Source organism: Candidatus Paceibacterota bacterium, from assembly GCA_035452965.1.
Lineage (GTDB): Bacteria > Verrucomicrobiota > Verrucomicrobiia > Limisphaerales > UBA8199 > UBA8199.
Window position 1 is genome coordinate 55,339 of the sequence record DAOTCE010000009.1, and the last position, 95,162, is coordinate 150,500.

A 95,162-nucleotide genomic window follows, 5' to 3' on the forward strand; every position below is an offset into this window, starting at 1 on the left:
AGTGCGTCCTCGTCCATTGTGAGCGCGGCTATCGCCGGGTGACTCTCCCACCGCTGGAATCGGACGGCACAGTTGCAAATTGGTTCTCGCGATGGAGGAGACTCATTTGAGCCTTGAGGCAATGCCGACCAGAATGGCACTGGCATTCTTCTGAGCGCCAGCCCTAGTAATTCTTCAGCCCTCTGGTCATAGTTGCTTTGATCCTGTCAGTCAGCTCCGGTGGGGAAAGGACATGGGCGTGATCTCCCCAACTCAGAATCCACCGTTCAACTTCTTCAAAACCGCCAAGCTCCAGTGACAACTTGAGCCTGCCGCCCTTCATCTCCGTTATGCGTTGGGACGAATGCCAAAGTCGTTCTCGGATGAGCCTCGATGCAAAACGGTCAAACAGTATTTCCACCGTTGTTGGCTTGCTTCCTGAGAAGATGCCAAAGCTGTTCTTCAATTCACTTGCCGCCGAAAAACCCTTGGGTTTCACGAACGTGATCTTCGTCGTGTGAAGGGCCTTCATCCTCCCTGGGACGAACTTCTTGACCGCCTGGGTCTCCACATCCAGGGCGAACAAATACCACTGCCCTTCCGCGGACACCAATTCGTAGGGTTGCACTCGACGAGGCTTGAACTTCGTATCTTTCAAACCTTGGTATTCAAAAGTGATCTCATGACGCTGCCTGATGGCGATCACCAATTGTTGGAACACGCGAGCGTCAACAGAGTTCACTTCAATGCTCTTGAATGAAATCGCATTCTGAAGCTCGGACCATTGAAAGGAAAGCTCCCCACTCAGACCAGCGGTGAACTTCTGGAACGTGTTTCTGAGCGGCTTTTCGAATGGAGTGCCGACGTATTGTTCCAATGCCTTTTCACCAACGAAGATTGCGAACAATTCCCCTTCCGTCAGCTTGAGCAGCGGAAAGCTGCTGACCTCAGAAGAAAAAAGGTAGCCCCTCCGGTGAACATCGAACTCGATCGGTAGCTTCATGAAATCCTTCATGAATTCGATGTCCCGGTAGATTGTCTTCTTCGAGACTTCGAGTTCTTTTGCGAGCGTCGGAAGGTTTGGGAGGTCACCCGAGCGAATTCGCTCAAATATCCTATGGATACGGTGCAGCGTGACGCGATTCAGGTCGCGATCCGTCCGAACACTTTTTTTAGACATGGCCCGTAGATGTCCTCCCCTCTCATGTATCGTTGGACCAAAAATGAAGATTGACCAACATGTTGTTCAGCGGGCGCGCGGGTGGGCAGTTCTCGGTGAAGGTAACCAGCGCGATACCGTCGTGCTGCCAACCCAAGCAGCGGCGATTGCTCAAGCTCGCAAAATTGCACGCAGAAGCGGCGGTGACCTGATTATCCATTGTCTCAGCGGCCGTATTGATTCGTCGAAGAATAGCGAGTCCGCAGTGAGGAGCAAACCGTGATTTCCACCGCAAACACTGAAATCCAAAACCACAAGACAAACCAATATGGCAAATCCAAATGATAGAAGCGTATACCGTCGCGACGACGGAAAGTGGGTCAACAAACTGAACACGTCGGACCGTGCGTCCAGCGTTCACGATACCCAAGCCGAGGCAAATCAAGCCGCCGCAGAAATGTTGAGAAACTCGGGCGGTGGTGAACGGACGACGATGGGCATCCATGGCACGATTGTAAGCAAAGACACGATCGCGCCGGGACACGAAAGCGGCGTCAAGGACCGCGAGCACTGACCATCCTTGTTTATGGCGTATACAGGCGCACAACTTGACTGGATTTACGGTTGCACGAGCGGCTATTGCCACCTCTGTCACACGAAACTCTCCAGGAAGAACTACAACCGGCCGGGCAGACGGGGCTCATGGCATGTGGACCACTCCAATGCTCGTTCCAACGGCGGCACGGACCGGTGTCCTAATCTCAAGCCCGCATGCATTGACTGCAATCTCGACAAAAGCAACAAAACCACACGGACTGCCCGGCGCTGGAATGGAAAAACGCGAGCGCCGCTGTCGCGCGAGAAGCGGAAACAAGCCAAGACGGAAAACGCGATCCTCGGCGCTTTGGGTGGCGGTGTGGTCGGTTTTGCCGTCGGAGGCCGGTTGGTGCGGTGGTTGGAGCGCTGGCTGGTGGACGTCTGGCCGGGGCGGCAAACCCCGACAAATGATCAAGTGTCAGAATACCCCAGCCAAGGATTGACTATCACCGAGTAATCAGAGGAGGTCGTAATATCAAACCCGGAAACAGGCTCAACCCGCAGCTCCAAGCAGGTAACCCAGCGCTCCACCCTACCGCAAATACGCACCTACAGTATCAACAATCCGGCATAACGAATTGCAATTTGACAACCGCCCGAACTTTGATACTGTATATTTCGTCGGTTCAAACGAAAGGCATCACCGGCGACCGGGATGCCTTTCCAGCCAACCGCGAGCCTTGCGGCCACGATCAGGTGTTGCGACCAAGAAGGTGGCAGAGGGGCGGGCGGGAAACAACAACTATTCGGGGTCGAGTCGCGCCTCGCACCGCGACATTATGATCGCCCTTAAAAAGCCAACTGGCCCGCGGCCCTTGCCGCGCATCAGCGTCACCAAACTTGGTGAATATGTCGGCAGCCGGTCCGCTGCCCGACGCAAAACCATCCTCGTGGACCAGAAGTATCCCAAGCCGTTCAAGACGGCCATTTACAATGACTGCTTCGACCCCTTGGTCGGATTCTTCGTGGATGCTGCACATGACCCGGCGGCGGTGAGGGCAGCCATCACCGCCATTCAATCCCGAACGGTCGCGACCGAGGCCGAGGAGATGCGTCGTCAGGTCAACAGCCAAGCGCTCGACCACCTGCTTAACACCGCGCCCAGCCTGCCGCTCACCGGCATCACGTTCCGCAAAGCACCCGAATCCGCCAAGCACCTGCTCATCGCGGGCGTCGAAGTCAGCATTCGGCCCGAACTGGAACTCGTCGTCACAGGGAAAGGCGGGGTGGTTCGCTACGGTCTGCTCAAGCTCTACCTGAGCAAGAGTCATCCACTCACGGACGACGCCGGAAATTACGTCGCCACGCTCGTTCATTCCTACGCGAGTCATCGTTTCACCGGACCGAAATCCGTGGACCGGAAGCACTGCTACGTCTTCGACGTATTTCAGGAGAAGCTCTTTGTCGCGCCGGTGAACCACACTCAACGTCGCAAGGACATCAACGCAGCCTGCGAAGAAATCGCGAGCCGCTGGCCATCACTCTAACCAAACGATACTATGGCAACGAATCCACCTAAAGGCGACGGCCACCGGAATGGTCCAGTGACGAACCGTTCGCAAACTTGGAATCCCCACTCCGAACGCTGGGTGAAGCGCGACGGTGACACGGGGCGCTTTATGGACATGAAGTGCAATCCGAAACCGTTCAAAGGCGTGCGCAAAGAAAAGTAATCTGTGAACACAACGCTTGGACAAGTCGCCGCGCTACGGGCCGGCTATCCATTCCGGTCGAGCATTGAGCCCGACCCGGACGGGACTGTCGCGTTGATTCAGGGGCGCGATGTGGACGCCGACCGCCTCCGCATCGCGCCTGCCCAAGATGGGCTGACGCAGATTAGCGCCAGCGGGATTCGGAATCTCACCGAGCACCTGCTTCAGCCCGGCGACGTGATTCTCATGGCGCGCGGCCCGCGCAACTACGCCGTTCCCATCGGCGAAACCAGCGGGCAGGCCATCGTGCCGGGCAGTTTTCACGTCCTCCGTCCCGACACAACCCTTGTGTTCCCGCCATTCCTCGCGTGGTGGCTCAACCAGGACGCGTCGCAGCAATTCATGCGCGCAAACAATTCTGGAACGACCATTCCCATGATTTCCCTCGACGTGCTGCGCGCGTTGCCAGTGCAACTGCCGCCGCTGGACGTGCAACGCCGCGTTGCCGAACTCAATTCACTGATCGAACAGGAACACAATCTCATGAACGAACTTTCCACCGCCCGTCGCGACCTCTTGCGCGCCTGGGCCAACCAACAAGCCGCCCATGCCTGATCCCATCATTGACCGCAAAGCCGAAATCAACCGCGTTGCCTGGAAGGCGTGCGACACCTTCCGGGGCGTCATGGATTCGTCAGTTTACAAGGACTACGTCCTGACCATGCTCTTCCTCAAATACCTGAGTGACGTGCGCCGGCAACGCGTCGAGGAACTACGCGCCCAGTTTCCCAAGGACGAAGTCATGGTGCAGCGCCGCCTTGCTCGTGAGCGGTTTATCATGCCGGAGGACGCCACGTTCGATTCGCTCCACGCCCAGCGCGATGCCGACAACATCGGCGAACTCATCAACCACGCGCTCGATTCCATCGAAGACGAGAACAAGGCCAAGCTCGACGGCGTGTTCCGCAAGATTGATTTCAACTCAGAGGTGAACCTCGGCGAAACGCGCGACCGCAACCGCCGCCTCAAGCACCTGCTGGAAGACTTCGCACCATTGGATCTCCGCCCGCGCACGCTTGGCAACGCCGACATCATCGGCGATTGCTACGAATATCTCATCGGCCAGTTCGCTTCCGACGCTGGCAAGAAGGGCGGCGAGTTCTACACGCCCGCCGAGGTCGCCACGTTACTCGCCAAGCTGCTTGCGCCAAAACCGGGCAACAAGATATGCGACCCAACGTGCGGCTCGGGCTCGCTGCTGGTGAAAGTCGCCCACGAAGTGCCGCGCAAGGACAAGACACAGCCCGCCAACGTCGCCGTGTTCGGCATGGAGAACAACAACCAGACCTATGCGCTGGCGCGGATGAACATGTTCCTCCACGGCCTTGACGCCGCGCGCATCGAATGGTGCGACGCGCTCAACTCACCCAAGCTTGTCGAAGACAGCCGCCTGATGAAGTTCGACATCGTGGTCGCCAATCCGCCGTTCTCGCTCGACAAGTGGGGCGCGGAAAAAGCCGCCGCCGATCCTTACGGCCGCTTCCATCGCGGCATCCCGCCCAAGAGCCGGGGCGACTATGCGTTCATCACGCACATGATCGAAGCCGCTGCCGCTGGCTCAGGCCGCGTCGGTGTCATCGTGCCGCATGGCGTGCTGTTTCGCGGCGCGTCCGAAGGGAAGATTCGGCAGACGCTCATTGAGGAAAACCTGCTCGAAGCCGTCATCGGCCTGCCGGTGAATCTCTTCTATGGAACGGGCATTCCCGCCGCGATTCTCCTGTTCAACAAGGGCAAGAAGGAAGCCCGCCACGGCACGGACATCCTGTTCATTGACGCCAGCCGCGACTTCGCAGCCGATGCCAAGCAGAACAAGCTCCGCCCGCAGGACATCGAGAAGATTGTCGAGACATTCCGTAAATTCGAGGACGTGCCCAAATACGCCAAGCGCGTGACGTTCGAGGAAGTGAAGGAGAACGACTTCAATCTGAACATCCCGCGCTACGTGGACACCTTCGAGCCGGAAGCCCCGGTGGACTTGAAGAAGGTGCAGAAGGAAATCACCCGCCTCGAAAACGAACTCGTAGGCGTGCGAAAGGAGATTGGCCGCTACCTCAAGGAGCTTGGACTGTGACGAAGTTGCCTAGCAACTGGAAACGTGTTCGATTCGATTCGATAACGCGCATCGAGAACGGCCAGGTATCGCCGCTGGAAGACTGCTACGCGGACCGGTTGTATCTCGGACCAGAAAACATCGAGTCGGGGACAGGCGCTATTAGTGGGCTGAAGACTTGCAGGGCGCTTGGGCTGACCTCAGGCAAATATCCTTTCAGAGCGGGGGCAATCGTTTACAGCAAAATCCGCCCAAACTTGAACAAGGTCTGCCTCGTTGACTTCGATGGGGTGTCAAGTGCTGACGCCTATCCCATATATGTCAATGCCGAGGTTGCTGCTGCCTTCTTGGTGCAAGTGATGCGTTCACCAATGTTTGTTCGCCAAGCCATAGCAACGTCTGCACGAACCGGGATGCCGAAGGTCAACCGCGAAGAATTGGGCTCATTCATTGTTCCAATACCGCCGTTTTCGGAACAACAAACCATTGCCGCAATTCTCCACGCGTGGGATCGAGGCATTGAGAAGCTACAACAACTCATCATCGTAAAGACGGACCGAATGGGAGCACTTCGCCGCGACCTGCTATTTGGCGAGCAGAGGTTCTCTTTCGCTAGGCGGGCGAAGTGGCAGTGCGTCCAATTAAGCGAAGTCCTGAAGCACATCTTCCGCCCGGTCAACTGGTCGCCGAACGACGTTTATCGCCTCATCAGCATCCGCCGCCGTTGTGGTGGACTGTTCCGCCGTGAGGATTTGCGCGGCGCAGACTACAAGACCACCGACCTGCACGAGATTCGCACCGGCGACTTTCTAGTTTCCAAGCGGCAGGTTGTTCACGGCGCGTGGGGCATGGTCACGAAGGAGTTCTCCGGCTGCCATGTCTCCAAGGAATACTCCATCCTCGTTAACAAAGCCCCTGACGTGCTGCACATGCCGTTCTTTGACTGGCTGTGCCACGAGCAGCGCATGTGGCATCTGGCATTCCTCGCCAGCGACGGCGTCCACCGCGAAAAGCTCATCTTCGATTCCAAGGACTTCCTGCGCCACTACATCGAGTTGCCTCCCACCATCGAGGAGCAAAAACACATCGTGCAGGTGCTCGACGCCTGCGACCGCGAAATCCGCCTGCTCGAAGCCGAGTTGGAAGCCCTCAAGCAACAAAAGCGCGGCCTGATGCAAAAACTCCTGACCGGCGAAATCCGTGTTAAGACCAAATAGGTATGAGCGACGACAACGTGACTCCCAAGAACTCCGACTTTCTTCGTGATGCGTTCGCGACAGAACAGGAATGCCTCGCGGCTCGGTTGAGGTCCTCGCGCCGCATCACCCACGCGGGCGACCGAGGCGAAGTCAACGAGCAGCACTTCATTGATTTTCTGCGCAAGTATCTCCCGAACCGCTACACCGTTGAGAAGGCCATCGTGCTTGATAGCGACGGCAAGGTCAGTCAGTCCATTGATGTGGTGGTGTTTGATCGGCAATACACGCCCGCCCTGCTGGACAACGACAAGCATCGCTATGTCCCCGCAGAGGCCGTCTATGCCGTGTTTGAGTGCAAGCCGAAGATTGACAAGGGCTACCTGGAATACGCGGCGGACAAAGCCGCGTCAGTGCGCCGGCTGAAGCGGACATCGGTCGAAATCTACACGGCCAACGGCAGACTTTCCCCGAAGCCACACTTCGAGATTGTGGCGGGCATTCTCGCCATCGAAGTGGATTGGAAGGACGGTCTGGGCGAATCGTTTCGGGAGATTCACGCGAAGCTGCCGAAGGAGGGCACGATTGACTGCGGGTTTGCCGCAACGGGCGCGAGTTTTGATGTTTTCGAAGCACAGGGCAAATACACGTTCGGCCCACCGGAAAACGCGCTTGCCCATTTTGCATTCCGACTGCTCTCGAAACTGCAATCCCTGGCCACAGTCCCGGCAGTGGACTGGATGGCCTACGCCAACCAACTCGCAAACAAGCCCGCCACCCAAGGAGTGCCCCATGTTTGATTACAACGAACAGATTCAAGCTTACGAAACCGACTGTGTGAATCTGCCGCAGGCGGTAAAGGACAAATTGCGTGGCCACCGTGAAGCGAACCGCAATCGCCTCAAGCGAAATCGCCCCGAGGACATCCGCCTCAATGACGACCATTTCATTCCACAAGGTTCGATGGCCATCAACACGACTGTGCAGGAAAAAGACAACGCCTACGACATTGACGATGGCGTGTGGTTTCACAAGGACGACTTGAAGAAGAAGGACGGCTCGGCCTACACCGCCCGAGAAACCCAAGAGATGGTGCGCGATGCGCTCAAAGACACGAACTTCAACAAGCAGCCGGAAATTCACAACAACTGCGTCCGCGTGTTCTACGCTGAGGGCCATCACGTGGACGTGCCGTGTTACCGCAAGCTGGATGCAGACACCGACAACGAGCGGCAGGAATTGGCCGGGGCAAACGGCTTCACTCCGTCCGATCCTACCGAGATCAACCGTTGGTTTGAGGAACGCGTCGAGGCGCTGAACAAGCAGCGGGATGGAGCAGGCTCGCAATTGCGAGTGATGATTCGCCTGATGAAACGGTTCGCCCGCAGTCGCGGCGAGGATTGGGACATGCCGAACGGGCTCAAGCTGACAATGCTGGTCGAGGAATGCGCTCCCAGCTACTACGAGCGTGACGACGAGGCGTTCTACTGGCTGCTTTCAAAGCTCAAGACCCGGCTTGCGTCCAGCCTCGAAGTCGAGAACCGGGCGCAAACCAAGACCCCGCGCGACAAACTCACGAAATCCGCGAACGATGAAAACATGATCGAACTCCGCACCCGCGTAGGCGAGGCGCTCGACAAGCTGTTGGTGCTGCATCATCCCAACTGCACGAAGCCGCAGGCGCGCGAGGCGTGGGATTGGGTGTTCCAAAGCGATGGCTTCTTTGAAGCCTACGACAAGGATTCGGCCAAGGCACATGCACTGTTCAGCAAGGCTGCGCTCGTGAATGCCGGCCTGGCTTCGACGAACGGTTCAGGGGTGATTGTCTCGACTTTTGTTGGGGCGGGCATGCCGAATCTGACTCACAAGTTCTATGGTGATGATTCCGACAAACAAGGCTGACAAGTATCGCAAGGTCGTCAGCGAACAAGCGCTGCTTCGGGAGAAGTTCCCGTTTTTGAACTCCCGCATCAGTGGGCTGAAACTGACATGCCGGGGACGCATCCAGCCGACGGAGCAGAGCCCAAGCTATCGCGTCGAAATCCACTACGCTCCTTGGAACTCGCCAGAGGTCCGCGTCATCGAGCCGAGGATTGAATACACCAAGGGCGCACACATGTATCACAACGACACGCTCTGCCTTTTCGACTGGCGCGAACAGCCGTGGCAGAAGCATTGGCATCTGCACCAAACCATCATCCCGTGGACAGCGGAGTGGCTTGTGTTCTACGAGTTATTCCTGCTTACCGGCAAGTGGCTCGGGCAATCAGCCGTTCACGGCCAGCCCAAACCCGAAGACCTTGCTCCGACCGAGGACCATAGCCGGAACTGAGCGAGAAGATTCATATCGTCCTAAAAGCACTCATGAACACAAATCCTCCGGAGAACTTTTTCCCGCACGGCAACCGCTGGGTTCGCGCAGACTTTCATCTGCACACGTGCCAGGACAAGGAGTTCGACTACAAAGGCGAACCGAGCGCGTTTACTGGCGAGTTCGTTGATCGGTTGGAGCACGAGGGTGTTGGAGTTGGAGTCATCACCAACCACAACAAGTTCGATTTCGAGGAATTCAAGTCCCTCCGCAAGGCCGCGAAGAAGCGCGGCATCTTCCTTCTGCCGGGGGTTGAACTCTCGGTGAACGACGGTGCGAACGGCATCCACGCCTTGATTGTCTTTGAACGCAACGCCTGGGCGAAAGAGAAAGATTGGATCAATCCTTTCCTTGAGAGCGCCTTTCACGGAACAGACGTAACAGATCGCGGTAACGAAAACGCCCGCTGCGGCTGGAGTCTGACGACATTGCTTGAGGAGCTACACAAGGCGCGCGAAAAGCATGCCCGCGACAGCTTCGTCATCCTTGCTCATGTCGAAGACCGTTGTGGTTTCTTCAACGAACTCGACGGTGGCCGTGTAGGCGAATTCGGAAAGCAGGCGCTCTTCCGAGAGAACGTGCTCGGATTTCAAAAGGTTCGCACACGCGACAAGGAAAAGGACTGGAAGCAGTGGCTTGGCGAACCGCTGCCGCCTTCCGTTGAAGGTTCTGACCCAAAGGACTTGGCAAAGGTGGGGCAGGCGCACAAGACCGGCGGTCAGGAGCAGCGGTGCTTTCTGCAGATTGGGGCACACACGTTTGAAGCGGTTAAACTTGCGTTGCTAAACCATCGCCACCGGGTTTCCGCTGCGCCACAGGAAGTCACGCATCCGCACGTGCTTTCCATTGAGGTCGAAGGAAGCGGAACGGATGGAGTCCGCTTTCAGTGGGCGCTAAACAGCGGGCTTAACAACCTCATCGGCATTCGTGGTAGCGGCAAGTCCACGGTCTTGGAACTCCTGCGATACGGACTCGGAGTTGAGTTGCGCGGACGCTGGACTACAAATCCGCCGGACGAAACCTACAAGACGGCGCTGGTTAAAGAACACGTTGGCAGCGGTGGGAAAATCACCATGCGATTGCGCGGACCGGGCGGCAAAGAATACGAGGTAAAACGGATTTGTGGGGAAGTGCCCAAGGTTTTCCAGAATGGGCAATTAACTCAGAACCTCCGCCCCAATGGAGGGCTGCTGAAGGTTCTCTATTTCGGCCAAAAGGACTTGAGCGAATTGGGCAAGGAGGACCGTAACACCGATTTGATTGAGAAATTCTACTCGGACGAACTCCGGGAGGTCCGGGAGAAAACAGAGCCAAAGGTGCAGGCTGTGCGCGATGTGGTTCTGAAACTCGGTCGGCAAGAAACGAGTGTCGGTAAGAAAGATGAACTGCTCGAAAAGAAGGCGAAGGTCGAGGAAAGCCTCAAAGTGTTCCAAGAGCACAAGGTTGCCGACAAGCTGGCGAAGCAGGTCGCCTTCAACACGGACATCGCCGCGTTGCAGGAGACAGCCGACTGGCTTGAAGAACTGGCCAACGCGGCAGAAGACCTTCAATCAGAACACGCCGAAAGCCTCAAAACTCTGATGGGGATGAGTTCCAAAGAGAACCCCGAGGAGATTCAGGCGGCGAAGACGGCTTTGAAGCCTGCCAACGATTTCCTAGCGGACCTCGTTTCCAGCGTCTCTAGCCTGCGCGCCGCCAAGCAGACGGTCGAGGAAATCAAATCAAAAGTTGAGAAGAAGCGCGAAGGTCTGGACGAGGAGTTTGCGGCAGTGCGTCGGCAGATTCAGTTGCCCGAAGTCAATCCCGACACTTACGTCGAGTTGGAAAAACAACTGCGTGAAACCAAACAGTCGCTGGAAGACTTGTCGCGTGACGAAGCCAAGCGAAGGCAGACAGCGAAGGAACTGGAAACGGCCCTGACCGAGCTGCGAGAGGCATGGCACGAGGAGTTTAAGCGCCTTGACGAATCCATTCGCGCTCTGAACGAACGCAAACTGCCCATTGCCCTTGAACTTCAGTATCGCGGCAACAAGGTGATCTTTGAGAACTTCCTGAAGGAGTTCTTCAAAGGCACAGGCGTTCAAGGTGCGACCATTGAGCGGTTGGCAAAGGAGTTTGTTGACGGGATTGACATCTACCAAGAACTCCAGAAAGGCGGGGATCGGTGGAAAGACGTGGTAAAGGTCGCGTCCACTCAGCAGAAGCTGGAGGGGTATATCCGACAGAAGCTCGCCGAGTTCCTTACGCTTCGAGTGCCCGACCGGTTGGAACTCAGTCTCCACGGAAAGCAATTGGCTCGTCACAGCCTTGGGCAACGCACGTCAGCACTTGTCCTCTTCCTCCTCGAACGCGGCGACTACGACCTTCTGTTGATTGACCAACCCGAGGACGATCTGGACAACCAGATCATCTATCAGGATGTCATTCGGCGGTTACTGGAGTTGAAGACCAAGCACCAGTTCGTGTTTGCGACGCACAACGCGAATATCCCGGTTCTTGGCGAATCGGAAATGGTCGCTTCGTGTTCCTTTGAGGAAGCGGGGCTGACATTGAGCACCGGTTCGACCGACCACCCGACAATTCAACGAGACATCATCTCTGTGATGGAAGGCGGCAAGGACGCTTTTGCGCTCCGCAATCGCATCTACGAGCAGTGGAAGGGTGGGGCGGTGGAAGCCGAAAGGGAGAATTGAATGCCCAACGAACCCACCACTCCCGACACGCGCGAGAAACTGGCGTCACAGATTCCAGCGGTGGAATTGCTGATGAAGCTGGGCTTCCGCTACCTGCCGCCAACCGAGGCGCTTCAATTGCGCGGCGGGCGCAAATCCGAGGTGCTGCTGACCCCCATCCTGCGCGAACAGCTTGCCAGGATGAACCGCGTCCGCTGGCGTGGGCGGGAGCAACCTTTTTCCGCCGAGGCGGTCGAGTCAGCCATCGCCACTTTGCGGGATCTGCCGGACGAAGGGCTGATTCAGACGAGCGAGAAGGTTTACGACCTGCTTTCCTTGGGGAAGAGCTTCCCGCAAACGGTCGAGGGTGACACGCGCAGTTTCACGCTCCGCTACGTGGATTGGGAACGCTGGGGCGAGAATGTGTTTCACGTCACCGAGGAGTTTGCGGTGGAGCGGACCGGTTCGCGCGAAACCTACCGTGTGGATGTCGTTTTGTTTGTGAACGGCATCCCGTTCGCGGTGATTGAGTGCAAGCCACGCGGAAAGAAATGGCTGGATCAAGGCATCTCCCAACATCTGCGGAATCAAAAGAACGACGGGATTCCCCGGCTCTACTGGTTCGCCCAACTTGTCCTCGCGTTGAATGGCGAGAGCGCCCGTTACGCCACCGCCCGAACGCCAGCGGAGTTCTGGTCGGCATGGCAGGAGTCCGTCGCCGACGGCGATGTTCAGACGGTGCTCAACACGGCGCTGCCCGTGGATGAATTGGTCAAGTTGTTCTGGCGGCGCGATGGCCCAAACGAGTTGCACGAGCGGGGCGTGACCGCGCAAGACCGCACGGTTTTCGGCCTGTGTCGCCCAGAGCGGCTGCTGGAGCTGGCGCGCATCTTTGTTGTTTACGACGGCGGGCAGAAGAAGATCGCGAGGCATCAACAATACGCGGCGGTGAAAGCTGCGCTGGCACGTGTGCAAGAGCACGAGCCGGACGGAAGCCGCCGCGGTGGACTGGTCTGGCACACCCAGGGTAGTGGCAAATCGCTGACGATGGTCATGCTGGCCAAGGCATTGGCGCTTTCGCCCGCCATTCGCAATCCAAGGCTGATTCTGGTCACCGACCGTGTGGAGTTGGACCGCCAGATTTGCGACACGTTCCGGTATTGCGGCTACGAACCGTTGCGCGCCCGTGATGGCAAGGAGTTGCGTGAACTTATTGAAGCGAAGAAGGCGGCCGTTATCACGACGATCATCAACAAGTTCGAACGCGCAGTGAAAGGCGCTTCTCACCTGGACGAGGACGAGAATCTGTTCGTGCTGGTGGATGAGGGACACCGGACGAACTTTGGCTCGTTTCACGCATTGATGAGGAAGGCGCTTCCACACGCGTGCTTCATTGGCTTCACGGGCACGCCCGTCGTTCAGGACGAAAAGCGGAACAACCTGCGGGTGTTTGGCGATTTCATCCACACCTACACGCTCGACCACGCTGTTCGCGACGAAGCGGTTGTGCCACTGCTCTACGAGGGGCGTCACGTCGAGCAGGACGTGGACCAGACGCAGCTTGACCTTTGGTTCGAGCGCATGATGCGAGGCAAGACGGAGCAGCAGAAAGCCGACTTCAAACGCAAGTTCGCCACGGCGGACCATCTGAACCGGGCGGACAAGCGGTTACTCATGGTCGCCTACGATCTGTGCGAGCATTTCACCAGCACCTTTGCCGGCACGGGAGCGAAAGGGCAACTTGTTGCCCCGCGCAAGGACGTGGCGCTGCGTTACAAGGAGATCATCGAGGAAATCGGACGCACCGACCCCAGCGTGCGAGTGTCGGTCGAGGTTCTGATTTCCGCGCCCGATGACCGCGACGATTACGAGGAGTGTGCCGAGAGTGAATTGCCGCGCGTGCAGGCATTCTGGCGCGAGATGATGTCGCGGTTTGGCACGGAGGAACGCTACAACGAAAGCCTCACCAGTCGTTTTAAGGGCGACGGCGATCCGCAAGTCATCATCGTGGTCAGCAAGCTCCTGACGGGCTTCGACGCTCCCGTCAATACCGTCCTCTATATAGACAAAAAGCTGACCGACCACACGCTCTTGCAGGCGATTGCCCGCGTGAATCGCAAGAACGAGGGGAAGGACTTCGGCTACATCATTGATTACTACGGCATCCTGGGTGATTTGAACGAGGCGCTGACGCACTACGAGGCCCTCGCCCAATTCGACCCCGTTGACCTTGCCGCCACATTGACCCCGTTGGCGGATGAAGTCGGCAAGCTGCCCGACACCTACTCGGATTTGTGGGAGTTGTTCCGCACCGTGAAAAACAAGCGGGATGACGAGCAGTTCGCCGCCTGCCTCAAGGATCAGGAGCAACGGGACGAGTTCTATGCCCGCTTGAGCAGGTTCGCGCGCACGTTCCAAGTTGCCATGTCGTCCGCCGGTTTTCTCGCAGACACTCCAAACGCGAAGGTGAACCAGTATCGCCGCGACCTGAAATACTTCCTCAATCTGCGGTCACGGATGAAGCAGCGTTACAGCGAGGAAGTCGATTACAGCGAATACGAGAAACGCATCCAGACCCTGATTGACCGGCATGTTGGCGCAACCGAGGTCACGAGGATTACGCCGCTGGTCAACATATTCGACAAGGAACGATTCGACGCCGAAGTGGAGAAGCTGGAAGGTTCGGCGTCGCGCGCCGACACCATCGCAAGTCGCACGGCAAGAACGATTCGTGAGAAGTGGGAGGAAGACCCTGCATTCTACGAACGTTTTTCCAGGATTCTGCAACGCCTGATCGAGGACTTTCGCAATAAGCGCATTTCGGATGCGCAATACCTGGCGAGTGTGACCGAGGTAATGCAGAAGGTTCGCGACCAAGGCACGAGCGAATTACCGGAGGCGCTAAAGCACCGGCCCGCTGCCAGAGCCTTCTACGGGATCATCCGGCGAGCCTTGGCCAAGCTGGAATCCATGCTCCCGGCCGATGCTGAAGCACATAGCGTCGAATTGGGCTTGGCCATTGACGAAGTGGTTGCGGAACACACGCGGATAGTGAACTGGACCGCCAATCCGGATGTCCGAAATCACATGCTCAATGCGGCGGAGGATTGCCTACTAGACGTGGCCCGGCGGAAGGGCTTTGCACTGCCGCTCTCGGCTCTCGATGAAATCGGCAAGGAATTGCTGCCCGTCGCAGAAGCGCATTATCACGACACGAACCGACGCCAATGATTTGCGAAGCACAATACGGAAGCCGCAAGATTCCTTTCAGGCTGGAACGCCGCAAGGTCAAGAGCCTGACCATCAGCGTTCATCCGGCGGGTCTAGTGGAGGTCGTTGCGCCGCTGGATGCGGATGCGGATGAAATCCGGCGACGGGTTGGTCGCAGAGGGCGGTGGGTTCTGAAACAGCAGCGGGACTTTGCCCGAATGCTTGGATTGCCCGAAGGCCGAAACCACCGAAGCGGTGAATCCATCCGCTATCTCGGTCGCCAGTATCGCCTGCGGATTCGGCAAGGGGAGAAAGATGCCGTCCGGCTATCACGCGGCTGTTTGGAGGTCGTTACCAGCCCCGCAGCCCGCACCGACAAACCGACACGCCTGCTTGCCGCGTGGTTGGCAGCTCGGGCCAGCCAGAAGCTCGCGGAGCGATTCCAGCGATGTGCCAAACACGTTGAGAGCTTCGGAATCAAGAGTGGCCCATTCTCACTTCGTCGGATGCCGCGTCGCTGGGGAAGTTGCGGCGCGCATGGCCGAGTGTTGTTGAATCCCGCTCTCGTGGCCGCCTCGGTGGACTGCATTGATTACGTGATCATCCACGAACTGTGCCACCTTCGTTGCCATCATCACCGCCCGGAGTTTTACAGGTTGCTGTCGCGTATCCTGCCGGACTGGAAGCGCCGAAAGGCGAAGCTGGAAAGGACCGGCCCGATGTAGGCCGCCAGCGCGACAGGCCGAATGCCGATTGGATCGTGAACCACGCCGAACTTCAACTTTCATTTACTGATTCCGCCCAACTCCGGTTGCTCCGGGCGGACAATGCGCCATTGGTTCTGGCAGTCCTCTTCGCAGCCTTCAAACACGAACATACCTCCACAATTCCCGAGAGCCGCTTGCGAGCCATTCTGGAGGCCGAACTTGAGGAACTGCGTGACGCAAGTGAATCCACAGCGGACAAGAAAGCGCGGGAGTATCTCCTTGAGTGGGCTGATCAGGCGCACGGCTATTTGCGCCGACACCACCCCGATGGCGTGGACGAACCAGTTTTTGAGCTGACCCCGGAAATTGAACAAGTGTTTCAGTGGCTCGAAAGCCTGAAACCAAAATCCCACGTCGGCACGGAATCCAAGTTCAAGAACCTGGCTTCTGTGCTGGAGGACATCGTCGTCAATTCCACGCGCGATCCAGATGTCCGTATTCAACGCCTGAAGGAGGAGCAGTTAAAGCTCCAGCAGCAAGTCGAAGAGATTGAACGCACCGGCGTTGTAACGCTTTACAATCCCACCCAAGTCAACGAGCGGTTTGCAACGGTGTTGGAGACGGCCCGCAATCTTCTGGGTGATTTCCGCGAGGTGGAGCGCCATTTTCGGCGGGTGACGGAGGACATTTCCGTCCAGCAGTCATCAGCGGGGGCGACGCGCGGAAGCATCGTCGGGCAGACTCTGGACGCGCAAGAGCAACTGCGGCAATCCAGCCAGGGACAAAGTTTCTACGCGTTTTGGGATTTTCTACTCGCGCCGGAGCGTCGCCGCCAGTTCACCGAGCTGGTCGAACAGGCGTATTCGCTTCCAACCCTAGCCGACGAACTGAAGGCCGATGTGCTGTTGCGGCGCTTACAATCGAGTCTCCGCGCCGAGGGAAACAAGGTCGTTGCGTCAAATGAGCGGCTGATCGCGCAGCTTCGGCGGGTGCTGGATGTTCGCGAATCGGCGGAGCGACGCGAGGTTGGCCGCTTGATTCAGGACATCAAATCACTCGCGCATCAGACCCGCGAGATGCCACCGCAGGCGGAGATGATCGAATTGGATACGACCCTAGCTTTGTCGTCGCTCATGTCCAAGTCTCCGTGGTCGCCGCCGGAGAACGTGGAGTTTGGCGGCAGTCTGGAAGTCAGTGACGGCGGCGACTACCAAGACACGCTTGAGGCATTCCTGCGCTTGCACCCGGTGGACTTCGACCGCTTGCGCCAGAACATCAGGGACTGTCTGCAAACGCGTGTCCAGATCACGCTGCCCGAACTGCTGGAACTCCATCCGCCACGCAACGGCATCCTGGAAGTGCTCGCCTATTTGCTCATCGCTGAATCGGACGGTCCGCACATCGTGCTGGATGGGTTTGACCTGCTTGATATTCCCGGTGAACCCGATCGTCGCTTCAGAGTGCCGCAAATCGTCTTTTCTAACACATGAATCCGAACCCAACCAAACCGTTTCCGTCTGCGGCAGTGAAAGTCCGGTTGTTGCAGGATGCGATCTATTCCGACGACATGGAACTTTGGGCGGTGCTGTCGCGCTACCGCCAGCACATCGAGAATTATTTCCAGGAAATCGGACTCCAGCTTGTTGTTCACGAGGAAGACGGGTTCGCCTACCTCAAACAATCCGAGCAGGAAGACGGCGCGATGATTCCCCGCCTGTTCCGGCGCGACAAGCTGGCCAGAGGAGTGGCTGTCGTCGGGGTGGTTTTGCGTGAACGCCTGCTTCAGTTCGATGAGAAGGTTCACGACGAGAGCCGCCTCGTCGTAACCAAGGAAGAAATCCTTCAGATGGTCGCGGTCTATTTTCCGGAAACGAACGATGAAATCCGCGCAGACAAACGCATCGAGGCAGCCATCAACCGGGCCGAGGAATTGGGCCTGCTCCGCAAACTGCCGGGCGTGAACGGCGACGAACGCTATGAAGTGCGGCGCATCATCAAGGCGCGTTTTCCTGTCGAGACGCTCAAGGCGCTTCACGAACAACTAAAAGCTCATGCAATCACACGAGACATCCAGTAATGGCGCAGTTCCACCGCCCGGATTCCGTATGGAACGGCTGGAGGTCCGCAATTGGGGAACATTCCATGACAAAATCCATGTGCTCGATGCCTATGGACAAACAGCCTTGTTGCTCGGCGAAAACGGCACTGGCAAGTCTACGTTGGTGGACGCTTTGCTCACGATGCTCGTGCCCAAGATCAAACGGAACTACAACCTGTCGGCCGGCGGAACGAAAAAGCGGGAGCGCGATGAGAAGACCTATGTGCTCGGCGCTTATGGCAGCCAGAGCGACTCGGGGGAATCGCGCGCCCAAACGAAGTTTCTCCGAAAACCGGGCGGCCCGCCCTCGATTCTGCTGGCTGCGTTCAAGAATGCCGCAACCGACGAAGCTGTCACCCTGGCACAGGTTCTGTGGATTCAGGATGATGATGTGCGCCATCTGTTTCTCATCGCACGGCGCGAGTGCTCGATTCAGAAGGACTTCAACGGACTCGGTGAGTCCCGGACATGGAAGAAGACCTTTCGGAACAAGGGATTCGAGGTGGACGAGACGTTTCCGCCCTATGCCGAGAAACTCGTTCGCTACCTGCGAATGGAGTCCACCACCACGCTCGCGTTGTTCAGTCAAACCGTCGCCATCAAGGAAATCACGCACGTCAGCGGATTCATCCGCGATCACATGCTCGAAAAACTCGACACCAAGGAATTGGTGGACCGCTTGGAGCACCACTATGAAGACCTCAAACAATGCTGGGAAGCCATCCGGATCGCGAAGCAACAATTGAAGTTGCTCGCACCCGTTGTGGAAAAGGCGGCGGAGATCAAAAAGTCCGACGAGCAGCTTTCCGCCACCACCCGGCTACGCGACGCGCTGCCCGCCTGCTTCGCGATGCGGCTCAAAAGCCTGCTTGAAGCAGAACAAGCGTCGCTCTCGGAGCAGATTCGAACGCTTACCTGTGAAATCGAAGGACTGACCAATACGCTCAAGGAACTTGGGCGTCAGCAATTGGAACTGAATCAGGCCATTGACAACGATGAGGTCGGCAAGCAACTGACGCGGGTGCAGGAGCAGCTCGACGAAACAATTCGAATCGAAAAGCAACGCCGCGCCTTGGGCGGGCAATATCACAAATGTCTGGGGGAACTGGGCATCAAAGAGGAGGTAAGCACGGACGGGCGCTACACCGAATTGCAGATCTGGGCGGAAGCCGAGCAAAGAGAACAGACTGGCAAAATCACTTCCTCCGCAAATGAGAAGGCGGCGGCGGAGCAGGAGTTCAAACGTCTTGCGGGCCAGCACAAGCAGTTGGAAGACGAACTCGACTCCCTCCGCAGGCGTCCCGACTTGATTCCGGAGGTGCATCGCCAGATGCGCCAGTTCATCGCCCGGGGAGCGGGAGTTGGTGAGGCCGATCTGCCATTCGCTGGCGAATTGATGGATGTAAGGCCGGAATTCCAAGTGCAATGGCGGGGCGCGCTTGAACGGTTGTTGCGTGGTTTCGGGCTTTCACTCCTTGTGCCAGAGCGACTCTATTCGCAGGTCAATCGCTTCATCAATGACAACGACCTGCGCGGGCGCGTTGTCTATCATCGCGTTCCGAAAGATGCCGCGACAATTCAACCCTCATACGACAAAGGGCGCGTGATTGAACGGATGCAGTTGAAGGACGGCCATCCGCTGTCCCGCTGGGTCGAAGGTGAATTGCGGACGCACTTCAACTATCGCTGCTGCGATAGCATTGAGGAATTCGAGAGCGCGACCGGGTTCGCCTTGACCAGACAGGGATTGATCCGCAGCGCGGGGACACGGCACATCAAGGACGATTCCACCGCCATCAATGATCCGCGCAATCACATTCTGGGCTGGTCAAATCGTGACAAGATCCGCCGGTTGGAGGAGGAACAAAAACAGTTGGCCACCGCTGCCCAGAAGCAGGCCGACTTCATTGCCGATGCTGGACGACGTCAGCAAACGGCCACCACGCGGGCAACCCAGGCGGGCAAGTTGCAGGGTTTTCGCTTGTTTTCTGAGATTGATTGGCGTTCATCGGTCGCGAGGCGCGAAGAACTCGAACAACGCAAGCGCGAACTGGAGCAAAGTTCAGATAAGATCAAGAAGCTCCGTGAACAGCTTGAGGCGGTTAAGGCTCAAATCAGCGAATCAGACGCGACCAAGACCGCAAAAGTTGGCGACCGTGGTGGACTTCAACGCCGCGCACAAGAGAACAGCGAGCAATTGGAGGCGTGCCGAGCCACCTTGGCGGCCTGCGTGGAGGCCGATCTTTCGGTCTTCGACGTCGCGCTTTTGGAACTTCTCGCTGACACCGAGTTGACGATCTCCAACGCGGTGATGGCCGAACATCGGGTGGAAAAGACGCTCGGCGACAAGCTCATCGCGCTGGAAAATGAGCGCGGAAAAGTCGTTGCCGTCATTGTTCGGCTGATGGGAACTTTCCTTGGCGAGTTTCCCGACCTCAAGGCCGATCTTCACGCGGGCGAGGAATTCATCGCGGACTTTCTTCGCTTTGAAGAAGGAGTGCGCCGCGACGACCTGCCGCGCTATGACCTGAAATTCCAGGAATTGATGAGCCGCGACGTGCTGGTGCATGTAGTGAAATTCCAGGATGCCCTTGAGGGTCATTGCGAGGAGATGCAGAGCAAAATCGGGCATCTTAACACCGCGTTGAAAAGCATCGAATATTCTCCGCGCACCTACATCACGATTCGCGCGACGCAGACACAGGACTCGGACATCCGCAATTTCCGCGCCCGGCTTAAAGGCTGTCTGGACTACGGCCTTGCGCCCGACAGCGCCGCGCGCGAAACCGCCTTCCAGAGGATCAGTGATTTGATTGACCTGTTCCGACAAAAGCCCGACTGGACGACGAAGGTGACGGATACCCGCAACTGGCTGGCTTTTGCCGTGGAGGAGCGTGACCGGGAGACGGGTAAGCAGGAAAACATTTACGAAGATACCAGCGGCAAATCTGGCGGCCAGAAGGCGAAGCTGGCGTTCACCATTCTCGCCTCCGCAGTTGCCTACCAGTACGGCATTGCCAAGGACCGGCATAACCCGGAGTCGTTTCGATTTGTCGTTGTGGATGAGATGTTTTCGCGTTCCGACGAAACAAATTCGCGATATGCGCTACGGCTCTTCGCGCAATTTCATCTTCAACTGCTCATCGTATGTCCCTTCGACGCCCGCGCCCGCGTGGTCGAACCGTTTGTGTCGAGCTACCACCTTACGCTGAACCCTACGACGCAATACTCGACCGTCCGCACCGTGACGGTGGAGGAAGTCCGAGAGCATCTCGCCCGACAAGCGCCGATTCCCGCGACCAATGCTAACGCCTGACCAAATCCACCGCCGTGCCCTGAGTCGATACCCGGAGTTCCTGCGCTCGCTTTGCAGCGGCGATTCAATCTTCCCGCTCATTGTGCTTGGCGCAGGCATGGCAAAGCCGAGCGATTTCACTGCCGACCGCGACGGAATTCGTTTGCTGCAAAGCCAATCCAAGGAGCAGGCCGGGTTTGGCTTTGAAATCACCTGGAAGGAAAAGACCTTTCGGCGTTTGGGGGCGCAACGAATCCCAGCAACGGTCTCGTTTACGACGCAGGAGGATTATGTCCGTTTTCTCAAGAAGCAGTCAGAAGTGCGGGAGTTCGTGGCGGATTACGAATTGATCCAGCATCTATGCCCCGAACTGCGCAATTGGGTGAGAGATAGGCCGCTCAAAGTGGTAGCCCATGCCGGAGTCTGGCAAGAGTTGCTGAATGTCTGCGTTCATTTGCGGAACAACCCCCGCCCAAACTGCTATCTCCGCGAGCTTCCCGTGGTGGTGGACACAAAATTCATCGAGAGCCACAAAGGCATTCTGTGCGAACTGCTGCCCCTCGCCGCGCCGCAGACGGTCGGGCCGGACACGAGTAGTTTCGAAAGCTGGTTCGGCTTTCGGCTGAAGCAGCCGTGGGTTCGGATGCGATTTCTCCATCCCGCGCTGGCGAATCGGTATGGCTTGCCCATTGATGATTTCGCCATCCCGCTGGATACGTGCTGCAACTGTCGTTTCGGCAACAACACAGTCCTCATTGTGGAGAATGAAATGACTTTCCTGACGCTGCCGCAATTGCCGGGGACGATTGCCCTCTTTGGCGCTGGCGATGCCGCCGCGTTGCTTGCAGCCGTCGGTTGGTTGGAGTCCTGCCGGGTGTTTTACTGGGGCGACCTGGATTCCCACGGTTTTGAAACGTTGTCCAATTTGCGAAAGACGTTCCCCCTCGTTTCCAGCATCCTGATGGACGAGAACACGTATTCAACGCATTCGATTTTCGCGGTGAGCGCCTCTCCAACGCGCGCAACTGAACGGTTGAACCTCAACCCTGCGGAACTTGCCCTCTACGAGACGCTGGTCGAGAATGGAAAACTCCTCGAACAAGAGCGCATCCACTGCGGTTATTCAACACCGCGCTTGACCGCGGCACTTGTGGGCTGACAAACGATGAGTGTAAATCATCATCGGCACAGCAGTGCGGGAGTCCGCCGTGACCAACTCGCGGTTCTGCTGCGCTTCACGGGCTACCGGTCGGCCCTTTCCCCCTCTCGACCACGCCCGTTCCACTCCGCAAACCGCGCGCTCGTCACGAGCGGGCATTCGCCGGACGCCGCACAAGCGCGGCGGGCTTCCGTCTGCGGCTCGGCGGCGGGACGTTGCGCTTCGGCTGCGTTTCGCTAGGCGCTGCTCTCCGCCCTCCGCTCCACTTTCCCCGCTCACCGACCACAGACCGAAGCAAGCTGATTTGCCACGAAAGACAGGGCGGAGTTCCGCTTGCGGCCCAGCAATTTGTGTGTGCGGGACAAGTTCTGCTTCGAGCGTGTTGTCCTGGATTCCCGAACGCCGTCGCGAAGGCAATACGGATGGGCAATCCTGTCAAACCAGGCTCAACTCACCGCCGCGGGCCGGCGGCAGGGGAATGGAGCGGAGTCTCCAAGAGGATCAACTTGCTTAAATAGGCTGACTTGACCGCGTGCTCAAGGTATGGTATTTGGACAATATGAGCCGAGAATTGAATTCGAGAACGGTGGAGGACACCTCGCGCCGGCTGGCGGAATTGCTGGCCCTGCCCGTGAGCCGGCTCAAGGTGAAACTCGAACCGTCTGTTCCGGGCGACGAGAACAACCGGGCGGATTTGCTGGTGTCGGCGGGAAACTATCACTTTGCCGTGGAGTGGAAGGCGTCGGGACAGGCGTCGGCGGTGGCCATGGCGGTCCGGTCCATCCGCCGGTTTGTCGAGGCGTCCCGCAAGAAACTCATTCCGCTCGTGGCCGTGCCCTTCATGGGCGAAGTCGGCCAGCAACTGTGCGAGGAAGCAGACGTGTGCTGGATGGACTTGTCCGGGAACGCCCATCTGGTTGGGGCGGGCCTGCGGGTGAACATCGAGGGGAAGCCGAACCAGTTCAAGCGCCCGGGCCGTCCGCGCAGTGTGTTCGCGCCGAAAAGCGCGCGGATTGCCCGTTGGGTGCTGATCGAGCCGGAGCGTTCGTTCAGCCAGAGGGAACTGGCGAAGGCGAGCGGGCTGGATGAAGGCTTCACAAGCCGGATTGTCCGAGAACTGGAAGCAGAGCGCCTCGTGGCGCGCGAACCGGACGGCGCGGTGAGGGTCGCCGATTATGACGCGCTGCTGGACGCATGGCGTGAGGCTTACGATTTCTCAAAGCATCACATTGTGCGGGGGCACGTGGCGGCACGGTCCAGTGAGGACGTGCTGCGGCAACTGGCCGAGCAATTCAAGCGCGACAAGATCGAGCACGCGGCCACGGGGTTGGCGGGGGCGTGGTTGCTGAACCCATTTGCCGGCTATCGGCTCGCCGTTGTCTATGTCGAGAAGATGTTGTCGTCCGAAGCGAGGCAGGAAATGGGTTTTCATGAGCAGCCAAAAGGCGAGAACGTTTGGCTGGTCGTGCCAAATGATGAAGGCGTGTTTCACGGCGCGGCGGATCGCGACGGCATCCGCTGTGTTCATCCCGTGCAGGTGTATTTGGATTTGAAAAACCATCCCGAACGGTCGGAGGAAGCGGCGGCGCAGTTGCGCCTGAAGATTTTGAGAAAGGTCAGCCATGCCTGAAAAACCAACGACCGCCGCCGGTTATGCGCCCGACCAGGTCGCGCGGGTGAAATCCACCTGCCTGTATCTCGCCACCAAGCTGGGCGACTTGATGGACGAACTCGTGGTCGTGGGAGGACTCGTCCCGTCGCTCCTGATTGATCAGGAGCATCTGCCGGAGAACGTGACGGCCCATGTGGGCACGCTCGATCTCGATCTGGGGCTGGCGTTCGCACTGGTGGGAGAGCAGCGCTATCAGGCCGTGGTGGAGCGCCTGCGCGCAGCGGGATTCGAGATGGACCAGAACGAGGAGGGGCAGCCCACGCGCCAACGCTGGCGCATCAGCGAACCGCCGGTGACGGTGGACTTCCTGATCGAACCGGAGAAGAGCGCCGAAGCACAGGCGGGACGTTTGTTCCCGCTCACCAGAGACTGGGCGGCCATCATCGCGCCCGGCCTGCATCTGGCATTCGTAAACAATCAAGCGGTGACGCTGGACGGACGGACCATCGCCGGAGAAACCGCCCGGAGGGACATCCGCGTCTGTGGAGCGGGGGCGTTCGTGGTGCTCAAGGCGTTGGCCTTCCACATTCGGGGTGAGAACAAGGACGCTTACGATTTGTTTTATCTGCTGCGGAACTACGGGAGCGGCGTCGCAGACGTGGCTGCGCAACTGCGGCCATTGATTAAGGACGCCAGCACAAAGAAGGCGCTGGCATACTTGCGGGAGGATTTCCAGGAGTCTGAGAGCATCGGGCCGAGACGCGTTGCCGAATTCCTGTTCGGACGACCGGAGGTGGACACTCAGGCGGACGCCCTCGGCTTCGTGCGCCAACTTCTGGCGGAATGCAGGACTTGAGCATGAGCTACCGATCATCATCATCATTCGGCAAGCGGCAGAAATACACTGCGGTCGCCGAAATGTTGCAGCGGGGCTTTGACGATTGCATGACGTTGGTGGACGACCACCAGATTGCTTGCATCATTCGCCAGGAGAAGAACGGACCGTCATGAAATCCAGACTCCTGCCTAACGGCCTTTCCCGAAGGACAAGCCGTTGCCTTCTCAACGCCGGCATTCCCATCGACAGGGAGGTGATCCGGCACGCTCTCAAAACCGGAGAGCTCTACCCCTTCTTCTGGCCTCCAAACTACGGCATATACACGCACGCTGAGGTCTGCCTTTGGGCCGGCATAGATGCAAAAGCCCTCTCGTGTCGCCCCTCTCAAGATGAAGTGTCGCCGTATCCTGCCAACGGACTTTCCTATCGGGCCAATCGGTGCCTCGCGCGATTCGCCATTCCCGCCACGAAGAGGGCGGTTCGTCATGCCCTGCGGACTGGAGTGCTCGTGCCGCGCCATCGCCCCAGCAACTACGGCCCACAAACCCATGCCGAGCTTTGCCGCTGGGCGGGCGTCAATCCCGCGGCCATCATATCCGCGCGTCCCAAACGCACGACATCCGGCCCGATAGACTGAAGTGCGGAGTCAGCCGCTTGAAAGCAGACGATTGCATTCGCCGCGGATATTACGAGTCGAAACACCACGAAGACTGCCGACTCGCCGTGACCAGCGCGCGGCATGCTTCGCTCCACGGGCTGCCGGTCGGCCCTGTTCCCTCTCGACCACGCCCGTTCCACTCCACAAACCGCGCGCTCGTCACGAGCGGGCATTCGCCGGAAGCCGCAGGCGCGGCAGGCTTCCGTCTGTGGCTCGGCGGCGGGACGTTGCGCTCCGGCTGCGTTTCGCTAGGCGCTGCTCTCCGTCCTTCGCTCCACTTTCCCCGCTCACCGACCACAGACCGAAGCTGGGTGTCGACAGAACAGCAGATTCGTCAATCGGCGATTGGCGAATTCAGATTCTCCAATCAGTGATTGAAAAATCGTCGAGCCATTCGGCTCGGGCTTGGACAACGCGATGAAACCCCTCTTGATTGTATGGCGGCGTCGGTCGCGTCAAGGTAGTGCGCCCCGGCTGCCCCCGCCTCCACCTTGACCCGTCCGCCGCCGCCGGGGAGTTTTGCCTTTAGGTTTTCATCGCGGAAGTGTGTCGTCGCGGGGCGACGGAAGGTGAAAAAATCACTGAAATCAGGGCAACTCCTGCTATGCTTTTGCCCGGGACTCGTGTTAAATGGGCCAGAATTCACGTTCAATGGTCGAAGTGCAAAACATGTGACGTGAGAACCGCGATTCAAAAGTCCTGGTATCGAAACGGTCTGCTCCGCGAACAAATGCCTCTCCGAAACGGTCACCGGCATGGCGTTGCCCGTGTCTGGCACAAGAACGGACGCCTCGCCTCTGAGGAACGCTACGCCGATGGCCTGTTGCATGGCGTCTGCCGCCAATGGAGTGAAACGGGCCGACTGCTCGGCAAATACCGCATGGTTCAAGGCACGGGTGTGCAGCGTGCATGGCATGATAACGGCAAGCCTCAGATGGAGTTGTCCACCGTGCGGGGCGAGTTCTGCGGGCGCAGCCGAAGCTGGTTGAGTGACGGCACGCTCCTGTCCGACGACATCTATCTCCGGGGTAAACTGGTCAGCGCCGACGAATACCGCGCGGCGGCAGCGAAGGACAAGTCGTTGCCGAAGCTGGGTAGGGTGACGAAGGCGGTGAAGCCGGTGTCGGAGAAACACATTCACCGAGTTTTCGTCGCCGGGCTGCTGGCCAAGCCCAATCGCTTCGAGGCGCGGGCCTGGCTGGAGGCCAGGAGCGCCGATAGCTCCGCCCGATCGCTCGGCCGATTCAAGCGCGAGAGTGACGCGGCGAAGTTCGTCGCCGCGCTCTACGACGCCGCCGCGACCGAGGTGATCGCGCCCGACGTTTACCGCAGTAAGAAAGGCGACGAGTTTGCGGATGCCTTGCTGGTGCGCGTGCCGAAGTCTCCTCCCAAGCGGAAGGCGATCCGCACGGTCTGCGCCCAGCTTCAAAAGCGAAAGCTTGGAGCAGTGCAGCCGGACGTGGACCTCGGCGAGACGCATTTGTTCCTTTCCCTGGCCTGAATTAGAACACGCCGAGGCGGTCGTGCAGCTCGTCGTGCGCGAGGATACCGCAGGCGGGACGACCAGTGAGCAGGCATTCCGCCACCGCGTCGCCAACGAGCTTCTCCACGGCATCGCGCATCGGACGCGCGCCGAGTTTCGGGTGGAATCCCTTGCGCACGAGAAACGGCAACGCGGTCTTATCGAGCTCGATCTTGTGCCCGCGCGCGGCCAGAAACTCGATTTCGCGGGACAAGAACTTCTCTGCAATCTCCAACTGGTGTTCGTAGCTCAGGCGATGGAACACGAGCTTCTCATTCACGCGTGCGAAGATCTCCGGGCGCAAGGCTTGTTGCGCGCGGGTGAGGACGTGGCGTTCGAGCGTGGCTTCGTTCGAGTGCTGGAGGCTCATCAGTTCCGCCGATCCAATGTTTGACGTTAGCCACACGTAGAACCCGCTGAAGTCGAGCGTCTGGCCGGTCGCCACCGTGAGCCGGGCGGCATCGAGCAGTTGCAGCAGGATGTCCAGCACGCGTGGGTGCGCCTTCTCCGCCTCATCGAACAGAAGCGAACCCTCCGCCGCGCGTTCGCGCACCGCTCCGAGGTAGCCGATTTCTCCGAGTCGTGCGCCCAGCAGCAGACCGAGCGCTTCCTGATTCTGAAACTCCGACATGTCGAAACGGAACAACTTCCCATCGCCGAAAACGTGATTCGTCGTCACGACCACCGTCTCGGTTTTGCCCACGCCGGTAGGCCCGAGCAGCAGGAAGCTGCCGCGTGGCCGTGACGGTTTCGTGAGCCCGAGTTCGCCCCGGCGAACAGCGGAGACGATTCGCGGAATCGTGTGGGACTGGCCGCGGATTTCGCGCGGCAACAACACGTCGAGTGCCTGGAGGTTGGTAAGCTTGTGCGAGTCTGGTGTTTTGTTCATCGCCTACCTTTAACAGGGACATCCCCGCACCTTGTGTCCCTCCTACACCCGGCTTTCTGCCCTTTGCTTCATGCTGCGTCCCGTGATCAGCGCGGTAGTCGCTGCTCAACGACAGAAAAACAAAAACACGACTCGTATGAAGCTCATCAAACACATCAAACCCCTCGGTCAGAAAATCCGCTCGCGGCTGCCGTCGCTGCTCCTGGCTGCCGCAGTCCTCGCCCTGAACAGCACCTCTGCTTACGCGCAGGCGTTCAACTCCACCGAACTCAAGACCGGCATCAGCAACAGCCTCGCCGTGATCATGATGTTCGGATTCGTGCTCGGCATCTCGTGCGTCATCTACGGCGGGTTCGCCATCCGGCGCGGCGACGTGGATCAGGGCAAGATGTCCATCATCGGCGGTGCAATCATCGCCGCCGCCCCGGCGGTCATCTTTGCCTTCTTCAAGATCTTCGGCATCGACACCAACAGCACGGTGGGTGTGGGCAACTTCTAATCTCGCCAACCGACCTGCCACCCGCCGCCCCGAGCCACCATGAAAGCCGAACTCCGCCTCACCGACACCAACGCCGCTTCCGACTCCAAAGGTCGGACGTGGGGATTGGAGGGCGGTTTGTTCTGGTGGCTCGTGGGCGGCATCGGCGTGGGCATCACGGTGTTCTTCGTGTTCCTCGTAATACTGAAGTCATCGTTGCTCACGTCTCTGGGCGTGGCGCTCGTTCCGGTGGGGCTTTGCCTCGCCTACATCTTCGGCCTGCGGCAGGGGAAACCGCCTGGCTACGACCGCGACATTTTCGAGCGCGTGTTCACTGGTGGCGGTTTTGCCCCCGAACCTCCGCGCCTCACGCATCCACTCGCAAAGGACCTGCCATGAGCCGCTACATCTTTGAACAACTCGACACCGCCGACCAGGCGCTGCGTGAGAATCTCCACCGGAACGACCTTGACCCCACCGCGCGCGAGCACATGGAGCGCGCCTTGGCCCACGTCCGGGAAGCCTACGTAGCGACGAACGAAATCGGCAAGGCGCGCTCCGTTCAGCGGCTCGTGGGGGACTTGGAGAAAGTGAATCACATCGTGGCAAAAGTCCGCCGCCGCGAACGTCCCGCCGTCATCAGTAAATCCATCCGAGTCTGACCTATGTTCGAACGCGCACCCAACGGCTTCTTCACCCACGACCTGATCGTGTTCAACCACCTCCGGCGCGGCGGCTACGTGTCGAAGGGCTTCATCTTCGAGTCCCCCGACCTGACGAACAGCCCGATTGCAGACCTGAACGACTTCCAGGACCAACTCTGTCTCCTGCTGGCGTCCCTCCACGAAAACCAGCGGCTACAAGTGCAATACTTCTGCGATTCCGACTACAAGGGGGAGTTGCTGCGTTACCAGCAGGAGACAGAGCGCTTTTCCAACGTCTGGACCAAGCGCGCCCGCAACGAACGCTTCGCGCGCTATTGGCAGGCGATGTCCGAGCGCAAACTCCGCCGTCAGCGCGTCATCTTCTACATCTCCCGGGCACTGGAGAACGTGCCGACGAAGTTCCAGACCGCCGCTGCCCGCCGAGATTACTACCAGACGCTGCTCGAACAGCTTCAGACCGAGTTCGAGCACGTTCACCGCCTACTGCTCGAAATCTTCGGCTCAGCCGGGGCACGTGTGCTGGCCATGACGGATGCCGACCACTTCCGCCACTACAAGCGCTTCCTCAATCCGTCGCTCAACGACCGGTTCGACTACGATCCGGCGGAAGGCTTCGCGCCCGAACTTTCGATTCAGGAAAACTGCTGGCACAGCGAGGGGAACGGGCAGTCTGACTTTGGGTTCTTCCTCGATGGCCACTACCACTCGCTCATCGTCCTGACCCGCTGGCCGCGCACGACCTATCCCGGCATCATTCAACGCCTCACCAATCTCCGCCTCCTTGACTACACCATCACGGTGAACATTGATCCGTTGCCCATCACCAAGGAGATCAGCAAGGAGGAGAAGGAGCACGACCGCGTGGCCGGCGACTACGCCAGCGAAAAGAAAATCTCGCTGCTGACCGTGATGGAGAAGAAGCAGAAGAAGATTCACGCCTTGATGCAGGGGCAGACGATTCCGTTCCACGCGATGTTCGCCATCCGTGTCTGGGACAAGACTCGCGACGGCCTCAATGCCAAGGCCGGGGCGATCAAGAACGCCATCAACTCCATGAACGCGGCCCAATACTTCGAGAGCAATCTACCCAGCACCTCGAAGAATCTGTTCTTCCAGACCTGGCCGGGCTGGACCTGGGGACGCTACGAACACCGGAAACTCTACGCCGAGCATCGCTTCCTCGCCGACATGCTCCCGGTCACCAGCACGTTCACCGGCCACCTGGCGACCGCCGAGGCGATCTACGACGGCCCGGCCAACAATCTGGTCGGCATCCAGACGTTTTCGGGCGGCAAGGATTCCGCGTCCCCGCAGCACGCGGTGTTGCTCGGCATGTCCGGCGCGGGCAAATCCGTGACCGTCTGTGACCTGCTCACCCAAACGGAAGGCTACTTCGGTTACACCGTCATCATTGAGGAGGGACTCAGCTACGGTATCTACACCGCCACGGTCGAAGAAGGCGCGCGGCCCATCATCATTCACCCGGACGGCGACTTGACCATCAACTACCTCGACACGAAGGGGCTGCCGCTCACGCCCGATCATCTCTCCGCCTCGACCGCACTTGTCGCCCGGATGATCGGCACGAGCGCCCAGGAGGACAAACAGATGCTCCGCCAGGCGCAGATCGCCAAGTATCTGAATCTGCTTTACGAGGATTCCTTCCAGGACTGGCAGAAGAAGCGGCACGACCAGTTGCTCGTCATCGCCCGACACGCGCTGGCACTCCAGCAGTTTCGGGCCGAGCGGATGCCGCCCGGCGCGACCAGCCTCGAAACCTTCGCCGATTTCCGCGATTGGCGAGCCGTCAACCCCGCCGAGGCGGAAGCCTACCTGGCACAGTTCGATGAAGCCGAGGCGTTGAAGTTCCTGAAAGAGCCGAAGACCAGCAAGGAAGTCCGCAACCTGGCGTTCGCCTATTTCACGCCCGATGAGTTCCCGACGCACCGGATGCTTCAGGAATTAATGATGCTCGACCCGATGGGAGCGGAGCGCGACCAGATCATGGAAATCGCCACGCTCATCCTCCCGTGGTGTCGCGATGGCAACTACGGCTGCTTGTTCGACGGCACGAGCAACCTCTCGCTTACTGGCAAAATCGCGCACTTCGAGTTGGGCTACATCCCGGAGTCGGCGAAGGAGTTGAAAGCCGCCGCTGGCTTCCTCATCACCAACCACGCGCGCAAGCACATCATGACGCTACCGCGTGCGATTCGGAAACGGAACATCTACGAAGAAGTCGCCCGCTTTCTCGACATCCCCGGAGGCCAGGAAATTGTGCAGGAGAGCTACGCCCAGCTTCGCAAGTTCAATTGCTGGAACATCTCCATCGTGCAGCAATACGCGCGGTTCAAACAGTCGCGCATCCGCTCCGCCGTGTTCGGCAACAGTCGGCAATTCTTCATCATGCGCCAGAACGACCGCGCTGACCTCGATGACATGGGCAAGGACATCGCACTACCCGAGGTGACGCAGCACGCGATCATGAATTATCCGCTGCCGGATCATCAGCCCGGCGAGAAGTATTCGCCGTTCACGTATCTGCACACCGACTCGACCCGCAATATCTGCGGCACGGTTCACAACGTCGCTTCGCCGGAGTTGCTCTATTGCAGTTCCTCCAGCGGAGAGCACTTCGACCGCCGTGCCCGCGAACTCCGCCAGAGTCCGAGTGTGGTCGAGGGAATCATCCATCACTCAAACGCACGCAAAGACAGCGATCCCAAAACTCATTAACGCCTATGAAAACCAAACTGATCAGCCACGCCCCTAAACTCCTCTCGCTCGTCCTCGTCGCCGGTCTGTTTGCCGGCTGCGCGGCCACGCGCCCCATCAGTGATGTGGCGCTCGGCGCGGGCGGCGCATACCTCGGCCACGAACTCTCCGATGGCGACCCGCTCATCACCGCCGCGGGCGCGGCAGGCGGGGTGATTGTCAGCGAGACGCTCCATTACGCTGCGAAGAAACAGGCCGAGAAGGCTTACGCCACTGGCTACGACAAGGGGAAGAGCGATGCTGTCAAACAGCAGTATTGGCTCTACGTCTCCATGCAGCGCCAGCGCAACCAGGTCGCCAATGTTCGCCTTTACCCCGTGCTGTTACCGGAACAACGCATCGACGGGGTAACGTTCCAACCAACCACAAAATACCTCCGCATCGAGGAATAAAGATCCGGGAACAGGTCACTCCCTCACATACCTCGGTTTGTATGGAGGCCAGCGGCGTTTTGCACCAATCGATTTCCTTTCGGTCACGGAAGAACTTTCCGGTGAGGTTCTGGTCGGCTTCCGTTACGAGCCAGACCGCCGTATCCGCTCCTTCTTGCACCGAGCGAGCTGCGGATGCTCCGCCCATGTCGGTGCGAACCCATCCGGGGCACATCGAGTTCACCACGATTCCATGCTCTTTTAACGCTTCGGAAAGCATGATCGTGACGCCGTTCAGCGCGAGCTTGGAGAGGCAGTAGCTCGGCACGTTGGCTGACAGGCCATCGAGCTGACCGTAACCACTCGAAACATTGATCACTCGTGCTGCAGGAGATTATTTTAGATACGGCAGAAAAGCCTGCGTCATTTCGAGTGCCCCGAACGTGTTTGTTTGAAATGTGCTCACCATCTGCTCGCGCGCAATGGTGAGAACTGAGATCCCTTCATCGGGGTAGATTCCTGCATTATTGATCAGCACGTCGAGATGACCGATGGAACTGAACTCCGAAGCCGCAGACGCGACACTCTTCGAATCGCTCACATCGAGGACCAGCAGCGAGGCTTTGCCAAGGCGTGCCAGTTCGCGCACTGCCTTCTGGCCGTGTTGCTCTGAACGCGCACCAATGACACCGTGGAATTCGCGAGTGGTAAGCTGACGTGCAGTTTCAAACCCGATGCCTCGGTTTCCTCCAGTGATCAGGACGGTCTTCATTCAAGGTTTGCCTGCCAACTCAAAGGTGACCGTTACGTTCCCCGAGCCAACGGCCGAAGCAAGCCCCGCAGGTTCGTTGATACGGCCCAGCCGTGTGTAGCTGTAGGAGGTTGGAAAGGATTTGTAGAAAAGCACCACTGTGTTAGCGCCATAAATCATGAGGTCACCGTTCTTGATCGTCCGGGGATTGGATGCCTTTGTCGGCAACGTGTCCGGCAATCGGTACAACTTCTCGTTCCCGTTCAGTTCCTGCATATCGACGGTCAGAGGCAGCATGGCTTTGAATGCGGTTGCAGTGGGATTGTCATCGAGTGTGGCAATGAAAGTACTGGAGCCGATTTTGATTTTCATTTGCGTGGTCGCACGGTTGCTGTTGGTGCTTTCAACGCCTTGCCCGAATCCTTGTGGAATGGCAAAGGCAAGGATCAACATGAGCGATTGAACGTATCCTGGAAGCATGCTTTTCATTTCATGGAAGCGGGTTAAACAAACATCACCTGCGATATTGGTCGTTAGTAACCTTTTCCTTCCAATCGACGACCTTGCCGTCGAGCGCTTCCTGAATGGCAATGTGCGTCATCGCGGTCGTAGGCGCGGCACCGTGCCAGTGCCTCACGCCGGGGGGAAACCAGACGACATCGCCGAGGCGGATTTCCTCGATTGGGCCGCCTTCGATCTGCACCCGGCCGCAGCCTCCCGTGACAATGAGCCTCTGGCCGAGAGGATGCGTGTGCCAGGCCGTCCGGGCACCCGGTTCGAACGTGACGCTAGCTGCACCCGCACGAGCGGAAACGTTTGGGTCGAACAAGGGATCAATGCGAACGGTGCCGGTGAACCAATCCGCTGGTCCTTTGATCGAGGGTTGCGAGCCTATTCTTTTAATTTCCATAGGGAGCTTTTGTGTTTGAGGTGATGAGGTGGTTTGAGCGCGGAGGATCGCCGGGAAGGCGAGCGCGGCAGCGCCGGTGGTTTTCAGAAATGTGCGCCGGTGGATCATTTGTTAAGTAGGTAATTCGTTTTAGACAGTTTGGCCGCCATCGCCTTTACACCGTTTTGATGATCTTGGCAGGGATTCCGCCAACCACTTTGTTTTCGGGCACGTCTTTGGTGACAACGGCACCGGCCGCCACGACTGCGTTTTCTCCAATTGTTACACCCTGGGTAATGGTGGCATTGGCTCCGATCCACGCGTTCCTCTTGATACGGATTTGCCCCACTGTCAGCGAGTGCCTGTTTTCCGGCGAAAGGGGATGTCCTTCAGTGAGCAGGCTGACTTTTGGGGCGATGAAGACGCCGTCCTCAATGGTGATTCCTCCGAAGTCCAGAAAAACGCAGTCGAAGTTGATGAAGACATTCTTTCCGATTCTCGTATGCCTTCCGTAATTAACGTAGAACGGCGGAAAAATCGCGCTGCTTTCATTGATCTCCGTTCCCGTGATCTGGCTGAGCAAGGCGCGCATCTCCTCTGGATCGGCGGATTGATTCAATTGCAGGAGCAATTTTCTCGTGGCGAACGAGACGTCCCGAAGCTTGTGGTATTCAGGGTCGTTGAAGGGAACCGTCTCGCCCTTCCGAAGTCGTGCAAAAATATCAGTTGCAGGTTTCATGCGCTTGAAAAGGGAAACCGTCGCGCGTCAGATCGCCAGGCGCACTGACGCGCGACGCGGTAATTACTTCAGGTTCTTCGTGAAGAACTCAGTCAACTTATCGAATGGGATTAAGTTCACTTGGTCGTAGAGATCAACATGATTGGCGCCCTTGATGATCACGAGTTCTTTCGGCTCCGCCGCGGCCTGGTATGCCGTTTCACTGAAGTAACGCGAATGGGCCTTCTCCCCATGAATCAACAGCACTGGCCGGGGCGAAATTTCCGCGACATAGGTCAAGAGCGGCAGGTTCATGAACGACAGCGGATTGGTAACGGTCCATGAGCCGTTCGAGTTGATCGCTCGCGGGTGGAAGCCGCGTTCCCGCTTCTTGTAGTAATCAGCATATTCGACCATGAATTGCGGTTCGCCGCCTTTTAGCTCGTTGTAGATGGGACCGAGCTCTGGCTTGCCGTTTTCCGCATCCTTCCATCGCTGCTGACCCAGTTGCTCCAACGACTTTGTGCGCTCTTCCTTGGTCATGCTGTCGTTGTAGCCTTTGGACATCACGCGCGACATGTCATACATCGTGCTGGTCGCCACGGCTTTGATCCGCTGGTCCACGGCAGCGGCGTTCAGTGCCATGCCGCCCCAACCGCAAATGCCGATGATGCCGATCCGGTTGCGGTCCACCGAAGGTTGCAATCCGAGAAAATCCACCGCCGCGCTGAAATCCTCGGTATTGATGTCTGGGGAGGCGACATGGCGCGGTTCGCCACCGCTTTCGCCAGTGTAGGACGGATCGAATGCCAGCGTGACGAACCCACGTTCCGCCATCGTTTGCGCATAAAGGCCGGAGGATTGCTCCTTCACTGCGCCAAACGGGCCACTGACGGCGATCGCCGCCAGTTTGCCATTGCGGTTCTTCGGCTGATAGACATCGGCGGATAGAGTGATGCCGTAGCGGTTCTTGAAGGTGACCTTCCGATGCTCAACCTTTTCGCTCTTGGGAAAGGTTTTGTCCCACGCGGCCTGATCGGCCGCTTCGGTCGGTTCCGCTGAGATGGCCACGGCCAAGGCCATTCCCGTCATCGCTTTCAATGATCCAGTGCAAATCGTGTTCGTTTTCATACGCACACCTTGCCCCACCTGACACAATCGCGCTCTCGCGATCCTGCGATGCCTGTCGCAATCCTGCGGGAAATCTAAAGTGAACTCCGGAACTCCGTGGGCGTGACGCCGACCACACGCCGGAACACTTGTGCGAAATGGCTCGGGCTGGTGTAGCCCACTTCGAGGCCTACATCAATAAGGCTGCGCGAAGTTTCCCGAATCAATTGCTGGGCGCGGGTAACGCGTTGGCGCGTCACGAACTGTAGGGGAGTCATGCCCGTGGACTCCTTGAAGACATGGGCAAAGTGCGAGGAACTCAATTCCACCAGTGCGGCGAGTTCTTCAATCGAGATTTCCTGTGCGAGATGTGCAGTGACGTAATCCTCGACCTTGCGGAGCTGGTGAATGGGAAGTCCACCGCGAACGGCTGCCGTTTTGGCGGTGGTTTTCGTGTATTTTTCCACCAGATGCGCCGCGAAGAGTTGAGTGAGCGCCGCGACGCGGGGCGATTTTCCCGGCACACGCGCGGCCAGAAGCTCCGCGCAGGTCAGGCAGATGGGCCACAGGATTTCGTCGCGACCAAAAAAATCCACGACCTCCACGCGGTCTGCCTTACCGGGATAGCGTGCTTCGAGCGCGGCCATGAATGGCTCGACCGCGATGTGGAGCGAAAGATTATCGAGCTCCTGACCCGGTGGCGATTGGAAGCGCACTTCGTAGGGCGTGCGCGAACGGGTGACAAACAGGTCGCCCCCGTGGATCTGGCGGGTAACCCACGCTCCACCCACGTCGCGTTCCCGGAATTCCGCCATGCCCCGGAGGTTGCAGGAAATGTGGGGTTCGGGCGTGGCCGGCACGAGAAACCGATCCACCACGCGCGGCAACCGCCAGCGCCGGGCATAAAGCCCCGGCCACTGAAGCGCAACGCTATCGGCCACCACTTCGCCGGTGAGATACCGGGGAAACGCGGCGGCAGTGCTGCGGTCGGGCGTGTTCGCGTTCACTTCTTTCCCGTCTTCGCTTCAGCCCCCGCATCCATCTTGACGAGCGCGGCCAGGGGCGTTTGAAGAATGTGGCATTCGCCAAGAGAATTACACCACATGACGCGGTCTTTCACAAGGAACGCAATTGGACAGCGCGGGGAAATACCGCTTCCTTTGTCCGCCTTCCTCCCGGACTTCACCGCATCTTGCGCAGCACATACACCCTCGCGGCCATTCGTGGTGGTAAACCCTTTCCCGTGATTGGCGGCGTGTTGCCGCCGACCGGCAAACGACAACGAAAGGCACACCATGAAAAGACTCATCGCACTCACGCTCGTGACGCTCGGCGTCACGGTATCGGCCCGCGCGCAATGGGTGGTCTTTGACCCCACCGCGCAAATGCAATCCATCATGAATACCGCGCAGGAAATCGCGCAATTCGTGAAGGTCATTCAGAACCAGGTGCAACAGATCCAGACGCTCAACGACCAACTGAACGAGTTCAAGCACTACGAGAGCCTGTTCGGCGATCCCAAATCCGTCCTCCTCACGACGGTTCAACCGCTCGTGACCGACCTGCGAAAGACTGAGCTCGGCCAGACGCTCACGGCGCTCGAAGGGGCTGCGGACGCGGGCCAGGCCATGCTCTACGACGCCAACGGCCTGTTCAGCAGCATCGGCACGACGTTTACCACTCCGAACGGAGCAACCGTCACCCGCCGCGAATCGCCGTATCTGCCGGTCGCGGCCGTGCAGAAGACGACGGACAACTTTTTGTCTGTCACGACAGACGCCACCGCCCGGCGAGTCGCGCTCAAGGAGGAAATCGCCCGCACCACCACGGCGTTGAAGAACGCCACCACCGACGCCGAGGTGCAGAAGTTGACCGGCGTGCTCATCGGCCTGTCGTCAGCGCTCAACAACACGGACTACGAAATCAATCAGGCCACCGCGTCGGCGCTGGTTCAGGACGTGGCCAATCGCAACGAGGCGCAGCGCCAGATCGAGGCGAAGAAAGAGCAACAGCACGCCGAGTTCACCGAGGCGGTGCAGAAATACGGGCAGACCTTCCGCCTGGTGAATGCGCCCACCGCATTCCCAACCCAGTAACCGCCCCCTCAAATCGTCCCGACTATGGCAACCTTTGAACAACTCTTCCCGACGTTCCTGCAAAAGTGCGTCGAACTGCACGAATTGCTGCGCATCGTGGCGTTCATGTTGTTCATCGTCGGGACGATCCTTTTGGTCGTCCACGGCTTCAACGGAAAGACGCTCATCTTGCACATCGTGCGCTTGTTCGTGTTGACCGCCCTGCTGGTAATGCTACCGCAATGGGGCAATCAGGCCCAACAACTCCTGCAAACCTCCATTCTCGACGGCTTGGGCGTTGATCCGTCGAACGTTCAAGACCAATACAATCAGTTGCTCATCATCAAGCGTGATACCGGGACTGACCGTTCTTGGTGGGATATTTTGAGCGACCTCAACAGTTTTACCGTTGAACTTCTCATCTCTGGCTTTCTCTGGCTCTTTGGTCAGTTCGCGTCGCTGCTGCTGTTCTGGGCCTACATCATTCAGAAGTTCATCCTGTTCACCGCCTACGCGCTCTCGCCCCTAATGATTGGCTTTATGGCCATTCGCCCGCTGCGGTCGATCGGCAGCCGCTACCTGATGCACATCGTTGGCGTGCTGCTCTGGCCGCTCGGCTGGGCCGTCGCGGCGCTCATCACCCAGGGCATTCTCGATTTCATGACCGACCCGGCTTTCAAATTCATTGACCCAACCGCCACGCTCTATTCCCTGCAAGCCACGTTTGGAGTGGCGGTCGTGGCCTTTTGGATCGTGTTCAGTACCATTTCTGCACCGGTCGTCATCCAGAAGGTTATCAGCTACGGCACGCTCGCAGGCGGCCAGCTCATTTCTGGTGCAGTCGGCAGTTTTCTCCAGACCGCTGCCACCACGGCGGGTGCGGCGGCCGTCGCCTCCACCACCGGGCTGCCCCTCGCCACCGTGGGTGCAACCGGCATGGCGGCGATCCTGAGCACGCTCTCGACTGCCGCCGGCCAGGGCAGCGCCGGCGCGATCATCATCGCTGGTTCTGGCCTTCCCCCTCGCTCCGCTCGCGGTCGCCCCGGCGATGACATCACTGGCGACCGCTCTGTTCGTGAACTCATCGCCAAGACCAAAGGCCACTACTACTGATTATGGAAACCACCGATCTCCGCCCTCGTGTAACGCCCACCGGCAACGGCGCTCCCGCCCGCGTCGCCCGGAAGAAGTTCGACCCGACACAATTGTTCGCCCAACGCGACCGGCTGCCGTGGTTCTGGTTCTTCGTGGCCGTCGCCGTGACGGTTGTCGCCGCGCTCGACCGCTACCACATCATCAACCAATTCAAGCAGCGCGAGCGCGTTGTCATCATTGACCCGGCGCAGACCTACTACATCAGCCCGCTGCTTCAGTTTGCTGAGGCCAAGGACTTGCATGCCCAACAGGCCGAACTGGCGACCATCACGTTCCTTGAGCGCAACCCGAAGGACTTCGACCATCCGGAGCTGCTTCGGCAGATGTTCCTCAAGTCGGCGTTGGAGAAGGCGCGCGAGCATCGCACGCGTGAGGCGGTCGAGTTCCGCGCCAAGCAGCTTCACCAGAAGCCGGAGATTGCCAAGATCGACATCCTTGCCACGCGCGAAAACGAAGTGCTGGCCACCGTTTCCGGCCAGGTCATCCGCACCGGCATCTTCCAGGAGAAGGCCTTCTCCGAGGCGTTCACCTTCAAACTGAGTCTCCGTCTGCTCCGCAACCCCAACATGGCTGCCAACGGTCGTTTCCCCACCGCTGTCGGCGACTTCAAATATGAAATCACCCATTAGCATACTCCTGCTGTCCGCAACGCTCGCGCTTGCCGAACCGCCCGAAGCCATCCAGCGCGTCACGCTCGACGAACGCGTGGTTATCACCGTGCCGGTCGCAACGAACCGGGTCACCACCATCAGCCTGCCCGGACCGATTTCAGCGATTGACGCAGTGGGCGTGACTGCCGACGGCAAGACGCCAGGGCAATTCCAACTGGCGCACACCAAAGGCTCATCGTTCCTGTCCGTCCGCGCGCTGGCACGGAAGGCGGCGACGAATCTGAACCTCCGTTGGAACAAGCGCACCTATGTCTTCGAGTTGGTGGAGAGCGATACACCCGTGCTGGCGCTGAACCTCGAAGACCGGGCTGCCACCGCCCAGAATGTCCAACCTGCGCCGCAGGTCACCCCGACGCGCCTGCTGGCGTTGCTCGACAAAGCCAAGGCGTTCCCGTTGCTGAAGAAACAGCAACCGGACGCCGTGGCCGGCGCGGAGGCCAGGACGTTTGCCGACAAGCCGCTCGTCACGGATTTCAACGACTACGAGATCCGCATCGAGGAGGTGTTCCGCTTCAACCCCGAGGACACGCTCGTCTTTCATGTCACGCTGCGAAACAGGTCCGATCAGGAGATTCGCTACCTGCCGGAGAGCTTCTGTGTGCGTGCTGGCAGCCGACTCTATTTCCAGTCCATCAGCGATGCGCCCGGAGTGTTGCCTGCATGTGCCGCGAGCACGGTCTATTTCGCCATCAGTGGCACGCCGGACGGCGGGCGGAACGAACTCTCGCTCAAGAACGACTTCACGGTGCTCGTAACGCGCACTTCGCCACTTCCGACGCCGCCAAGGCCATCGGTCGCGATGACCCCGGAGGCGGAAGCAGTTGCACGTGATGCGTTGCATCGCGCCATAAACGATCTGGAGAAGGCTGCCGCAGAGTCGAATTCGTCTTCCACGAACCTGCCCGCAAACAACCAAAACCCTTCCACCCCATGAAACCGCGCGACTTTCTCAACTTCTTCAAGACCGGCAGCGGCAAGCTGGTCCTGTTTGCCGTGATCTTCGGCGGCGGCCTGCTCGTGTTCAGTGTGCTACGCAGCCGATCCGGTTCTGGCGATGCCGATGTTCGCGTCACTGGACTGACGACGAATGCCACTGACCACCCGCAGGTGGTGCAGACCATTCAGCGACCCATGCAGCCGTTTCATCCGCCGACGCCCAAGCCCGAGCCGCTTCCTTTACCTGGCAAGACCAATGAACCGCCGAAGGTGATTGTCGAGAGACCCAAGCCTGAGCCGCCAGCACCGCAGCTCCCGCCGATCAGCCTCTTCGGAGATGCCGCCGCCGGTGTTCCTGAACCGAAAGCACTCGGCGAGATTTACGCGCCCTATGGCCGTCTGATCCCGTGCGAGACCGTCATCACGGTGGACTCAGCCTCGATCCAGACACCCATCGTTGGCCTCGTCACCGAGAACATCTATCACGCGGGCAGACTGGTGATTCCCGCCGGCACGGAAGTCCACGGCACGGCGCAAACCGACCGCCACCGTGAGCGCATAGCCAGCGGGAACAGTTGGACGTTGGTCTGGCAGGGGGGAGAGGAACTTCGCTTGAAGGGCGTCGCACTCGACCGTGAGTTCTCCGGCGACCAGGAAGGCTGGGGCATCACCGACGGCAGCGCGGGTCTGCGCGGACGCCTGATCAAATCCGACAACCTGGCGGAGATCAAACTGTTCGCCGCCACGTTCCTCTCCGGCGCGGCGAGTGCTTTGACCGAGAAGGAGCAGACCATCTTCGGTTCGGTGGACAGCCGCTCGCTGAACAACGCCCCGTTCAAAGGCGCGGAGAAGGTTCTCTCGGTTTACGCGCAACGCATCTACGAAGCGATTCAACGCGACGGCTTCTACGTTCGCGTGGCGAGCGGCAAGCAGTTCTACATCTACGTCGTCCAAACAATTGACCGTAGCGATGCCGTGATTGGCGGCACGTTGAAGCCGTTCGCCGAGGAGGGGAATACCAACGTGCCCGCGCTTCTGTCACCAGCGGCATTCGGTGTAGCAGCCACACCCACCCCGAACGCAGTTCAGCCAAACTCAACCCCATTGTATCAGCCATGAAATACCTCGCCCTGATTCCGCTCGTGCTCGTCGCCTCGTGCGCCTCGCGCCCGCAGGTTGTCCTCCGTCCCACGCCGCCGCCACCGGTCGAGCCGGTCGAGTCGGTTCGCTACGGGGAAGTCGTCCGTGCCTACCACGTTGGCCGCTACGTTGATCCGAATCACCCGGAGACGATGCACGAGCAGCACCCGGTGTATCGCATCGAAGTCTCCGCGCGGTGGAATCTCCACCCCGGGCCGCTCAACACCGCCAACCTGTTGAATCCCCCGCCAGATGCCGCGTTCGCGCCGCCACCCACGAACGATGTCCTGGTCGCCGAGATGAACCGGCAGCGGGAGACGACCGCTTGGGTGATGCTTGAAGCCGCGAAGCTCGCGCAGTCCTATGGCGAATTGCAGACCGTCCTGGGCGAAATGAAAGACGTCGCCCGCAACAACGCACTCCTGAGCGTCCGCCTCGCCACCAACGAACAGCGCCTCGTCGAGTTCGACCGCGAACTCCAGAAGCTGTCCGTATTGCCGTCGGCGCCGACGAACGAAGTGCCCGCGTTCACACCCGACCTGCCCACGCAGCCCAAGCCTTGAAGACACTTTGCTGGCGTGAGGCGATCAAATCTCCTTTCGCTGGCGAACACGGCAGATGCCGCGCTAACCAACAACAAAACACGAATCGTTATGAGCAAACCGAGACCCTCAGCGCCACCGAGCGCCGGCGGCAATGCCGCCCCGACCGACCAGCCCACTTTCCGGAGCAATCCCGAGGTGGATGCGAAGATTGATGCCTACATCAAAGAGAACCCCAAGTATTGGGCCTACGTCCAGGCGATGCCCCGCGAGCGGCTCGAACGCACCGTCGTCCTCAACGAGGTGCGCGAACTCGACCGCCAACAACGCATCCGTGAAGGCGTCTTGAAACAGATCAACCGCAACCCGGAGATGAAGCGCGCCTACGACCTCCTGGTCAAGGACCTGCCCGAGGACCAAAAGGAAAGCGTCATCGCGCAAATCGCCCGCCAGGCCCGGAGGGCAGTGGCCCGTTCTCAGGGGCAGCAGGTGCAGCAGAACCGCGGCGAAGCGGTCACGGTCTGACAGACGCCACGCCCCGGTCTGACACTCTGGCGACGGAGTGTTGGCCGGGGCGAAATGGGGACAGATTTTCGTCGTGGACAACGAACACGGCTTGCGGTTTCCGCGTCAAACATGCATGATCGAAGCAGTTGGAAAGCTTGTATGGAACATCCAGTCCTATACCTGGCACGTGTGACGAAGTTTCTCGATGGCATCATTGAGGAGCACGGCCACTACCTGTTCATGGGCTTTGCGTTTTTCTGCATTGCATTTCTCGTTTGGATGCTCACCCGCCGCCGCACGCGCCCGGTGCATGACATTTCCGTGGTGATTCTCCCGCTCGGCCACGCGCCCAGGCGTGAGCATGAACCCGAGCCCGTTTTGTTCCGGGAAACGTCCGATTTCTGATGCGGTTGGCAGCCGGCTGCGAAGCCTTGCGGAGAGGTCAGACCTTGCCGTTAACCTTGTGCTCCAGAAGAAGTTCCACCTTGATCTTGTCCACGAAGTCCAAGGTGTGAGGGCGGGCGGGCAACCCCTTCATGTCAAACTGCCCGACCACGAACAAGGGTGTGTTAACCCATTCAGCATAACGAGTTCGGACGATTCGATTCCAAATCAGCGTTTCCCAGCCACCCATGCCAAAGCAGGCCAGCAGCCCGCAGCCATAAACAGGAATCGAAGGGGTTCGCAGGAAGAAGCCTATCGCGATCTCGGAATCCTCCGGTGTCCTCTTGTTGCGAAACTCGTCCAGCCGCTTGTAGGACTTCAATCGGGCGCTCTTGTGCTGGTAGAAAGTTAGGTCGGCCTTCTCCACTTTCTCACCAACCGCCTGCGTCAGTTCGACGTGAGAACGCGCGCAGACGGCCAGGTATTTCCGGAACTCAGCGAAGACTTGCTGCTCCAGGTGCGTGTAGCTCTCGTCCATGTGCTTCTTGTCGCCGTGACGCCTGTCGTCAAGCGGCGGTCGGGTGGTCAGGACGAGGAGATCGTCGGACTTGATGAAGCTGAAATGCTCGTGGCCGAGCTTCTTGTCCTTCTTCGGATCGAATGGTGAATTGAAGAGGATGTGGCCGTATTCGCAGCCGAGTTTGGCCAGGGGAGCGGTGACCTCGCTGAACGCCGCGCCATCGCGAATCTTCGATGGCTTCGCGACTTCTCCGGCGCGCAGCGGCATCGAATACGCGAAACGATGATACAGGGTCGGCGCTTTCACAATTTCGTTGCCAGAATGTTACAGGAAGCGGCGGAAGAAGGAAAGCGAACGATTTCGCAAAATCAGACGCAAATTCAATTTCGATCTGAAATGCGCTTTCGCGGCATCGCGAGCTTTCTGCGGATAGTGCGATTTCAGTGGAGAGAAAGTTTCGTATCAGACCGCACCCGCGCTCCGTTCGTTTATGCTTCGCGCACAATCCATGAAAATGCCCATCCTCCAGAGCAAGTCTCCGTCACCCCGCCGACCAGGCGGCCATGTTGTTGCGCGATTCGCAGCTTCGTTTCATCGAACTCGCGGCGTTCTTCGCGTCACCACGCAGGTCTCGCAGTCCCTCACGTGGCCTTAGCGCCGCGTATCGTCACCCCGAACACGAAGCACCCACCACGCATTTTGTGTCGGAGCTACACCCGGAAGGAAGTTGAAAAGCCTATGACAAGAGACACTGCGTATGAACCGCGACGCAAATCTTATCGGGCGCAAAGTCGCCAAGCTCCGCTTCCAGCGCGAATGGACTCAGGACACCTTCGTTGCCAGGTTGCAGGTCCGGTTTTCCGATCTGCGAATCACCCGCGACATCCTCGCGAACATCGAGACGAAACGCTGCGTTGCCACCGACAAGCACGTCTATGCCTTTGCTCTGGTCCTCGGAGTCGAAGTCGGCGAACTGTTCCGGCCATGAACCGCCATGCCAGCCCCAACCTGAAAGAACTGCATGGCAATCCGGCGAAATCATGTAGAATCCGACCAGCAGCTTGACCTTTTCAGCACGCCCAGGCCGCCCCGTGAAACTGTTGACCCAATACGGCCGAATGGCCGAGAAGCACTGGCGCGAACACCGCCCGAAGATGGTCCGCGAAATGGAGCGGAAAGGCATTCTGCATCAATTGCTTCTGGAAGCGGAGGACAAGACGAAGGACGAAATGGCCACCCTTCGCATCCAGTTGATGCAGCAGGGAGCAACGGCGCAACAGGCTCAGATTCAAGCGTGGGAGATGGTGCGGGAGAAATATATCCTGCTCCCGCCGGAAGACTGAGCAGACCGATCCGTCGCTCGGCGCCGGAAGTTCGCAACGAGAGCAACTACCGTATTTCTGACTCGGACAGGATCGGGGAAGGGCCGCCCCGGCAGAAATTCCGGCAGAACATCGAAGCCATCCAAACTCTGCGGAAGGTGGAGGCCGAGGGCCGCCCCGCGACACCCGAGGAGAAGACAGCGCTCGTGCGTTACGTGGGCTGGGGTGCCATGCCGCAAGTCTTTGACCCGCGCAATTATGAATGGCGGTCGGCGCGCGCCGAGGTGGAACAACTGCTGACCCCGGAGGAACTGGAAGCGGCCCGCGCCAGCACACTCAACGCCCACTACACCTCGCCGACCGTGGTGCGCGCCATGTATCGCGCCCTGGAGCAGTTCGGATTCGAGCGGGGACGAATTCTGGAACCGGCGTGCGGTATTGGGCATTTCATCGGGCTGATGCCGGAGGCGATGCACCGGCATTCGACCATCACCGGCGTCGAAATTGACCCTATCACCGCGCGCATTGCCAAGGCGCTCTACCCGGATGCCGATGTTCGCACCCAGGGATTCGAGAATGCCAAACTCGCCGATGGGTTCTTCGACGTGGCGATTTCCAATGTGCCGTTTGGGGATTATCCCGTCCACGATCCGAGCCTGAATGCCTACCGGTTCCCAATCCACGACTACTTCTTCGCCAAGGCCCTGGAGAAGGTCCGTCCCGGCGGTCTGATCATGTTCATCACTTCCCGCGGAACGATGGACAAGCTCGACTCCACGCTCCGCGAGTATCTGGCCCCGAAGGCGGAGTTGCTTGGTGCCATTCGTTTGCCGAACACAGCCTTCAAACAGAACGCTGGCACGGAGGTGACGACAGACATCCTCATGCTTCGCAAGTTGCATCCCGGCGAGACTCCTCGTGGACCGGCCTGGCGCGAAGTGCAGGAATTCACCAATCACAATTGGGAGAAAATCCCCATCAATGAGTATTTCGTAGAGCGTCCCCACTTGATGCTCGGCCATCTTCAGTTGACCGGCCGAATGTATCGGGACAATGAGCCGACGTTGGAACCTGACGGCAGGGTTCTTGGCGACGCGCTCGGTGCAGCAGTTCCGGAGCTACCTGCTGGCATCTATCGCGCGCAACGGGTCGAATTGATGGAATCTGCCCCGGAGCAGACCATTCCTGCACCGGATGTCGTCAAACCCAACGCGTTCTGTATTCACGATGGGATTGTCTGCATCCGCGAGGAAAACGTCCTGCGTCCGCTGAATGACTTGCCGTCGGAGACCCGCTCCCGGATTCGCGGCATGATCCAGGTGCGTGATGCCGTGCGCGACTGCCTGCGCGCCCAGGTGGACGGCAGCCCGGAAGAACGCGTCGTCGAAACGCGCCAGCAACTCAACATCGCTTACGACCGGTTCGCCGCCCGGTTTGGCCCGCTGAATCTCCGGGCCAACCAGCGCGCGTTCGATGGCGATCCGGATTTGCCGCTGCTGCTCTCGCTGGAGAACTACAACGACGAAACGAAGCGGGCGACGAAGGCGACCATCTTCACAGAACGGACGATTCACCACCGGCAGCCGGTGGAATCCGTCGACACGCCCAAGGAAGCGTTGCTCGTAAGCTTGAATGAGTGCGGTGGCGTTGACCTCGACCGCATGGCGGGATTGCTGAACAAGCCAGTCGAAGAATTCCTCCCCGACTTGAAAGGGTTGATCTTCCGCAATCCACAGACGAACGAATGGGAGACTGACGACCAATATCTGTCCGGCAACGTGCGGGAAAAGCTGACGGTCGCGGACGCCGCCGCGCTGACTGATCCGCGCTTCGCCGAGAATGTCGAGGCGTTGAAATCGGTGCAGCCAGCAGACTTGGCGGCGACCGAGATTGACGTGCGGCTCGGTTCGGCCTGGCTTCCGCCCGGCGACGTGAAGGATTTCACCAACCAGCTTCTGAACATTCCGTCCGGCGTCGAGGTCGGCCACGTCCACGCGCTGGGCACATGGCACATCAACGCGAATTGGGAAGCCAAGGGTGCGACGGCCAACACGACGGATTGGGGCACGGACCGATACACGGCCATCGAACTCATCGAAGATGCGCTCAATCTCAAGACGCCCACGGTCTATGACACGGTTGACGACAAACCGGTGGTCAACGCGCAGGCAACCGAAGCCGCACGCGAAAAGCAGGAGCGCATCAAAGAGCGGTTCAAGGAGTGGGTGTGGTCGGATGACGCCCGTCGTGAACGGCTCTGCCGCCTCTACAATGACACGTTCAACCACACGCGTGTCCGCACTTTCAACGGCGACCACCTGACGTTGCCCGGCGCGAGCGGGGCGATCCAGTTGCACGGACACCAGAAGGCCGGGGTATGGCGCATTCTGCAAACGCCCAACACGCTGTTGGCGCATGTTGTCGGCGCGGGCAAGACGTTCACCATGGTCGCTGCGGCGATGGAGTTGAAACGGCTCGGCCTCGCTCGCAAGCCGATGTTCTCCGTTCCGAACCACATGCTCGGTCAGTTTTCGACCGAATTGCTGACGCTGTATCCCGGCGCGAACATCCTGGTCGCGGGCAAGGAGGATTTCGAGTCGCAGAACCGCAAGAAGTTGTTCAGCCGCATTGCCACCGGGAATTGGGATGCCGTCATCGTCACGCACTCGGGTTTCGAGCGCATCCCTCTGGCGCGCGAAACACAGGAACGATTCTTCGAGGAACAGCTTCACGAATTGGAGATGATCAAGCGGCAGCACGCGGATTCGTCGAATCGCCGCCTTGTGAAAGAGATCGAAAAGTCCAAGAAACGGCTCGAAGCCAAGCTGCAAGCCCTCGCCGCCGAGCACAAGAAAGACAACACGCTGACCTTCGAGGAACTCGGCGTGGACCGCATCTTCGTGGACGAAGCGCACTATTTCAAAAACCTATTTTACGTCACCAAGATGACGCGCATTGCCGGTCTGCCACAGACCGCCAGCGAACGTGCCTTTGACATGTATCTGAAAGTCCGCCATGTCCAATCCCTCAACGGCGGAGGCGGTGTAGTGTTTGCCACGGGCACGCCCATCGCGAACAGCATGGCAGAGATGTTCACCATGCAGCGGTATCTCCAGCCCGAGGCGTTGAAACAGCACAACCTGCATCACTTCGATTCGTGGGCAGCCACGTTCGGCGAACCCGTCACCGCGATGGAACTTTCGCCGGACGGCGCTGGCTACCGGCTCAACACGCGATTTGCCCGATTCATCAATGTGCCGGAGCTGATGCAGATGTTCCGCCAGTCTGCCGACGTGCAGACCGCCGCCATGTTGAATCTGCCACGCCCAAAGCTCGACGGCGAGAAACCCACGATTCGCAACGCACCAGCGACCGAGGAATTAAAGGAGTTCGTCCAATCGCTTGCAGCTCGCGCTGAGAAGCTCAAGGGCGGACGCATTGATCCGAGCGTGGACAACATGCTGAAAATCACGTCCGAGGGACGTAAGGCCGCGTTGGATCTCCGGTTAATGAAGCCAACATCACCGGACGAGCCGCAGGGAAAGGTGAATCAGGCGGTTGAGAACATTCACAGTATCTGGGAGGCGACTGGCGCGCAGCGCTCCACGCAGCTCGCCTTTTGCGACCTCTCGACACCCAAGGACAAGGGATTCTCGGTCTATCGAGACATGGCCGAGAAGTTGAAGGTCATGGGCATTCCCGAGCGCGAGATTGCCTTCATCCAGGAATTTGATTCCGACGCCTCCAAGCTGGCTTTGTTCCGAGACGTGCGCGCGGGCAAGGTCCGCGTCCTGTTCGGCAGCACGCAAAAGATGGGTTCGGGGACGAACGTGCAGGAACGTTTGATTGCACTGCACCATCTCGATGCGCCGTGGCGACCGGCGGACGTGGAACAGCGCGAGGGTCGGATACTGCGGCAGGGCAACAAGAACTCCACCGTTCAGATATTCCGCTACGTCACGGAAGGCAGTTTCGACGCGTATATGTGGCAGACGTTGGAAACGAAGGCCAAGTTCATCGCCCAGGTCATGAGCGGTGACATGACCATCCGCCGCCTCGAAGACCTCGACTCGGCTGCACTGACCTACGCGGAGGTCAAAGCCATCGCCTCCGGCAATCCGCTGGTGATCGAAAAGGCGCAGGTGGACGCCGAGTTGATTAGGCTGACGCGCCTCCGCTCCGCCCACGCCGAAGAGCAATATCGTATTCGGTCGAATCTCCGGCGCTCGCATGAAGACGCCGAAATGTTTACCAGCCGTCTGACCAATCTTCGGCAAGACCTCACGGTGCGGCTGGATACGACCGGCGATAAATTCATCATCGAATTGGATGGGCAGGAAATGAACAACCGGGGCATCGCCGGCGAGTTGATTCTCCGCCGAGCCGAGAAGCTGAAGAACCGATTCGGGGATGACGTGAGTATCGGTAGTTTTGCTGGCTTCGCTCTGCTGCTCCGCCCCAGCTTTAACAACACCGTCGAAGTCGTCGTGCGCGGCAAGAACAGCTACGCCGCGCGTGTCACCGACACGGCGTTGGGCACGATTCGGTCGATGGAAGCCACCGTGCAGGGGTTTGAAGAACGCGCCACCAAGCTGGAGGCCGACATTGCGGATGCTCAAAAGCGCACCAAGGAACTCGAAACCAAAGTCGGCGCGCTTTTCGAGAAGGAAGAACACTACCAGCACCTGTGCCGTCGCCAAAGCGAGATCGAGGAGCAACTTGACCTCACCAAGAATCAAGCCCCCAGCCAGGTGGAAGTGGAGTCCACGGAGGCCATTGATCAGAAGACCTCCGACCGTCATGCGCAAAAGAATCATCGTACGCATTCAAGCCACCACCGCACCGCCGTCCACGTATGAGCACCGCGACGCACCAGACCGAGTTTCTAAGTTGGAAGATTCTGCCTGCCCGCCTTGATGCCGCGCAGACCGCGTGGTATCTCGGATTCGAGCCTCACGAGATTCCCATGCTCATCGCCGCGAACCTGCTCAAACCCCTTGGCAAGCCCGCGCGAAATTGCACGAAGTACTTCGCCACCGAAACGCTGGAACAACTACGTCGCGACGAGAAATGGCTCGCCCGCGCCAGCGACGCCATTGCCGCGTATTGGAGAGAACGAAACGCCCGCAAGCGTTCGGCTGGCGGGCGCAACGGAGGCGGCAGCAGATAAACTAGCCAACGGTCTGGCCGAGGCGGGTAGCTCGATCTCGCTCGGCCGTGAGCGGCGGAAGTTGGATGATTTGACCCTCTGCAGCCTGTTTCTCGTAGCTTTCCAGAGACGGCAATTTCACCTTGGCCTTGCGAGCGTAAGCGCGATGCACGGCCTTACTGTTGTGGCCGAGCGCCTCCTGGGCGAACCGTTCGGGGTAACCGCATTGCTTTGCGCGTTCCGCCCAAGCGTATCTGTAAGAATGCAGAGACACCCCTTTGATGCCCAAGCCTTCGCAGCGTTGCTTAAATTCTGTCGCCCGATCGCCGCAACGGACGGTATGCAGATAGGGGAACAGCGGCCCAACTACCGCCAGCCGGCGGAGAACCGCTTCGATTTCGTCTCCAAAGTGGATCATTGCCAGGCTGCCGGTCTTCTGCCGGTTGTAGGCGATAGTCCGGTTGGGCCAGTCAATGTCCTCGGCCTTGAGGTTGGCGATGTCCGTTTGCGAGCCGCCCAGATGCCAGCAGAGTTCGTAGAAGCTCTGTCGCTCGGGGTTCTTCTCTCGCTCAATGATCCGCTGATGTTCCTCCAGCGTGATGGCGCGTTTGGGTTGGAAGCGGACTTCCGGCCAGAGTCGCTTCGGTATGATCGGCCACGGCAGCCAGTTCATCGCGAGGCAGAAGTTGTGGAGCTTGCGCAGGTGGACGTTGGTGCTGACCGTGCCGGCCTTGAGGCAGGCAAGCATTTGCTCAGCCTGAGTTTCAAGGATGATTTTCCCGCGAATCAGGTCGAGCGCCGACTCCTTCGCTGCCCGAACCCAGCGCTCTTTGGTCGAACCTTCCTTGGTTTCGATGATGGCGTTCAGGGCGTCCTGCCAGGTCCGGGTGGAGACGCCGGAGTCCGTTCCGGCGAGATACGCCTTGGCGAGGTGTAGATTGAGTTGGGGTTGGCGGAAGGATTCGTTCTTCGCGTTGAGCAGAGTGGTCGCTTCGGCGCGGTCCTTTGTTCCGAGGCTCTCCTGTTTTCCAGTCTCGGAGTTGTGGGCGTAGAACATGCCGCCCTTCTTGCGACGGTAGAGGCGAAATCGGTTTTTCATGGCTCGAATTTTTTGTTCGAGCCTGCCAAGCGAGGACGAAGGGCAGGTGTCTCAATGACACCAAACGCACGGCCAATTGCGTTTCAGCAAGTCGTGCCGGGGTGATCGCGGAGTTGTTGTTGAGTACTTCCGAGTCACAAATCTGCTGGCACTTTTGCTGGCACTTGAGGGCTGTGAGATTTGTAACTCCTTGTCCAAACGATATTTGGAATTGGAGGCGGAGGTCGGAATCGAACCGACGAATGAGGCTTTTGCAGAGCCCTGCCTTACCACTTGGCTACCCCGCCACCGAATTTGTGCGGAAATTAAACCAGTTCAGGTGACACGCAAGTATTAAGTGACACCGTTAATTGACTCCCGTTACCAACGGCGCCGCGGATGCGTCGGCGGAGCGAGAAGGCGGATGCGTCCTCAGATGGCCTCAACTCCAAGGGTTTTTCACCGGGGGACAAACCGCTGAAGCGGTTCGGAACTCACACCGGCCCGCCGACACCCAACTCAAGTTGGGTGTTAATGAGAGGGCACAGGCGAAGGTTGGTTAGGCTGGCGCGACGGAACGGCTAGCGGCGGCCAGTTCTTCCTCGAAATCCACAATCTGCTTGATCTGGGCCAGGAACCAACGGTCAATCCTGGTGAGTTGGAAGAGTTCCTCGATGGTGAATCCGGCGCGGAGGGCATGCCGGAGGAAGAAAATGCGCTCGGCGTTCGGCACGCTGAGGCGAGAGGTGATAAGTTCTTTCGGCAGGAGGTCGCGATCCCCATATACTTTGTCGCCGAAGCGCCAGGGCCGGCCATGGCCTCCCAATCCGCAGCGGCCGATCTCGAGGGAGCGCAGGGCTTTCTGGAGCGATTCCTTGAAGGTGCGGCCGATGGCCATCACCTCGCCGACGCTCTTCATCTGGGTGTTTAGGGCCGGGTCGGCCTGGGGGAACTTTTCGAAGGCGAAGCGAGGGACTTTGGTGACGACGTAATCAATGGTGGGTTCGAAGCTGGCGGGGGTTTCACGCGTGATGTCGTTTCGGATTTCGTCGAGGAGATAGCCGACGGCGAGCTTGGCGGCGATCTTGGCGATGGGGAAGCCGGTGGCCTTGGAGGCGAGCGCCGAAGACCGCGAGACGCGCGGGTTCATCTCGATGATGACCATGCGCCCGTTGTCCGGGTTGACGGCAAACTGGATGTTCGAGCCGCCCGTTTCGACGCCGACGGCGCGGATGACCGCGAAGGAGGCGTCGCGCATAATCTGGAACTCCTTATCGGTGAGGGTCTGGATGGGCGCGACGGTGATCGAATCGCCGGTGTGGATGCCCATCGGGTCGAAGTTCTCGATGGAACAGACGACGACGCAATTGTCCTTGCGGTCACGCATCACCTCCATCTCGAATTCCTTCCAGCCGAGCAGAGATTCCTCGATGAGAATCTCGGCTGCCGGGGAAAGCTCCAGTCCGCGCCTGGCCAGGTCATCGAATTCCTCGCGATTGTAAGCGATGCCGCCGCCGGTGCCGCCCAAGGTGAAGGCAGGACGAATTATGAGCGGAAACCGGCCGATCAGGTCAGAGACCTGGCGCGCTTCTTCGGGATTGTGGGCGGTGCCGCTGATGGGGACGTCCAGACCGATGGATAGCATCAGGTCCTTGAAGACTTGCCGGTCCTCGCCACGCTCAATGGCTTTAGCGTTGGCGCCAATCATCTCGACCCCGAATTGGTCAAGGGTGCCGCGGCGGAAGAGGGCCATGGCGGTGTTGAGGGCGGTCTGGCCGCCAAGGGTGGGCAACAGGGCGAGTGTGCCGCTGGCCCTGGTGCGCTTCATTTCCCCGGCTTCACGGGCGATGATCTTCTCCAAGCAATCGGGAGTGATCGGCTCCAAATAGGTGCGGTCGGCGAACTCCGGGTCGGTCATGATCGTGGCGGGGTTGGAGTTCGCCAAGATAACGCGGTAGCCGTCTTCTCTGAGCGCTTTGCAGGCCTGGGTGCCTGAATAATCGAACTCGCACGCCTGCCCGATGACAATCGGGCCGGCGCCGATGATCAGGACGGAATGAATGTCGGCGCGCTTCGGCATAGCAGGCGCACTGAATAAAGCGCAATCGGAGGCGCTTGTCAGTGTCAAAGTTGAGAGTGCCCGATTCGCGTGTGAGGACAGATCAAAGCACGTCCGGTCACGGTTTGCGCATCCGCAACGCCACGCGCACCGCGGAGAGTTCCTTGCGCTTGGCTGCGCCAACCTTCGGATAGCTCAGATCGAGAGACTTCAGGGCATCCACGATCACCTCGGCGACGACGACGCGAGTGAACCATTTGTGGTCGGCGGGCACGACGTGCCAGGGGGCGCAATCGGTGGCGGTGTGGCGAATCATGTCCTCGTAGGCGCGCATGTAGGCGCCCCACCTCTGGCGCTCGCGGAGGTCGTCGGGGGAGAACTTCCAGTTTTTCTCTGGCAGTTCAAGGCGGCGGAGCAGGCGCTGGCGCTGCTCCTGTTTGGAGACATGGAGGAAGAATTTGCGCACGAGGATGCCGTTGCGCGTGATGAAGCGCTCGAAGGCATTGATGTCTTCGAAGCGCTCGCGCCAGATGTCTTTGGTGACGAGGGCGGGAGGCAGCTTTTGGCGGGCGAGCAGGTCGGGACGGACGCGCACGACAAGGACCTCCTCGTAGTAGGAGCGGTTGAAGATGCCGATACGGCCACGTTCAGGGAGGCACTTGGTGGTGCGCCAGAGGAAGTCATGGTCCAGCTCTTCCGCCGAGGGGGCTTTAAACGGGAAGACCTGGCAGCCCTGGGGATTGACGCCGGACATGACGTGCTTGATGGTGCCATCTTTGCCGGCGGCGTCCATGGCCTGGAAGATGAGCAGCAGGGCCCACTGGTCCTGGGCGTAGAGCTTATCCTGCAGTTCGCGGAGGCGGGCGATGCCGTCTTCCAGCCATTCCTGGGCACGGTCTTTGGATTTGATCTTCCAGGTGTCGGCCGGGCTGATGTCGGCCAGACGAAACTTCTTATCATCGGCGATGCGATAGCGTTTAACCAACTCCGAGCTTTTCATAGTTTCCTTGATCAGTTTTCCGAGCCGAGGCAGCCCAAGGGCTGTGGCCGGGAACGGATAAAGCATAACGTGCGAACAAAGCGATGCCAACGCCAAATGGGGACGGCAGACGAATCTTCATGAGGCTTGTTTCTCGGAGAAGTATTCGCTCAAGCGAGCGGCCGCCTTCCCTCTTTGAGCTGGAAGGGTAAAACGGTCGCGGAGTTGGCGGGTAAGATATGATGGAAGGAAGCCCCGCCTGATTTCTGCGTGACGGGCAGGAGGCGGATGGCGTTGTGGAGCGAACTCTCAGCCTGGGGATGCCGGGGTAAGCTCGACAGCTCTGGCGGCAGGCTGTTTTCTGGCGCGTTCTGACGGTGGCAGGCGTGGAATGCGGACGGATTGGCCGCCACGCTACGCTCAGTCCAGGAACGCCGTCAACGGGCTGGTTGCGGCAGCCGTTTCCTGTTGCGCAGGCAATCCGGCCTCGAAGGCAGCGCGCCCGGCCTCGACCGCCATGCGGAAGGCGGCGGCCATCCGGTTTGGATCACTTGCCACAGCAATCGCCGTGTTGACCAGCACCGCGTCCGCCCCCAGCTCCATCGCCTCGCTCGCGTGACTCGGCGCGCCCAGTCCCGCATCCACCACCACCGGTACGACAGCCTGCTCAATGATGATGCGAATCTGGTCCCGGGTCTGAAGGCCGCGGTTGGACCCGATCGGCGCGCCCAGTGGCATGACTGTTGCCGTGCCGATGTCCTGCAATCTTTTCGCAAGGACCGGATCGGCGTTGATGTAAGGCAGCACCGCGAATCCCTCCTTCACGAGCGTCTCCGCGGCCTTGAGCGTTTCGACCGGGTCCGGCAGCAAATAGCGCGGGTCGGGATGGATCTCAAGCTTGACCCATTTGGGCAGCCCGGCCGCCGCCGCCAATCGGGCGAGGCGAACGGCCTCCTCGGCGTTCATTGCGCCGCTGGTATTGGGCAACACCAGAAACTTGTCGGGGCTTAGGAACTCCAGGATGTTCGCGAACGGGTCATTTCGCCCGCTCAAATCCGCCCGCCGCAACGCCACCGTCACCATCTCCGCGCCGCTGACCTCCGCGGCCTCGCGCATGGCTTCGGGCGAGCTGAACTTGCCCGTGCCGAGGATCAGGCGCGAGCGGAAGCTGCGCCCGGCGATGACTAATGGCTGGTTGGACAGAGACATCGCCGCCAATGTAGCCGCGCCTCGCAGGTGTTGTCGAGCAGGGGCCCAAGCGGGTCATTCACCCCCCGGCGACGATCTTCACAATTTCCAGCCGGTCACCCACCTTAAGCTGGCGCCGGACGAATTCCGACGGTGCCACCGCCTCGTTGTTATGCTCGACCACCACACTGCGCGGCAGGAGGTTTTGCGCGAGCAGGAAGTCCGCAATCGAGCACGGCAGTTGACATTCAATTCGCTTTCCATTTGCAATGACGAACGACGCATTCATGGCCGACGGCGTTGAGTTCGAGGCTGGGGGCTGGCTCATCTTGTTCCTATGCCGTCAGCGCCGCATCCCAATCCTTCCACACCGGCTCATAGCCGAGCCGACGAATACGGTCGGCGACCTCGGCCGGCGAGCGCTCGTCGGCGATCTCGAACTGGCCGGTGGCATGGCCGGCCCGGTTGCCCACTCCCGCCCACTCGCTGGCGCCGAGTCCGACAATCCGGCCTTGTTCAGTGTGGTGCAGCTTCTCCTTACCCGCGCCCGTGTAGCCGCCCGGCTCGGTGTGGCTGCCCGCGCTCATCAGCGTAATGCCGAGCGGGAGCAGCCCGTCGCGCAGCTTCGGCGACTCCCGGGTCGAAAGCACCAACCCGACATCGGGAAACATCAAGCGAAAGGCGCACAACAACTGCACCAGTTCCCGATCGCTCAGGTGCGTAAGCGGTTGGAATTCACCCGCGCACGGCCGCAGCCGCGGCAGGGAAATGGTGAGTTGCGTCTTCCAGCATTTGCGGAGCAGATATGCCGCATGGGCCGCGACGCTGATGGCCTCCAGCCGCCAATCACCCAGGCCATAGAGCGCGCCGATGCCCAGCCGCCGGAAGCCCGCGGCGCAGGCGCGCTCGGGCGTCTCCAATCGCCATGCGAAGTCCCGCTTGGGACCGGCCGTATGCATGGCGGCATAGACGTCGCGGTCGTAGGTCTCCTGATACACGACCAGACCATCCGCTCCGGCGCGCACGATCGGCCGGTAGGTCTCGGTTTCCATCGGGCCGACCTCAAGCGAGAGGCTCGGCACCTCCGCGTGCAGCAGCATCACGCATTGGGCCATGTAGTCCGCCGAGACGAACTTAGGATGCTCCCCCGCCACCAGCAGGATGTTGCGGAAGCCCTGCGCCAGCAATGCCCGCGCCTCGCGCCGCACCTCTTCGGGTGTCAGGGTCACTCGCAAGATGGGATTGTCCCGCGAGAACCCGCAATACTTGCAGGCATTGATGCACTCGTTCGAGAGATACAGGGGGGCAAACAGGCGCATGACCTTGCCAAAACGCTGCTGGGTTATCTGTCGCGACCGCCGCGACAGCTCTTCCAGGAGGTCCGCGCCCGCCGGCGAGATCAAGTGCGCAAAGTCCTCCAGCCCCAGCCTATCCCGCTCCAGGCTAGCTTGCGCCGCCGTCCTGGACGTCCGCAAAGCGCGTTCCGTCAACGCCGCCAGCGGCAGAGAGTTAAATTCCGTGACAAAGCTCACAAGCAGAACTTAGCAAAGGGCGGAGAGATGTCGAGCTGAGGGGCGGTGGCCGGCCTGTGGTTGGGCGCATCCAAGTCTTACGCAAAGGAACGCCCACATTTTTGTCTGTTCGAGGGTCATTTGCTCCATGCTGCGCCGCGGAACGCGCACCGACCCTTCGCCGGCACGCCTCCTCCGACTGTCTCAAAAGTGGACAGTGCGGCACGTTTGCAGGGGTTGGCTTTGGCTAGACCACGGTGTGAGCCCAGTGTGTATCCCATGGGGAGCGCTCCCCATGGGATACACACCGGGGTAGCGCCGGACTCGCATCGGTGCCTGACCGGTGTTCTGCGCGGAATCCAGCTGATCGCACTCGAACCGAAGGATATGCTGGCCCTGCCAAGGCAGGGAAACAGCGGCGATGGTTGTTTCGGCTCAGGGGCTGGTCGATGGCCGGGCCGGCGGCAGGAATGTTGCCGTTCCTGCAAGAAGCTGAAATGCGCTTGCCGTGACGGCGAGAGGAGGCAAGGCGCCCTTGCTTGCACGCACTGAATGAGCTACAAGAAGCGCGTCACAATGATCGCGCCTTCCTTCTCTCGCATCGCATTGCTCGCTACCACGCTGGCGCTGGCCGGCTGCGGAAAGCCCGAGGCACGCAAGCCCAGCGCGGCGCACCCTTTGCCAAAGTCTCCGCTCATCAGCAAGGGCGAGCCGGGCCGGATGGGGGGGCGTTTTGTGATCCCAGCCAGCGCCAGCCCGAAGACCTTTAACCCTTTGTTCGCGTTCGACGGCGCGTCCGACGGCATCATCCGGCTCCTCTTTGCCTCGCTGGCCAACCTGGACTGGGCGTCGCAGCAGCCCGGACCCGGCCTGGCCGAGTCTTGGTCTGTCGCTCCCGACCAGAAGACCTGGACCTTCAAGCTGCGCGCCGGCACTCGCTGGAGCGATGGCGAGCCGCTGACGGCGGATGATGTGGTCTTCACCTGGAACGAGATCATCTGTAACCGAGCGCTCAAGCAGACGACCCTGGATCCGTTCCGCATCAACGGCCGCGAGTTTGCGGTGACCAAAGTGGATGAGTACACGGTGCAGGTGGTGACGTCGGAAGTATTTGCGCCCTTTGTCGAGTTTTTCGGCGGCGTACCGGTGCTGCCCAAGCATGTCCTGGAGATAGCCGTAAAGGCCGAGGTGCTCCCGGCGGCCTACGGGCTGACCTCGAAACCTGACCGGATCGTCGGCTGTGGACCGTATCGGCTGAAAGAATTCCGATTGGGACAGTTCACCCTGCTCGAGCGCAACCCGGAGTACTGGGTGGCGGATCGGCAGGGAGCGCGGCTGCCGTATTTCGACGAGGTGATGTTCACCGTGCGCAGCGGCTCCGGCGGAGAGGCGGCCCTCTTCCTGTCCGGCAAAGGCGACGTCTTCGATGCAGTGCGCCCGCAGAATTACCCGGCGTTCAAGCAGGCATCCATGGACGGGCGTTTCCAACTCCTCGACCTCGGGCCGGGGGCGGACCGGGAGTTCGTCTGGTTTAATCAGAACACAGGGACCAATGCTGCCGGCAAGCCTTTCGTCAATCCGGTCAAGCTGAAGTGGTTCCGGGACAGGAAATTCCGGCAGGCGGTCTCGTGTGCGATCGACCGCGACCGGCTCGTGCGGGAGGCCTATGGCGGGCGGGCGCAGCCGGCTTATGGCTTTCTCTCGGCGGAGAACCAGAGATGGAACAACCCGGACATCCCGCGCTACGGGTATGATGTTGCCCGAGCGCGTGCCCTGCTGGCGGAAATCGGCATGCAGGACCGCAATGGCGACGGCGCGGTGGAGGACGCCGCCGGCAACCTGGTCGAGATTGAATTCTCCTCCAACCTGGGCAACCCGCTGCGCGAAAAGGCGGCCGTCCTGATCCAGGAGGACCTCAAACGCATCGGCCTCAAGCTCATCTATGTGCCGATGGAATACCGGGCGCTGCTGGATCGAATCAATGTCACCTTTGACTATGAATGCGCCCTGATGGGTTTGGGCGGCGGCGGCAGCGACCCCGTTTCACAGATGAACGTGCTTCGCTCCAGCGAGGAACTGCACCAATGGTTCCCATTCCAGAAGACGCCTTCGACCGCCTGGGAGGCCCACATTGACGCCCTGATGGACGCCCAGATGCGGACGCTGGATTTCGCGCAGCGCAAGAAAGCCTTCGACGAAGTGCAAGTGATCCTGGCCGAGGAACAGCCCATGATCTACACGGTCACGCCGTTTGTCGCTGGGGCGATCCGCGCAGGTGTGGGCAACCTGCGTCCTTCCGTTCTGAGCCCTAACCACCTGACCTGGAATCTGGAGGAGTTGTATTTCAAGGGGAAGTGAGAGGCGATTTTGGCCTTGCGCGGGAGACCGCCGGCTGCTTCATTAAGGGCAGTCCTGCGCATATGGCGGAATTGGCAGACGCGCTACTTTGAGGTGGTAGTGGAGTAATCCGTGCAGGTTCAAGTCCTGCTATGCGCACCATATTTTTGCTGGGAAAGTGAGGTTGGTGTTGACTTTCAGGAAAGATTTCTTTCATGAAAACCCCCGAAGGGTTCCCGAAGGTCATGGAGGAAGGTGGCATTACCGCCAAGATCTACCAAAGCCGCGTTCGCAATAAATACAATCTTTTCACCCTGGCCTTCTACATGGATGGCCAGTTCAACAAGGAGAACTTTGGGAGCCTCGACGACGCCATTGCACGGGGCAAAAAGGTCGTCCGGCAGTTGAAGGGCGGCGAGTTCGAGGGCGTGGTGATGACCAGCCAGCAGGTCAAATCCTTCTTCGCCTCGCTGAAAAATCTCGAGGGCACCGGGCTCAGCCTGGAGGCCGGCACGCAGGAGATCGCCGCGTGCTACGGGGTGCTGCGCGGAAAGGTGCCGCCGCTGGTGGCGTGCAAGGACTACGCGAGGCAGAACGACGAGACAGTGGTGCCCAGGACGGTCGAGCAGGTGGTAACGGAGTTCCTGGCCGCCAAGGAAGCCGGCTCTGCGACCCGCATCAAGGGCAAGGGGAAAACGGTCAGCGAGCGGTATCTCTATGACCTGCGCAAGAAGCTGGAGAAGGTGTCGGCGCACTTCAACGGGCTGTTAATCACGCTGGTGACGGCGGCGGAAATCAACCGGTTCGTGAGCGAGCTGCGGGGCGTTAGAGGCCGTCCAACCAAGAAGGGCAAAGCGGCAGCCGTGCCGAAACCGATCAGCGGGCGGACGAAGAATAATTACCTGCAGGTCATCAATGTGCTCCTGGAGTACGCGCGGAAGCAGAAGTATGTGCCGCGTCACTTCGCGGTCATGGACGAAGTGGACCAGTCCGAGGAATCGGATTTCGATATTGAGATTTTCACGGCGGAGGAGATTACCAAGATACTGGCGGCGGTGCGGAAGGATGCGTTGCCTGCGCTGGCAATTGGGGCGTTCGCCGGCATCCGAACGGCCGAGGTGTGCCGATTGGACTGGTCTGAGGTCAACCTGGACAAGGGGCTGATCGAGGTCAAGAAGGGGAAGGCGAAGACGCGCTCTCGGCGGCTGGTGCCGATTACGGAGAACCTGGCGCTGTTCCTGAAGGATGTGCCGGACAAGGACAGGAACGGGCCGGTGTGGCCGAACTCGGAGCCGTTCCTGTTCGACCTGATGCGGGACGCGGGGAAAGACAGCGGGGTGAAGTGGAAGCACAACGCGCTGCGGCACTCGTTCATTTCCTACCGCGTGGCGAAGATCAAGAATGTGAACGAAGTGGCGATGGAGGCCGGAAACAGCCCGGACATGATTTTCAAGCACTACCGGGAACTGGTGACGGAGAAAGAGGCGGATGCCTGGTTCGGGGTGACGCCGGAAGCGGTGAAAGCCGCCAAGGCGAAGATGGAGAGGGAGAGGGCGGCCAAGGTGGTGGAGTTGCCGAAGGTCATTGCGGCCTTCGTGAAGATGCTCCCCCGTCCGTCGGTGGTCCCAGCGGGTGAACGCCGATCCTCGAGGAACCAGTAGGCCCAGTCGTTGATTTCCACCTGGACCGTCAGGTCCACAAACTGTGCTGCACTACAAAGGAAAGGGAAAAGCAAAGACAGAACTAAACTGCAGTTACCGCTGCGACTTCGGAGAAAGGTATTTTTCATAGCGAGGCGCTGTCGATCAGGGTGAGAGATGGGAGGCAGCCGCCGGTGGCTCACGAATGCGGACAAAAGGAACCGGCTACTTCCCGTGGGCTCAATGCTCTTGGGCAGCTTCACTTTTGCTCCAGTCCGGAGTCGTGAATCGAGGCGTTGGTGGCGGATGAACCGGTGCCATTAGGTCTTGGCAAGACTCCCTTGGAGCCAAGACTTCGTTCATCTCCGCGCTTTTCGGAACCATACAGTGAGACCCTGCCCAACCATGAGGTGGAAGCATGAAAGTCTGGGCTGCTCGGCTCCCGCCGTGCCGAGAGGCTGGCCGCAAGCGCTCTCTGGGTCTCCCATTCCCGTTGCCTCTCCAGGTTACGCCGAAGCGTTTGGACTTCCGCCACTGCGAACCGCCCCACCACGGCGTCGTTGGTCAGCTTCTCCATGACAGGAATCAATATAGCAGGGTCAGCCTCGACGGCGCGCAGGGTGGTTAACGCCCCATATCGTTGGTTCCAGTGCTCGGTAGTGTCCTCCAAGATGGCCAAGAGATCGGGGGTGGCCGGATGCCCCGGCCGGCCCAGAGTCCTCAAGGCCCACATGGCTCGGTCCTTGCGGTCGAACTGGTATCCCCCGACCGGGAAGCGCCTGTACCACCACCTCGGCGCGAGACGAAACCAGGTGCGTTCCATCTTGTTTCCTGAGTGGAGCATTCTCTTGAGCGTTGGCACAGCCCTTTCTCCAAAAGCAAGCATAGCCAGGCTCACAGCCGGCCGGTTCGTCTCGAAGTCTCTGCTTGTGAGCCATTGTGTCACGCTTCGGCCGCAGAATGTGGGTTCGGCTTGGCGGCGGTTGCCGAGCCTGAGGCTCAGCACAACCAGGACCGCTCCAAGTAACAGCAGGCCGAGTGCAAGTAAAGCGTTGCGGCTTGTCATGGCCAGACTAGTGCTGCTCAATGTTGTGGGTCGGCGCGGTGTCTGTCACTGCTTCGGGCGCTTCATAATAACAATGATCTTCGCTTTGTTGTTTGCGTCTCCGGGCACCACCATGCTGGATACTACCGCGTAACCTTGGGTGCCAGCTTCATTGAGCTGCCGCGCCAACTCGGCTTGATCTTGTTCTAGCATGTCAAAGAAGTATAAGCCAACGGGGGGGAGACGGAAGCACGGATTCATGAGGAGGTAGAGTAGTAGAGCAGGGTCCTGCGCTAGAGGCAACTGAGCGCGTCCAATGGGCGCGGCATCAGCCACCGCGGCGGTTTGCCTCGAACATCTCGACGGGCATTGGGTGGGCGAGCTGCCAAACCATTTGGATAGGTCGCTCGGATTGGTGGCTCACCAGCTCTGCTGGGCCAAGGAACGTGTACGGGGAGGTGAGGCCGTCCACCTTCTTGCGTGAGCGAGCGAAGAACAGCATTGTGTAGCCCCGGTCTTTGTGGTGGATCAGGTTCTGGCCTTGCCCGCTGGATTGGCTTGTCTGCGCCTGGGTCTCCCAGTGCAGCAGCTCTCTGCTTATGGGATAGTCCTTATACATCGTGCTGGGCGAGAACTCCTTCTCAGTCTTCTGGAACGTGACCAGGGCCGCGATGGCCTTTATGCCGGGAAAGTGGAGCACCCCGACTCCTGTCACGCCGGCTGAGTCGAACGTTGCTCCTCCCAAGGCAGCTTTGATTTCGTCGCCACCGTAGGCCGCGTGCAGTTCGAGGCTGCACGGGAACGGCAAGGCAACAGGGGTGCTTCCAACGCGCGACTCATCGTCGGCCCAAGCCAGGATTTCTTCCCAGTCACGGAGAACGGTGGGGTTCCTCGCGAGACGGTGGAAGGATTCGTTGAGATTTGGGATACCGAGGGCGGGGCCCGGCTTACCCCATAAGCGGTAGTGGGTGACGATCGCGGAATCCCCGGCTTCGGCGACAGCCGCGGGCGTGTTACCTGCCCTGAGGTGGCCAGCAACCTTGCGGAGCCGGGCGATTTCGCGCGGGCCGGTTGTCTGGGCGGCATTGATCAGGCCGTCCTGCAACCGCCCAAGGTCGGGGTCTGTCGGTATATCAGCGAGACGCGCCGCTGCTTTCCACTGCGTCCAAGTGTTGCGGGTAAGCAAAGCTTCGGGCTCGTAATCGTGAAAGCGAACAAAGTTGCCGAATGTCAATGGCTGGTTGGCTTCTTGCTCGAAGGACTCCAGGCGATCGGGGACCTGGTTAGCGAGGTTTCGCAGGTTCTCACGGATGTTGGCGAGCACGTGTTCCCGCGCTACGCGGTCGAGCTGAATGCTGCAGCCGGCGGGAAGATGGGGAAAATCCATCTCCACCTCTCGCTGAATGTTAAAACGGCGCTTGGAAAGCAGGGCCTTCAGCTTGCGGTCGATTCGATAGCGCCGATGCGCCTGGCCTACGAAGTCCAGCACGGTAAGGCAATCTTTCTCTGGAGCGTGGCGGAGGCCCCGGCCAAGCTGTTGCAGGAAAACTGTCAGGCTTTCAGTGGGCCGCAGGAAGAGGACAGTGTTGACGTCGGGAACGTCCAGGCCTTCGCTGAGCACGTCCCGTGTGAACAGGAATCGGATTCCTCCGGCACGAAATTCATTGAGCAGTTTGGCCCGCTCGTCGGTTTCGGTTTCGCCAATAATCACCGCAGAGGTTATGCCCCGCTGATTGAACTGGTCGGCCATGAACTCGGCGTGTCGAATGGAGACGCAGAAGCCGATACCCCGGACGTGGTCGAGGTCGGGCTCGTAGCGCCGTAACGAGCTTACCACGACGTCCAAGCGTTGACGCGCGAGTTCATGGGCACCCGTGTAGACTCTTTCAAGCTGCGCGATGTCATATTTGCCGCTGCGCCAGAACTGCTCGCCGGCCAATGAGACGGGATCGGCCACGCCGAAGTAGTGGAACGGGCAAAGGAGCTTTTCTTCGAGGGCCTCGGGGAGACGAATTTCGGCAGCGAAGCGGTTTCCGAAATCGGCTGCCACGCTCGCGCCGTCCATGCGCTCCGGGGTGGCCGTCAGGCCCAGAAGGATCCGAGGGTGGAATTTCTCGAAGACTGCGCGATAGCTGGCGGCCGGACCGTGATGCACCTCGTCCACGATAATGAAGTCGTAGAAGTCAGCGCCGACTTGCTCCCACAGCCGGCGCGTTCCAAGCATGTCCACGGAGCAGAACAGATGGTCGAAGCGCGTTGCGACGTGCGGGCCGACCTGGAGGTCGCCGAAGTCTGGAATCCGGAGGACCAAACGAAATGTTCCTACGGCCTGTTCAAGAATTTCGCGCCTATGCGCGACGAACAAGAGGCGGGCCTGGCGATTCTGCTGCTGGTAAATCCGCTTGAAGTCAAAGGCGGCAACGACGGTTTTCCCTGTGCCCGTGGCGGCGACGATGAGGTTCCTCCATCGGTTGTGCACCGACCGCTCGGCTTCAAGGGCGTCGAGGATCCGCTCTTGGAACGGGTGCGGCGCCATGTCCACCATCACGGGTGAAAGGTCGGTTTTCTTTCGGGCGTGCTGGATCGCTTCCCGTAGCGTGGTTGGCTCCTCTGGATTGAAGGGGATGAACTCGCGGCTGTTCCAGTAAGTTTCGAATTCCGCGAGGAACTTCTCCAGGATATGCGGGAGATCCTGTGCTGTGATCTTGAGATTCCATTCCAGGCCGCTGGTCATCGCCGGCTGCGACATGTTTGCGGAGCCGATATAGGCTGTGGAATACCCGGTGTTTCGGTGGAAGTGATACGCCTTGGCATGGAGGCGCGTGCGCTCTGTGTCGTAAGAGACCCGAACCGAGACATTTGGCAAACGCGCCAGCCATTCCACCGCCTCTGAGTCCGAGGCTCCCATGTAGGATGTCGTGATGATGCGGACCCTGCCGCCGCGTGTGGTGAGTTCCTCGAAGGCTGGCATCAGCAGTCGTAGGCCCGACCACTTGATGAAGGAAACAAGCAGATCCGCTGAGTCGGCGGATTGCATTTCTTTCGCAAGCTCGTGCACGAGTTGTGGGTCGGTTGGGGAGCCGGTGAACAAGCTACTTTCGGCAAGCGCGGTCTCCGGTCGCGGCACTCGTCCTTCTGCGTAGTTGGGGGGTGTAATTTCGAGAAGGACGGGCTTTTCCGCTGGGATGAGACGCCTGTTGGCGAGGGACTGCGCCGGAGGTCTTCCACCTATTCGTTCGACAACCTCGTTGCATAGTCGCAATCGGGTTGCCGGGTCGGCCTCAAGACGGAGAGCCTTTTCCAAAAGCCTGGAAACGAAGGCCGCGTAGCGCGAGGGCTCTTCCTCCGGATCTAGTTTTCCGAAGACCGAGCGCAGTTCGGGGTGACTTTGCAGGATGGAACTCAGTTCCTCATCGAGCAATGCTTCGTAGATGCCTTGTGCCAGGTCTGCCACACCTCATTGCTGTCAAAGATCGGGCGGTTTCTCCAGGAAAAAGACGGAGGGCTGGTTTGGGCGGGCCGTGGGCTGACCGAAGTCGGGCACTCGCCGCGGGACCGAAGTCGGAAGGTTTTGGGGGCAGTGTAGCAGAGGGGGAGTGACAACCGTGGTCCCGGGGGTTAAAAATGTTGGGGCTGGATTTAACCGAGAATTGATGGCCTATGAAAAGCGTGTTGCGCGAGCGGTACACCCGGCCGCCGTCGGACCGGATGCGTCGGATTCACGAATGGATCAACAGCGGGAAGTATCCGAACGCGGTGACCATGGCGCGGGACCTGGAGGTCACCGACAGAACGGTGAAGCGGGACATCGAGTTCATGCGCGACCGCTATGGCCTGCCGATCGAATACAACGAGGAGCGCTACGGATATTACTATACGCAAAAGGTGGACCGGTTCCCGGTGGCGGCGATGACGGAAGCGGAGATGTTCGCGCTGCTGGTGGCCGACAAGGCCATCGCGCAATACCGCGGGACGCCGTTTCAGAGGCCGCTGCGGATGGCTTTCCGGAAGCTGACGGGGCAACTGGACGGGAAGGAGCGCTACTCGCTGGAGAACCTGGGGCTGGCGCTGTCGTTCCGGCCGCTCGCGCCGGAGGACGCGGACATGGAGGCGTTCCGGGTGATCACCAGGGCGCTGAAGGAGAGGCGGGCGCTGACGTTTGATTACCGGAACCTGGCGGCCAAGAACTGGCTGCGGCGTCATGTGCATCCCTACCACCTGGCGTGTATTGACAACCATTGGTACCTGTTCGCGCATGACGTGAACCGGAAGGCGATGCGGACGTTCGCCCTGACGCGACTCGCGCGGCCCCAGGTGACGGCCGAGGTATTTGAGAGGCCGAAGGACTTCAACCCGGACGCCTACCTGCGCGGGAGCCTGGCGGTGATGAAGGGCGACAAGGAGGAGGATGTGGTTATTGAGTTCGACGCCTGGGCGACGGACCTGGTGCGGGGCCGGCAGTGGCATTCGAGCCAGCAGATGACGGAGCGGCCGGGCGGTGGCTCGCGGATGCAGATGCGGCTGAACAGCCTGGAGGAGATCGAGCGATGGGTGTTGAGCTGGGGGACGCACGCGCGGGTGATTGGGCCGCCGGCGCTGCGGGAGCGGGTGAAAAAGACGGCGGCGGTGGTGGCGGGGCTGTATGGGGGAAAAGCTGAAACCTGAAACGCTGAAATTCTGAAATTGGGGAGTTCACAGAAGGACGCGAAGGACACGAAGGACTGAAAAGGGGGACACGGATGTGACCTACGGCAAAGTGGTGCGTGGGGCGTGGCACAAAAGCAGAAAGCAGAAAGCTGAGGGCTGCGAGCTTACCCCTGGCTACGGTCTTTGACCCCGCTGGGGTCATTGGGTTTGCGCCAGCCGTGCCCACGGCTGGCGGATTGGCTCGGGGGAGGGACCCAGGGGACACGAAGGACTGAAGGGGGGGACACGGATTCCCCGGATTGGGGCGGATAGGTGGCAGCCCATGGGCGATATCCCCCTGCGCAACCACTCAACTGAAACGATGGGCGCGGACTTTTTCCTCAGCTTTAACATCACGCCAGTCCCAGACCCGGCGGTGGTAGGGTCGCTGCTGGTGGACTTGCGCCGCGTGCCGGTGGTTGGCGCGCCTCAACGAGCCGACCATTGGGTGAGCCTGTGGACCGGCGGAACGGTCGGCTCGTTGCAGGTGGGCGCGCGTTACACGGTGACACTCCCGCCCGAGCTGCTGGGCAATCCCGCGGGCGCCACGGCCCGCTACGTCGTCACCACCTCGCAGCAGAGCTATAGCACGCAGGAACAGGAGGACGTGGACAACCCGGAGTTCTGGGACGACCCAGAGACGGTGCCAGGGGTCATCAAGGTTGACCCGGCCAGCATGCCGTCGGGGCTGGACTCCGCGCCGGATACGGGCCTCTACCAGGTCAGCGCGCCCGGCCAGTGCCGCCGGGGCGGTGACGGTGACCGTGATCAACCCGGGCCCCGTCAGCGCCAGCCGGAACAATGGCTTCTGTTACGGTGCGGCTGCGTTGACGCCGCCCGAGGTGCGCGGCGTCGAACCGTCGCTGGGGCCGATCGCCGGCGGAACGAGTGTCAATATTTCCGGCGCAAATCTCGTCACCGGCGCCACGCTGCAAATCGGGGGACAGGCTGCCGGCAACGTGGTCGTGGAATCGGCCAATAGCATCCAGGCCGTGACGCCCCCGGGCACGATCGGACCAGCCACCGTGCGCGTCACCAACCCCGACGGCCAGAGCGGCGAGTTGGCCGGCGGCTACAATTACGGCAGCCGTCCGCGTAATACGCCGAGTGATTGTAGTCGTGCGTGCACTCAAGCACCTTCCAATACTCAAAACCCTGCCGCCGCTCACGCGGGATGAAGTTCGAGCGGCCATGGCCGTCCACATGCCACTTGCCGATGTATCCCGTGTCGTAGCCTGCCGCGCGCAGCACCTTGCCGATTGTCACCGCCTCTGGATCAAGTGGCACGTCGTTCAGGAAGACGCCGTGCGTGAGCGGCCGCTGCCCGGTCAGCAGCGAAGCGCGCGTCGGGCAACAAACCGGCAGCCCGGAGACAGCGTTGACCAGGTGAACCCCCTCCCGCTGCAACTGGTCCAGGTGGGGCGTCTTGACGTCAGGGTTCCCCGCATACCCAAACGCCTCCGCCCGCCACTGGTCGGCGAGCATAAATAGAATGTTCGGCCGGCGGGAAGCAGCGCGACCTTCGACGTGGCCCCGCTCGATTGCGCCAGCCGCGCAAGCCAATCCCACTAGTCCGACGGAGATCCCGCACACCGGAAGCCTCTGTCTGGCGCCATTTATCCTAATTGCCGCCCACAGTTCGGAACCTATAGTGCCCCGACGCCACGGCGAGCACCACCCGCGCCCCTTCCGCGCGCAGGAACTTCACCCCCTGCGCCTGCGCCAGCGGCCTGCCGCTCTCCGTCACGCCCGCCGCGTCGCGCGCCGGCACATACACCGTCGCCGTCGTGTTCGCCGGGATGGTCACCTCCAGGTTGAACTGCCCGCCCTCGGCCTTCCATGCGCTGGCGATGCGGCCGCGGATGGAATCGTAGTGCGCGCGCACCCAATCAATCGGTTTCTGGTCCGGGTTGCTGCCCGGCGAGGGCGGCGTAGGCCGAATGATGATGCGCTGGTAGCCCACCCCATCCGACTGGATGCCCGCCAGTTGTGAGAACATCCACTCGCAAACCGCGCCGAAGGCGTAGTGCGAAAACGAGTTCATCTCCGCGTTCTGTTTGCCGCCGAATCCTTTGTCCTTGGTGTAGCTGTTCCAGCGTTCCCAGATGGTCGTCGCCCCCTGCTCGATCTCGTAGCCCCACGACGGATATTTCCGGCTCTGCAACAGCCGCACCGCCAAGTCCGATTGCCCGGTCGCCGACAGCACCGGCAGCAGCGGTCGCGTCCCCAGGAATCCCGTGCTCATCCGCCCGTCGTTGTCCTCGATCTTCTTCGCCAACCGCGCCCCCGCAGCCGCGCGGGAATTTTCCGGCAGCAGGTCCATGTAGAGCGCCAGCGCGTAGGCGGTCTGCGTGTCCACCGACAGCGCGCCGTCCGGCTTCATATACTTCCGGTTGAACGCGGCTTTGATCTTGGCCACCAACTCGCGGTACTCCGCCGCCTCCTTGCTCTTGCCGATGGCCTCGGCCATTTCGGCCATCAGCTTCGCCGAGTAGGCGAAGTAGGCGGTGTCTATATAATCAATGGGCGTCTTCTCATTCACCGACAGCCAGTCGCCCCACTCGTTGCCGTGGGCGACGCCGAGGAACTCCTTGCTCGCGCCCTTTCGCCAAGCAATAAACCGGGTCATCGGCTCCCAGCAACGCTCGATCACCCGCGTGTCACCGTAGGCCTGCCAGATCGTCCACGGGCAGATCACCCCCGCGTCGCACCACGCCGTCCCGAAATCCCACCCGTGCTGGAACGGGTACGGCGCGTAGCCCGGGAAGGCCCCGCTCGGCCGCTGCGATTCCATCAGCTCCCGCAGCCACTTGGTGTAGAACGCCGCCACGTCCGCGTTATACACCGCCGTCCCCACATACGCCTGCGCGTCCCCCGTCCATCCGAACCGCTCGTCCCGCTGCGGGCAATCCGTCGGCAGGTCCAGGAAGTTCGCCCGCTGCGTCCACACCACGTTCTTGAACAGCCGGTTCACCATCGGGTCCGAGCACTCGAACCCGCTCGTCAGCGGCGTGTCCGAATGCAGCACAATGCCCGTAATCGCGTCCAGTCCCGGCTCGCCCGGGTAACCCGTCAGCTCCACATACTGGAACCCGTGGAACGTAAACCGCGGCACATACGTCTCCCCCGCGGGGTCGCCGCGCAACACGTAGTAGTCCGTCGCCCGCGCCTTGCGCAGATTCTCCGTCATCAACTGCCCATCCGGATGCAACATCTCGCCGTAGCGCAGCCGCACCCGTGTCCCCGCCGGCCCCTTCACCTTCAGCCGCACCACGCCCGCGAAGTTCTGCCCCAGGTTGAAAATCTGCACGCCATTGGTCGGCGAAGTCATCCCCGCCGGCTTGAGCTCCTCCGTCGCCCGCACTGGCACGCCCGGAAACGCCTCCAGCTTCGGCGGCCGCTTGAATCCCAAATCCACCTCGCGCCCCTCGATCTTCGGCCCCTTGCCGTCCGCCGCGGGATTCCGGAACTCGTAGAACTTCGCCTTCGCCGGCCCGTTCTCCTCCGCGCGAATGGCCGCCTCCCACTTGCTGTCGTCGAATCCCGCCGTCGCCCAGCCCTTCATCTCCTGCCGCGCGTCATAGCTCTCGCCCATCAGGAAATCCGCCTCCTGCGCCGGCCCCGCGCCGGTCACCTTCCACGACCCATCCGTCGCCACCGTCTCGCGCGACCCGTCCGCATACTCGATTTCGAGCTGCGCCATCAGGGCTGGTGTCTTGCCGTAAGTGGAACGGCCGATCGCCTCCGTCCCGATCCCCGTCAGCAGCCCGAATCCGATGTATCCGGAATACCACCCGTCCGCCACCCATGCCCCCAGCGCGTTGGCCCCGCGCCGCACCAGCCCCGTCACGTCATACGTGTTGTAGTAGGCCCGCTGGTGATAATCGCACCAGCCCGGAGCAAACCACTCATCCCCCACACGCCGGCCGTTCAGATGCAATTCATAGATGCCCAGCGCCGTCGCGTAAATCGTCGCCCGGCGCACTTCGCGGGAGGCGGCGAACTCCTTCCGATACTGCCGCGCCGCCGGCAAATACAGCGGCTCCTTGAACTTGTGCACCGGCGCCTTGTCCCGGAAGCTGATATACTCCGCCTGCCAATCCTTTGCCTTCAAAAGCCCCATGGACCACCGCGCCGGCTCGCTCCATTCCGACGCCTTGCCGTCCTTGTCCCACACCTTCACCTTCCAATAACACCGCTGCCGCGAACTCAGCCTTTTGCCGTCATAGACGACCCCCACTGTCTCGCTGCTCTTCACCTTGCCGCTGTCCCACAAATCCCCCCGCCCCTTCGCCAGCCGCGCCTCATCGCTCGCCACCAGCACCCGGCAAGCCGTCTGCCGCTGCCCCCGTTCGCCCGATTCCACGATCCAGCTCAGCCGCGGCCGCAACTCATCCAATCCCAGCGGATTCGCCAAGTACTCGCAACGTAGCTGCGTTGGCGTCAGGCCGGGGCTCGCCGCCAATGCCCCAACCGCCCACAAACTACACCCGATCACCGCTGCCCACCTCATAAGCTGCATGCCAACTCCAGCGTTGTTAGGGACGCGCGGCCCGCGCGTTCGCCCCCTCTCCCCTTCGGAAGGCGGAGCATTGCCCACATCTTGGCCTGCATTCTCGGCCAACCCCGAAGGGATTGGGTCTCTGAGTCCAGGGTTGGCCCGCCAAGGGAAACAGGGGGGCGGTCCTACCCTGGGATAAGCGCCCACATCACGCACCAACCCTGAAAGGGTTGTAGCCTCTCGCTCCGGCGGCCGACGCCAGTGCCGCAACCCCTTCAGGGTTGAGGAATCCTGCAACGACCAACCCAGGGTAGCTCGTTCCTCGCAACCCTGGGCTGAAGGATAGAATCCCTTCGGGATTCGGCCCTCGCGGGCCGAAAGATGTGGGTAATGCTCAGCTTCCGATGGCGAGAGGGTCGGGGTGAGGGGACCCCGCGATTCCACAAAAGCGCACGTACTTGCCTTGGCACGCAACACAACCCAACCATCTCTAAGCACATTCATCATAAGCATCATCCAGGTTCTTCTTCGTCCGGCAGCAGCCATCCCACGCAGCGCGCGCAGTGCCCGGCTTCGCCGCACATTATCCGGACAGCCCCCGGCTTCCGCAAGCGCAACCAACCCGCCGCGACGCCGGCGGGCGCATCTCAATTTCTTGCAGGGGCGCGGACATGCCTGTCCGCCCAGAGCCCCGCTGACCTCGAAGCGGACAGGAATGTCCGCGCTCCATCCCCACCGTTGCAGGAAAGTGAGATGCGCCGCAACGCCGGAGGAATTACCTCCAGGCAACCGGGAGCGTGACCGGGGACGGCATCGTGACCGCGGGATAACCTTTGAAGAAGCGCCGGGCGGGATCGTCGGCGAGGCCGCGCACGGTTGCCTGGGTCGGACGATCAGTTACCTGAAGGTTCACCAGGTTGCCATCCACCTTTGCGGACAGCACGCGGCCCGGTGTGACTGCATAATTCGTGGAGGCGGCCGCGGTCGCCGCGTTTAGCCGCTTATTGAAGACAAGGGTGATGGTGTTGGTGGCACCTACGGCCCGAACGGGGTGGGGCGGGGCCTCGTAGATGTTCCGGGAGAGGTGATACTCGTACGCGACAACCCCCGCGAACCCGGCGCGGCGCGCTGCTGCCTGGCATTGCGACAGCCACGCAACGCCCCGGCGACATTGCTCGTTCGAGCCGATGTCGGTTTGCACTTGGATGGGCACGCTCGAAACGGCGGCTACGGCCTTCACGAACGGCCGGTATTCCTCGACGTAAGCAGGCGCCAAATCCGCCCGGGTCCAGTCCGGCCAATCCGTTTGGATGACATACAGGTCCGGCCGCACCGTTCGGACCAGCAGCGCGCCGTCAATGCCCTCCCACTCTCTGATCTTCGCGACGCCGTCGGGAACCGCGTCGGCGATGCCCCACACGGCGACGGGCAACCGCGGGAAGTTCAGCCGCACCCCCTCCGCGCCGTTCACAATGTCGTCCAGAAAGGCCGTCACACTCGCGGCGCGGAATTGGATCCACTGCTCATAAAGGTGCGGGTCTTTGCGGTAGTAATCGGCCGCCTCGGCATGGGTGAAGTCGGGCGGGGTCCTGGCGGCGGGGTTCGCCCGCAAAAATGCGGCGCGGCAATGACCACAGAGGCACCCGTAAAGCGGGCTGGCGGGTCCATTGTAGGCGGGCCAGAAGGACTCCATGATTTCAAAGCCGTCGAAGGGAATGCGCTTAAGCGTGGTGACGACCTGCTTCTTCTTCCACCGGCGATACTCCGGATGGTTCAGGCACAGGTACGTGAAGGACCCGGTGGTAGCAGCCCCGTCCTTCAAGCGCATCTTCCAGCGTTCCCACCCGCGGGGCAGGTCGAGCGTGGAATAAACGCCATTGCCGAGGGTGGCATACGACACGTAGAGGCCAGCCGCATGGCAGGCTTCGACAAGATCCGGTTTGGCGGTGCTTTCCCGGACGACAATGTAGCGCGCGCTCTTGTAGCCGTTGGCTTTCAGCTCCTCCGCGATGCTGGCTGCGCTGCGATCGGTGTAGTAGGCGAAGCCGGGATCAACTTGGACGGATTGACTGAAGGGCGCGGTGTCCGCCGCACTTGCCGCAGTGCAGAGCCCCAACGAGGCAACGCCCGCCAGCCGCCGCGCCAGATGCAGGGGGTGCGCCCAGCCTCCTGGCGCCCGGGCGGGGCGGCAGGTGGTTCGAAGGCAGGAGCACGCCCAACGCACTCTGAATGCCCCTCGCACGATGTTCTCGGCCCAGGCGCGCAGGGCCTTGAGTTGACTGCAGGCAAAGGTCACTGGGCGCGCCTCACGATCGGTAGCAACATGTAACTTATGTAACCTTGTAACATTGTAACCCTGTAGCCTATTTACCTCTGCTCCTCTTCCTATCGTCGCTGGCGTCACCGGGGCACGCCGGAGCGCAGACTTCCAGTCGGCTTTGCGTGACGACAGAACCCCGTGGCCCGCTGTTATGTGCGAGCAGGCTAAGCGGACTGGAAGTCCGCGCTCCATCACTGGTAGAAGACGCGGTAGTAGCGCGGGGCGGCGCCGGCGGAAGTGTCGGTCTGGAAAGCGCTGTCACCGGGGGCCGGCTGCGTGCCGACCGGCTGCCACGTACCTGTGGTAAGGTCCGTGCGGCACTGCAACGTGTAGTTCGTTCCCGGAATCGTGTTGGTGTAATAGACGGTGGCCGTGCCGACGGCGCGGGTGATGGAGGTGATTCGTGGGCGGGGCCCGAGAATCAGCAGGCCCCACACCCCATCCGCCACATAGGCGTAGTTCCCGCTCACCGCCACGCCCCAGGCACCCCCGCTGGTGTCGTAGCCGCCCACCCGCTGCGGGTTGGTTGGGTTGCTCACGTCGATCACCTGCAGGCCCGCAACGTCATCCGCTACGCAGGCGTAGTTCCCGCTCACCGCCACACCAAAAGTACTCCCGCTAGTGTCGTAGCCGCCCACCCGCACAGGGTTGCCCGGATTGCTCACCTCGATCACCTGCAAGCCTGCATACCTATCCGCGACGTAGGCGTAGTTGCCGCTCACCGCCACGCCCTGGGCATAGCCGCTGGTATCGTAGCCGCCCACCCGCTGCGGGTTGGCCGGATTCCTCACGTCGATGACCTGCAAGCCCCACCCCCCGTCCGCCACATAGGCGTAGTTCCCGCTCACTACCACGCCGTAAGCAGTCCCGCTGGTGTTGTCGCCGCCCACCCGTTGCGGGTTGGCCGGGCTGCTCACGTCTAGCACCTGCAAGCCCGCCATGTAATCCGCCACGTAGGCGTGGTTCCCGCTCACCGCCACGCCATAGGCAGACCCGCCGGGGTTGTTTGTGCAGCCGCCCACCCGCTGCGGGTAGGCCGGATTACTCACGTCGATCACCTGCAAGCCCGCATAATCATCCGCCACGTACGCGTAGTTCCAACTCACCGCCACTCCAACGGCCCCCCCACTGGTGTCGTAGCCGCCCACCCGCTGCGGGTGGGCCGGATCGCTCACGTCAATCACCTGCAACCCCGAATCCCAGTCCGCCACGTAGGCGTAGTTCCCGCTCACCGCCACCCCCAAGGCAAACCGCTGCGGCCCGCCCGGCCATTGGCCGATCAAGTCCAGGTCCGCAGCGTGCGCCGGCCAAGCCAGCGCCAGGGCCAAGGCCACCAACCCCCAGTCGCACTTGGTTCTCGGGAACAACGCACATTGGTGGAGACCTTTCATGAGCGTTTCCTTTCCAACAGAAGCTACGGCAGGTAGGAGACGCGGTAATAGCGCGGGGCGGCGCCGACCAAGGTGTCGGTCTGGGAAGCGCTGTAACCGCCGGCCGGCTGCGTCCCGACCGGCGCCCAGTTGCCCGTGGTGAGGTTCGTCCGATACTCCAACGTGTAGTTCGTTCCCGGAATCGTGTTGGTGTAATAAACCGTCGCCGTGCCGGCTGCGCGGGTGACGGAGGTGATTCGCGGCGTGCGGGGCCCGAGAATCATCAGGCCCCAGGGTCCATCCGCCACGTAGGTGTAGTTCCCGCTCACCGCCACGCCCCGGGCATACCAGCTGGTGTCGCAGCCGCCCACCCGCTGCGGGTTAGCCGGATTGCTCACGTCGATCACCTGCAAGCCCGCACCGTAATCCGCCACATAGGCGTAGCTCCCGCTCACCGCCACGCTCTGGGCATTCCCGCTGGTATCGTAGCCGCCCACCCGTTGCGGGTTAGCTGGGTTGCTCACGTCTATCACCTGCAAGCCCGCAGTGGAATCCGCCACGTAGGCGTAGTCCCCGCTCACCGCCACGGACAAGGCAGTGCCGCTGGTGTCGTAGCGCCCCACGGGCACGCAGGTTGTCGGATTGCTCACGTCTATCACCCGCAAGCCCGCCCAGTCATCCGCCACGTAGGCATAGTTCCCGCTCACCGCCACGCCCCGGGCATACCCGCTGGTGTCCCAGCCGCCCACCCGCTGCGGGTTGGCCGGGTTGCTCACGTCGATCACCTGCAAGCCCGCACCGTAATCCGCCACGTAGGCGTAGCTCCCGCTCACCGCCAGGCCATGGGCCGCCCCGCTGGTGTTGGAGCCGCCCACCCACTGCGGGTTGGCCGGATTGCTCACGTCTATCACCTGCAGGCCCGCATCGTCATCCGCCACGTAGGCGTAGTTCCCGCTCACTGCCACGCCATGGGCCAAACCGCTGGTGTCGTAACCGCCCACCCGCTGCGGGCTGGCCGGATTGCCCACGTCCATCACCTGCAACCCCGCATCCCAGTCCGCCACGTAGGCGTAGTTCCCGCTCACTGCCAGGCCATAGGCAGTCCCGCTGGTGTAGTAGCCGCCCACTCGCTGCGGGTTGGCCGGATTGCTCACCTCGACCACCTGCAAGCCCGAACCCCCATCCGCCACGTAGGCGTGGTTCCCGCTCACTGCCAGGCCATAGGCAGTCCCGCTGGTGTCGTAGCCCCCCACCCGCTGCGGGTTAGACGGGTCGCTCACGTCTATCACCTGCAAGCCCGCACCCGCATCTGCCACGTAGGCGTAGTTCCCGCTCACCGCCACGCCCCGGACATACCCGCTACTGTCGTAGCCGCCCACTCGCTGCGGCTCGGCCGGATTGCTCACGTCAATCACCTGCAAGCCCGCACCCCCATCCGCCACGTAGGCGTAATTCCCGCTCACCGCCACGCCCTCGGCATCCCCGCTGGTGTCGTAGCCACCCACCCGCTGCGGGTTGGCCGGATTGCTGACGTCGATCACCTGCAAACCGGCAACGTCATCCGCCACGTAGGCGTAGTCCCCGCTCACCGCCACGCCCAAGGCCGACCCGCTGGTGTCGTAGCCACCCACCCGCTGCGGGTTGGCCGGATTGCTCACGTCTATCACTTGGAAGGATCCAACATAGTCGGACGCTGTCCGCCTTTGTCCATCCGCCACGTAGGCGTAGTTCCCGCTCACCGCCACGCTATAGGCATACCCGCTGGTGTCGTAGCCGCCCACCCGCTGGGGGTTGGCCGGATTGCTCACGTCTATCACCTGCAACCCCGCACCACCATCCGCCACGTAGGCATAGTTCCCGCTCGCCGCTACGCTGTAGGCAATCCCGCTGGTGTCGTAGCGACCCACCCGCTGGGGATTGGCCGGATTGCTCACGTCTATCACCTGTAAGCCCGCACCCTCATCCGCCACGTAGGCGTAGCTCCCGCTCACCGCCACGCCATAGACCTGTCCCCGCCACCAGCCCGGCCATTGGCCGATCACGCCCAGGTCCGCGCCCTGTGTCGGCCAGGCCAGCGCCAAGGCCAGTGTCACCAGCCCACACCCGCAGGTGGTTTTTGGGACCAGCAGCCAATGCTTGAGACGTTTCACGAGCGTTTCCTTTCCTTCACGGATCATACCAAAACGGGCTTGCGGTTGCACCCACAGCACACCTTAAACCCTCTTCTGTGAAATCTGTGTCATCTGTGGCCAAAACGTGCCCGCTCCCTCTCAGCACTGCGCGGGTGAGGGCGAATCTGCTTTCCGGCCCACCAGGCATGACGCGAGCTTATCGGCAGCACCGCCCGGATGTCAATAGGTAATTTGTGCCCGCCCGGCACGGCCAGGCCACATGCATCCACGCGCCGCCGGAGCGCGGACATTCCGGTCCGCCCCCCTTGCAGCAGGCCTGCTGTGACGGTGATGCCCCGGTGGCGTCACGGTGATATTGGCGTGATGTTACGGTGAGACCACGGTGGGACTACGGTCAGACTGCGGTGGTATTACGGTCGATTTCAGCCCTTCCGCCCCCGCCCTGTTTAACCCTTTTAACTCATTTGAACCACTTGACTCACCTTCCCCTCCTCAGGATCACCGGCGGCTGCGGCAGCGCCTTGCCCGACAGCTCCGTGGCGCTGACCCGCAGCTCCTGTGCCGTCGCGTCGCAGCGGAGGACCATCTCCGCCCCGCCGGTGATCAGCGGGAACTCCAGCCCGTTCTGTCCCGCCGGCTGAATCGCGTAGCGATGGGTGTGGCCGCAGATCAGCAGGTCCACTTTGCCCCGATTCAGCAGCGGCACCACGTGCTCCTGCAACCAGCGTGGGCGGATGAACTTGTCATTGGGCTCAGAGTTCGGCGGGATGTGCATGACGCAGACCCGGAACGGCGCTGCGCGAAACGCCGGCGCCTCGATCTCCCGCGCCAGCCACTCCACCTCCCGGCGCAGATACGGCTCGAAGTCCACCAGCCCGTAATACTCCTTGTCCCCGTCCGCCTTGTCCTCGCCTCCGTCCAACACGAGGAACATCACCGGCCCCTGCCGCAGCGTGTAGTAATACCGCCCCGACTCCGTCGGGAAATACTCCAGCAGCCGCCGCGCGAAGCTCCCCCGCGTGTCGTGGTTCCCCCGCACATACACCAGCGGAATGCGACTCGCGAATCTCCCCGCGCACGGGGCCGCCACGCACCGATACAACTGCGCCTCGTCCTTCACCGCCTCCACCATGTCCCCGTTCAGGAACACCGCGTCCACCTTGTCCCAGGCCACCGACGCCAGCGACGACGCCAGCAGTTCGACCTTCTCATGCCGGTCGTTCACCACCACGAACGACGTGGACGCCTTGCCCGCGTTGAACGTGGTAAACCCATGCTCCGGACTGACAACGGTCGTGCCATAGGTCACCTTATAAGGCCTGAATTCGCGAATCTCGCGCGAGAGGGCGCGGTAGCGATAGCGCGTGCCTGGCTCCAGGCCGGTGAGCGCCACGTTGTGGACGGTGCCATCGGCATCCACCAGGCCAAGGTGCGCCGGAAAGTTGGTGAGCCAATGCGGTGACAATTCAGGCCGGTATTCGACCCAGGAAACGCACTTGAGGCTGGTCGCCCAGGAGACGGTAATGCCCGTCTCAGAAGGGGCCTGAAGGAATGGCCCGTGGGTGATCGCCAGCTCGGCTTGGTTTTCGGCGCTTGCCAGCCGGCAAGCGGCGACTGTGGCGGCCACAAGGACGGCGCAGATACCAGAGGTCTTCGTGAGTGAAGGGGTCGGGGCCAACTTTGCCGGTTCAGTTTGACGACTCATAGATTAGCCAGTTGTTCAGCTCGCGCAGGGAAGCAATCTCACGGGTGATCTCGCAGTTGGCCGGACGGGGCTTGCGGCCGGGGTTATACCAACAGGCGTCAATGCCATACTGAAGCGCGCCCTGGATGTCCGAGACCCAGCCGTCGCCGATCATCAGCACTTCGCGCTTTCCGGGGTGCCCCAAGCGGGCGAAGGCCTTGTCAAAGAACTCCGGGGCCGGCTTCGCGGCGCCGATCTCCTCCGAGATGATGAGGTCGGAGATGTGGTGGCGGATAGCGGAGCGGGCCAAACGACCGCGCTGAACGACCGTCAGGCCGTTAGTCAGAATGGCTAGCCGATACTTCCTGTGCAGCGCCCCGAGCACCGCTTCCGCGTCCTCGATCAGCTCCGAGCAGTTGGCCAGGCACTCCAGGTAGCCAGCGCTGAGAGCTTCGGGCGAATGCGCTACCCGGATGGTTTCCAGTAACCTCTCGAAGCGGCGGACTTTCACCTCGCCGGGTTTGATTACGCCCATTTCCACGCCCTGCCACAGGGCCCCATTGATCTCCCGGTAAGTTGCCAGGTAGCCGGGCTCGAACGTGACGCCAATCCCTGCCAGGGCCTGTTCGAGCGCCACACGTTCGGCCCGCTCGTAATCGAAGAGCGTTCCGTCAGCGTCAAACAGCAACCAGCGATAAGGCGGCGCCTGGACCTGCGATCCCAGTGGGGCTGTACTGGCTACTGGGTTCATAGTTACTGTCCGAAGTTCGGAACAAGGTTCATGAACCCATTGAACAGCAGAAGCGCCGGTGAAACAAGCCACGAGCGCGGCAGCCGGATGGAATCGCCGATGCCGGTTTGCCGCCGCCAGCCGCAGACCGCCCTCAGGCAGTTCTCAAGGCACCGAGGGCTTGCGTATCGGCGGCGCGTGAATCGCTTCGCCGTGCACCGCGTGGGCGGCCTCCATCCACGCCTCGCTGAATGTCGGGTGAGCGTGGATCGTGCGGCCATGTTCGTGCGCGGTTAGCTCGGCACGGATAGCGGCAGTGGCTTCGGCAATCAGCTCCGTGGCATGCGGGCCGACGGCGGCGGCGCCAAGCAGCTGGCCGGTTGCGGCGTCGGCGATCCACTTCACAAAGCCGGTCGTTTCCCCCACGGCGAGGGCCCGGCCCAACCCGGCAAAGCGGAACTTGCCGGTCTTCACCGCCCGACCCTGCTTCCTGGCATCCGCCTCGCTGAGACCGACCGTGCCCACTTCGGGCGAAGTGAAGATGACATTGGGCACGGCCGTGTCGTGTTTGTGAGGCTTTGCCCTGACAGCGTTTTCGGCAGCGGCGATGCCCTGGGCGGTGGCGTAGTGGGCGAGTTGGATTTTGCCCGTCACGTCGCCGATGGCGAAGATGGTGGGAACGTTCGTGCGGCAGTAGTCGTCCGCCTCAATGAACCCGCGCTCCGTGATTTTCACCCCGGCATTCTCCGGCTTCAACCCATCAGTGACCGGTTTGCGGCCGATAGCGCTCAGGAGCAAGTCAGCCTTCAGCACCTCGTCACCGAAGCTGCCGGTTGCACCACTGGCGTTGGCGGCAATACTTTCGAGCGCTTTGCCGGTGAGGACACGGATGCCGAGGCTCTTCTCCATGTGAGCGCGCACTTCACGCCGCAGATCGGCGTCGAGCAGGAGCAGGATGTCTTCGAGCAACTCGACGATGGTCACCTTCACCCCGAGCATCGCGGCCATGCAGGCGAACTCGCACCCGATGAATCCCCCGCCAAGCACCAGCATGGATTCTGGCAGCCGGGTCAGGTCGAGAAAGCCGCGGCTTTCCACCACGCGCTCGTGCTTCGGGAGAAACGCGGGCATGACCGAGGTGGAGCCGGTGGCAATAATGACCTTTTTGGCTACGAGGATTTTGGGCTCGGCAGCCTGTCCGTTAGAACTGCTTCCAGAAACGGTGATGGTGTTGCGGTCCTTGAAGGAGGCGACGCCGGTGAACTGCCTCACGCCGTTGGCGGCCAGCAGTTGCCTGACGCCGCTCTGAAGCTGGCTGACGACCTTGTTCTTGTGTCCGATCATCACGGCATAATCCACCGACGCGCCTTTGACCGTGATGCCAAGGTTCCCGGCGTGCTTGATGTGGGCAAAGGTATCGGCGGTGGCAATAAGGGCCTTGGTGGGAATGCAGCCCCAGTTCAGGCACGTGCCGCCCAACTGCTCCTTCTCCACAATGGCGACCGACGCGCCCAGTTGAGCGGCGCGGATTGCAGCGGGGTAACCGCCGGGGCCGGCGCCGATGACTACGACATCAAATGTTTCCATAGTTAGCTTCCTTTCGTATCGAGATTTGCCTGAGCTTCGGTGATGAGCTGAATCAAATGGGCCTTCCGGCCGGGCGGCTGATCGGGCACCTGCCATAGCGCGTTGAGCGCGGCGGCTGCGTTGTCCGGCGATGGGAGTGTTTCAAGCGCGGCGGCGGCGCCCAAGGCGAACCGGCGGGGCGTGACGCCCGCATCCAGCGCCAGCCGCATGGTGCCGATCAGGCGGTCATCCCAGGAGAGCTTGCGCGGGGTGTCGCGGATGACGCGCTCGGTGCGGTCGCGAAGATAGGGATTGGTCATTCGCTCAAGCAGATCGTCCGCATAGGCCTGGTAGCCTGCCGGCGTGAATAATGGATCCAAACCCTTGTGCCGGGCAATCAACGCGGCTCCTGATTCATCCAGGAACGCATCCCGCGCGAGCTTCATCAGCGGCGGGTCGCCGGCCGCCTCAGACATGAAGCGGCAACCCTTGCGCGCGGCCAGATAACCCATCAGGGCGTGGACCGCGTTGTGGCCGTAGAGCTTGGCCTCCTCGAACGGGAGCAGATCGGGTTTCTCGATGAACGCTTCGATGCCCCGGCTGAAGCCGGGCAGCCGAATCTGCGTAATCAGGATGCGGTTGAATTCCTCCACCAGGAGCGCGCGGGGAGAACCCTCGACCAGGCAAGCCAGGCCTTCGGCCTGGATTTGCTCCGGCGCCGTAACCACTCCACTCATCTTGCCGATGACTGTGTTCAGAAACTGAACCAGGCGGGGCGCAGCGGCGCGAACAGGTGCATCAAGCCGCTCGTCGCACAGCCGCTGGAGGATTTCCGCGGCGTGATTGTGATTCTCGGCCGTATAGACGATGGCCAGGGGCAGGCTGTTCCGGGCAGCCTTCATTTGGATGGCTTCGGCGATCAGGCTGGCCACCGTCGGCGCACCGCGTTGGTAGAACTCGACGCTTGGCAGGGCGGTAGCGATTTCCGAGGCCCCGGCCAGCGCGTCCACCAATTCCCGCGCATCCGCCGGCACCGCCGGATTGAAGATCTCCACACCCCGCACTTCCTGAACGACAACGCCGCTGCGCGCGGCGATGTTGACGCGGAAACAGCCCCGGGCACGGCGAACCGCCGCGACCACCTCCGGGACGACTTCCGCCACCACCAGCCGCCCGAACTTGCCGGAGCGAAATGCTTCGTAGAGGAAAAGGCCGCCCTGGATGGCCCCGAACCCGAACCCGACAAACGTTCTTGGGATTGCCGCCATGAGCCGTCAGGTCGTCAGCAGCTTCCACAGTTCGAGATTCTCCAGCTTCTGCCTGATCCCGTTGACGAACCGCGCTGCCATGGCCCCGTCAATGATCCGGTGGTCGGACGACAACGTCATTTTCATGATCGAGCGAACCATCACCTTGTCGTCGCGCACGACGGGCGTCTTACGAGTGCTGGACACGGCCAGGATGGCGCTCTCGCCGGGGTTGATGATCGCGGTGAAGTTCTCCACGTCGAGCATGCCCATGTTCGAAATCGTGAAGGTGCTGCCGGTCATCTCATCGGGGGCGAGCTTGCCTGCCCGGGCCTTGTCGGCGAGCTCCTTTGCGCGCGCGTTGAGCTCGGCCAGCGTCAGTTCGTCCGCGTTGCGAATCGCCGGCACGACCAACCCTTGGTCCAGCGAGACCGCCAGGCCGAGGTGCACATGGCTGTTCCAGCGGATGGCCTTGCCGTCTGTCGCGCTGTTTACCTCCGGAAATTCCTTCAGCGTCAGAACGACCGCCTGCGCGATGAAGTCGGTGACCGTGTAGGGGGCGCCCTGCGCCTTGAGTTGGGCCCGGAACTTGACCAGGTCGGTCATGTCCACTTCAACGGTGACGAAGAAGTGCGGGGCCGTCACTACGCTTTGCGAGAGCCGTTGGGCAATGATCTGCCGCATCTTGCTCATCGGCTTTGGCTTCTCCGCCAAGGCGCGCTGCACGTCCGCGACGGTGATCCGGCCCGACTCTGCCGTGCCGTGGATCGCCAGCACATCAAGCTTCTCCTTCGCCGCGAGCTGCTTGGCTGCGGGTGAAATGCGGAGCCGGCGGTAGCCCTTCGCCTCCAGGTAAGCCTTCACGTCCTTCTCCACAACACGGCCGTTGGGACCGGAGCCCGTGATGCGCGACGGGTCAATGACGCAATCGCGCGCCAGGGCCGCGGCGCGGGGGCTGATGCGGAAGAGGGGCGGCGCCAGCGGTTGCGCGATCGGGTGAGGGACCGAGGGAGCGGTGGCGGGCTCCGGCGCGGGAGCGGTGGCGCTTGGAGTCGGCGCGCTGGGGACGGCGCTCCCTGCCGGCTGAGGCCTGGGCGCGGCAATGGGGGCGGGCGCGGTCACTGCGGGGATCGCCTCGCCGGGGCGGCCCAGGAAGCCGACTGTGCTTTGCACCGGCACATTGATCCCCGGTTGCACGACGATCTTCAGTAGCGTGCCCTCCTCGAAGCTCTCCACCTCCATGACCGACTTGTCGGTCTCCACCGTAAAGAGGATATCGCCCTTAGCGACTTTATCGCCCTCCTTCTTGAGCCATTCGACGATGGCACTCTCTTCGGTCATCTGACCGAACTTGGGCATGATAATTGGAGTAGCCATGGGTCACCTCAGAGGATGGCGTTGGCGGCAGCGAGGATGTCATTGACGTTGGGCAGGAACGCCGCTTCAAGAATGTGCGACTGCGGCGCGATGCCGTTCCTGGCGCCCACGCGTTTGACGGGCGCATCGAGGTAGTCAAACGCCTCGTCCTGAATGGTGGAGGCAATCTCGCCCGTATAGCTGCCGATTTGAATGGCCTGGCTGGCGACCACGCAGCGGCCCGTTTTCTGCACTGAACGCAGGACGGTGTCCAGATCCAGCGGCACCAGGCTGCGCAGGTCAATCACCTCGGCGCTGACGCCGCGTTCCGCCTTGAGCTTGTCGGCGGCCTTGAGGCAATCGTGCACCAGCGGTCCCCAGGCGACCAGCGTGATGTCAGTGCCCGGGCGTTTCACGTCCGCGACGCCGAGCGGGACGAGATAATCGCCTTCTGGCACGGGCCCTTTCATGCCGTAGAGCGCCTGCGACTCGACAAACATGACCGGGTTGTTGTCGCGAATCGCCGATTTGAGCATGCCCTTCGCGTCGGCGGGTGTCGCCGGGTAAACCACATACAGCCCGGGAATGTGGCAGAACATGGATTCCAGCGTCTGCGAATGCTGCCCGCCGTAGCCCTTGCCAGCGCCCGCCGAGCAGCGGATCACCAGCGGCACCTCCGTCTGGGCGCCGCTCATATAACGCCATTTCGCAGCCTGGTTGCTGATCTGATCGGACGACATGAGAGCGAAGTCGAAGTACATCAGCTCGACGACGGGCCGCAGCCCGTTCATCGCCGCGCCGCAACCGGTGCCGCAGATGCAGGCCTCGCTGATGGGCGTGTTGAACACGCGGTCGCGCCCGAAGGCTTCGAGCAGACCCTTGGTGACTTTAAATGCCCCGCCGTAATCGGCCACGTCCTCGCCGTAAAACACCACCCGTTTGTCGCGGGCCATCTCCTGCACGAGCGCTTCCTTGAGGGCGTCCTTGTAGGTCAGCTCGCCGTTGACGCGCTTGATCTCGGGCAGCGGCCCGGCCAGCTCTATCTTCGCGAACTCGGGCGGCACGAGCTCGCATTTCGTGTCGGTGTACATGAAGGTCAGCACGTCCTGGGGCAGCGGGTCGGCGGCGGCGGCGGCGCGCTTGGCGGCGCGGGCGTTGCGCTCCACCACGCGCTTTTCTATGGCGGCGATGCCCTTGGCGTCCAGCACGCCGGTTTCGAGCAGTTCGTTCTTGTAGGATTGGATTGCGTCCATGGCTTTCCAGGCCGCCTCCTCTTCCTTCGTGCGATACTCGTTGCGCGGATCGCTGAGCGAGTGACCCCAATACCGGTAGCAGTCCACATCCAGAAACACCGGGCCTTTGCCTTCGCGGCAGAGTTTGGCAGCGCGCTTTACCGCGTCACGGACGGCCAGCACGTTCATGCCATTAACGACCTCCGAGTGCATGTTATTGTTGGCGAACCCGGCTGCGCGTCGTGCCATGCGGTCCACACCCATGACCTCGTCGTCACTGCGATGGGTCATGCCGTAGTGATTGTTGCAGACCAGAAAGACGATCGGCAGACCGCCTTTGCGGCCGTCGGCCAGGTGATTGGTGAACTGGGCCTGCGCGGCAAAGTTGAGCGATTCCAGCACGACGCCGTTGGCATAAGCGCCGTCGCCGGCGAAGCAGCAGACGACATTACCGCGTTCAAGGTAACGATTGGCCAGGGCCGCCCCCGTGGCGATCGGCACGCCGCCGCCCACGATGGCGTTGGCGCCGAGGTGGCCGACGGTGAAGTCCGCGATGTGCATCGAGCCGCCACGGCCACGGCAGTAGCCGTCGTCCTTGCCGAACAGCTCGCAGATGGTGCGGTAGACATGTTCCTCCAGCGCGGCCTGGACCAGGTCCTCGTGGTTCGCGGACGGGCAGTTGGGCGCGCGCTTGCGAAGCTGTTCCTCGCTCATCTGGCGAATGGCGACGGTACCCTTGGCGAGGCTCTCGCCGTGCCCGCGGTGCGTGCTGGTGATGTTGTCGGCCAACTGCAGCGCGCAGCAGGCGCCGGCGGCGGTGCCCTCCTGGCCGACCGAGACATGCGTCGGGCCGCGGTAGTTGAAGTCGCGGATCGGCTCGTAGGCGCCTGACCGGAGCTTGACGATCATCTCTTCCAGCTCCCGGATGACGAGCATATCCTCCAGGATCGCCGCCGCCTCGGCGGGGGTGATCGTTTTGGCCTTAAGCTCGGACGCCAGGTTGGCTTTGTAGCGATAGGCGCGAATCCGGCCGCAGTCAATTTCATACGGCGCGAACTTCGGCCGCGAATCGCTCAGGTAAGTGGGAGACTTCTTCATAAAGTATTTCTTTCTGCTCTAGGCACGCACCAGCTTGATGTTCTTCTTAATGAGTTCTTTCGCAAAGTCTTTGTCTATCTGCTTGTCGGTGATCAGCACGTGGACCTTCTCCCAGTGCCCGGCACTGGCGAAGGACACCTTGCCGGCCTTGCTGCTGTCGGCGAGGACGATGACCTGCCTCGCCTGGTCCTTGACCAGCCGCTTGGTGAAGGCCTCGCTCGGGTCGGTCGTCGTCAGACCTTCATTCAGCGCGAAGCCGATCGTCCCCATGAACGCTTTGTCCAGGTGCAATTCATGCAGCACCGGCCCGGTCAAAGGGCCCACCATCGTCTGGCTCAGCCGCCGCAACTCGCCGCCGATGACGATCAGCCGCGGGCCGCGCCCCGCCAGTTCGTGGGCGGCATACAGCGAATTAGTCACCACCGTCAGATTCGTTCGGTCCCGCAGCAGTCGCGCCAATTCCAGCACCGTGCTGCCGCCGTCCAGGTAAATCGTGTCGCCCGGCTCAATGAACCGCAGCGCGGCCTCGGCGATGCGCCGCTTCTCGCGGACCGCCAGCGACGTCTTGTCGGCGAACACCGGCTCGTCCAGCCGGCTCTCCACGCTGACCGCGCCGCCGTGCACCCGCCGGATGGCACCGCCGCGCTCCAACTGGTCGAGATCACGGCGCACCGTGGCCGGCGACACCTTGAGCCGGCGGCACAGGTCCTCGACGCGGATCACGCCGCTATCACGGATCAGCGCGCGGAGGTGGTCCCACCGCTGCGGCGCCAACGCTTTCTGGTCTGAATCGGCCATGGCTCAGTCTGATCGAATATGAGCGATTATAGCGTTAATGTGGTTGAAAGCAATCATAATATTGCATCCCTGCGACGAGCGACAATTAACCCCTCCTCGGGAGCGGAGGGGGAAGCGAGCGAAGCGTTGTTCAAGGCCGGCAGAGCCGGTCCGTCCTTCGGCTGCTTCAGCTTGGGGGCTTCGGGTCGAACCGGCGGATGATCACCTCGGCCAGGTCAATGTTCCCGGGTTGATGCAGGAGAAAGAGAACCATTTCGGCGACGTCTTCAGGATTGATCTTTGGCTGGCCTTCGAGGCGTTCGCCGAGGCGGGTGCCTTTGATGAAGTCGGTGTCCACGCCGCCGGGGCAAAGTGTGTGCACATGGATATTGTGGGGCTTGACCTCCACCGCCAGGCTGCGCCCGAAGCCAAGCAGACCGTGTTTGCTCGCGCAATAAGCGGATTGCTGGGGATACCCCTGTGTGCTCGCGGTGCTGGCAATGTTGATGATCCGTCCCTGGCGGCGGGCAATCATGCCCGGCAACACCTCCCGCGTCAGGAGGAACGGCGCCGTGAGGTTGACGCGCTGGACGCGTTCCCAGTCCGCCAATTGGATATCGGGCACCTGCTTCTCCAGGAAAGTTCCGGCGTTGTTGATGAGAAAGTCCACCGTGCCGAGCCGTGCGACCAGTTCGCGAGCCGCCGATGGGATTTCCTCCAGTTCCGCCAGGTCACACGCGACGAATTCTCCAGCAACATCGGGCTTGGAGCGTGAAAGCAGGCCGAGCCGAACCCCTTCCCGGGCGAGAGCCCTGGCGATGGCCAGGCCGATGCCGCGGCTGGCGCCGGTGATGATGGCGATCATGCCGCGCAGTGGGATCACATCTTCAACGCGCGCTGCCGATAGGCTTCGTCCGGCCGGCCGGCGATTCGCTGGACATGCTGCTCGGTAAAGAAGACCGGGCCGCCCATCGCCGCCGCGCCCGCAAAGACTTTGGCGGCCTTCTCGGCGATCAACATAGCGGCGAGGACCGATTGCCAGCTTGCGCCCAGGGTGATGACGCCGTGGTTCTGCATCAGGATGACCCGCGGCTGGCGCTGGTGTTTCTTGATGAATGCTTCGGTCTGGCGGCGAATGGCCTGGGCCAGCTTCAAGCCGGGATCAGTGTAAGGCACGAGCACCGAGGCGATGTTGCAGCAGACGATCTCGTCCGGGAACATCCGGTGCTCCGCGAAATCCCGCGCGCGGGGCGAGCAAAGGATCTGCAAGGCCGCTGTAGGATGGCCGTGGCCGACGAACTTGATGCCGGGCAGCGAAAGCAGCCAGGCGTGGAACACCGCTTCCACGGAAGGCTTCTTTGCCTTCTGATCCACGCGAGCCGCCATCAGGGCATCCTCAATCTGCTGGTCGGTGAGGCTCTCCTTGTCCAACAACGGCAGCAGCGCCGCCAGGCGGCACTCAACGACATCCTCCGTTTTCAGGGTGCCAAGGCAGGTGCCGCTGGCTTTGACGGCGAAAGTGTCGTCGCCAACCCGCGCGGAGGTGTTGCCCTCACCGAGGATGGCCAGACCGCGGTCCTCGCGGCCAATTTCACGGGAGAGGGTTAGCAAGTCCTGAGTAATGGGAGTTGGCATATATTCTAAAAGGCAACCAGTGAGTTAAATGAGTTGCAAGGGTTACAAGAAGTAAAGGGGTTAGTTCATCTCCTGGCCCCCCGTCACGCTCAGGGAGACGCCGGTGATATAGGAGGATTGGTCGGACGCGAGGAACACGACTGCGTTGCAGACATCATCGTAGCTGCAGCCGCGCCTCATTGGCACCTGGCTGACATAGGCACGACGGACGTCCTCCACGCTCTCGGCACCGGGAACCTTGCCAGCACGCAGGTACTGAACGAACAGGCCGTTATCCGGATGGGTCCACAGTGGTGAGTCCAGCAGGTTGCCGGGGCAAATGGCATTGCAACGGATGTTGAAGGGCGCCATTTCCAGTGCGACGCTCTGGGTGTGGCCGACGCTGCCAAACTTACTTGCCGCGTAGGCGGAGTTGGCCGCGCTGCCCTTCTTGCCGGACTTGGAGTTGATGTTGATGATAGCCCCGCCCCCCTGCCCTTTCATGACGCGGCAGGCATGCTTGGTGACGAGGAAATAGCCGAAGAGATTCACATTCATGACCGCCCGCCACTTCTCAGCATTGGCCTCGGCGATCGGCTCGGCGATCAGGATCGCCGCGTTGGCGACGACAATGTCCACCCGGCCAAACTCCTGCGCGGCACGGTCAAACAGCGCCCTCACGTCGGCTTCCTGCGTCACGTCCACTTTCATGCCGAGGACGCGCTGGCCGGTTTCTTTGGCAATGGCGGCAGCGGTGGCATCGGCTCCGGTTTCATTGACATCAGCGATGAGCACTTGGCAACCTTCGCGGGCGAGCCGTTGGGAGATAGCCTGGCCCAGCCCCTGGGCTCCGCCAGTGACAATAGCTGACTTGTTGTCGAGGTGCTTAGCCATCATCTCAAGTCTTGGGAGGTTGACTTACCAGCGCATCTTCTGCCTGTTTGTTCCAGCAGCCTTCCTGCAGAGGAAGCTTGTCAGCAAGCTCCGTCAACAATGTCACTTTCAGGCCATGGCATGACGGATAGACGAGGATCTTGCCCGGCACCAGATTTTTCTCCACCGCCCGGATGCCGTCTATTGCGCCGTCCAACCCGGACACGGCGGCGACCGAGAGGTTGGTGTCGAGCTGGCGCGCCAGCACCTTGGCCAGCACCAGCTTCATATCGTCGAGCGTCGAACCGCTGGTGCCAATGAAGTAGAGCTGCTTGGCGATATAGGCATCCAGGTCCAGCTCCGCGGTAACATTGGCCGGGATGCCGGCGAAGATGTTGATGATTGCGCGCTCAGCAGCCGACAACACAGCTTGCACCACCAGCGCCGGCACGGGTGCCATGAGGACGATGTAGTTGAACTGCTCAGCGAGCTTCTCCTTGGTCGGATTGTAGGTGCGAAGCGAGACGTTGTGCTTCCGGGCCAGCGACGCGGCCAGTTTCCGCAGCATCAGCAGGCGCTCATCGCTCAGGTCCCCGGCGAAGACCGTCACCCCGGGCACGCCCTGGCAAATGTCGCGAATGACATGCATCGTGCCCATAGGCCCGGCGGCACCAATGATGTTGATCTTGTCGCCGGCGCGGATCTCGCCAGAGGCGGGGATGAGGCTCATTGCCTCGGCCGGGTCTGAACCAGTCGTGCCGATGAGGCGAATGGCGCCGTAGTGCACACGGCCGACCTGCGACACCACCGGCCGGCCGAACTTGCCGCCGCACTGGACGATGTTGAAGAGGCCCCGCACCCCGACCTTCGGAAAGAGCCGGGCAACCGTCTCCGCGTTGGCCCCAAAATAGACCACGTCGTCAAAGCTGGCGTCTTTGAGGTCGCCGATCTCAGCCGCGGTTTTCCATGCGATGTCGGACGGTTTGCCGTAACGCGCAAAGAGGTTGTCCAACTGCTTCGGCGCGACCTTGGTTTCGCCCACGACCAGCATCTTGCCGTCGCTCTTCAGCTTCTGCCGTTGTTTGTCCACGTAAGCGTCCTCGACGCATGCCCACGGCTCGCACAACGCCAGGGCCGAAGCGGCGAACTCTTCGGGCACAGGAATGAGCATGGACTCGCCGTTGGGGGCGGTGACTACTCGCTCGTCCATCAGGACGTACTCCTGGAGCGCGCCCTCGAAATTGTAGCCGAAAGCGGAGACCGAGTTGACCGTCGGCAGCCAGCGGTAATCGGTTTGGACCAGGTAGCGGCCGCCGACCTTGTGGCGGGTCACCCCGGGGCCGACCTGCACGATGCGAACCACCGTTTCGTGGCCTGGCACAGTCGGCTTGGTATCGGGCACGTAGTTCGGCATCTCCGCCAGCGTCTGCGGATCAATGCCGCTGGCCACTGGGGATTTGCGCGCGTGGCCGGAGAATTGTTTGAGCAGCTTCAGGTCGGAGAAGCACAAGCCGACGACCTCGACCCGCCCCAGCACCTGATGCGGGCCGGGCGCGGTAACGGGTTTTGACTCGTTAAGCCGCAACTGGTCCGGTCCGACCAGTTGCACAGCTCGCTGTTTCTGTGGAACACTCGTATTTGCCATAATTCTTCAGTTAGCTCTTGCCAAAATCTGGTCTGGGGTGGCTTCAGCGGTCAGACCGCTCAGCCGATCTTCGCGCGCCGGCCGCAGCTCGCGTCCCAGGCGCTCAAAGTAATCGTTCTTTGCCGCAACAGTAGTAAAAGTCTTCCGGGCCCACGGACTCAAGTAGCCAAGCCCGCCCTGCCGCTGCAGAACCGAATGCGCGTAGATAATGTGCGCGCCCCGCAGAAACGTCGGCACCAGTGGCGCGAGTTCCATCGTCCCGAAGGAATCCACGAACTTGTTGCCCGGTGAGTTCATTTCCGTGCCGACGACAATTGGGAAATGGTGGTGTTCCGCCATCTCGACCACGTCATAGAGGTTTTTGAGCTTTTGATCCTTCACGCCCGGCGTGTAGTTGCGGTCGGGAATAATGTTCAAAACTGCCGCACCGGAAGCGATGGCCGTGGCAAACAGTTCTTCGAGGCTCTTTTCGCCTTCGGTGGTGCCGTCCAGCCATGTCAGTGCAGGAATTGCCCCCGCATCCAGGACAAAGTGGTTCATGTCGGCCATCAATGGGAATGAGCCCTTGCCGGGCTGCACGTAACCGACGCCGCCTTTCTTCATCGTCCTGGCGCGAATCAGGTTCTGGAGCTTCGCGCCAGGAGGCGGGGCGTCGCCGAGTTTTTCCCGCCAGAACGCGGCGCGGCGCTCCATATCCGGGAACACCTGCGCGGCCTTGCGTTCAAAAGCCTCGCAAAGATGGCGCTCCGTGGCATTGCCCTTGGGCGTGAGCGGCACGACATCCTTTTCGTAGTCGAGTTCGACGGGCCGCATATAGACGTTCACCCGGCCGAGCATATCGCGCGTGCGTTGCGCGGCCGCCGCGCGCATCGCGGCCAGGAACGGGTGCTCGACTGCTCTGGCGAATCCCACCCCCATGTGATAGGCAATACCTGGCTCGCCTGGTGAATTGATGACACGGGTCGCGAATTCCGGCACGAACACGCGTGATTCCAGGCTCACACAAGTCTTAAGGTCCAAGAGTCGTCCAGCCTCGATAAATTCCTCCAAGGCATCAAGCACGTCGAAATCCACCACCCCCGCCACCCGCAATCCCGCCTTGCGCGCCAGCCAGGCATACTTCGACGGCGAATAGCCGTAGGCATTGTAGGAAAAGCACGTGTGCGCATGGAGGTTCACATCCGTGCCCGGCGCGGGCAGCGTGATCTTGCCCGCCTCAAACTCCCGCCACAGCGCCAACAACGCCTGCCTGCGCTCCGCCGGATTGCGGCTATCGAGCTGTTCTTCGAGTAACTCTGTCATGCCGGAGGCCCTTCAAACCGCATCGCCCAAGGGCGAGTAGACACTTCCTTCAAGCCACACCCTGGGATGGGTCTGGCTCAAACTAGCCTTTCGTTGACGCCGTTCGTTGACGACGCGGAGGAACGCTCTCATGAAGGTCGCGATACTAAGGGCGATCGGATCAAAATCAATCGCAAAAGCACCGGCGACCTGCGCCTGTTTCACACACGGACAAACCGCATCTTGTTGAGCCCACGCCAACAACTGAGATGTATGCCGTCAATCCTGGGTCTTTAGTGGCGCAATCCCTTAACACGGCCCCCTGTTCCTGGACCGCCTGGCCGCCCCGGTGCGGCAACGCTGTGACCCCCGTTATACCCCGGTGTGGTTCCCATGGGGGCCGACCCCCATGGGAACCACACCGGGGTCCCGCCGGATTTACACCGTCCAAACGCCGTTGCCGGCTTGGGGGCGGGCAGCTTGGTGAAGGCAGGGCAGTCGTCTGCACGCCGCTTCGATCCGCGCAGGGGATCGCAGCGTGCAAAAGTCTGGCTTGCCTCTTTCACTGCTGAGTGAGTCGGCTTCGCAACGCGTTAGCGATGCAGGCATCAATTGCTCTTGATAATTAGCTTTGGAAACAAATAATCCTCGCCCAACATCATGCACAATACAGTCACCAATCGAGCCGCCGACAATATCCGCATCCTATCCGCCGCCATGGTCGAAAAGGCCAAGTCCGGGCATCCGGGCGGGGCGATGGGCGGGGCCGATTTCATCAACATCCTGTTCACTGAATTCCTGCGCTACGATCCCTCAGATCCGACCTGGCACATGCGGGACCGGTTCTTCCTGGATCCGGGGCACATGTCGCCGATGCTCTACTCGGTGCTGGCGCTCAGCGGCAACTACACGCTCGATGAATTGAAGAACTTCCGGCAGTGGGGCAGCCCCACCCCCGGTCACCCCGAGTTGGAAGTCGGCCGCGGCGTGGAGAACACCTCCGGCCCGCTGGGCCAAGGCCACGCCAGTGCCGTCGGCGCCGCGATTGCCGAGCGGTTCCTGTGCGCGCGGTTTGGCGAATGGATGTCCCACAAGACCTTTGCCTTCATTTCCGACGGAGGAATCCAGGAAGAAATCTCGCAGGGCGCGGGCCGCATCGCCGGGTTCCTCGGCCTGAGCAACCTGATCATGTTCTTCGATTCCAACGACATCCAGCTCTCCACCAGCACCGACGCCGTTACCCATGAGGATACCGCCAAGAAGTATGAAGCCTGGGGCTGGCGCGTGACCACCATTGACGGCAATAATCCGGACCAGATTCGCGCCGCGCTGAATTGGGCGATCGCGGAAAAGGAGAAGCCCAGCCTGATCATCGGCAAGACCATCATGGGCAAGGGCGCGGTCAAGGCCGATGCCAGCAGCTTCGAGCGCCAGTGCGCCACGCACGGGATGCCACTGGGGGAAGCGGGCGCCTCATTTGAGAAGACGATCGCCAATCTGGGCGGCGATCCAGCGGCACCGTTCGCCATATTTCCTGAGGTAGCTGAACTCTACCAGCAGGCCAAAGCGCAAAAGGCGGCCGAAGCTAAGGCGCGCAAAGGAAAACAGCAGGAATGGGCCAAAGCCAATCCGGACCTGGCCAGGAAACTCGATCTCTTCCTGTCGGGCAAGTTGCCGCCCTTGGACTTCGAGGAAATCACCCACAAACCCGACATCGCTACCCGCGCCGCTTCGGGCTCGGTGCTGGGCTGGCTGGCCAGGAAAGTGGAAAACCTGATTGTTGCATCGGCGGATCTATCCAACAGCGACAAGACGGACGGCTTCTTGAAGCAGACCAGGCAGTTTACCAAGGGCGACTTCGGCGGGGCCTTCCTGCAGGCCGGGGTCAGCGAGTTGACGATGGCCGCGCTCTGCAACGGCATGGCGCTGCATGGAGGCGTCGTGGCTGCGTGTGGCACGTTCTTCGCGTTCAGCGACTACATGAAGCCCGCGGTTCGCCTGTCGGCGTTGATGGGGCTGCCGGTGAAGTTCATTTGGACCCACGACGCGTTCCGCGTGGGCGAGGACGGACCCACACATCAACCGGTGGAACAGGAAGCGCAAATCCGCCTGCTGGAACACCTCAAGAACCATAAGGGCCAAATGAGCCTCATGGCCCTGCGCCCGGCCGATGCAGCCGAAACGTCAGTGGCCTGGAAGATGGCGCTGGAGAACACCGGGACGCCCACGGCCTTGATCCTTTCCCGCCAGAACATCAAAGACGTGCCCGCCAAGGCGGGGTCCACTCGTTACCGGGATGCGTTGCAGGCAGGCAGGGGCGCCTACATTGCGCTCGACTGCAATGGAGTCCCGGATGTCGTGCTCGTCGCCAGCGGATCGGAAGTATCCACACTTATCGGCGGTGCTGAACAACTCACGGCGAAGAACGGTCTTAAGGTGCGCGTGGTATCGGTTATTTCGGAAGGCCTGTTCCGCCAGCAATCGCCGGAATACCAGTCGAGCGTGCTTCCGCCGCATTTGCCGACCTTTGGCCTAACCGCCGGTCTGCCTGTTACGCTGTTGGGCCTGGTCGGCCCCCGAGGCAGGACCTGGGGTCTTGATACCTTTGGATACTCTGCCCCCGCCAAGGTGCTCGATGAGAAGCTGGGCTTTACTCCCGCCAACGTCTGCACCCAGGTCGTGAAATATTTGGCCGACTATCAGAAAAGCGGGATTACTCCTGCGCTACCCTGACAGACTGTGCGGAGTCGCCTTGGCGTTACCGCGGGGTGAGCACCCCGAATTGAACTCGACACGCCAACCAATACAAGAAGCATGCCAACGGAAATCGATTCGGCGCTGGAACAGCTTCTCACCTACGAACGCCTCTCAAGCGAGGGAAAACTCGGCTACTGTCCGACTGAACATCCCAACAGCTTGCCCGCCTCGTACTGCTTTCCCGGTCAACGCAAGGGCGTGGTCTTGCGAGTCTGTTTCACCTCAGCACGCCCGGTTCGCTTTCGGTCAGGGATGCGACCATTCCAGCTGAACGCAACTTCAGCGACGCCAGCCTCTACATCCTGCTTTTCAACAGCAAAAATACGCTGATTTTACAGGGGTGCAAGCACTATTTTGCCCTGCACGTCATTTATCTTTTCCGACACGGGGGTTGCTCGGTTGTTACTCGGGCGTTGAAACTTTCGTTGAAGGTTTCGTTGAAGCCCTTCGATTGGGGGTTGGGAGTTGAGACGCGGCGAGCTGGGCTTCCGCCGGGGCTCGGTTCTCGGTAGAGCGGGAGGAGATGATCTTCCTGACCAACAACCTGGACTGGAGTGCGCAAACCATCGCCGAC

The 95,162-nt window shown here is 60.8% G+C and carries 79 protein-coding genes, 2 tRNA genes and 2 pseudogenes (1 of these 83 running past the window's edge); 47 read left to right on the plus strand and 36 right to left on the minus strand.

The annotated features are described in order from the left end of the window. Nucleotides 1-110: the 3' portion of a type IV secretion system DNA-binding domain-containing protein gene (locus P5205_09680; protein ID HSA10627.1), read on the plus strand. Its footprint begins 1,357 nt before the window's first position; only the last 110 of its 1,467 coding nucleotides appear in the window; its start codon lies off the left edge, out of view; the stop codon is at nucleotides 108-110. A 53-nt stretch (nucleotides 111-163) separates the two neighbouring features. Here P5205_09680 and P5205_09685 read toward each other — a convergent pair whose 3' ends face one another. Beyond that, nucleotides 164-1,159: a WYL domain-containing transcriptional regulator gene (locus P5205_09685; protein ID HSA10628.1), complete on the minus strand. Its 996-nt coding sequence runs from the start codon at nucleotides 1,157-1,159 to the stop codon at nucleotides 164-166. Between the two features lie 43 nt (nucleotides 1,160-1,202). Between P5205_09685 and P5205_09690 the strand changes: the two genes are divergently transcribed. From P5205_09690 to P5205_09800, 23 genes are all read left to right on the plus strand, one after another. After that, nucleotides 1,203-1,421: a DUF2188 domain-containing protein gene (locus tag P5205_09690; GenBank protein HSA10629.1), complete on the plus strand. Its 219-nt coding sequence runs from the start codon at nucleotides 1,203-1,205 to the stop codon at nucleotides 1,419-1,421. Nucleotides 1,422-1,466: 45 nt separating this feature from the next. Continuing rightward, complete coding sequence (locus tag P5205_09695; protein HSA10630.1) at nucleotides 1,467-1,712, plus strand: DUF2188 domain-containing protein; 246 nt, start codon at nucleotides 1,467-1,469, stop codon at nucleotides 1,710-1,712. A 12-nt stretch (nucleotides 1,713-1,724) separates the two neighbouring features. Then, a complete protein-coding gene (locus P5205_09700) occupies nucleotides 1,725-2,192 on the plus strand; it encodes an HNH endonuclease signature motif containing protein (protein HSA10631.1) in 468 nt (155 codons plus the stop codon). Between the two features lie 322 nt (nucleotides 2,193-2,514). Further along, nucleotides 2,515-3,222 (plus strand): hypothetical protein, encoded by a 708-nt coding sequence (locus P5205_09705; protein HSA10632.1) that lies wholly within the window; start codon nucleotides 2,515-2,517, stop codon nucleotides 3,220-3,222. Nucleotides 3,223-3,234: 12 nt separating this feature from the next. Next, nucleotides 3,235-3,408: a hypothetical protein gene (locus P5205_09710; protein ID HSA10633.1), complete on the plus strand. Its 174-nt coding sequence runs from the start codon at nucleotides 3,235-3,237 to the stop codon at nucleotides 3,406-3,408. A gap of 3 nt (nucleotides 3,409-3,411) precedes the next feature. After that, a complete protein-coding gene (locus tag P5205_09715) occupies nucleotides 3,412-4,002 on the plus strand; it encodes a restriction endonuclease subunit S (protein HSA10634.1) in 591 nt (196 codons plus the stop codon). Continuing rightward, nucleotides 3,995-5,518: a type I restriction-modification system subunit M gene (locus P5205_09720; GenBank protein ID HSA10635.1), complete on the plus strand. Its 1,524-nt coding sequence runs from the start codon at nucleotides 3,995-3,997 to the stop codon at nucleotides 5,516-5,518. Before P5205_09715 ends, P5205_09720 begins: the two co-directional genes overlap by 8 nt. Before the next feature lie 539 nt (nucleotides 5,519-6,057). Beyond that, nucleotides 6,058-6,714, plus strand: coding sequence for a restriction endonuclease subunit S (locus P5205_09725; GenBank protein HSA10636.1), 657 nt, complete (start codon nucleotides 6,058-6,060; stop codon nucleotides 6,712-6,714). A gap of 2 nt (nucleotides 6,715-6,716) precedes the next feature. Further along, nucleotides 6,717-7,493: a hypothetical protein gene (locus P5205_09730; GenBank protein ID HSA10637.1), complete on the plus strand. Its 777-nt coding sequence runs from the start codon at nucleotides 6,717-6,719 to the stop codon at nucleotides 7,491-7,493. Continuing rightward, on the plus strand, nucleotides 7,486-8,595 hold the full coding sequence (locus P5205_09735; protein ID HSA10638.1) for a hypothetical protein: 1,110 nt from the start codon (nucleotides 7,486-7,488) through the stop codon (nucleotides 8,593-8,595). Before P5205_09730 ends, P5205_09735 begins: the two co-directional genes overlap by 8 nt. Then, complete coding sequence (locus P5205_09740; GenBank protein ID HSA10639.1) at nucleotides 8,573-9,025, plus strand: hypothetical protein; 453 nt, start codon at nucleotides 8,573-8,575, stop codon at nucleotides 9,023-9,025. The genes P5205_09735 and P5205_09740 overlap by 23 nt, the downstream gene beginning before the upstream one ends. Nucleotides 9,026-9,057: 32 nt before the next feature. Then, nucleotides 9,058-11,757, plus strand: a complete 2,700-nt coding sequence (locus tag P5205_09745) for a histidinol-phosphatase (GenBank protein HSA10640.1) — start codon at nucleotides 9,058-9,060, stop codon at nucleotides 11,755-11,757. Next, a complete protein-coding gene (locus P5205_09750) occupies nucleotides 11,758-14,967 on the plus strand; it encodes a type I restriction endonuclease subunit R (GenBank protein ID HSA10641.1) in 3,210 nt (1,069 codons plus the stop codon). Further along, nucleotides 14,964-15,671: a SprT family zinc-dependent metalloprotease gene (locus tag P5205_09755; protein HSA10642.1), complete on the plus strand. Its 708-nt coding sequence runs from the start codon at nucleotides 14,964-14,966 to the stop codon at nucleotides 15,669-15,671. Before P5205_09750 ends, P5205_09755 begins: the two co-directional genes overlap by 4 nt. Nucleotides 15,672-15,706: 35 nt before the next feature. After that, entirely contained in the window at nucleotides 15,707-17,143 is a 1,437-nt protein-coding gene (locus P5205_09760) for a DUF3375 domain-containing protein (protein ID HSA10643.1), read from the plus strand. Then, a complete protein-coding gene (locus P5205_09765) occupies nucleotides 17,140-17,730 on the plus strand; it encodes a DUF4194 domain-containing protein (GenBank protein HSA10644.1) in 591 nt (196 codons plus the stop codon). The genes P5205_09760 and P5205_09765 overlap by 4 nt, the downstream gene beginning before the upstream one ends. Nucleotides 17,731-18,253: 523 nt before the next feature. Beyond that, on the plus strand, nucleotides 18,254-21,067 hold the full coding sequence (locus P5205_09770) for an SbcC/MukB-like Walker B domain-containing protein (GenBank protein ID HSA10645.1): 2,814 nt from the start codon (nucleotides 18,254-18,256) through the stop codon (nucleotides 21,065-21,067). Then, on the plus strand, nucleotides 21,054-22,205 hold the full coding sequence (locus P5205_09775) for a DUF2220 family protein (GenBank protein HSA10646.1): 1,152 nt from the start codon (nucleotides 21,054-21,056) through the stop codon (nucleotides 22,203-22,205). Before P5205_09770 ends, P5205_09775 begins: the two co-directional genes overlap by 14 nt. 559 nt (nucleotides 22,206-22,764) lie before the next feature. Continuing rightward, a complete protein-coding gene (locus P5205_09780) occupies nucleotides 22,765-23,835 on the plus strand; it encodes a type IV toxin-antitoxin system AbiEi family antitoxin (GenBank protein HSA10647.1) in 1,071 nt (356 codons plus the stop codon). Then, on the plus strand, nucleotides 23,828-24,673 hold the full coding sequence (locus tag P5205_09785; protein HSA10648.1) for a hypothetical protein: 846 nt from the start codon (nucleotides 23,828-23,830) through the stop codon (nucleotides 24,671-24,673). Before P5205_09780 ends, P5205_09785 begins: the two co-directional genes overlap by 8 nt. Before the next feature lie 2 nt (nucleotides 24,674-24,675). Beyond that, entirely contained in the window at nucleotides 24,676-24,828 is a 153-nt protein-coding gene (locus P5205_09790; protein HSA10649.1) for a hypothetical protein, read from the plus strand. Further along, nucleotides 24,825-25,292 carry a hypothetical protein gene (locus P5205_09795; protein HSA10650.1) on the plus strand — a complete coding sequence of 156 codons (468 nt, stop codon included), beginning with the start codon at nucleotides 24,825-24,827 and terminating at the stop codon, nucleotides 25,290-25,292. The genes P5205_09790 and P5205_09795 overlap by 4 nt, the downstream gene beginning before the upstream one ends. 697 nt (nucleotides 25,293-25,989) lie before the next feature. Next, nucleotides 25,990-26,814: a hypothetical protein gene (locus P5205_09800; protein ID HSA10651.1), complete on the plus strand. Its 825-nt coding sequence runs from the start codon at nucleotides 25,990-25,992 to the stop codon at nucleotides 26,812-26,814. A gap of 1 nt (nucleotide 26,815) precedes the next feature. Here P5205_09800 and P5205_09805 read toward each other — a convergent pair whose 3' ends face one another. Then, nucleotides 26,816-27,724 carry an AAA family ATPase gene (locus P5205_09805; GenBank protein ID HSA10652.1) on the minus strand — a complete coding sequence of 303 codons (909 nt, stop codon included), beginning with the start codon at nucleotides 27,722-27,724 and terminating at the stop codon, nucleotides 26,816-26,818. A 136-nt stretch (nucleotides 27,725-27,860) separates the two neighbouring features. Between P5205_09805 and P5205_09810 the strand changes: the two genes are divergently transcribed. The 5 genes from P5205_09810 to P5205_09830 are packed head-to-tail and all read left to right on the plus strand — an operon-like array spanning nucleotide 27,861 to nucleotide 32,034. Beyond that, a complete protein-coding gene (locus P5205_09810; GenBank protein ID HSA10653.1) occupies nucleotides 27,861-28,223 on the plus strand; it encodes a TrbC/VirB2 family protein in 363 nt (120 codons plus the stop codon). 39 nt (nucleotides 28,224-28,262) lie between these two features. Beyond that, nucleotides 28,263-28,601 (plus strand): hypothetical protein, encoded by a 339-nt coding sequence (locus P5205_09815; protein HSA10654.1) that lies wholly within the window; start codon nucleotides 28,263-28,265, stop codon nucleotides 28,599-28,601. After that, nucleotides 28,598-28,864, plus strand: coding sequence for a hypothetical protein (locus P5205_09820; GenBank protein HSA10655.1), 267 nt, complete (start codon nucleotides 28,598-28,600; stop codon nucleotides 28,862-28,864). The genes P5205_09815 and P5205_09820 overlap by 4 nt, the downstream gene beginning before the upstream one ends. A gap of 3 nt (nucleotides 28,865-28,867) precedes the next feature. Then, nucleotides 28,868-31,603 (plus strand): TraC family protein, encoded by a 2,736-nt coding sequence (locus P5205_09825; GenBank protein HSA10656.1) that lies wholly within the window; start codon nucleotides 28,868-28,870, stop codon nucleotides 31,601-31,603. A gap of 5 nt (nucleotides 31,604-31,608) precedes the next feature. Further along, entirely contained in the window at nucleotides 31,609-32,034 is a 426-nt protein-coding gene (locus tag P5205_09830; protein ID HSA10657.1) for a hypothetical protein, read from the plus strand. Nucleotides 32,035-32,200: 166 nt separating this feature from the next. Here P5205_09830 and P5205_09835 read toward each other — a convergent pair. The 6 genes and pseudogenes from P5205_09835 to P5205_09860 all read right to left on the minus strand — a co-directional run bounded on the left by P5205_09835 (nucleotide 32,201) and on the right by P5205_09860 (nucleotide 36,488). After that, nucleotides 32,201-32,785 (minus strand): annotated as a pseudogene (locus P5205_09835) (SDR family NAD(P)-dependent oxidoreductase). After that, entirely contained in the window at nucleotides 32,786-33,253 is a 468-nt protein-coding gene (locus P5205_09840) for a cyclophilin-like fold protein (GenBank protein HSA10658.1), read from the minus strand. 25 nt (nucleotides 33,254-33,278) lie between these two features. After that, complete coding sequence (locus tag P5205_09845) at nucleotides 33,279-33,674, minus strand: cupin domain-containing protein (protein ID HSA10659.1); 396 nt, start codon at nucleotides 33,672-33,674, stop codon at nucleotides 33,279-33,281. 154 nt (nucleotides 33,675-33,828) lie between these two features. Further along, entirely contained in the window at nucleotides 33,829-34,392 is a 564-nt protein-coding gene (locus tag P5205_09850) for a DapH/DapD/GlmU-related protein (protein HSA10660.1), read from the minus strand. A 63-nt stretch (nucleotides 34,393-34,455) separates the two neighbouring features. Then, nucleotides 34,456-35,454 (minus strand): alpha/beta hydrolase, encoded by a 999-nt coding sequence (locus tag P5205_09855; protein HSA10661.1) that lies wholly within the window; start codon nucleotides 35,452-35,454, stop codon nucleotides 34,456-34,458. 122 nt (nucleotides 35,455-35,576) lie between these two features. Continuing rightward, the gene (locus tag P5205_09860) at nucleotides 35,577-36,488 is read right to left on the minus strand and encodes an AraC family transcriptional regulator (protein ID HSA10662.1); all 912 of its coding nucleotides are present in this window, start codon (nucleotides 36,486-36,488) and stop codon (nucleotides 35,577-35,579) included. A gap of 288 nt (nucleotides 36,489-36,776) precedes the next feature. On the opposite strand from P5205_09860, the gene P5205_09865 reads away from it, so the two are divergent. From P5205_09865 to P5205_09900, 8 genes are all read left to right on the plus strand, one after another. After that, nucleotides 36,777-37,577: a DUF4141 domain-containing protein gene (locus tag P5205_09865; GenBank protein HSA10663.1), complete on the plus strand. Its 801-nt coding sequence runs from the start codon at nucleotides 36,777-36,779 to the stop codon at nucleotides 37,575-37,577. Between the two features lie 24 nt (nucleotides 37,578-37,601). Then, nucleotides 37,602-38,669: a hypothetical protein gene (locus tag P5205_09870; GenBank protein ID HSA10664.1), complete on the plus strand. Its 1,068-nt coding sequence runs from the start codon at nucleotides 37,602-37,604 to the stop codon at nucleotides 38,667-38,669. A gap of 2 nt (nucleotides 38,670-38,671) precedes the next feature. Beyond that, on the plus strand, nucleotides 38,672-39,340 hold the full coding sequence (locus P5205_09875) for a hypothetical protein (protein ID HSA10665.1): 669 nt from the start codon (nucleotides 38,672-38,674) through the stop codon (nucleotides 39,338-39,340). After that, nucleotides 39,324-40,316: a hypothetical protein gene (locus P5205_09880; GenBank protein HSA10666.1), complete on the plus strand. Its 993-nt coding sequence runs from the start codon at nucleotides 39,324-39,326 to the stop codon at nucleotides 40,314-40,316. The genes P5205_09875 and P5205_09880 overlap by 17 nt, the downstream gene beginning before the upstream one ends. Next, on the plus strand, nucleotides 40,313-41,437 hold the full coding sequence (locus P5205_09885) for a TrbI/VirB10 family protein (GenBank protein HSA10667.1): 1,125 nt from the start codon (nucleotides 40,313-40,315) through the stop codon (nucleotides 41,435-41,437). The genes P5205_09880 and P5205_09885 overlap by 4 nt, the downstream gene beginning before the upstream one ends. Then, the gene (locus P5205_09890; protein ID HSA10668.1) at nucleotides 41,434-42,021 is read left to right on the plus strand and encodes a hypothetical protein; all 588 of its coding nucleotides are present in this window, start codon (nucleotides 41,434-41,436) and stop codon (nucleotides 42,019-42,021) included. Before P5205_09885 ends, P5205_09890 begins: the two co-directional genes overlap by 4 nt. Before the next feature lie 90 nt (nucleotides 42,022-42,111). Next, nucleotides 42,112-42,525: a hypothetical protein gene (locus tag P5205_09895; protein ID HSA10669.1), complete on the plus strand. Its 414-nt coding sequence runs from the start codon at nucleotides 42,112-42,114 to the stop codon at nucleotides 42,523-42,525. A 141-nt stretch (nucleotides 42,526-42,666) separates the two neighbouring features. Next, nucleotides 42,667-42,912 (plus strand): hypothetical protein, encoded by a 246-nt coding sequence (locus P5205_09900; GenBank protein HSA10670.1) that lies wholly within the window; start codon nucleotides 42,667-42,669, stop codon nucleotides 42,910-42,912. A gap of 37 nt (nucleotides 42,913-42,949) precedes the next feature. Here P5205_09900 and P5205_09905 read toward each other — a convergent pair whose 3' ends face one another. After that, complete coding sequence (locus P5205_09905; GenBank protein HSA10671.1) at nucleotides 42,950-43,717, minus strand: hypothetical protein; 768 nt, start codon at nucleotides 43,715-43,717, stop codon at nucleotides 42,950-42,952. Between the two features lie 451 nt (nucleotides 43,718-44,168). On the opposite strand from P5205_09905, the gene P5205_09910 reads away from it, so the two are divergent. From P5205_09910 to P5205_09925, 4 genes are all read left to right on the plus strand, one after another. After that, nucleotides 44,169-44,399: a hypothetical protein gene (locus P5205_09910; protein ID HSA10672.1), complete on the plus strand. Its 231-nt coding sequence runs from the start codon at nucleotides 44,169-44,171 to the stop codon at nucleotides 44,397-44,399. A gap of 103 nt (nucleotides 44,400-44,502) precedes the next feature. Beyond that, nucleotides 44,503-44,754, plus strand: coding sequence for a hypothetical protein (locus P5205_09915; GenBank protein HSA10673.1), 252 nt, complete (start codon nucleotides 44,503-44,505; stop codon nucleotides 44,752-44,754). Nucleotides 44,755-44,891: 137 nt separating this feature from the next. Then, complete coding sequence (locus P5205_09920) at nucleotides 44,892-49,592, plus strand: DEAD/DEAH box helicase family protein (GenBank protein ID HSA10674.1); 4,701 nt, start codon at nucleotides 44,892-44,894, stop codon at nucleotides 49,590-49,592. Further along, entirely contained in the window at nucleotides 49,589-49,903 is a 315-nt protein-coding gene (locus tag P5205_09925) for a hypothetical protein (GenBank protein HSA10675.1), read from the plus strand. Before P5205_09920 ends, P5205_09925 begins: the two co-directional genes overlap by 4 nt. A gap of 1 nt (nucleotide 49,904) precedes the next feature. Here P5205_09925 and P5205_09930 read toward each other — a convergent pair whose 3' ends face one another. The 7 genes and pseudogenes from P5205_09930 to thiH form a co-directional block, all read right to left on the minus strand. Then, a complete protein-coding gene (locus tag P5205_09930; GenBank protein HSA10676.1) occupies nucleotides 49,905-50,981 on the minus strand; it encodes a tyrosine-type recombinase/integrase in 1,077 nt (358 codons plus the stop codon). A 212-nt stretch (nucleotides 50,982-51,193) separates the two neighbouring features. Next, a tRNA-Cys gene (locus P5205_09935) sits at nucleotides 51,194-51,268 on the minus strand. A 284-nt stretch (nucleotides 51,269-51,552) separates the two neighbouring features. After that, nucleotides 51,553-53,040: pseudogene (gene carB / locus P5205_09940) on the minus strand (carbamoyl-phosphate synthase large subunit). A 97-nt stretch (nucleotides 53,041-53,137) separates the two neighbouring features. Next, nucleotides 53,138-54,019 carry a polyphosphate kinase 2 family protein gene (locus P5205_09945; GenBank protein ID HSA10677.1) on the minus strand — a complete coding sequence of 294 codons (882 nt, stop codon included), beginning with the start codon at nucleotides 54,017-54,019 and terminating at the stop codon, nucleotides 53,138-53,140. Between the two features lie 399 nt (nucleotides 54,020-54,418). Further along, nucleotides 54,419-55,207, minus strand: a complete 789-nt coding sequence (locus P5205_09950) for a thiazole synthase (protein ID HSA10678.1) — start codon at nucleotides 55,205-55,207, stop codon at nucleotides 54,419-54,421. A gap of 58 nt (nucleotides 55,208-55,265) precedes the next feature. Then, nucleotides 55,266-55,514: a sulfur carrier protein ThiS gene (gene thiS / locus P5205_09955; protein ID HSA10679.1), complete on the minus strand. Its 249-nt coding sequence runs from the start codon at nucleotides 55,512-55,514 to the stop codon at nucleotides 55,266-55,268. Between the two features lie 7 nt (nucleotides 55,515-55,521). Next, a complete protein-coding gene (gene thiH / locus P5205_09960; protein HSA10680.1) occupies nucleotides 55,522-56,718 on the minus strand; it encodes a 2-iminoacetate synthase ThiH in 1,197 nt (398 codons plus the stop codon). 531 nt (nucleotides 56,719-57,249) lie between these two features. Between thiH and P5205_09965 the strand changes: the two genes are divergently transcribed. From P5205_09965 to P5205_09975, 3 genes are all read left to right on the plus strand, one after another. Further along, the gene (locus P5205_09965) at nucleotides 57,250-59,055 is read left to right on the plus strand and encodes an ABC transporter substrate-binding protein (GenBank protein ID HSA10681.1); all 1,806 of its coding nucleotides are present in this window, start codon (nucleotides 57,250-57,252) and stop codon (nucleotides 59,053-59,055) included. A 56-nt stretch (nucleotides 59,056-59,111) separates the two neighbouring features. Further along, nucleotides 59,112-59,196 (plus strand) — tRNA-Leu (locus P5205_09970). A gap of 53 nt (nucleotides 59,197-59,249) precedes the next feature. Further along, nucleotides 59,250-60,695: a site-specific integrase gene (locus tag P5205_09975; GenBank protein HSA10682.1), complete on the plus strand. Its 1,446-nt coding sequence runs from the start codon at nucleotides 59,250-59,252 to the stop codon at nucleotides 60,693-60,695. A gap of 238 nt (nucleotides 60,696-60,933) precedes the next feature. Here the strand turns inward: P5205_09975 and P5205_09980 are convergent, their stop codons facing one another. The 3 genes from P5205_09980 to P5205_09990 form a co-directional block, all read right to left on the minus strand. Next, entirely contained in the window at nucleotides 60,934-61,518 is a 585-nt protein-coding gene (locus tag P5205_09980; protein ID HSA10683.1) for a hypothetical protein, read from the minus strand. 267 nt (nucleotides 61,519-61,785) lie between these two features. Then, nucleotides 61,786-61,932, minus strand: coding sequence for a hypothetical protein (locus P5205_09985; protein ID HSA10684.1), 147 nt, complete (start codon nucleotides 61,930-61,932; stop codon nucleotides 61,786-61,788). 115 nt (nucleotides 61,933-62,047) lie between these two features. After that, nucleotides 62,048-65,173: a DUF3427 domain-containing protein gene (locus tag P5205_09990; GenBank protein HSA10685.1), complete on the minus strand. Its 3,126-nt coding sequence runs from the start codon at nucleotides 65,171-65,173 to the stop codon at nucleotides 62,048-62,050. Between the two features lie 206 nt (nucleotides 65,174-65,379). On the opposite strand from P5205_09990, the gene P5205_09995 reads away from it, so the two are divergent. Further along, a complete protein-coding gene (locus P5205_09995; protein HSA10686.1) occupies nucleotides 65,380-66,384 on the plus strand; it encodes a WYL domain-containing protein in 1,005 nt (334 codons plus the stop codon). Nucleotides 66,385-66,688: 304 nt separating this feature from the next. Further along, entirely contained in the window at nucleotides 66,689-67,387 is a 699-nt protein-coding gene (locus P5205_10000; GenBank protein ID HSA10687.1) for a hypothetical protein, read from the plus strand. Nucleotides 67,388-67,437: 50 nt separating this feature from the next. On the opposite strand, the gene P5205_10005 is transcribed toward P5205_10000, so the two are convergent. The 17 genes from P5205_10005 to P5205_10085 all read right to left on the minus strand — a co-directional run bounded on the left by P5205_10005 (nucleotide 67,438) and on the right by P5205_10085 (nucleotide 91,852). Beyond that, entirely contained in the window at nucleotides 67,438-67,974 is a 537-nt protein-coding gene (locus P5205_10005; protein HSA10688.1) for a sulfatase-like hydrolase/transferase, read from the minus strand. 52 nt (nucleotides 67,975-68,026) lie between these two features. Further along, complete coding sequence (locus tag P5205_10010; protein HSA10689.1) at nucleotides 68,027-70,918, minus strand: glycoside hydrolase family 78 protein; 2,892 nt, start codon at nucleotides 70,916-70,918, stop codon at nucleotides 68,027-68,029. A 763-nt stretch (nucleotides 70,919-71,681) separates the two neighbouring features. After that, nucleotides 71,682-73,202, minus strand: a complete 1,521-nt coding sequence (locus tag P5205_10015; GenBank protein ID HSA10690.1) for an N-acyl-D-glucosamine 2-epimerase — start codon at nucleotides 73,200-73,202, stop codon at nucleotides 71,682-71,684. Nucleotides 73,203-73,417: 215 nt separating this feature from the next. After that, nucleotides 73,418-74,617, minus strand: a complete 1,200-nt coding sequence (locus P5205_10020; protein HSA10691.1) for a hypothetical protein — start codon at nucleotides 74,615-74,617, stop codon at nucleotides 73,418-73,420. 23 nt (nucleotides 74,618-74,640) lie between these two features. Continuing rightward, nucleotides 74,641-76,773, minus strand: coding sequence for a hypothetical protein (locus tag P5205_10025; GenBank protein ID HSA10692.1), 2,133 nt, complete (start codon nucleotides 76,771-76,773; stop codon nucleotides 74,641-74,643). A gap of 433 nt (nucleotides 76,774-77,206) precedes the next feature. Then, a complete protein-coding gene (locus tag P5205_10030) occupies nucleotides 77,207-78,433 on the minus strand; it encodes a metallophosphoesterase family protein (protein HSA10693.1) in 1,227 nt (408 codons plus the stop codon). Further along, nucleotides 78,417-79,163 carry a YjjG family noncanonical pyrimidine nucleotidase gene (locus P5205_10035; protein HSA10694.1) on the minus strand — a complete coding sequence of 249 codons (747 nt, stop codon included), beginning with the start codon at nucleotides 79,161-79,163 and terminating at the stop codon, nucleotides 78,417-78,419. The genes P5205_10030 and P5205_10035 overlap by 17 nt, the downstream gene beginning before the upstream one ends. Nucleotides 79,164-79,307: 144 nt before the next feature. Then, on the minus strand, nucleotides 79,308-80,729 hold the full coding sequence (lpdA, locus tag P5205_10040) for a dihydrolipoyl dehydrogenase (protein ID HSA10695.1): 1,422 nt from the start codon (nucleotides 80,727-80,729) through the stop codon (nucleotides 79,308-79,310). Between the two features lie 2 nt (nucleotides 80,730-80,731). After that, entirely contained in the window at nucleotides 80,732-81,976 is a 1,245-nt protein-coding gene (locus P5205_10045; protein ID HSA10696.1) for a hypothetical protein, read from the minus strand. Nucleotides 81,977-81,982: 6 nt separating this feature from the next. Next, complete coding sequence (locus P5205_10050) at nucleotides 81,983-83,332, minus strand: dihydrolipoamide acetyltransferase family protein (GenBank protein ID HSA10697.1); 1,350 nt, start codon at nucleotides 83,330-83,332, stop codon at nucleotides 81,983-81,985. Between the two features lie 8 nt (nucleotides 83,333-83,340). Continuing rightward, nucleotides 83,341-85,641, minus strand: a complete 2,301-nt coding sequence (locus P5205_10055; protein ID HSA10698.1) for a dehydrogenase E1 component subunit alpha/beta — start codon at nucleotides 85,639-85,641, stop codon at nucleotides 83,341-83,343. A gap of 18 nt (nucleotides 85,642-85,659) precedes the next feature. Then, entirely contained in the window at nucleotides 85,660-86,439 is a 780-nt protein-coding gene (locus P5205_10060) for a DeoR/GlpR family DNA-binding transcription regulator (protein HSA10699.1), read from the minus strand. A 166-nt stretch (nucleotides 86,440-86,605) separates the two neighbouring features. Beyond that, entirely contained in the window at nucleotides 86,606-87,301 is a 696-nt protein-coding gene (locus P5205_10065; GenBank protein ID HSA10700.1) for an SDR family oxidoreductase, read from the minus strand. Then, entirely contained in the window at nucleotides 87,298-88,053 is a 756-nt protein-coding gene (locus P5205_10070) for a class II aldolase/adducin family protein (protein HSA10701.1), read from the minus strand. Before P5205_10070 ends, P5205_10065 begins: the two co-directional genes overlap by 4 nt. Nucleotides 88,054-88,113: 60 nt before the next feature. Beyond that, nucleotides 88,114-88,929, minus strand: coding sequence for an SDR family oxidoreductase (locus P5205_10075; protein ID HSA10702.1), 816 nt, complete (start codon nucleotides 88,927-88,929; stop codon nucleotides 88,114-88,116). A gap of 1 nt (nucleotide 88,930) precedes the next feature. Continuing rightward, nucleotides 88,931-90,550, minus strand: coding sequence for an alcohol dehydrogenase catalytic domain-containing protein (locus P5205_10080; protein ID HSA10703.1), 1,620 nt, complete (start codon nucleotides 90,548-90,550; stop codon nucleotides 88,931-88,933). Between the two features lie 6 nt (nucleotides 90,551-90,556). Beyond that, nucleotides 90,557-91,852 (minus strand): hypothetical protein, encoded by a 1,296-nt coding sequence (locus tag P5205_10085; protein ID HSA10704.1) that lies wholly within the window; start codon nucleotides 91,850-91,852, stop codon nucleotides 90,557-90,559. A 639-nt stretch (nucleotides 91,853-92,491) separates the two neighbouring features. Between P5205_10085 and P5205_10090 the strand changes: the two genes are divergently transcribed. After that, entirely contained in the window at nucleotides 92,492-94,564 is a 2,073-nt protein-coding gene (locus P5205_10090; GenBank protein HSA10705.1) for a transketolase, read from the plus strand. Nucleotides 94,565-95,162 lie beyond the last annotated feature (598 nt).

What these genes read in the sequence shown, in the direction of transcription:
- P5205_09950 (HSA10678.1), bottom strand. Translation starts at nt 55,207, where the DNA reads ATGTCTCTGTCCAACCAGCCATTAGTCATCGCCGGGCGCAGCTTCCGC.
- P5205_10080 (HSA10703.1), bottom strand. Translation starts at nt 90,550, where the DNA reads ATGGCAAATACGAGTGTTCCACAGAAACAGCGAGCTGTGCAACTGGTC.
- P5205_10085 (HSA10704.1), bottom strand. Translation starts at nt 91,852, where the DNA reads ATGACAGAGTTACTCGAAGAACAGCTCGATAGCCGCAATCCGGCGGAG.
- P5205_10060 (HSA10699.1), bottom strand. Translation starts at nt 86,439, where the DNA reads ATGGCCGATTCAGACCAGAAAGCGTTGGCGCCGCAGCGGTGGGACCAC.
- P5205_09965 (HSA10681.1), top strand. Translation starts at nt 57,250, where the DNA reads ATGAGCTACAAGAAGCGCGTCACAATGATCGCGCCTTCCTTCTCTCGC.
- P5205_09865 (HSA10663.1), top strand. Translation starts at nt 36,777, where the DNA reads ATGAAAAGACTCATCGCACTCACGCTCGTGACGCTCGGCGTCACGGTA.
- P5205_10045 (HSA10696.1), bottom strand. Translation starts at nt 81,976, where the DNA reads ATGGCGGCAATCCCAAGAACGTTTGTCGGGTTCGGGTTCGGGGCCATC.
- P5205_09785 (HSA10648.1), top strand. Translation starts at nt 23,828, where the DNA reads ATGCCTGAAAAACCAACGACCGCCGCCGGTTATGCGCCCGACCAGGTC.
- P5205_09775 (HSA10646.1), top strand. Translation starts at nt 21,054, where the DNA reads ATGCTAACGCCTGACCAAATCCACCGCCGTGCCCTGAGTCGATACCCG.
- P5205_09845 (HSA10659.1), bottom strand. Translation starts at nt 33,674, where the DNA reads ATGGAAATTAAAAGAATAGGCTCGCAACCCTCGATCAAAGGACCAGCG.
- P5205_10030 (HSA10693.1), bottom strand. Translation starts at nt 78,433, where the DNA reads ATGAGTCGTCAAACTGAACCGGCAAAGTTGGCCCCGACCCCTTCACTC.
- P5205_09815 (HSA10654.1), top strand. Translation starts at nt 28,263, where the DNA reads ATGAAAGCCGAACTCCGCCTCACCGACACCAACGCCGCTTCCGACTCC.
- P5205_09945 (HSA10677.1), bottom strand. Translation starts at nt 54,019, where the DNA reads ATGAAAAGCTCGGAGTTGGTTAAACGCTATCGCATCGCCGATGATAAG.
- P5205_09690 (HSA10629.1), top strand. Translation starts at nt 1,203, where the DNA reads ATGAAGATTGACCAACATGTTGTTCAGCGGGCGCGCGGGTGGGCAGTT.
- P5205_10000 (HSA10687.1), top strand. Translation starts at nt 66,689, where the DNA reads ATGGGCGATATCCCCCTGCGCAACCACTCAACTGAAACGATGGGCGCG.
- P5205_10010 (HSA10689.1), bottom strand. Translation starts at nt 70,918, where the DNA reads ATGAGGTGGGCAGCGGTGATCGGGTGTAGTTTGTGGGCGGTTGGGGCA.
- P5205_10055 (HSA10698.1), bottom strand. Translation starts at nt 85,641, where the DNA reads ATGAAGAAGTCTCCCACTTACCTGAGCGATTCGCGGCCGAAGTTCGCG.
- P5205_09895 (HSA10669.1), top strand. Translation starts at nt 42,112, where the DNA reads ATGAGCAAACCGAGACCCTCAGCGCCACCGAGCGCCGGCGGCAATGCC.
- P5205_09855 (HSA10661.1), bottom strand. Translation starts at nt 35,454, where the DNA reads ATGGCCTTGGCCGTGGCCATCTCAGCGGAACCGACCGAAGCGGCCGAT.
- P5205_09810 (HSA10653.1), top strand. Translation starts at nt 27,861, where the DNA reads ATGAAGCTCATCAAACACATCAAACCCCTCGGTCAGAAAATCCGCTCG.
- lpdA (HSA10695.1), bottom strand. Translation starts at nt 80,729, where the DNA reads ATGGAAACATTTGATGTCGTAGTCATCGGCGCCGGCCCCGGCGGTTAC.
- P5205_09900 (HSA10670.1), top strand. Translation starts at nt 42,667, where the DNA reads ATGGAACATCCAGTCCTATACCTGGCACGTGTGACGAAGTTTCTCGAT.
- P5205_09740 (HSA10639.1), top strand. Translation starts at nt 8,573, where the DNA reads ATGATTCCGACAAACAAGGCTGACAAGTATCGCAAGGTCGTCAGCGAA.
- P5205_09765 (HSA10644.1), top strand. Translation starts at nt 17,140, where the DNA reads ATGAATCCGAACCCAACCAAACCGTTTCCGTCTGCGGCAGTGAAAGTC.
- P5205_09780 (HSA10647.1), top strand. Translation starts at nt 22,765, where the DNA reads ATGAGCCGAGAATTGAATTCGAGAACGGTGGAGGACACCTCGCGCCGG.
- P5205_09870 (HSA10664.1), top strand. Translation starts at nt 37,602, where the DNA reads ATGGCAACCTTTGAACAACTCTTCCCGACGTTCCTGCAAAAGTGCGTC.
- P5205_09985 (HSA10684.1), bottom strand. Translation starts at nt 61,932, where the DNA reads ATGCTAGAACAAGATCAAGCCGAGTTGGCGCGGCAGCTCAATGAAGCT.
- P5205_09730 (HSA10637.1), top strand. Translation starts at nt 6,717, where the DNA reads ATGAGCGACGACAACGTGACTCCCAAGAACTCCGACTTTCTTCGTGAT.
- P5205_09880 (HSA10666.1), top strand. Translation starts at nt 39,324, where the DNA reads ATGAAATCACCCATTAGCATACTCCTGCTGTCCGCAACGCTCGCGCTT.
- P5205_09875 (HSA10665.1), top strand. Translation starts at nt 38,672, where the DNA reads ATGGAAACCACCGATCTCCGCCCTCGTGTAACGCCCACCGGCAACGGC.
- P5205_09755 (HSA10642.1), top strand. Translation starts at nt 14,964, where the DNA reads ATGATTTGCGAAGCACAATACGGAAGCCGCAAGATTCCTTTCAGGCTG.
- P5205_09830 (HSA10657.1), top strand. Translation starts at nt 31,609, where the DNA reads ATGAAAACCAAACTGATCAGCCACGCCCCTAAACTCCTCTCGCTCGTC.
- P5205_10075 (HSA10702.1), bottom strand. Translation starts at nt 88,929, where the DNA reads ATGATGGCTAAGCACCTCGACAACAAGTCAGCTATTGTCACTGGCGGA.
- P5205_10025 (HSA10692.1), bottom strand. Translation starts at nt 76,773, where the DNA reads ATGATCCGTGAAGGAAAGGAAACGCTCGTGAAACGTCTCAAGCATTGG.
- P5205_09820 (HSA10655.1), top strand. Translation starts at nt 28,598, where the DNA reads ATGAGCCGCTACATCTTTGAACAACTCGACACCGCCGACCAGGCGCTG.
- P5205_09695 (HSA10630.1), top strand. Translation starts at nt 1,467, where the DNA reads ATGGCAAATCCAAATGATAGAAGCGTATACCGTCGCGACGACGGAAAG.
- P5205_09885 (HSA10667.1), top strand. Translation starts at nt 40,313, where the DNA reads ATGAAACCGCGCGACTTTCTCAACTTCTTCAAGACCGGCAGCGGCAAG.
- P5205_10050 (HSA10697.1), bottom strand. Translation starts at nt 83,332, where the DNA reads ATGGCTACTCCAATTATCATGCCCAAGTTCGGTCAGATGACCGAAGAG.
- P5205_09890 (HSA10668.1), top strand. Translation starts at nt 41,434, where the DNA reads ATGAAATACCTCGCCCTGATTCCGCTCGTGCTCGTCGCCTCGTGCGCC.
- P5205_10035 (HSA10694.1), bottom strand. Translation starts at nt 79,163, where the DNA reads ATGAACCCAGTAGCCAGTACAGCCCCACTGGGATCGCAGGTCCAGGCG.
- P5205_10020 (HSA10691.1), bottom strand. Translation starts at nt 74,617, where the DNA reads ATGAAAGGTCTCCACCAATGTGCGTTGTTCCCGAGAACCAAGTGCGAC.
- P5205_09850 (HSA10660.1), bottom strand. Translation starts at nt 34,392, where the DNA reads ATGAAACCTGCAACTGATATTTTTGCACGACTTCGGAAGGGCGAGACG.
- P5205_10070 (HSA10701.1), bottom strand. Translation starts at nt 88,053, where the DNA reads ATGCCAACTCCCATTACTCAGGACTTGCTAACCCTCTCCCGTGAAATT.
- P5205_09925 (HSA10675.1), top strand. Translation starts at nt 49,589, where the DNA reads ATGAGCACCGCGACGCACCAGACCGAGTTTCTAAGTTGGAAGATTCTG.
- P5205_09840 (HSA10658.1), bottom strand. Translation starts at nt 33,253, where the DNA reads ATGAAAAGCATGCTTCCAGGATACGTTCAATCGCTCATGTTGATCCTT.
- P5205_09705 (HSA10632.1), top strand. Translation starts at nt 2,515, where the DNA reads ATGATCGCCCTTAAAAAGCCAACTGGCCCGCGGCCCTTGCCGCGCATC.
- P5205_09725 (HSA10636.1), top strand. Translation starts at nt 6,058, where the DNA reads ATGGGAGCACTTCGCCGCGACCTGCTATTTGGCGAGCAGAGGTTCTCT.
- P5205_09750 (HSA10641.1), top strand. Translation starts at nt 11,758, where the DNA reads ATGCCCAACGAACCCACCACTCCCGACACGCGCGAGAAACTGGCGTCA.
- P5205_09910 (HSA10672.1), top strand. Translation starts at nt 44,169, where the DNA reads ATGAACCGCGACGCAAATCTTATCGGGCGCAAAGTCGCCAAGCTCCGC.
- P5205_09995 (HSA10686.1), top strand. Translation starts at nt 65,380, where the DNA reads ATGAAAAGCGTGTTGCGCGAGCGGTACACCCGGCCGCCGTCGGACCGG.
- P5205_09720 (HSA10635.1), top strand. Translation starts at nt 3,995, where the DNA reads ATGCCTGATCCCATCATTGACCGCAAAGCCGAAATCAACCGCGTTGCC.
- P5205_09980 (HSA10683.1), bottom strand. Translation starts at nt 61,518, where the DNA reads ATGCTCCACTCAGGAAACAAGATGGAACGCACCTGGTTTCGTCTCGCG.
- P5205_09700 (HSA10631.1), top strand. Translation starts at nt 1,725, where the DNA reads ATGGCGTATACAGGCGCACAACTTGACTGGATTTACGGTTGCACGAGC.
- P5205_09930 (HSA10676.1), bottom strand. Translation starts at nt 50,981, where the DNA reads ATGAAAAACCGATTTCGCCTCTACCGTCGCAAGAAGGGCGGCATGTTC.
- P5205_09735 (HSA10638.1), top strand. Translation starts at nt 7,486, where the DNA reads ATGTTTGATTACAACGAACAGATTCAAGCTTACGAAACCGACTGTGTG.
- P5205_10090 (HSA10705.1), top strand. Translation starts at nt 92,492, where the DNA reads ATGCACAATACAGTCACCAATCGAGCCGCCGACAATATCCGCATCCTA.
- P5205_09805 (HSA10652.1), bottom strand. Translation starts at nt 27,724, where the DNA reads ATGAACAAAACACCAGACTCGCACAAGCTTACCAACCTCCAGGCACTC.
- P5205_09790 (HSA10649.1), top strand. Translation starts at nt 24,676, where the DNA reads ATGAGCTACCGATCATCATCATCATTCGGCAAGCGGCAGAAATACACT.
- P5205_09975 (HSA10682.1), top strand. Translation starts at nt 59,250, where the DNA reads ATGAAAACCCCCGAAGGGTTCCCGAAGGTCATGGAGGAAGGTGGCATT.
- P5205_09825 (HSA10656.1), top strand. Translation starts at nt 28,868, where the DNA reads ATGTTCGAACGCGCACCCAACGGCTTCTTCACCCACGACCTGATCGTG.
- P5205_09685 (HSA10628.1), bottom strand. Translation starts at nt 1,159, where the DNA reads ATGTCTAAAAAAAGTGTTCGGACGGATCGCGACCTGAATCGCGTCACG.
- P5205_09710 (HSA10633.1), top strand. Translation starts at nt 3,235, where the DNA reads ATGGCAACGAATCCACCTAAAGGCGACGGCCACCGGAATGGTCCAGTG.
- P5205_09795 (HSA10650.1), top strand. Translation starts at nt 24,825, where the DNA reads ATGAAATCCAGACTCCTGCCTAACGGCCTTTCCCGAAGGACAAGCCGT.
- thiS (HSA10679.1), bottom strand. Translation starts at nt 55,514, where the DNA reads ATGAGCCAGCCCCCAGCCTCGAACTCAACGCCGTCGGCCATGAATGCG.
- P5205_09745 (HSA10640.1), top strand. Translation starts at nt 9,058, where the DNA reads ATGAACACAAATCCTCCGGAGAACTTTTTCCCGCACGGCAACCGCTGG.